At 60.7% G+C, this 115,343-nt stretch carries 105 protein-coding genes and 2 tRNA genes (2 of these 107 cut by a window edge); 53 read left to right on the top strand and 54 right to left on the bottom strand.

Going from position 1 to position 115,343, the window contains the following annotated elements; all coding sequences use genetic code 11:
* On the bottom strand, positions 1-900 hold the 5' portion of the coding sequence (gene cobG, locus ACEN8E_RS02495; RefSeq protein ID WP_495591304.1) for a precorrin-3B synthase. 423 nt of this gene lie to the left of the window's left edge; the window shows 900 of its 1,323 coding nt (coding positions 1-900); its start codon is at positions 898-900; its stop codon lies beyond the left edge, outside the window.
* A 143-nt stretch (positions 901-1,043) separates the two neighbouring features.
* On the bottom strand, positions 1,044-1,718 hold the full coding sequence (locus ACEN8E_RS02490; RefSeq protein ID WP_495591303.1) for a hypothetical protein: 675 nt from the start codon (positions 1,716-1,718) through the stop codon (positions 1,044-1,046).
* A gap of 214 nt (positions 1,719-1,932) precedes the next feature.
* Here ACEN8E_RS02490 and cbiE point away from each other — a divergent pair, with 214 nt between their 5' ends.
* From cbiE to ACEN8E_RS02425, 13 genes are all read left to right on the top strand, one after another.
* Positions 1,933-3,144: a precorrin-6y C5,15-methyltransferase (decarboxylating) subunit CbiE gene (gene cbiE / locus ACEN8E_RS02485; protein ID WP_495591302.1), complete on the top strand. Its 1,212-nt coding sequence runs from the start codon at positions 1,933-1,935 to the stop codon at positions 3,142-3,144.
* A complete protein-coding gene (locus tag ACEN8E_RS02480; protein ID WP_495591301.1) occupies positions 3,137-4,234 on the top strand; it encodes a cobalt-precorrin-5B (C(1))-methyltransferase in 1,098 nt (365 codons plus the stop codon). Before cbiE ends, ACEN8E_RS02480 begins: the two co-directional genes overlap by 8 nt.
* Complete coding sequence (locus ACEN8E_RS02475) at positions 4,231-4,947, top strand: cobalt-precorrin-6A reductase (RefSeq protein ID WP_495591300.1); 717 nt, start codon at positions 4,231-4,233, stop codon at positions 4,945-4,947. Before ACEN8E_RS02480 ends, ACEN8E_RS02475 begins: the two co-directional genes overlap by 4 nt.
* A 201-nt stretch (positions 4,948-5,148) precedes the next feature.
* Entirely contained in the window at positions 5,149-5,451 is a 303-nt protein-coding gene (locus ACEN8E_RS02470; protein WP_015093287.1) for a type II toxin-antitoxin system RelE/ParE family toxin, read from the top strand.
* A gap of 2 nt (positions 5,452-5,453) precedes the next feature.
* A complete protein-coding gene (locus ACEN8E_RS02465) occupies positions 5,454-5,744 on the top strand; it encodes an addiction module antidote protein (RefSeq protein ID WP_057397803.1) in 291 nt (96 codons plus the stop codon).
* Between the two features lie 96 nt (positions 5,745-5,840).
* Positions 5,841-6,239 (top strand): DUF2946 domain-containing protein, encoded by a 399-nt coding sequence (locus ACEN8E_RS02460; RefSeq protein WP_495591299.1) that lies wholly within the window; start codon positions 5,841-5,843, stop codon positions 6,237-6,239.
* A 46-nt stretch (positions 6,240-6,285) separates the two neighbouring features.
* Positions 6,286-6,765, top strand: a complete 480-nt coding sequence (locus ACEN8E_RS02455) for a copper chaperone PCu(A)C (RefSeq protein ID WP_495591298.1) — start codon at positions 6,286-6,288, stop codon at positions 6,763-6,765.
* A 21-nt stretch (positions 6,766-6,786) separates the two neighbouring features.
* Entirely contained in the window at positions 6,787-7,230 is a 444-nt protein-coding gene (locus tag ACEN8E_RS02450; RefSeq protein ID WP_495591297.1) for a DUF2946 domain-containing protein, read from the top strand.
* Positions 7,231-7,339: 109 nt separating this feature from the next.
* Positions 7,340-9,457, top strand: coding sequence for a TonB-dependent copper receptor (locus tag ACEN8E_RS02445; protein WP_495591296.1), 2,118 nt, complete (start codon positions 7,340-7,342; stop codon positions 9,455-9,457).
* Between the two features lie 109 nt (positions 9,458-9,566).
* The gene (locus ACEN8E_RS02440) at positions 9,567-10,946 is read left to right on the top strand and encodes a PepSY-associated TM helix domain-containing protein (RefSeq protein ID WP_495591295.1); all 1,380 of its coding nucleotides are present in this window, start codon (positions 9,567-9,569) and stop codon (positions 10,944-10,946) included.
* 180 nt (positions 10,947-11,126) lie between these two features.
* Complete coding sequence (locus tag ACEN8E_RS02435; RefSeq protein ID WP_495591294.1) at positions 11,127-11,915, top strand: ABC transporter ATP-binding protein; 789 nt, start codon at positions 11,127-11,129, stop codon at positions 11,913-11,915.
* Complete coding sequence (locus ACEN8E_RS02430; protein ID WP_495591293.1) at positions 11,912-12,871, top strand: ABC transporter substrate-binding protein; 960 nt, start codon at positions 11,912-11,914, stop codon at positions 12,869-12,871. The genes ACEN8E_RS02435 and ACEN8E_RS02430 overlap by 4 nt, the downstream gene beginning before the upstream one ends.
* Complete coding sequence (locus ACEN8E_RS02425; protein WP_495591292.1) at positions 12,868-13,878, top strand: FecCD family ABC transporter permease; 1,011 nt, start codon at positions 12,868-12,870, stop codon at positions 13,876-13,878. The genes ACEN8E_RS02430 and ACEN8E_RS02425 overlap by 4 nt, the downstream gene beginning before the upstream one ends.
* Positions 13,879-13,901: 23 nt before the next feature.
* Here ACEN8E_RS02425 and ACEN8E_RS02420 read toward each other — a convergent pair whose 3' ends face one another.
* Positions 13,902-17,264 (bottom strand): hypothetical protein, encoded by a 3,363-nt coding sequence (locus tag ACEN8E_RS02420; protein WP_495591291.1) that lies wholly within the window; start codon positions 17,262-17,264, stop codon positions 13,902-13,904.
* A 279-nt stretch (positions 17,265-17,543) separates the two neighbouring features.
* On the opposite strand from ACEN8E_RS02420, the gene urtA reads away from it, so the two are divergent.
* The 12 genes from urtA to ACEN8E_RS02360 all read left to right on the top strand — a co-directional run bounded on the left by urtA (position 17,544) and on the right by ACEN8E_RS02360 (position 29,178).
* A complete protein-coding gene (gene urtA / locus ACEN8E_RS02415; RefSeq protein WP_090328640.1) occupies positions 17,544-18,809 on the top strand; it encodes an urea ABC transporter substrate-binding protein in 1,266 nt (421 codons plus the stop codon).
* A gap of 163 nt (positions 18,810-18,972) precedes the next feature.
* Entirely contained in the window at positions 18,973-20,475 is a 1,503-nt protein-coding gene (gene urtB, locus ACEN8E_RS02410) for an urea ABC transporter permease subunit UrtB (protein WP_495591290.1), read from the top strand.
* Positions 20,475-21,554 (top strand): urea ABC transporter permease subunit UrtC, encoded by a 1,080-nt coding sequence (gene urtC / locus ACEN8E_RS02405; protein ID WP_495591289.1) that lies wholly within the window; start codon positions 20,475-20,477, stop codon positions 21,552-21,554. The genes urtB and urtC overlap by 1 nt, the downstream gene beginning before the upstream one ends.
* Entirely contained in the window at positions 21,551-22,423 is an 873-nt protein-coding gene (urtD, locus tag ACEN8E_RS02400) for an urea ABC transporter ATP-binding protein UrtD (protein ID WP_495591288.1), read from the top strand. Before urtC ends, urtD begins: the two co-directional genes overlap by 4 nt.
* A gap of 129 nt (positions 22,424-22,552) precedes the next feature.
* Positions 22,553-23,251: an urea ABC transporter ATP-binding subunit UrtE gene (gene urtE, locus ACEN8E_RS02395; protein ID WP_495591287.1), complete on the top strand. Its 699-nt coding sequence runs from the start codon at positions 22,553-22,555 to the stop codon at positions 23,249-23,251.
* 198 nt (positions 23,252-23,449) lie between these two features.
* Entirely contained in the window at positions 23,450-24,289 is an 840-nt protein-coding gene (locus ACEN8E_RS02390) for an urease accessory protein UreD (RefSeq protein WP_495591286.1), read from the top strand.
* Between the two features lie 59 nt (positions 24,290-24,348).
* Positions 24,349-24,651, top strand: a complete 303-nt coding sequence (locus tag ACEN8E_RS02385) for an urease subunit gamma (RefSeq protein WP_495591285.1) — start codon at positions 24,349-24,351, stop codon at positions 24,649-24,651.
* A 9-nt stretch (positions 24,652-24,660) separates the two neighbouring features.
* A complete protein-coding gene (locus ACEN8E_RS02380; protein ID WP_495591284.1) occupies positions 24,661-25,194 on the top strand; it encodes a GNAT family N-acetyltransferase in 534 nt (177 codons plus the stop codon).
* A 6-nt stretch (positions 25,195-25,200) separates the two neighbouring features.
* Positions 25,201-25,734 (top strand): GNAT family N-acetyltransferase, encoded by a 534-nt coding sequence (locus ACEN8E_RS02375; protein WP_495591283.1) that lies wholly within the window; start codon positions 25,201-25,203, stop codon positions 25,732-25,734.
* On the top strand, positions 25,734-26,039 hold the full coding sequence (locus tag ACEN8E_RS02370; RefSeq protein WP_429366287.1) for an urease subunit beta: 306 nt from the start codon (positions 25,734-25,736) through the stop codon (positions 26,037-26,039). The genes ACEN8E_RS02375 and ACEN8E_RS02370 overlap by 1 nt, the downstream gene beginning before the upstream one ends.
* Positions 26,040-26,178: 139 nt before the next feature.
* Complete coding sequence (gene ureC, locus ACEN8E_RS02365) at positions 26,179-27,879, top strand: urease subunit alpha (protein WP_495591282.1); 1,701 nt, start codon at positions 26,179-26,181, stop codon at positions 27,877-27,879.
* A gap of 171 nt (positions 27,880-28,050) precedes the next feature.
* Entirely contained in the window at positions 28,051-29,178 is a 1,128-nt protein-coding gene (locus ACEN8E_RS02360) for a sensor histidine kinase (protein WP_495591281.1), read from the top strand.
* 84 nt (positions 29,179-29,262) lie between these two features.
* Here ACEN8E_RS02360 and ACEN8E_RS02355 read toward each other — a convergent pair whose 3' ends face one another.
* Together ACEN8E_RS02355 and ACEN8E_RS02350 are read right to left on the bottom strand one after the other, a co-directional pair.
* Positions 29,263-29,568 carry a chaperone modulator CbpM gene (locus tag ACEN8E_RS02355; RefSeq protein ID WP_322615640.1) on the bottom strand — a complete coding sequence of 102 codons (306 nt, stop codon included), beginning with the start codon at positions 29,566-29,568 and terminating at the stop codon, positions 29,263-29,265.
* Between the two features lie 27 nt (positions 29,569-29,595).
* Positions 29,596-30,540 (bottom strand): DnaJ C-terminal domain-containing protein, encoded by a 945-nt coding sequence (locus ACEN8E_RS02350; protein WP_495591280.1) that lies wholly within the window; start codon positions 30,538-30,540, stop codon positions 29,596-29,598.
* Between the two features lie 298 nt (positions 30,541-30,838).
* On the opposite strand from ACEN8E_RS02350, the gene ACEN8E_RS02345 reads away from it, so the two are divergent.
* Complete coding sequence (locus ACEN8E_RS02345) at positions 30,839-32,113, top strand: Hsp70 family protein (protein ID WP_495591279.1); 1,275 nt, start codon at positions 30,839-30,841, stop codon at positions 32,111-32,113.
* Positions 32,114-32,229: 116 nt separating this feature from the next.
* Here ACEN8E_RS02345 and ACEN8E_RS02340 read toward each other — a convergent pair whose 3' ends face one another.
* From ACEN8E_RS02340 to ACEN8E_RS02330, 3 genes are all read right to left on the bottom strand, one after another.
* A complete protein-coding gene (locus tag ACEN8E_RS02340; RefSeq protein ID WP_495591278.1) occupies positions 32,230-33,243 on the bottom strand; it encodes an AI-2E family transporter in 1,014 nt (337 codons plus the stop codon).
* Between the two features lie 237 nt (positions 33,244-33,480).
* Complete coding sequence (locus ACEN8E_RS02335) at positions 33,481-33,789, bottom strand: PsiF family protein (protein ID WP_495591277.1); 309 nt, start codon at positions 33,787-33,789, stop codon at positions 33,481-33,483.
* 64 nt (positions 33,790-33,853) lie between these two features.
* The gene (locus ACEN8E_RS02330; protein WP_495591276.1) at positions 33,854-34,648 is read right to left on the bottom strand and encodes an AraC family transcriptional regulator; all 795 of its coding nucleotides are present in this window, start codon (positions 34,646-34,648) and stop codon (positions 33,854-33,856) included.
* Positions 34,649-34,745: 97 nt separating this feature from the next.
* Between ACEN8E_RS02330 and ACEN8E_RS02325 the strand changes: the two genes are divergently transcribed.
* Positions 34,746-35,633 carry a DMT family transporter gene (locus ACEN8E_RS02325; RefSeq protein WP_495591275.1) on the top strand — a complete coding sequence of 296 codons (888 nt, stop codon included), beginning with the start codon at positions 34,746-34,748 and terminating at the stop codon, positions 35,631-35,633.
* Positions 35,634-35,737: 104 nt separating this feature from the next.
* Here ACEN8E_RS02325 and ACEN8E_RS02320 read toward each other — a convergent pair whose 3' ends face one another.
* The 3 genes from ACEN8E_RS02320 to ACEN8E_RS02310 all read right to left on the bottom strand — a co-directional run bounded on the left by ACEN8E_RS02320 (position 35,738) and on the right by ACEN8E_RS02310 (position 37,679).
* Positions 35,738-36,628 carry an esterase/lipase family protein gene (locus tag ACEN8E_RS02320; protein WP_495591274.1) on the bottom strand — a complete coding sequence of 297 codons (891 nt, stop codon included), beginning with the start codon at positions 36,626-36,628 and terminating at the stop codon, positions 35,738-35,740.
* 106 nt (positions 36,629-36,734) lie between these two features.
* On the bottom strand, positions 36,735-37,040 hold the full coding sequence (locus tag ACEN8E_RS02315) for a DMT family transporter (RefSeq protein WP_008001039.1): 306 nt from the start codon (positions 37,038-37,040) through the stop codon (positions 36,735-36,737).
* Entirely contained in the window at positions 37,041-37,679 is a 639-nt protein-coding gene (locus ACEN8E_RS02310) for an FMN-dependent NADH-azoreductase (RefSeq protein ID WP_495591273.1), read from the bottom strand. It abuts the gene before it with no gap.
* Positions 37,680-37,780: 101 nt separating this feature from the next.
* Between ACEN8E_RS02310 and ACEN8E_RS02305 the strand changes: the two genes are divergently transcribed.
* Positions 37,781-38,737 carry a LysR substrate-binding domain-containing protein gene (locus ACEN8E_RS02305; protein WP_495593264.1) on the top strand — a complete coding sequence of 319 codons (957 nt, stop codon included), beginning with the start codon at positions 37,781-37,783 and terminating at the stop codon, positions 38,735-38,737.
* A 140-nt stretch (positions 38,738-38,877) separates the two neighbouring features.
* Here the strand turns inward: ACEN8E_RS02305 and ACEN8E_RS02300 are convergent, their stop codons facing one another.
* From ACEN8E_RS02300 to ACEN8E_RS02290, 3 genes are all read right to left on the bottom strand, one after another.
* Positions 38,878-39,585: a hypothetical protein gene (locus ACEN8E_RS02300; protein ID WP_495591272.1), complete on the bottom strand. Its 708-nt coding sequence runs from the start codon at positions 39,583-39,585 to the stop codon at positions 38,878-38,880.
* A gap of 67 nt (positions 39,586-39,652) precedes the next feature.
* A complete protein-coding gene (locus ACEN8E_RS02295) occupies positions 39,653-40,429 on the bottom strand; it encodes a hypothetical protein (RefSeq protein ID WP_495591271.1) in 777 nt (258 codons plus the stop codon).
* A gap of 239 nt (positions 40,430-40,668) precedes the next feature.
* Positions 40,669-42,741: an AsmA family protein gene (locus tag ACEN8E_RS02290; RefSeq protein ID WP_495591270.1), complete on the bottom strand. Its 2,073-nt coding sequence runs from the start codon at positions 42,739-42,741 to the stop codon at positions 40,669-40,671.
* Positions 42,742-43,119: 378 nt separating this feature from the next.
* Here ACEN8E_RS02290 and ACEN8E_RS02285 point away from each other — a divergent pair, with 378 nt between their 5' ends.
* The 7 genes from ACEN8E_RS02285 (at position 43,120) to ACEN8E_RS02255 (ending at position 48,389) form a co-directional block, all read left to right on the top strand.
* Complete coding sequence (locus ACEN8E_RS02285) at positions 43,120-43,590, top strand: hypothetical protein (protein ID WP_495591269.1); 471 nt, start codon at positions 43,120-43,122, stop codon at positions 43,588-43,590.
* Between the two features lie 172 nt (positions 43,591-43,762).
* Positions 43,763-44,395 (top strand): TetR family transcriptional regulator, encoded by a 633-nt coding sequence (locus ACEN8E_RS02280; RefSeq protein WP_495591268.1) that lies wholly within the window; start codon positions 43,763-43,765, stop codon positions 44,393-44,395.
* A gap of 269 nt (positions 44,396-44,664) precedes the next feature.
* Positions 44,665-45,165, top strand: a complete 501-nt coding sequence (gene ureE / locus ACEN8E_RS02275) for an urease accessory protein UreE (RefSeq protein WP_495591267.1) — start codon at positions 44,665-44,667, stop codon at positions 45,163-45,165.
* Positions 45,162-45,836, top strand: a complete 675-nt coding sequence (locus ACEN8E_RS02270; protein ID WP_495591266.1) for an urease accessory protein UreF — start codon at positions 45,162-45,164, stop codon at positions 45,834-45,836. The genes ureE and ACEN8E_RS02270 overlap by 4 nt, the downstream gene beginning before the upstream one ends.
* Before the next feature lie 23 nt (positions 45,837-45,859).
* Positions 45,860-46,474, top strand: a complete 615-nt coding sequence (ureG, locus tag ACEN8E_RS02265) for an urease accessory protein UreG (RefSeq protein ID WP_008016851.1) — start codon at positions 45,860-45,862, stop codon at positions 46,472-46,474.
* Positions 46,475-46,503: 29 nt separating this feature from the next.
* Entirely contained in the window at positions 46,504-47,076 is a 573-nt protein-coding gene (locus ACEN8E_RS02260) for a HupE/UreJ family protein (RefSeq protein ID WP_495591265.1), read from the top strand.
* A gap of 173 nt (positions 47,077-47,249) precedes the next feature.
* Complete coding sequence (locus ACEN8E_RS02255) at positions 47,250-48,389, top strand: AGE family epimerase/isomerase (RefSeq protein ID WP_495591264.1); 1,140 nt, start codon at positions 47,250-47,252, stop codon at positions 48,387-48,389.
* Positions 48,390-48,396: 7 nt separating this feature from the next.
* Here the strand turns inward: ACEN8E_RS02255 and ACEN8E_RS02250 are convergent, their stop codons facing one another.
* The 10 genes from ACEN8E_RS02250 to amaB all read right to left on the bottom strand — a co-directional run bounded on the left by ACEN8E_RS02250 (position 48,397) and on the right by amaB (position 59,571).
* Positions 48,397-49,302 carry a cation diffusion facilitator family transporter gene (locus ACEN8E_RS02250; RefSeq protein ID WP_495591263.1) on the bottom strand — a complete coding sequence of 302 codons (906 nt, stop codon included), beginning with the start codon at positions 49,300-49,302 and terminating at the stop codon, positions 48,397-48,399.
* A gap of 199 nt (positions 49,303-49,501) precedes the next feature.
* Positions 49,502-50,263 carry an SDR family oxidoreductase gene (locus ACEN8E_RS02245; protein ID WP_495591262.1) on the bottom strand — a complete coding sequence of 254 codons (762 nt, stop codon included), beginning with the start codon at positions 50,261-50,263 and terminating at the stop codon, positions 49,502-49,504.
* Between the two features lie 297 nt (positions 50,264-50,560).
* Complete coding sequence (locus ACEN8E_RS02240) at positions 50,561-50,809, bottom strand: hypothetical protein (protein ID WP_495591261.1); 249 nt, start codon at positions 50,807-50,809, stop codon at positions 50,561-50,563.
* Between the two features lie 307 nt (positions 50,810-51,116).
* Positions 51,117-51,833: an ABC transporter ATP-binding protein gene (locus ACEN8E_RS02235; protein WP_495591260.1), complete on the bottom strand. Its 717-nt coding sequence runs from the start codon at positions 51,831-51,833 to the stop codon at positions 51,117-51,119.
* Complete coding sequence (locus tag ACEN8E_RS02230; RefSeq protein ID WP_495591259.1) at positions 51,830-52,702, bottom strand: ABC transporter ATP-binding protein; 873 nt, start codon at positions 52,700-52,702, stop codon at positions 51,830-51,832. The genes ACEN8E_RS02235 and ACEN8E_RS02230 overlap by 4 nt, the downstream gene beginning before the upstream one ends.
* Positions 52,699-53,985 (bottom strand): high-affinity branched-chain amino acid ABC transporter permease LivM, encoded by a 1,287-nt coding sequence (livM, locus tag ACEN8E_RS02225; RefSeq protein WP_495591258.1) that lies wholly within the window; start codon positions 53,983-53,985, stop codon positions 52,699-52,701. The genes ACEN8E_RS02230 and livM overlap by 4 nt, the downstream gene beginning before the upstream one ends.
* A 3-nt stretch (positions 53,986-53,988) precedes the next feature.
* Positions 53,989-54,903, bottom strand: coding sequence for an ABC transporter permease subunit (locus ACEN8E_RS02220; protein ID WP_085717440.1), 915 nt, complete (start codon positions 54,901-54,903; stop codon positions 53,989-53,991).
* A 227-nt stretch (positions 54,904-55,130) separates the two neighbouring features.
* Positions 55,131-56,264 (bottom strand): branched-chain amino acid ABC transporter substrate-binding protein, encoded by a 1,134-nt coding sequence (locus ACEN8E_RS02215; RefSeq protein ID WP_495591257.1) that lies wholly within the window; start codon positions 56,262-56,264, stop codon positions 55,131-55,133.
* Between the two features lie 366 nt (positions 56,265-56,630).
* Positions 56,631-57,914 carry an L-pipecolate oxidase gene (gene amaA, locus ACEN8E_RS02210; RefSeq protein WP_495591256.1) on the bottom strand — a complete coding sequence of 428 codons (1,284 nt, stop codon included), beginning with the start codon at positions 57,912-57,914 and terminating at the stop codon, positions 56,631-56,633.
* A 166-nt stretch (positions 57,915-58,080) separates the two neighbouring features.
* The gene (gene amaB / locus ACEN8E_RS02205) at positions 58,081-59,571 is read right to left on the bottom strand and encodes an L-piperidine-6-carboxylate dehydrogenase (protein WP_495591255.1); all 1,491 of its coding nucleotides are present in this window, start codon (positions 59,569-59,571) and stop codon (positions 58,081-58,083) included.
* 174 nt (positions 59,572-59,745) lie between these two features.
* On the opposite strand from amaB, the gene ACEN8E_RS02200 reads away from it, so the two are divergent.
* The 3 genes from ACEN8E_RS02200 to nadE all read left to right on the top strand — a co-directional run bounded on the left by ACEN8E_RS02200 (position 59,746) and on the right by nadE (position 62,921).
* Complete coding sequence (locus ACEN8E_RS02200; RefSeq protein ID WP_015093243.1) at positions 59,746-60,657, top strand: LysR family transcriptional regulator; 912 nt, start codon at positions 59,746-59,748, stop codon at positions 60,655-60,657.
* Positions 60,658-60,862: 205 nt separating this feature from the next.
* Positions 60,863-62,089, top strand: a complete 1,227-nt coding sequence (gene pncB, locus ACEN8E_RS02195; protein WP_495591254.1) for a nicotinate phosphoribosyltransferase — start codon at positions 60,863-60,865, stop codon at positions 62,087-62,089.
* A 4-nt stretch (positions 62,090-62,093) separates the two neighbouring features.
* Positions 62,094-62,921: an NAD(+) synthase gene (nadE, locus tag ACEN8E_RS02190; protein ID WP_495591253.1), complete on the top strand. Its 828-nt coding sequence runs from the start codon at positions 62,094-62,096 to the stop codon at positions 62,919-62,921.
* A gap of 199 nt (positions 62,922-63,120) precedes the next feature.
* On the opposite strand, the gene azu is transcribed toward nadE, so the two are convergent.
* Positions 63,121-63,567 (bottom strand): azurin, encoded by a 447-nt coding sequence (gene azu / locus ACEN8E_RS02185; RefSeq protein WP_495591252.1) that lies wholly within the window; start codon positions 63,565-63,567, stop codon positions 63,121-63,123.
* Between the two features lie 358 nt (positions 63,568-63,925).
* Here azu and ACEN8E_RS02180 point away from each other — a divergent pair, with 358 nt between their 5' ends.
* A complete protein-coding gene (locus ACEN8E_RS02180) occupies positions 63,926-64,513 on the top strand; it encodes a cytokinin riboside 5'-monophosphate phosphoribohydrolase (RefSeq protein WP_495591251.1) in 588 nt (195 codons plus the stop codon).
* Between the two features lie 68 nt (positions 64,514-64,581).
* Positions 64,582-64,761: a hypothetical protein gene (locus ACEN8E_RS02175; RefSeq protein ID WP_008003055.1), complete on the top strand. Its 180-nt coding sequence runs from the start codon at positions 64,582-64,584 to the stop codon at positions 64,759-64,761.
* A gap of 152 nt (positions 64,762-64,913) precedes the next feature.
* Here the strand turns inward: ACEN8E_RS02175 and ACEN8E_RS02170 are convergent, their stop codons facing one another.
* The 11 genes from ACEN8E_RS02170 to rnr form a co-directional block, all read right to left on the bottom strand.
* Positions 64,914-65,804 (bottom strand): transglutaminase family protein, encoded by an 891-nt coding sequence (locus ACEN8E_RS02170; protein WP_495591250.1) that lies wholly within the window; start codon positions 65,802-65,804, stop codon positions 64,914-64,916.
* Positions 65,804-68,290: a circularly permuted type 2 ATP-grasp protein gene (locus tag ACEN8E_RS02165; RefSeq protein WP_495591249.1), complete on the bottom strand. Its 2,487-nt coding sequence runs from the start codon at positions 68,288-68,290 to the stop codon at positions 65,804-65,806. Before ACEN8E_RS02165 ends, ACEN8E_RS02170 begins: the two co-directional genes overlap by 1 nt.
* An 88-nt stretch (positions 68,291-68,378) precedes the next feature.
* Positions 68,379-71,654, bottom strand: a complete 3,276-nt coding sequence (locus ACEN8E_RS02160) for a transglutaminase family protein (protein ID WP_495591248.1) — start codon at positions 71,652-71,654, stop codon at positions 68,379-68,381.
* A gap of 340 nt (positions 71,655-71,994) precedes the next feature.
* The gene (locus tag ACEN8E_RS02155; protein WP_495591247.1) at positions 71,995-74,298 is read right to left on the bottom strand and encodes a YgiQ family radical SAM protein; all 2,304 of its coding nucleotides are present in this window, start codon (positions 74,296-74,298) and stop codon (positions 71,995-71,997) included.
* A gap of 214 nt (positions 74,299-74,512) precedes the next feature.
* Positions 74,513-75,910: a replicative DNA helicase gene (gene dnaB / locus ACEN8E_RS02150; RefSeq protein ID WP_057397743.1), complete on the bottom strand. Its 1,398-nt coding sequence runs from the start codon at positions 75,908-75,910 to the stop codon at positions 74,513-74,515.
* 123 nt (positions 75,911-76,033) lie between these two features.
* Positions 76,034-76,480, bottom strand: coding sequence for a 50S ribosomal protein L9 (gene rplI / locus ACEN8E_RS02145; RefSeq protein ID WP_007973276.1), 447 nt, complete (start codon positions 76,478-76,480; stop codon positions 76,034-76,036).
* 19 nt (positions 76,481-76,499) lie between these two features.
* Positions 76,500-77,393, bottom strand: a complete 894-nt coding sequence (locus ACEN8E_RS02140; RefSeq protein WP_495591246.1) for a hypothetical protein — start codon at positions 77,391-77,393, stop codon at positions 76,500-76,502.
* 36 nt (positions 77,394-77,429) lie between these two features.
* Positions 77,430-77,660 carry a 30S ribosomal protein S18 gene (rpsR, locus tag ACEN8E_RS02135; protein WP_002551829.1) on the bottom strand — a complete coding sequence of 77 codons (231 nt, stop codon included), beginning with the start codon at positions 77,658-77,660 and terminating at the stop codon, positions 77,430-77,432.
* Between the two features lie 28 nt (positions 77,661-77,688).
* Complete coding sequence (gene rpsF / locus ACEN8E_RS02130) at positions 77,689-78,111, bottom strand: 30S ribosomal protein S6 (protein WP_007982042.1); 423 nt, start codon at positions 78,109-78,111, stop codon at positions 77,689-77,691.
* Between the two features lie 305 nt (positions 78,112-78,416).
* Positions 78,417-79,184, bottom strand: coding sequence for a 23S rRNA (guanosine(2251)-2'-O)-methyltransferase RlmB (gene rlmB / locus ACEN8E_RS02125; protein WP_495591245.1), 768 nt, complete (start codon positions 79,182-79,184; stop codon positions 78,417-78,419).
* Positions 79,181-81,805 (bottom strand): ribonuclease R, encoded by a 2,625-nt coding sequence (gene rnr, locus ACEN8E_RS02120; protein ID WP_495591244.1) that lies wholly within the window; start codon positions 81,803-81,805, stop codon positions 79,181-79,183. The genes rlmB and rnr overlap by 4 nt, the downstream gene beginning before the upstream one ends.
* Positions 81,806-82,029: 224 nt before the next feature.
* Between rnr and ACEN8E_RS02115 the strand changes: the two genes are divergently transcribed.
* The 4 genes from ACEN8E_RS02115 (at position 82,030) to ACEN8E_RS02100 (ending at position 85,233) form a co-directional block, all read left to right on the top strand.
* A tRNA-Leu gene (locus ACEN8E_RS02115) sits at positions 82,030-82,116 on the top strand.
* Between the two features lie 168 nt (positions 82,117-82,284).
* Positions 82,285-82,371 (top strand) — tRNA-Leu (locus ACEN8E_RS02110).
* Positions 82,372-82,675: 304 nt separating this feature from the next.
* Positions 82,676-83,686 (top strand): extracellular solute-binding protein, encoded by a 1,011-nt coding sequence (locus ACEN8E_RS02105; RefSeq protein WP_495591243.1) that lies wholly within the window; start codon positions 82,676-82,678, stop codon positions 83,684-83,686.
* Positions 83,686-85,233, top strand: coding sequence for an ABC transporter permease (locus ACEN8E_RS02100; RefSeq protein WP_495591242.1), 1,548 nt, complete (start codon positions 83,686-83,688; stop codon positions 85,231-85,233). The genes ACEN8E_RS02105 and ACEN8E_RS02100 overlap by 1 nt, the downstream gene beginning before the upstream one ends.
* A gap of 92 nt (positions 85,234-85,325) precedes the next feature.
* On the opposite strand, the gene ACEN8E_RS02095 is transcribed toward ACEN8E_RS02100, so the two are convergent.
* The 12 genes from ACEN8E_RS02095 to ACEN8E_RS02040 form a co-directional block, all read right to left on the bottom strand.
* Positions 85,326-87,260 carry a methyl-accepting chemotaxis protein gene (locus ACEN8E_RS02095; RefSeq protein ID WP_495591241.1) on the bottom strand — a complete coding sequence of 645 codons (1,935 nt, stop codon included), beginning with the start codon at positions 87,258-87,260 and terminating at the stop codon, positions 85,326-85,328.
* A gap of 150 nt (positions 87,261-87,410) precedes the next feature.
* Positions 87,411-88,700, bottom strand: coding sequence for an adenylosuccinate synthase (locus ACEN8E_RS02090; protein WP_429366329.1), 1,290 nt, complete (start codon positions 88,698-88,700; stop codon positions 87,411-87,413).
* 54 nt (positions 88,701-88,754) lie between these two features.
* A complete protein-coding gene (locus tag ACEN8E_RS02085) occupies positions 88,755-89,942 on the bottom strand; it encodes an ATP phosphoribosyltransferase regulatory subunit (RefSeq protein WP_007973265.1) in 1,188 nt (395 codons plus the stop codon).
* 310 nt (positions 89,943-90,252) lie between these two features.
* Positions 90,253-91,122: a protease modulator HflC gene (hflC, locus tag ACEN8E_RS02080; protein WP_046039827.1), complete on the bottom strand. Its 870-nt coding sequence runs from the start codon at positions 91,120-91,122 to the stop codon at positions 90,253-90,255.
* On the bottom strand, positions 91,122-92,297 hold the full coding sequence (hflK, locus tag ACEN8E_RS02075; RefSeq protein ID WP_429366330.1) for an FtsH protease activity modulator HflK: 1,176 nt from the start codon (positions 92,295-92,297) through the stop codon (positions 91,122-91,124). The genes hflC and hflK overlap by 1 nt, the downstream gene beginning before the upstream one ends.
* A 96-nt stretch (positions 92,298-92,393) precedes the next feature.
* Positions 92,394-93,695: a ribosome rescue GTPase HflX gene (gene hflX, locus ACEN8E_RS02070; RefSeq protein ID WP_495591240.1), complete on the bottom strand. Its 1,302-nt coding sequence runs from the start codon at positions 93,693-93,695 to the stop codon at positions 92,394-92,396.
* Between the two features lie 12 nt (positions 93,696-93,707).
* The gene (gene hfq / locus ACEN8E_RS02065) at positions 93,708-93,968 is read right to left on the bottom strand and encodes an RNA chaperone Hfq (RefSeq protein WP_008016896.1); all 261 of its coding nucleotides are present in this window, start codon (positions 93,966-93,968) and stop codon (positions 93,708-93,710) included.
* Positions 93,969-94,062: 94 nt separating this feature from the next.
* Complete coding sequence (gene miaA / locus ACEN8E_RS02060; protein ID WP_495593263.1) at positions 94,063-95,034, bottom strand: tRNA (adenosine(37)-N6)-dimethylallyltransferase MiaA; 972 nt, start codon at positions 95,032-95,034, stop codon at positions 94,063-94,065.
* Positions 95,034-96,944, bottom strand: a complete 1,911-nt coding sequence (mutL, locus tag ACEN8E_RS02055) for a DNA mismatch repair endonuclease MutL (protein ID WP_495591239.1) — start codon at positions 96,942-96,944, stop codon at positions 95,034-95,036. The genes miaA and mutL overlap by 1 nt, the downstream gene beginning before the upstream one ends.
* Positions 96,941-98,371 (bottom strand): N-acetylmuramoyl-L-alanine amidase, encoded by a 1,431-nt coding sequence (locus ACEN8E_RS02050; RefSeq protein WP_495591238.1) that lies wholly within the window; start codon positions 98,369-98,371, stop codon positions 96,941-96,943. The genes mutL and ACEN8E_RS02050 overlap by 4 nt, the downstream gene beginning before the upstream one ends.
* Positions 98,372-98,842 (bottom strand): tRNA (adenosine(37)-N6)-threonylcarbamoyltransferase complex ATPase subunit type 1 TsaE, encoded by a 471-nt coding sequence (gene tsaE / locus ACEN8E_RS02045; protein ID WP_495591237.1) that lies wholly within the window; start codon positions 98,840-98,842, stop codon positions 98,372-98,374.
* Positions 98,830-100,329: an NAD(P)H-hydrate dehydratase gene (locus tag ACEN8E_RS02040; RefSeq protein ID WP_495591236.1), complete on the bottom strand. Its 1,500-nt coding sequence runs from the start codon at positions 100,327-100,329 to the stop codon at positions 98,830-98,832. Before ACEN8E_RS02040 ends, tsaE begins: the two co-directional genes overlap by 13 nt.
* A 63-nt stretch (positions 100,330-100,392) precedes the next feature.
* On the opposite strand from ACEN8E_RS02040, the gene queG reads away from it, so the two are divergent.
* Complete coding sequence (gene queG, locus ACEN8E_RS02035; protein WP_495591235.1) at positions 100,393-101,457, top strand: tRNA epoxyqueuosine(34) reductase QueG; 1,065 nt, start codon at positions 100,393-100,395, stop codon at positions 101,455-101,457.
* Positions 101,458-101,561: 104 nt separating this feature from the next.
* Here queG and ACEN8E_RS02030 read toward each other — a convergent pair whose 3' ends face one another.
* A complete protein-coding gene (locus tag ACEN8E_RS02030) occupies positions 101,562-102,173 on the bottom strand; it encodes a trimeric intracellular cation channel family protein (RefSeq protein WP_413425430.1) in 612 nt (203 codons plus the stop codon).
* A 123-nt stretch (positions 102,174-102,296) separates the two neighbouring features.
* Positions 102,297-102,839 (bottom strand): oligoribonuclease, encoded by a 543-nt coding sequence (orn, locus tag ACEN8E_RS02025; protein WP_007983969.1) that lies wholly within the window; start codon positions 102,837-102,839, stop codon positions 102,297-102,299.
* Between the two features lie 107 nt (positions 102,840-102,946).
* Between orn and rsgA the strand changes: the two genes are divergently transcribed.
* The 4 genes from rsgA (at position 102,947) to ACEN8E_RS02005 (ending at position 106,039) form a co-directional block, all read left to right on the top strand.
* Positions 102,947-103,978 (top strand): small ribosomal subunit biogenesis GTPase RsgA, encoded by a 1,032-nt coding sequence (gene rsgA, locus ACEN8E_RS02020; RefSeq protein WP_015093224.1) that lies wholly within the window; start codon positions 102,947-102,949, stop codon positions 103,976-103,978.
* A 200-nt stretch (positions 103,979-104,178) separates the two neighbouring features.
* Positions 104,179-104,586: a TIR domain-containing protein gene (locus ACEN8E_RS02015; RefSeq protein ID WP_495591234.1), complete on the top strand. Its 408-nt coding sequence runs from the start codon at positions 104,179-104,181 to the stop codon at positions 104,584-104,586.
* A gap of 2 nt (positions 104,587-104,588) precedes the next feature.
* Positions 104,589-105,548 (top strand): caspase family protein, encoded by a 960-nt coding sequence (locus tag ACEN8E_RS02010; protein ID WP_495591233.1) that lies wholly within the window; start codon positions 104,589-104,591, stop codon positions 105,546-105,548.
* A complete protein-coding gene (locus tag ACEN8E_RS02005; RefSeq protein WP_495591232.1) occupies positions 105,548-106,039 on the top strand; it encodes a toll/interleukin-1 receptor domain-containing protein in 492 nt (163 codons plus the stop codon). Before ACEN8E_RS02010 ends, ACEN8E_RS02005 begins: the two co-directional genes overlap by 1 nt.
* 48 nt (positions 106,040-106,087) lie before the next feature.
* Here ACEN8E_RS02005 and motB read toward each other — a convergent pair whose 3' ends face one another.
* Complete coding sequence (gene motB, locus ACEN8E_RS02000) at positions 106,088-107,116, bottom strand: flagellar motor protein MotB (protein ID WP_495591231.1); 1,029 nt, start codon at positions 107,114-107,116, stop codon at positions 106,088-106,090.
* Between the two features lie 3 nt (positions 107,117-107,119).
* The gene (gene motA / locus ACEN8E_RS01995; protein ID WP_008016909.1) at positions 107,120-107,971 is read right to left on the bottom strand and encodes a flagellar motor stator protein MotA; all 852 of its coding nucleotides are present in this window, start codon (positions 107,969-107,971) and stop codon (positions 107,120-107,122) included.
* A 166-nt stretch (positions 107,972-108,137) separates the two neighbouring features.
* Here motA and ACEN8E_RS01990 point away from each other — a divergent pair, with 166 nt between their 5' ends.
* The 3 genes from ACEN8E_RS01990 to asd are packed head-to-tail and all read left to right on the top strand — an operon-like array spanning position 108,138 to position 111,412.
* On the top strand, positions 108,138-109,676 hold the full coding sequence (locus ACEN8E_RS01990) for an HDOD domain-containing protein (RefSeq protein WP_495591230.1): 1,539 nt from the start codon (positions 108,138-108,140) through the stop codon (positions 109,674-109,676).
* Positions 109,677-109,717: 41 nt separating this feature from the next.
* On the top strand, positions 109,718-110,533 hold the full coding sequence (gene rhdA, locus ACEN8E_RS01985) for a thiosulfate sulfurtransferase (RefSeq protein WP_495591229.1): 816 nt from the start codon (positions 109,718-109,720) through the stop codon (positions 110,531-110,533).
* Between the two features lie 18 nt (positions 110,534-110,551).
* Complete coding sequence (gene asd / locus ACEN8E_RS01980) at positions 110,552-111,412, top strand: archaetidylserine decarboxylase (RefSeq protein WP_429366347.1); 861 nt, start codon at positions 110,552-110,554, stop codon at positions 111,410-111,412.
* 126 nt (positions 111,413-111,538) lie between these two features.
* On the opposite strand, the gene serB is transcribed toward asd, so the two are convergent.
* A complete protein-coding gene (serB, locus tag ACEN8E_RS01975) occupies positions 111,539-112,753 on the bottom strand; it encodes a phosphoserine phosphatase SerB (protein ID WP_495591228.1) in 1,215 nt (404 codons plus the stop codon).
* 135 nt (positions 112,754-112,888) lie between these two features.
* Here serB and ACEN8E_RS01970 point away from each other — a divergent pair, with 135 nt between their 5' ends.
* Entirely contained in the window at positions 112,889-114,418 is a 1,530-nt protein-coding gene (locus ACEN8E_RS01970; RefSeq protein WP_495591227.1) for an AhpA/YtjB family protein, read from the top strand.
* A 255-nt stretch (positions 114,419-114,673) separates the two neighbouring features.
* Here the strand turns inward: ACEN8E_RS01970 and ACEN8E_RS01965 are convergent, their stop codons facing one another.
* Positions 114,674-115,343 carry the 3' portion of a PqiC family protein gene (locus ACEN8E_RS01965; RefSeq protein ID WP_495591226.1) on the bottom strand. It continues 47 nt past the right edge of the window, so the window shows 670 of its 717 coding nt (coding positions 48-717); its start codon lies beyond the right edge, outside the window — the gene reads right to left on this strand; its stop codon occupies positions 114,674-114,676.

Here is a 115,343-nt window from a genome sequence, read left to right as displayed (position 1 = left end):
TGTGAAGCGCAGACTGGAATCACCGAGTTCCCGTGCCAGTTGTGCCACGCCCCGCAGCATCGCCGGATCGAGCCGCCCCAGTGGCGGGACAGCCCCCACATAGACAACACCCGACTCGGCCTGGGAATGGGCGCCGATGTGCAGTTCACTGGAGCCCGAAACCCGCTGCCACCCGATAACCGCTTGCAGTGGCAATTGTTCAGCCAGCCGAAGCAGCAAGGTCTCGACCGAATACTCGGCCAGCAAATGACGCATTCGCGTCTGCTCTGGGCGCGCCAGTTCAAGGAACAACTCAAGGACCGCGACCACCAGCGCGTGACCGTCAGCCAGTACAACCGAACCGGCGGGCCTGTCCGTCGGGCATCCCGCCAGACCGAACGCCAGCCGGTGCTCGCCGTCTTGTTCAAACGCCGAGAGCCACAGGTCATGGGGATGTTCGAGCATTGCCAGGTCTTCGCCACCATCGAGTTGCACGGCGAACTTGGCGCTGAGGTCGTGGAAAGCTTCGTGGCTTTGTAATGTGGCGAGGATCTGCCCGGCCAATGGGCGAGTGTCGAACAGCATGCGCCGGTCGATCCCTGCGCCGGGGCTGAGCATCAGGTTGCGCACATCGTCGCCAGCTGCCGTGCGCGGCCCCAGATCGGCGGCCAGCAAGCTGTCGATCAACACCGCTTGCTGGTTGCCAATCCCGCGGATCTGCAGGTTGGCCCGGTTGGTGGCCTCGATCGCGCCGCTGGCGTAACGCTCGGCCGCAGCCGCCACGGCCTCGGCTTGAGCGCTGCTGATCGAACCACCGTTCAACTTGATCCGGCAGATGCCGCCATCCAGCGCCGGGACAATACGCAGCAACCCCGGGCAGGCCGAGGGGCGTAAGGCGGTGGACAGCGGACGTTCGTTCAAGGCGGACCCGTTCAGGTGGCGAGGCGATTCACGGCAAAAGTGCGCGGTATTATGCCTGCATTGCTTCGCCTCATGAGAAGACTCCGGTCGGAATGCCTGTTCAAATTCACCGGAGCCAGGGGCAAGCACGGCCCCGATTGTCGTTATGTCGTCAGTGCGATCTCGCGCAAGCGCATTTCTTTCACCGCATTGTTCAGGCTTTCACGGTACTTGCTCATCTCCCGCGGCTTGATTGCGAAGCGCCGCACCCGGATATCCAGCTGCGTTTGCGGCTGCTCCACCTCCCAGAACAACAGCCGGGTGCTCCAGCTGGTACTGAGCAAACGCACGTTGGTCACCAGAATCTCAAGCTCGCCGGCACGATTGTACTCGGCCGGTAGAAACCGAAAATCCCTCCACTGGCGAGCACTGGAGGTCAACAGTTCCAGCGCCGGTCGATCATGTTCGAGCTGGTTGAACGCTTGCCTGATCAGACTCAATTTCGCCCGGCTCACTTGCCTCGACAAGGCCTTGGACCAGGTCTCCACCAGGCTGCCTGTGTAATGGTTGTCGACGACGACCACCGGCTGATGCTCCAGGCTCCAGCCGGTCGACCAGAGCACCCCCGAATAAAACTCGAACCATTGAGCCGGACTCTGCTCGCGGTCATGTCGAAGATCAGCGCGACTTTCCGCCCAGCGCATGCTGTTCTTGATGTACTGCTTGTCCTCTCTGGACAGTCCGGGAAAATAAGCCAGCAGAGTGTTGTCGAGCACAGCGGCATCCAGCCCCTGAGGAGAACCGGCGCTACGCTGTATGTCATCAAAGAATGTATCCATGTTTGATTTCCTGCCTTCCTGGCATGGGTTGATTAAACCTGAGGATTTTCGCGCCCCAGGCGAACCCCACCCTATCAACAAAAAATACCGGCCAAAAAAACATCATCAACATTTGATGTCCGACCATCTTCATCAGGGAAGAGAAGGCAGTCAGCTCAAGGAACCCGCGCTATCATGCCGCCCAACAACGTTGAACACGGGATTGAGGAACAGCATGACACCCTGGCTGACGGTAGTAGGCATCGGTGAAGACGGTTTCAAGGGCCTGGGCAGGAACGCCCGGCATGCGCTGTTGCGCGCCTCGAAAATCTTCGGCGGCCAGCGGCACCTGGATTTGCTCCCGCCGTGCATACGCGGCGAGCGCCAGCCGTGGCCAAGCCCCTTCTCCATTGAGTCACTGCTATCGCACCGTGGCGAGCCCGTTTGTGTCCTGGCCAGTGGCGATCCGATGTTCTTCGGTGTCGGCGCCAGCCTTGCCCGGCAACTCCCCGCAGCCGAGATGCTGACGCTGCCCGCGCCCTCCTCCTGCTCACTGGCCGCTGCGCGAATGGGCTGGCCGCTGCAGGAGGTGGTGACACTTTCAGTGGTGGCCCGGCCTGTCGCCGCCCTCAATGTCCACCTGTCCAGCGGCGTGCGCTTGTTGGTATTGAGCAACGACGGCAGCAGCCCCGCCGCCATCGCTGCTCTGTTACGCGAACGTGGCTTCGGCCCTAGCCGTCTCAGCGTGCTGGAACATCTGGGAGGCGACGCCGAACGACGCGTCGACGGCATCGCCAGCGACTGGAACGATTCGCCTATCGCCGACCTGAACCTGATCGCCATCGAGTGCGTCGCCGAGCCGAACACGTTGCGGTTGTCACGACTGGCCGGCCTGCCGGACTCGGCCTTCCGGCACGACGGCCAACTGACCAAACGCGATGTGCGCGCCATCACCCTCGCGCGTCTGGCTCCGACTCCCGGCGAGCTGTTGTGGGACGTCGGTGCCGGCAGCGGCTCGATCGGCATCGAATGGATGCGCGCTCACCCCAGTTGCCGCGCACTGGCCATCGAGGCCGATGCGGGTCGCCAAACGTTGATCGAACACAACCGCGATGCCCTCGGCGTTCCCGGCCTGCAACTGATTAGCGGCAGCGCGCCACAGGCCTTGGTCGGGCTGGAGCGACCGGATGCGATTTTCATCGGCGGCGGCGTCACCCGCGAAGGCGTACTTGAAGCCTGCTGGGCCGAACTCAAACCTGGGGGCCGGCTGGTCGCCAATGCGGTCACCCTGCAAAGTGAAATGACCCTGATGGCCTGGCGCGAGCAACACGGCGGGGACTTGACCCGCATTCATATTGCCCAGGCACAACCGCTGGGCGACTTCGACACCTGGCGCCAGGCCTTGCCGATTACCCTGCTGGACGTGACGAAGCCCTTCGATGCGTGATGAAACCGCCGAACAACTCGCCCCCTTGCGCAGCGGCCTGACCACCGGCAGTTGCGCCACGGCTACCAGCCTCGCCGCCGCGCGCCTGCTGCTGGATGGCACATCGACCGATGCGGTGGAAATCGTGTTGCCCAAGGGCAAGCAGGTGCAGATGCGCCTGGAGTTCTGCCGGCTGATCGAGGACGGCGCCGAAGCAGGAACTATCAAGGATGCCGGGGACGATCCGGACGTGACCCACGGTGCCCTGCTCTACTCCCAGGTGCGCCTGAGCGCCGAACCGGGGACTCGTTTCAAGGCAGGACACGGCGTCGGCACCGTGACCCGGCCCGGACTGGTGCTGGGAGTCGGCGAGCCCGCGATCAATCCGGTGCCACGCAAAATGATCAGCGAGCACTTGGCCCGACTGGCCGACGAACTCGGCTACAGCGGTGGTTTCGACGTCACGGTCAATGTCGAGAACGGCGAGGCCCTGGCACTGAAAACCATGAACCCGCGCCTGGGCATTCTTGGTGGCCTGTCGATACTCGGTACCAGCGGCATCGTCCGGCCGTTTTCCTGCGCGGCCTACATCGCCTCGATCCACCAGGGCATCGACGTAGCGAAAACCAACGGTTACCTGCACATCGCCGCCTGCACCGGCAACGCCAGCGAAGACACCATGCGTAGGGTCTACAACCTGCCGGAAATCGCCTTGATCGAAATGGGCGACTTCGTCGGCGCCGTGCTCAAGCACCTGCGCAAAGTGCCTGTGGATAAACTCAGCCTGTGCGGTGGTTTCGGCAAGATCAGCAAACTGGCGGCCGGGCATATGGATCTGCACAGTCGCCATTCGAGCATTGACCTGCCGCAACTGGCGTCATGGGCGGCGCAGGTCGGCGCCGATGCGGCCTTGCAGCAGAGCATCCGCGAGGCCAACACCAGCCAGCAGGCACTGGCCATGGCCGCCGCCGCCGGGGTCGCCCTGGGTGATGCAGTCTGTCAGCACGCCCTGGATTTTGCCCGCACTGTGGTACCGGCGCAGGTTCAGGTGGAAGTCTTTGCCATCGATCGCCAGGGCGGGATAGTTGGCCATGCGGGAGCCTTTGAATGAAGCGCATCCTGTTGCTCGGTGGCGTGACCGAAGCCCTGACCATTGCCCGCACGCTGGGACCGCAACATATCTACAGCCTGGCCGGTATCGGTCGGATACCGACGGATCTGCAATGCCAGGTTCGCGTCGGCGGCTACGGCGGCGCCGAGGGGTTGGCGCAATTCATCCGCGATGAAGGTATCGATCTGCTGCTCGACGCGACTCACCCCTACGCCGCCCAAATCAGCCAGAACGCCGCGACCGCCACGCGCTCGAGCGGCATTCCCTGCTGGGCTCTGCGGCGTCCGGCCTGGCAAGCCCAGGCGGGTGATGACTGGCGGGAAGTCAGCGATTGGGCCGGACTGATCGAAGCCCTCAAGCCCTTTCGTCGACCGCTGTTCACCCTCGGTCGCGAGCCCCTGCAACACCTCGATGAAATTCCTGCGCAGCAATTCTGGACCCTGCGCGCCCTGGACCCGTATCCGGGCAACGAGCGCTGCGAAGTGATCGGCGCCCGCGGGCCATTCCTGATCGACGATGAACGTGAGTTGTTCGAACGTAGGCAGATCGACGTGCTGATCAGCAAGAACAGTGGCAGCACGGCGACCGAGCCGAAACTGGAAGTCGCCCGTGAGCGGGGAGTACCGGTGATCGTCTTGAAGCGGCCGGAGTTGCCAGGCGTGGATCGGGAATTCCTCTCGGTGGCAGATATGCTGGATGTCCTATCGATGTAGGACTGTTCCTGAGAGTTGCTAAATCCAGCGATTGCGCTGGCAATAAACTCAGACGCAGCCGGCTATCTACTCTACGACCGCGTTCCTATAGTTCGCCTCCTCATGAACCAATCAAGCGCACCCGACATCCACGGGGATGAATGGCCTCGCCCAAAAGAAAGTGACGCTTGCCACCCTGTATCCCAAGGAATACGATTCAACATGATCGAATTTGAGCGATCCCGAGTATTTGCTGACTGGCTCAACTCGCTGAGGGACACCATTGGCAAAGCTCGAATAATCGCCAGACTCCGGGCAGCCGAGTATGGGAATTTTGGTGATTGTGAATCTGTAGGTGCCGCGGTTTATGAGATGCGCGTTCACTACGGCCCAGGCTACAGGTTGTACTTCACTCGCAGAGATGAGGTGATTTACTTGCTGTTGATTGGGGGTGACAAGTCGACTCAAAAACGAGATATCAAACGTGCTATTCAAATGGCACACAATATCGGTAATGAGGAGTAATCATGGCCGAACAATTTACCCGTTTTGATGCCGCCGAGTTTCTCAAGACACCGGAAGAAATGGCGGCTTATCTGGATGCCTGCTTTGAAGAGGATGCAGGAGACGGCGTGCTGATACGTGCAGCGCTCAACGATATCGCCCGGGCAAAGGGCATGACACAAATAGCCCGTGACGCCGGCTTGGGGCGCGAGAGTCTGTACAAGGCGCTGAGCAGTAGTGGCAATCCGGAATTCGCGACTATCATGAAGGTTATGAAAGCCTTGGGTCTGCGTTTGCACGCCATCGCTGTCTGATGCTGCGACACCACACCGCACGCAGCCTTTTTACTTATCGGCCCTGATCAGGCTAAATAGCCCGCGCCTGATCGCTCACCCAAACGGATTTGTCCCATGTCCCGACAACGGCTCGCAATTGCCTGGATAGCCTGCTTCGCAGTGCTGTTCAACATGCTCGCCATGCCGATGTCCGCAGCGATGGCGCAATCGGTGAAATCACCGGCCGAGCAGTTGTTGTGGGGCAGTTTCTGCAGCTCCGGCGGCACCAGGATGGTGGCGATTTCCATCGGGGACCTGGAACAGAAAGCCCCGCAAGGCGACGATCACTCCAACATGCAGCATTGCTGGTGCTGCTCGGGTTCCGCGCCAGTGGTGGCGCTGCCGGGGCATACCCCACAGCTGTATTTCGCGCACTTCGAGTCCAACCGAAGCCTGCCTGCGACCTCTCTCGAAAGCCCGTCACCGCGCCAGCAATGGCCGAGTCTCAACCCCCGCGCATCCCCTCTGGTGTGATTTTTTTCGCAATTGACCTGCGTTTAAATCGTTCCGGAGAACTGCCATGTTGAACAAACTCATCGTTCTGGCCGCGTTGCTGCTGCCTGCCTGCTTTGCCAATGCCCACGAATACAAGGTCGGCGAACTGGAAATCGCTCATCCGTGGTCCCAGGAGTTGCCGCCCAATGCGCCCACCGTTGCGGCGTATTTCGTGATCAACAATGAAGGCAAGACCGCCGACCGCCTGCTCAGCGTCGACACTCCCATTGCGGGCGAAGCGCAATTGCATGAACACCTGATGCAAGGCGACGTGATGAAAATGCAGCACGTACCGAACGTGGAAGTGCCCGCCGGTGGCGAGGTCACTTTCGCCCCGATGGCCTATCACGTGATGTTGCTGGGCCTCAAGGACCGCAGCCTGCTGGTAGACGGCAAGCGCTTCCCGATGACGCTGCACTTCGAGAAGTCCGGTGACGTGACGGTCGAAGTCGCGGTGCAGAAGCAGGCGCCGGACAGCCTGCAAGCGCACGTGCACACGCCGTAATCGCCTGAGCTGAAAACGCCCATGCGCTCGCTCAGCGCCAGGTCATCCAGGTCGCACAATCAGGCTATGAACCTGACACGCGGCAGCTGGATCAGCCTGTTCGCCATGCTGATGATCTTTATCGGTCCGCTGATTTCTCAGTCGATGCCGATGGATTCGCGCGCCATGTCGATGAGCATGCCTGCGGGCATGAGCATGGACATGTCGGCGATGGAGCATGCCGACCATGGCACGCAGGCCACTGCCGAGCACTGCCCGCCTGCTCCGGGGCACCATGTGCTGTGGGAAAAGTGCGGTTATTGCAGCCTGCTGTTCAATTGTCCGGCGCTGACCGGTGGCGTGTCCTTCGCCAACTTCGTCATCGCCCCCGTCAACACCTTCGACACACCCTCCGCGCGCCAGGGCCATGCCCGGCAAACCACCTTTCCCGGCGCCCGCACCCGCGCTCCTCCCGTCGTCGCGTAAACACTCACTTCTGATTTCACACGGTCCGCAAGACAGCCAAAGCTCGCTCCCACAGGGACAGCTTCAGGCTGCCGGCTGTGTCGTTTACGACTGTTCGACGGAAATTGTCATGTCCAGGTTTTCTGCTGTCCCGTGCTTGAGCCCTGCCCAAGCCTCTTTTGCCCTGAACGAATCTGCTGTTCGTTTCAGGCACGCCACTGCCATTCTGTGTGGTGCCTTGCTGGCGCCTTCTGCGCTGGCCGATGACCATACCGGTCACAGCGAAGAACTGAGCCCGACGGTGATTACCGCCGTTGCACCCAGCTCGCCATTGACCATCGTCACCAACCCCAAGGATCCGCGCCAACCGGTGCCGGCCAGCGATGGCGCCGATTACCTGAAAACCATCCCGGGCTTTGCCCTGGTGCGCAATGGCGGCACCAATGGCGACCCGGTGCTGCGTGGCATGTTCGGTTCGCGGCTGAACATTCTCACCAACGGCAGCATGATGCTCGGTGCCTGCCCGGGCCGGATGGACGCCCCGACCTCCTACATCTCGCCGGAAACCTACGACAAGCTCACCGTGATCAAAGGCCCGCAAACCGTGCTGTGGGGGCCGGGTTCTTCGGCCGGGACCATCCTGTTCGACCGCGAGCCGGAGCACTTCGGCGAGCTCGGCACTCGGGTCAATGCCAGCGTGTTGGCCGGCTCCTACGGCCGCTTCGACAAACTGGTGGACGCTGCCGCCGGTGGCCAGTCGGGTTACGTGCGGGTCATCGGCAACACCGCGCACTCCGACGACTACCAGGACGGCAACAACGACACCGTGCCGTCGCGCTATGAAAAATGGAACGGTGATGTGGCGCTGGGCTGGACGCCGAACGCCGACACCCTGCTGGAACTGACCGCCGGCCGTGGCGATGGTGAAGCCCGGTACGCCGGGCGCGGCATGGACGGTTCGCAGTTCCTGCGCGAAAGCCTCGGCCTGCGTTTCGAGCGGTCCAGCATCGGCGACGTACTGGATAAGGTCGAAGCACAGGTCTACTACAACTACGCCGACCACGTGATGGACAACTACACCCTGCGCACGCCGTCCGGTACCGGGATGATGGCCGGCCCCATGGCCTCCAACGTCGACCGTCGCACCCTCGGCGCACGGCTCAAGGCCACCTGGCGCTGGGCCGATGTGCAGCTGATCAGCGGCATCGACGCGCAGACCAATGAGCATCGCCAGCGCAGCGCCATGGGCATCGACACCTACAAGGACCTGCCGTACACAAAGGATGCCGACTTCCACAACTACGGCGTGTTTGGCGAGTTGACCTGGTACGCCGCCGACCGTGATCGCCTGATCAGCGGCGCACGCCTGGACCGAGCCTCGGCCAAGGACTTTCGGCAGACCACCGGCTCGGGAATGATGACCCGCCCGAACCCGACCGCCGACGACACCCGCGCCGATACCCTGCCGAGCGGTTTCATCCGCTACGAGCATGACCTGGCCGACAGCCCCACCACCCTGTATGCCGGCGTCGGCCACACCCAGCGGTTCCCGGATTACTGGGAGCTGTTTTCACCCAAGTTCGGCCCCGCCGGATCGGTGAACGCCTTCGATTCGATCAAGCCGGAAAAAACCACCCAGCTCGATTTCGGCCTGCAATACAAGACCGAAGTACTTGAGGCCTGGGCCTCGGCTTACGTCGGGCAGGTGCGCGATTACATCCTGTTCAACTACACCCCGACAATGATGGGTACAACCTCGCAAGCCGAGAACATCGACGCGCGAATCATGGGCGGTGAACTCGGCGCCGCTTACAACCTCACCGACAACTGGAAAGCCGATGCGACCCTGGCCTACGCCTGGGGCAAGAACAGCAGCGATGGCACGGCGTTGCCGCAGATGCCGCCGCTGGATGCCCGTTTCGGCCTGACCTACAGCGAAGACAACTGGAGCGCCGGCGCACTGTGGAGAGTGGTTGCCGCGCAAAACCGCATCGACCTGAACAAAGGCAACGTGGTCGGCAAGGACTTCGACAAGACGCCGGGTTTCGGCGTGTTTTCCCTTAACGGTGCCTATCGGATCAACAGCCACTGGAAGGTCAGCAGCGGCGTCGACAACCTGTTCGGCAAGGCTTACGCCGAGCACTTGAACCTGGCCGGCAACGCCGGTTTCGGCTTCCCCGCCAATGACCCGCAAGCCATCAAGGAACCGGGGCGCACGCTCTGGACCAAGGTGGACATGAGTTTCTGACAACAACGCAGGCAGGCCGCTCTTTTGTGGGAGCGAACCTGCTCGCGATCGGTTGCGCAGCAACCGCCAAGCAAACAACTAAAAGATCCAGCCAAGCGGAGCACACGTGATGAAACAGCCCAAAGTGAACTTCTACAACCTGGCGTGGCGCTGGCATTTCTATGCCGGATTGTTCGTTGCGCCTTTCATGGTGATGCTGGCCCTGACCGGCACCATCTACCTGTTCAAACCGCAACTCGACTCGCTGATGTACAGCAGCCTGCTCAACGTCCCGGCCGGTCATCACACTGTCCCCGCCGACGACCTGCTGACGCGGGTGAAAACGGCTTATCCACAAGGCCAGGTCACCCAGTACTTGCCACCGGTCAGTGGCGAACGCAGCGCACAGTTTGTCGTACTCAACGATGGCAAGGAGCTGAATGTTTTCGTCGACCCGTACCACGGCGATATCCTCGGTGAGCAAGACGCAAAGAAGAACCTGCAAGCCATCGCGCGGGCGATTCATGGCGAATTGATGATCGGCACCGTTGGCGATCGGCTGATCGAACTGGCCGCCGGTTGGGGCGTGGTGCTGGTGGTGTCCGGCATTTTCCTGTGGTGGCCACGCGGCCAGGCGGCGGGTATTTTGTGGCCGCGCCTGAACAGCCGTGGTCGCGTGTTGTGGCGTGACCTGCACGCGGTCACCGGGTTCTGGGGCGCGTCCCTGTTGCTGGTGATGTTGCTCAGCGGCATGACCTGGACCGGCTTCTGGGGCAAGCAATACGCCGAAGTGTGGAATGTGTTCCCGGCAGCCATGTGGGATGACATACCGAAGTCCGATGTCGAGGCACGCAGCCTCAACAGTGCCACGCGCCAGACCGTACCATGGGCCATGGAAAATACACCGATACCGATGTCCGGTGACCATGCCGAGCACATGGCCCACGACGGTGCGCATGCTGGTCCGGCGGCGCCGACCATCAGCCTGCAAGACGTACAAGACATCGCCACGCAGAGCAAGGTCGAGCCGGGCTACAGCATTACCTTGCCGAAATCCGCAACCGGCGTGTTCACCATCTCGGTGTTCGCCGATGACCCGCGCAACGACGCCACCCTGCATGTCGATCAGTACAGCGGCAAGGTCCTGGCCGACGTTCGTTTCGAGCACTACGGCACCGTCGCCCGCGCCACGGAAATCGGCGTGATGCTGCATGAAGGCAAAATGTTTGGTGTGGTCAACCAGATCATCGTGCTGTTGATCTGCCTGATGATTCTGCTCAGCGCCGTCAGTGGCGTGGTGATCTGGTGGAAGCGTCGCCCGCAAGGCAAGTTGGGCGTGCCGCCGCTGCGTCATGACCTGCCGAAATGGAAAACCGCGATGGTAATCATGTTCGTGCTGGCGGTGGCATTTCCGTTGGTGGGCGCTTCGCTGGTGGCCGTGTGGTTGCTGGATCGCCTGCTGCTGTCGCGTTTTACCCGGCAGACTGAAAGCGCTTCATCCTCATCATGAAACAGGCGAGATGCGCGGGGCTTAATGGGCTGTAAACTCCCCCGCGCGTCTCCCCCTAACATTCAGGGTGTCCTTTCGGGCCCCTTCGCGGGCAAGCCCGCTCCCACAGGATAAGCGCAATTCCTGTGGGAGCGGGCTTGCCCGCGAAGGGGCCATTAGCAACTCCTCAAGAGTCACTGCATGTCCTCGCTGAACCTCGCAAACATTTCCTGGACACCCCTTGGCCACGGCCATTGCCATCACCAATTCCAACTGCGTGATGCCTCTGTGCATGTGGCCACCGGTGAGTTCGTCGGGTTGATCGGCCCTAACGGCAGCGGCAAGACCAGCCTGTTGCGTTGTGCCTGGCGCTTCAACAAACCGGAGCACGGCGAGGTCAGGCTCGATCACCGGAATGTCTGGAAGCAATCCTCGCGCTGGTGCGCGCAACGCATCGCCGTGGTGTTGCAGGAGTTCCCTGATGCCTTCGGCCTGACCGTCTTCGAGGTGGCCGCCATGGGCCGCACGCCGCACAAAGGCTTGTTCGATGGCGACACGCTTGAAGACTCGAACCTCATCAACCAGGCCCTGACGTCGGTCGGTCTCGGGGGCTTCGAAGATCACGGCTTCGCCACCCTCTCCGGTGGCGAAAAACAGCGGGTCATCCTCGCCCGCGCCCTGGCCCAGCAACCACAGTTGCTGATCCTCGACGAGCCGACCAACCACCTCGACCCGCGATATCAGCTTGAGCTTTTGCAGTTGGTCAAGCGCTTGAACATCGGCACCCTGGCGAGCATCCATGACCTCAATTTGGCGACGGCTTTTTGTGATCGGCTGTACGTGATCAACCATGGCCGTATCGTCGCCAGCGGCACGCCGAAAGAAGTCCTGACAGTTGCGCTGCTGCGCAACGTGTTTGGTGTCGAAGCGCTGATCGATGAACACCCGTTGCACGGCTACCCACGAATCACCTGGATAACCCGACCATGACTTTGCGTTCCCTGCTGCGCTCCTGCCTCTCTCTCGCGATGCTGCTGGGCAGCGTCCAGGCATTGGCCGAAGCCACCCACTACCCGCTGACGATCAAAAGCTGCAACCGCGAAGTGACCTTCAAACAGGCACCGCAACGCGCCCTCAGCCACGACATCAACATGACCCAAATGATGCTCGCCCTCGACCTCAAGCCACGGATGGCCGGTTACAGCGGCATCAGTGGCTGGAAGGCCGTGACGCCCCGGATGCAGACCATTCTCGACGGCCTGCCGGAGCTGGCGGCCAAGTACCCTTCGGTGGAAACCCTGCTCGATGCCAACGTCGATTTCCTCTTCGCCGGCTGGGACTACGGTATGCGCATCGGCGGCGATCTCACGCCGCAAACCCTGCAACCGCTGGGCATCAATGTGTATGAGCTGACCGAGTCCTGCGCCTTCGTGATGAAGCGTCCTGCCGCGACCCTGGAAGACACTTATAACGACCTGCGCAACCTCGGCAAAATCTTCGACGTGCAGGATCGCGCCAACGCGCTCATCGCCGACATGCAGAATCAGGTCGCCGAAATCGGCAAGGGCCTGCCGGCGGAAAAGCCTCGGGTGTTCCTCTATGACAGTGGCGAAGACCGTGCCATGACGTCCGGTCGCCTCGGCATGCCGCAAGCGCTGATCGACGCCGCTGGCGGGCGCAACATTCTCGATGACGTCGACGCGAGTTGGACCCGGATCAATTGGGAGACCGTGGTCGAACGCAATCCACAGGTGATCGTGATCGTCGACTACAGCGAAATCACCGCTGAGCAGAAGATTCGGTTCCTGCTCAATACCAAGGCGCTGCAATCGGTGGATGCGATCAGGAACCAGCGCTTCATTGTCATCCCTTACGTGCAGGCCACGCCGGGTATCGACAATGTGCTGGCAGTGGCAACCCTGGCCAAAGGTTTCCACGGCGAATGATCAATCGTCGTTTTGCACTGCTGCTGATCGCCCTGGGCGCCGTGCTGCTGGTGTCGTGCGTGGTGTCGCTGGGTTTCGGCCCGGCCCGTGTGCCGGTGGATGTTGTATGGCGGATCCTGCTGCACAAGCTGTTCGGCATTGGCGTGCAGGACTGGAGCGCTGGTCAGGAGCACATCGTCTGGCTGATCCGCGTGCCGCGCATGTTGCTCGGCGCGCTGGTGGGCGCCGGGTTGGCACTGATCGGTGCGGTGCTGCAAGCGGTGACACGCAACCCGTTGGCGGATCCGCACCTGCTCGGAGTCACCTCTGGCGCCACCCTCGGTGCGGTGATTGTAGTGCTGCATGTCGGCGAAATCGTCGGCCTGCTGACGTTGCCGTTTGCCGCGTTCATCGGTGCATTGCTGAGCATGCTGGTGGTGCTGATGATCGCCAGTCGCCACGGGCGCCTGGACAGTGACCGGTTGCTGCTGTGCGGCGTGGCGGTCTCGTTCGTGATGATGGCGATCGCCAATCTGCTGCTGTTCATGGGCGACCATCGCGCCAGCTCCGCCGTGATGTTCTGGATGCTCGGCGGGCTCGGACTGGCGCGTTGGGAGCTGCTCGCGGCGCCGGCGCTGAGTGTGTTGCTCGGGCTGGTTCTGTTGCTCGGCATGGCGCGACCGCTGAACGCATTGATGGCCGGTGAACAGACTGCCGTCACCCTGGGCCTGAATGCCCGTGCGGTGCGCCTGCGCGTTTTCGTGATTGCTTCGCTGATGACCGGAGTGCTGGTATCGATCAGCGGCTCCATCGGCTTTGTCGGGCTGATGGTGCCGCACATTGCGCGTCGATTGGTGGGTGCCGAACATCGTCGGTTGCTGCCGGTTTGTCTGTTGCTCGGCAGCGTATTTCTGATGTGGGTCGATGTCGCAGCACGCACACTGATCGCCCCGGAAGACTTGCCTATCGGCATCGCTACCGCGGCGATTGGCGGGCTGTTCTTTATCGGCCTGATGCGTCGCCGCTGACGTAGCGCATGAACTATGCGCGGTTACAACTCGTCACGCTGAAACCTGACCGGTGCCAGTGGCAACTGGCGTCGAACAACCTTCCAGTTTTGACCCAAGCGCCCCGTGCGATTCCAGAAATGGGCCGCCTGCAATACCCGCAACTCGCCGGTTTCAGCCAGTTTCGAAATGAAATCGGCCATCGACAATCTCGTTTCCCACCGACCGTCGACGAAATCGACCTGACGGGTCAGCAGCAACTCCTTTTCTGCCTGTGTATATTCGGGTACGTACTTGATCAGCGCACCATGGGGTGTCGAGTAGTAGTACGCACTGATGTTGAAGCCTTTAGCCTTCAAGGCATGAGTATGAAGGTGCATCAGCATCGGTGAAGTGAAGCTGCTATAGACAAGTTCTTCATCTGCTGCCTGCGGAGAGACGCCGGACAGGTAGAGCTGATGGCTCGCCATCAATTTGTAGTCCGGCGCAAAGAAGGGAGGTTGGTTTCTGCGGGTGGTATCAGGATCCGTTTGCGTGCGGAAGATCCGACCGAGGCCGGCAAGCCTTTCATCCGTTTGCGGTAATGGCTCTAGTCCGCAATAGGAATAGGTATCGGGTTTGGCCACGATTGCGCTCTCGTAGGTGGCCGTCTGCGTGTAGGCGCTTCCCGCGCGCTGCTGAATGTAGCTGGCAGCATCGTCGGGATGATGGAATATCGGTCCCATGGGCAGTTCGGACTTCCAGCTCCAGAGTTCCTGCTCGGACATGCCCGAATGACGCGGTTGCCAGTACCGCGCCACATAGCCCTTCGCCCAGCAATCACTGGATACCAGAACCTCCAGCCTCCCGAACTTCACCATGCGCTGGATGTAGTCGCCCAGTGTGAAGGTGCGCAAGTGGATATTACGCAGGTCGGTGCGCGCCTGTTCAAGCGAACCAAATGTGCCTCGGAGCCTCTCAAACCCAGTGGCCAAGTCGGGTGGTACCTTAGGCGTGTAGTAAGACGTATCAAATTGCAGCAGCGCACCATCGGCACAAGAAAAATAAATCGGTTTGTACCCATTGCTGAACTTAACCCTTGCCAATACCTGATGCACCGCCATGGGCGAGAAGAAATAGCTTCCGAACTCGTCATCATCTGTGTCGTTCTCCTGGCGCGCGGCGCATAGATAAACACTTGACACGATGTAACCCGATGGCAATTGCCCTTCGGGAAAGACATTGTCATATGCCAGTGCCGAGTCCCGCACCGCCACCGGTAAAGTGCTGTGATAGGCGCCAAGGCGCTCGTTGTGCAAAATGAACCCGAAACCGGGGACTGCACGTTCACCAGCTTGCTCATGGGCAAACCGGGCTGCGGCAGACTCTTGAGCAAACATCGGGCTGTAACGCGGCTCACTGCTCGCCTTGGTAGACGAATGTATGCCGGGCTCCACAAGAGCGACACCGAGCCGATCGACCGTACGTGGCACACCCCAGGTCGGGCTGCCGACCACTACCTGCAAATAGCCATTCTTTGCCAGCGAGTCGATCCATTCGACCGGACTCAAATCCCCTTCATGGATACGCTTCCTGATCCACTCCGCGTCCAGGTCGTGGGGCAGGTTGCCATAACCATTCAGCGCGCGGGCCAGATCGGCATGCAACTGCCTCCAGATCCCGCAACGGTAACGGATCACCGAACCATCCGGCCCGAACAGGTATTCGTCCAGAAACCGCCCGCTTCGGTTGAACGCGGTGTATACAACCTTGACCGAGAGCATGTTGAGGTACAGTTGCCTCTGCTTTTCTTCGAGGGTCACCGGCACAGTCCGGCTCTGGCGCGAACGGTAACGGCCGACGATGGAACAACCGGCAGGATAAAGCCCCGCGCCGATGCTTTCGTCCGGGAAGATCCACTCCACAGCGAAATCCTCATGGAGCGCGATCACTGGTTGAGTGGCGACAAACAAGCCGTCCGGACGCTTCAATACCAGACCGCCATAGACCCTGTCGGTGTCAGCCGGAATTTGGGAGCGCGCGGACAACACCGCATCATCGGCAGTCGCGAAGGTCGCGCTCAACTGGCATCGTTCCAGATTCAGGGCGGGACGCCAGTTGGTGTCGACCGGGCCTTCCCTGTCCCACACAGCATTGGTGTGCAAGACGCTCAGTGCGCCACTGTTGGCCACCACCTTCACAAAATCGCTGGAGCTCAGTTTCCCGTTGGCCAGGTTCGACTGAATATCTTCCAGCCCCATGTTCGGTGTGTCGTTATCGAATAGCTTGCTGCTCGTGCGCAGGGTGTACTTGAGCAGTGCACCGTCCTGCGTGCCGATATAGGTCGGGATCGCGCCGGCCCCTTCAACGACGAGTGGTCGTCGGGAGTCATACACCGCAATGAACAGATCTCTGGGCACGATGAAGTGCCTGGCCAGCCACTCACGATTGGGGCGGGTATGGGTGACCCGCTGGCGCGAATAAAAATAGGAGTGGCGCTTGAAGGATTCCGGCGCGACCTGATCCGTGACATTGCGGGTGTACGGAAACAGGCTATGGCGGGAAAACAACTTGTCGCGAACACCATTGACCGCGACAAGCTCCGTCGCAACGTACTCCTGCTTGCCCTGCTGCTTGAGGATAAAGCCGAACCAGGTTTGTTCCTGGTTGGTCTGGCCCCTCATTCGGGAGAAACGGTCCTGTGCCGCTTCGTCCGCCGATGAAAAAACCGCGCCATAAGCCACCTGTTGCGGCACCGGCCGTTCGCCAAGCGTCGGTAACGGACTCCACAGACCGGTCACCTTGCCCCGATATCCCCAAGGCGCGTTGTCGACGACGATCCGCAATGTGCCTGCCTGCGCCACCTCCCGGACGAACTCGACCGGCAGGATGCTGCCCTGCTCAAGGCCCAGCGCCAGAGGCCCAGGGTTAGCCGGAGTGCCAAGGCGCTGCAACAGATTCTGCCAGCCTGCATTGTCTTCCTCGAACCACAACAGACTGTCTTCAGCCCCAGACAAATAGGCCGGGGCATCCGACGCGACTATATGGAACAACTCGTGAATGCTGAACATCTGCAAGCTCACGGTAGCGTCCATGCGCGACCACTTCAGGCGCTGTATCTGCGCCGCATCGAGGGTCGACAGTGCCTGGTGCGAGTAGAACCAACTGTGTAATTGGTGATTGGCCGGATAGACCGGCCGCCCTCGTCCGTCCACCGCAAACAGCTGAGTTTCCAGCAAGTGGTCCCCGGCCTCGACCGGTTCGGTGACGACAAATCTCTGTGCGCCGCGCTTGAAAATCATCGCGACAAACTTGCGGTCACGTCGCTGGCCGACCTGTTCGTGTGCATACCGCGCCGCGTCATCGGCCGAGAGAAATTCGCGGCTCATCTGAGGCGCGGCATTGTTCGGGGTTTTGTTCTCATCCATGAAAGTGCTCCAACCTGAATACAGACTTAAGTGAGCACTCAGGTTATCCAGTGCAAAAATCCCGGAGCGGTACATATGTATATCGCCAGGCACCACTTGGGCGCACAGCCGTGCCCTGCCCGGTATTGCGCGCCCGAGCATGGTGCGGTGCGCAGGGCTCGTCCGCCGGCGACCGCTCTGAATAGACTGTTTTCGCCCTTAGGCACAGCCCTTGCAAAACACCCTTCAGTCGTCCGCATCTGCCAACCATAAAAACTCAATGTTCATGGAGATCGCACAATGAAGCGTCGCAGTTTGATCAAGGCTTTCACACTCTCGGCATCCATTGCCGCGATGGGCATGACCTGGACTGTCCAGGCCGCCGAGACCATCAAGGTCGGTATTCTGCACTCGTTGTCCGGGACCATGGCGATTTCCGAAACGTCGCTGAAAGACATGGCGTTGATGACGATCGACGAGATCAACGCCAAGGGCGGCGTGAACGGCAAGATGCTCGAGCCGGTGGTGGTCGACCCGGCGTCGAACTGGCCACTGTTCGCCGAAAAGGGGCGTCAGCTGCTGACCCAGGACAAGGTCGCCGTGGTGTTCGGTTGCTGGACCTCGGTGTCGCGCAAATCGGTGTTGCCGGTGTTCGAAGAGCTCAACGGTCTGTTGTTCTATCCGGTGCAATACGAAGGCGAAGAAATGTCGCCAAACGTGTTCTACACCGGCGCCGCGCCGAACCAGCAAGCGATCCCCGCCGTTGAATACCTGATGAGCGAAGAAGGCGGCAGCGCCAAGCGCTACTTCCTGCTCGGCACCGACTACGTCTACCCGCGCACCACCAACAAGATCCTGCGTTCGTTCCTGCACTCCAAAGGCGTGGCCGACAAGGACATCGAAGAGGTCTACACCCCGTTCGGTCACAGCGATTACCAGACCATCGTCGCCAACATCAAAAAGTTCTCCGCGGGCGGCAAGACGGCCGTTATCTCCACCGTCAACGGTGACTCCAACGTGCCGTTCTACAAAGAGCTGGCCAACCAGGGCCTGAAAGCCACCGACGTACCGGTCGTGGCGTTCTCGGTCGGCGAAGAAGAACTGCGCGGTATCGACACCAAGCCGCTGGTGGGCAACCTCGCGGCATGGAACTACTTCGAATCCGTCGAGAACCCGGTGAACAAGAAGTTCGTCGATGACTGGAAGGCCTACGCGAAGAAACACAACCTGCCGGGCGCCGACAAGGCCGTGACCAACGACCCGATGGAAGCCACTTACGTCGGTATCCACATGTGGGCGCAAGCGGCGGAAAAAGCCAAATCCACCGACGTCGACAAAGTCCGCGAAGCCCTGGCCGGCCAGACCTTTGCCGCGCCGTCCGGATACACGCTGACCATGGACAAGACCAATCACCACCTGCACAAGCCGGTGATGATTGGCGAGATCCAGGCCGATGGTCAGTTCAACGTGGTGTGGCAGACCGAAGGACCAATCCGCGCCCAACCGTGGAGCCCGTTCATCCCGGGCAACGACAAGAAACCGGAGTATGCGGTGAAGAGCAACTGAGCCACTGGATGTCGAGCCTGAGCATGGAGCTTGGGCCGACACAAATCCCTGTAGGAGCGAGCCTGCTCGCGAAGAGGCCCTGACAGTCGACATTGAAGGTGAATGTCAGACCGCTTTCGCGAGCAGGCTCGCTCCTACAATGTCCGCGTCAAGGCGACTCTCTATGCCCACTGCCCTTTATCGCTTCATCCTCGCCATCGCACTGTTGTTGCCGATGGCCACTTTCGCCGGCGACGCCGAAGACTTCTTCGCCGCCAATCCCGTTCAGCAAGCCAGGCTGCTGGAGTCTTGGGCCGCGCAGCCCGATCCGGTCCGTATCGAGTTGATCAACGCCCTGCAACAAGGCGAACTGACCATCGGCGGCCAACCGAAACCCCTGCGCCTGAACAACCGTCTGCGGGGACTGATTGATACGGCCCTGGCCAGTCATCAATTACTCGCCGCCGACGGCAGAATCCGTCTGGCCGCCGCGCAGCAATTGCAGAAAAGCGCCAAACCGGCGCAATTGAAATTCCTCGATCAGCAACTCGCGGGCGAGCACGACGAAGGCGTCCACGCGGCATTGAGTCTCGCCTTGGCCAATCTGCAATTGGTGGACGCAGATCCGGTCGTGCGCCTCGCCGCTGTGCGCCTGCTCGGCGAAACCGGCGATCCGCTGGCCCGCACCCGCCTGGAAAGCCTGCTGGAGCCGGGTGTCGAAACCGACGCGAATGTACGCACCGCCGCCGAGACCAGCCTAGCCCAGGTCAAACGCAAACTGCTGGTCGGCGAGATGCTCGGTCAGGCATTCAGCGGTATGTCGCTGGGCTCGATACTGCTGCTCGCCGCCCTCGGTCTGGCGATCACCTTCGGCTTGCTCGGTGTGATCAACATGGCCCACGGCGAGATGCTGATGCTCGGCGCCTACTCGACCTATGTGGTGCAACTGATGCTCCAGCGCTTCGCCCCGCAGGCCATCGAGTTGTATCCGCTGATCGCACTGCCCGTGGCGTTTTTCGTCACCGCGGCCATCGGCATGGCGCTGGAGCGCACGGTGATTCGCCACCTCTACGGCCGGCCGCTGGAAACCCTGCTCGCCACCTGGGGCATCAGCCTGATGCTGATCCAGCTGGTGCGATTACTGTTCGGTGCGCAGAACGTCGAAGTCGCCAACCCCGCGTGGCTGTCGGGCGGGATTCAGGTGTTGCCCAATCTCGTGCTGCCGTACAACCGCATCGTCATCATTGCTTTTGCGCTGTTCGTGGTGGTGCTCACATGGCTGCTGCTGAACAAGACACGCCTGGGTCTCAACGTGCGTGCCGTCACCCAGAACCGCAACATGGCCGCCTGTTGCGGCGTGCCCACCGGGCGTGTGGACATGCTCGCCTTCGGCCTCGGTTCTGGCATCGCCGGCCTCGGCGGCGTAGCCCTGAGCCAGATCGGCAACGTCGGCCCGGACCTCGGCCAGAGCTACATCATCGACTCGTTCCTGGTGGTGGTGCTCGGGGGTGTCGGCCAGTTGGCCGGCAGCGTGCTGGCCGCATTCGGCCTCGGGGTAGCCAACAAGATTCTCGAACCGCAGATCGGTGCCGTGCTCGGCAAGATACTCATCCTCGCGCTGATCATTCTGTTCATCCAGAAACGTCCGCAAGGCCTCTTCGCACTCAAAGGACGGGTGATCGACTGATGAACCAGCCCCTGATGCTCAAGGCCACACAAAAGGCCGGCCCGAAAATCACGATCGCCGCCGGCGCGGTGATCCTCATTCTGCTGCTGGCGTTACCGCTGCTGTCGCTGTTATCGCCGGACAACAGGCTGCACGTTTCGGCCTACACGCTGACGCTGGTGGGCAAGATTCTTTGCTACGCCATCGTCGCACTGGCACTCGATCTGGTGTGGGGTTATGCCGGCCTGCTGTCCCTCGGCCACGGCCTGTTCTTTGCCCTTGGCGGCTATGCCATGGGCATGTACCTGATGCGCCAGGCCTCGGGCGATGGTTTGCCGGCGTTCATGACCTTCCTGTCGTGGACCGAAATGCCGTGGTTCTGGACCGGCACCAGCAGCTTCCTCTGGACCTTGTGCCTGGTGGTGCTGGCGCCGGGGCTACTGGCGTTGGTGTTCGGTTTCTTCGCCTTCCGTTCGCGGATCAAGGGCGTGTACTTCTCGATCATGACCCAGGCCCTGACCTTCGCCGGCATGTTGCTGTTCTTTCGCAACGAAACCGGCTTCGGCGGCAACAACGGCTTCACCAACTTCCGCACGATTCTTGGCTTTGGCATCACTGAGCCGGGCACTCGCGCGGTACTGTTTTTCGCCACGGTGCTGTTGCTGGTGGCGAGCCTGTACATCGGCTGGCGCCTGGCGCAGAGCAAGTTCGGCCGGGTGCTGACCGCGCTGCGCGATGCGGAGAACCGCCTCATGTTCTGCGGCTACGACCCACGCGGGTTCAAGTTGTTCGTCTGGGTGTTGAGCGCGATGTTGTGTGGCCTGGCCGGTGCGCTGTACGTGCCGCAAGTGGGGATCATCAACCCCAGTGAAATGTCGCCGACCAACTCCATCGAAGCTGCGGTGTGGGTGGCGCTGGGTGGGCGCGGCACGTTGATCGGGCCGTTGCTCGGCGCCGGTGTGGTCAACGGCATGAAGAGCTGGTTCACCGTGGCGTTCCCCGAGTACTGGCTGTTCTTCCTCGGCGCACTGTTCATCGTCGTGACCCTGTACCTGCCCAAGGGTGTGATCGGTCTGCTGAAAAAAAGAGGTGAATCATGAGAGTCACTGCGACGGCTGAGTTCATGCTCGAACCGGCGTTCTTTCCGCCACTGGAACCCAACCGTGACGCCGGCAGCAGCCGCGATGCCATCGGTCTCGGCCAACGCGCCGGTAAGGGCCTGAATACGCGCCACGGCACCATCCTGACCCTGGAAGACATCAGCGTCAGCTTCGACGGCTTCAAGGCGCTGAACAATCTGAACCTGTACATCGGCGTTGGTGAACTGCGCTGCATCATCGGCCCCAACGGCGCGGGCAAGACCACGCTGATGGACGTGATCACCGGCAAGACCCGTCCCAGTCACGGCAAGGCCTGGTTCGGCGAAACCCTGGACCTTGCTTCGATGAGCGAAGTACAGATCGCCCAGGCCGGTATCGGTCGCAAGTTCCAGAAGCCGACAGTGTTCGAAGCCTTGAGCGTGTTTGAAAACCTTGAGCTGGCGCAGAACACCGACAAATCGGTGTGGGCCAGCCTGCGGGCACGTTTGAGCGGCGAGCAGAAAGACCGCATCGCCGACGTGCTGGAGACCATTCGCCTGACCAGCTCGGTCAATCGCCCGGCCGGCTTGCTGTCCCACGGCCAGAAGCAGTTCCTGGAGATCGGCATGTTGCTGATACAGGACCCGCAATTGCTGCTGCTCGACGAACCGGTCGCGGGCATGACCGACGCCGAAACCGAATTCACTGCCGAGCTGTTCAAGCGCCTGGCCGGCAAGCACTCGCTGATGGTGGTGGAACACGACATGGGCTTCGTCGGCTCGATTGCCGACCACGTCACCGTGTTGCACCAGGGCAGCGTGCTGGCCGAAGGGTCGCTGGAGCAGGTGCAGGACAACGAGCGGGTGATCGAAGTCTATCTTGGACGCTGATTGCTCTTTGTAGGAGCGAGCTCGCTCGCGATGGAGGTTAACGATGACGCGGGCTGACTGGATGAACGCGTCATCCTCTGGTTCTTCGCGAGCAGGCTCGCTCCTACAGGGAATGAGGAGAGTTTGAACATGCTTCAAGTCGACAAACTGCACCAATACTACGGCGGGAGCCACATCCTGCGCGGCCTGACGTTTGACGTGAAGGTTGGTGAAGTCACCTGCCTGCTCGGGCGCAATGGCGTGGGCAAGACCACGCTGCTCAAATGCCTGATGGGTTTGCTGCCGGCCAAAGAAGGCGCAGTGAACTGGGAAGGCAAGCCGATTACCACGTTCAAGCCGCACCAGCGGGTGCATGCCGGTATCGCCTACGTGCCGCAGGGCCGGGAGATTTTCAGCCGCCTCACCGTGGAAGAAAACCTGCTGATGGGGCTGTCGCGGTTTCCCGGTTCCGAAGCCAGGGAAGTCCCGGCGTTTATCTACGAACTATTCCCGGTGTTGCTGCAGATGAAGCAACGGCGCGGCGGAGATTTGTCCGGTGGCCAGCAACAACAATTGGCCATTGGCCGTGCGCTGGCCAGCCGTCCCCGCCTGCTGATCCTCGACGAGCCCACCGAAGGCATCCAGCCATCGGTGATCAAGGAGATCGGTGCCGTGATCAAAAAACTCGCCGCCCGGGGTGACATGGCGATTTTGCTGGTGGAGCAGTTCTACGATTTCGCCGCTGAACTGGCCGATCAATACCTGGTGATGTCCCGGGGCGAAATAGTGCAACAGGGGCGCGGAGAAAACATGGAAGCAGAAGGCGTACGCGGGCTCGTTACCATCTGAGTCATCACGCTCCGCATTCACCGGGCCGGAACCTCCCGAAGCTGACCGCTTCGGGAGGCAAGGCACCAATTTGTCGCGCCGAACCTCCGACCGCGCACACTATTGGTGCGCATCGACATTCAACAGCCGCCTCCGGCCTGCAATACCTTGCGGCACAACCTTTGCAACATCCTGATGACCTCTCGATAAGCACTGATCATGACTCTTCCCGCTTCCGGTGCCTTGTTTACCCCCAGTTGGCACGCCGAACTGGAACTGGGCTACGCCCGGTTCGGCAACACCACTCGCCCGATCCAGCGCCGACACAAAGGTCCGTTGCGGGTGCAAAAACACCTGTATGCCGAAGGGCCGCAAGTCTGCCAGCACATCATCGTCCATCCCCCCGGCGGAATTGCCGGCGGTGATCGGCTGGACATCTCGGCCAGCGTCGAGGGCGATGCCTGGGCACAAATCACCAGCCCCGGCGCGGCCAAGTGGTATCGCGCCGCCGGTCCCGCTTATCAGCAGCTGAAATTGCAGGTGGCGGCCGGTGCGACACTGGAATGGTTGCCCCAGGAGACGATCATTTTCAGTGCTGCCCAGGCAGAACTCCGCACCTCCATCGACCTTCAAGGCGATGCGCGGCTGTTCTACTGGGACGTCGTGGCCCTGGGCCGCCCGGCCAGTGGCGAGCGCTTCGAACTTGGGCATTTCCAGGCACATCTGGATATCCGCCGCGACGGCCAGTTGCTGTGGCATGAACGCCAGCGCATTGTCGGCGCGGACGGTCTGCTGGATTCACCCATCGGGCTGGATGGGCAACCGGTGTTTGCGACGTTGCTGGTGACGGGGGAGATTGGTAGCGAGTTGCTGGAGAAGTGCCGCTCGCTGGCCAACGACGTGCGCGGGGATTTGACCCAGTTGCCGGGGTTGCTGATTGCCCGGTGCCTGGCCAGTGAGGCGCTGTTGGCCCGAGGTTGGCTGATTGAACTTTGGAAGTTGCTACGCCCCGCCCTGCTGGATCGCGAGGCCGTACCACCCAGAATATGGAACACCTGAATTGCTTTTCTGTGGGAGCAGATCCCACTCTTTTTAATCTGCCCGGATGGATGTCTACGATGGACCTGACCCCACGCGAAAAAGACAAGCTGCTGATCTTCACCGCCGGCCTGGTGGCCGAGCGGCGTTTGGCTCGCGGTGTGAAGCTCAATTACCCGGAGGCCATGGCCTACATTTGCGCGGCGCTGCTTGAAGGTGCCCGCGACGGCCAGACCGTGGCCGACCTGATGCACTTCGGCACCACCCTGTTGACCCGCGAACAAGTGATGGAAGGCATTCCGGAAATGATCCCGGAAATCCAGGTCGAGGCCACCTTCCCCGACGGCACCAAACTGGTCACCGTCCACCAACCTATCGCCTGAGGCCGCGCCATGACTTACCACATCCGCGATGCCGTGCATGCCGATCTGCCGGCGATCCGCGACATCTACAACGACGCGGTGCTCAACACCACGGCAATCTGGAACGAGCAGGCAGTCGACCTCGGCAACCGCCAGGCCTGGTTCAGCACCCGGCAATCCCAGGCTTATCCGGTTCTGGTGATCGTCGATGCCGACAACACCGTGCTCGGGTACGCCTCGTTCGGCGACTGGCGGCCATTCGACGGTTTCCGCCACACCGTCGAGCACTCGGTCTACGTGCGCAGCGACCAGCGCGGTAACGGCCTCGGCCCGCAACTGGTGCAAGCGCTGATCGAACGTGCCAAAGGCTGCGGCAAGCACGTGATGGTCGCGGCCATCGAAAGCGGCAACGCGGCCTCCATTCGCTTGCATGAGCGCATCGGCTTTATCACCACCGGGCAAATGCCTCAGGTCGGCACCAAGTTCGGTCGCTGGCTGGACCTGACGTTCATGCAGTTGACCCTCACCCCCGGCGCGCAGCCGCCAGGCATCGACCAGGAGTAATGCCCGATGAACGCCGCCCAACTGCGACGCGTCAACGTTGAAAGTTTTGCGCATTATCGCCAGGGGCTGATCGACCTGCTGCTCGATGCCGTCGGCTATGGCGCCAGTGTCGGCTTCATGGCTGACCTCGACGCGACCCAGGCCCACGACTATTTCGATGAGGTCCAGGACAATCTGAACAAGGGCAGTGTGTTGCTGTGGGTGGTGGTCAAGGACGAGCAGGTGCAGGCCAGTGTACAACTGAGCCTGTGCCAGAAAGCCAACGGGCTGAACCGTGCCGAAGTGCAGAAGTTACTGGTGCGCGAACATGCGCGGCGCCGCGGACTGGGCCAGCAATTGATGAACGCTCTGGAGGCGGCCGCCCTGCAGCACAAGCGCGGCATGCTTTATCTCGACACCGAGGCCGGTTCGCCCGCCGAAGCCTTCTACCAGTCGCTGGGCTATACCCGCGCCGGTGAGATTCCCGATTACGCCTGCGACCCGAGCGGCCGCTACAAGCCGACCGCCCTCTACTACAAGATTCTCCAGGGAGCCCACTGATGATTCCCGGTGAATACCAGATCCAGCCCGGCGAGATCGAGCTCAATGTTGGCCGGCGCACCCTCAGCTTGACGGTGGCCAACAGCGGCGACCGGCCGATCCAGGTCGGCTCGCATTACCATTTTTTCGAAGCCAACGACGCCCTGGCTTTCGACCGTGCCGCCAGCCGCGGCATGCGCCTGAACATCCCGGCCGGCACGGCGGTACGTTTCGAACCGGGGCAGAGCCGCGAGGTCGAGCTGGTGGATCTGGCCGGGCATCGCCGGGTGTTCGGGTTTGCCGGGCGGGTCATGGGTGACCTGTAAATAGCTCGGTGTCCGCTCAGGCCCCTTCGCGAGCAGGCTCGCTCCTACATGAGACCGCGATCAACTGTAGGAGCGAGCCTGCTCGCGATAGTGAGCGCAGCGAACGATTTCAAATTCAATTGAATCTCAAGGCGAACACATGAAGATTTCCCGTCAAGCCTATGCCGACATGTTCGGTCCCACCGTTGGCGACAAGGTGCGCCTGGCCGATACCGGGTTGTGGGTCGAAGTGGAAAAGGACTTCACCACCTACGGCGAAGAAGTGAAATTCGGTGGCGGTAAAGTCATCCGTGACGGCCAGGGTCAAAGCCAGTTGCTGGCCGCCGAGGTGGTCGACACCCTGATCACCAATGCGCTGATCATCGATCACTGGGGCATCGTCAAGGCAGACGTCGGTCTCAAGGACGGGCGCATCGCGGCGATCGGCAAGGCCGGGAACCCGGACATCCAGCCCAACGTCAACATCGCCATAGGCGCCAGCACCGAAGTCATCGCTGGCGAAGGCATGATCCTCACCGCTGGCGGCATCGACACCCACATCCACTTCATCTGCCCGCAGCAGATCGAAGAGGCTTTGATGAGCGGCGTCACCACCATGATCGGTGGCGGTACCGGACCGGCCACCGGCACCAATGCGACCACCTGCACTTCCGGGCCGTGGCACCTGGCGCGCATGCTCCAGGCCGCCGATGCGTTCCCGATGAACATCGGCCTCACCGGCAAGGGCAACGCCAGCCTGCCAGAGCCGTTGATCGAACAGGTCAAGGCCGGTGCCATTGGCCTCAAATTGCATGAGGACTGGGGCACCACGCCTGCGAGTATCGACAACTGCCTGAGCGTGGCCGACCGGTTCGACGTGCAGGTGGCGATCCACACCGACACCCTCAACGAATCCGGTTTCGTCGAGACCACCATTGCCGCCTTCAAGGGCCGTACCATTCACACCTATCACACCGAAGGTGCCGGTGGCGGTCACGCGCCAGACATCATCAAGGCCTGCGGGCTCGCCAACGTGCTGCCGAGTTCCACCAACCCGACCCGGCCGTTCACCCGCAACACCATCGACGAACACCTCGACATGCTGATGGTCTGCCATCACCTCGACCCGAGCATTGCCGAGGACGTGGCCTTCGCCGAAAGCCGCATCCGCCGCGAGACGATTGCCGCCGAAGACATCCTCCACGACCTCGGTGCGTTCTCGATGATCAGCTCGGACAGCCAGGCCATGGGACGGGTCGGCGAAGTCATCACCCGCACCTGGCAGACCGCCGACAAGATGAAAAAACAACGCGGGCCGCTGCCCGGCGATGGTGAAGGCAATGACAACTTCCGCGCCAAACGCTACATCGCCAAGTACACCATCAACCCGGCGATCACCCACGGCATCAGCCACGAAGTAGGTTCGGTGGAAGTGGGCAAATGGGCGGATCTGGTGCTCTGGCGCCCTGCATTTTTTGGTGTGAAACCGACACTGATTCTCAAGGGCGGTGCCATCGCGGCCAGCCTGATGGGCGACGCCAATGCCTCGATCCCGACGCCGCAACCGGTGCACTACCGCCCGATGTTCGCCAGCTTCGGCGGTTCGCTGCATGCCACCAGCCTGACCTTCATCAGCCAGGCGGCACAGGATGCAGGCTTGCCTGAGGCGCTGGGTTTGAAGAAAAAAATCGCCGTGGTCAGAGGTTGCCGCGACGTGCAGAAAACCAACCTGATCCACAACGACTACCTGCCGAACATCGATGTCGATCCGCAGACCTATCAGGTCAAGGCCGATGGTGTGTTGCTGTGGTGCGAACCGGCGCAAACCCTGCCGATGGCCCAGCGGTATTTCCTGTTCTGAGCCTTCGCCACACCATGGAACAGGCCTCGATGCCTTGCAGGACACGAGGGATCAGGGCCTGTTTCCTTACCGCTTACGGATAATGAAACCAGCTCATGAGCGACCGTGTATTTTCCACCAAAGGGGCTACTATTCGATTCGCTGCCTTCGACTCATGCTCAGGTAATTGCCATGCGCCTTTCCGATTTCATCGTGCAGAACGTCAATCGCATCGTCGATGAGTGGGAACAGTTCGCAAAAACCATCACTCCGGCCGCCGAATCCATGGACTGCATTGCGCTGCGCGATCATGCGAAATCGATTCTGCTGGCCGCTGCCCGGGACATGACCAAACCCCAGAGCCCGCTTGAGCAGGCTGCCAAGGCCCGAGGCGAAGGCCCGGAAAAGTCCCCGAGCCTGGATCAGGCAGGCGCCAGCCATGGCGAACTGCGCCATACCGTGGGTTTCGACCTGGTGCAGATGACCAGCGAGTTCCGCCACTTGCGCGCCTGTGTCATTCGCCTGTGGGTTGACAGTCTCGAATCCCCCGACATGTCCTACTTCCAGGACATGATCCGTTTCAATGAAGCCATCGACGAAGCCCTGGCCGAATCCACCGCCGCCTATGCCGAGCAGGTCAACCGCTCGCGGGACATCTTTCTGGCGATCCTCGGTCATGACTTGCGCGCACCTCTGCAAGCAGTGAGCATGTCCGTCGAAATGCTACTGCGCAAAACCACGCTCGAGGGCGATGCCCTGGCCTGCGCGACCCACATCCAGCGCGGCACCCGACATATGGCGGTGATGGTCAGCGACTTGCTGGAGCTGGTGCGCAGTCGCCTGGGTAAGCGCCTGCCGATCGAACCGGCACCCATGGACCTGGCCGATGCGGCACACGCAGCCATTGCCGAGGCTTGCGCCGGCAATCCTGCATGCGATCCGTCCCTGGAGACCGTGGGCGATACCCATGGCGTCTGGGATGCCGGGCGACTCCAGCAATTACTGCAAAACCTGATCGGCAACGCGCTGCAACATGGGTCGAACAAACACGACGTGACCGTGACCCTGACAGGCGAGCCGGAAACAGTTCGCCTGACCGTTCACAACTACGGCCCCCCCATTCCCGAAGATACCATTGGCACGATCTTCGATCCGCTGGTGCGCAGCGCCGACGAAGAACTGGGCCAGCCTTCTACCAGCCTTGGGCTGGGCCTGTTTATCGTCAAGGAAGTGGTCAATGCCCATCAGGGTACCATCGAGGTGAGTTCCAGCGAGGCGGCCGGAACACTGTTTACCGTGGTATTGCCCAGGAAGGTTTGATACCGGACGACCGGGTTATCGTTCTTCGTCGGAACGCCGCCCGGAGCAAGCGGCCTGACAGGCCAGGGAAAAACAACAGAACACCTACTCGACCAACAACCGCCCCAATCGCTGCTTGAGCATGCGGTTCTCGGCCCGCAGTTGCCGGACTTCTTCGAGCAGGTCCAGCGCCAGGGCGACGCCTTCCCATTCCAGGTCAAGGTCGCGCCGCAACTTGGCGGCGCGCTTGGCCAGGGTCAACTCGTAGTCGTTGAACCGCCAGTCCTTGGGCTGAGCGCCCTGAGGTTCGAGGATGCCGTGTTCGACGATTTCGATCACGTAGACGTCCGACAGCTCGGTCGCCTCACAGAATTCCGCCATGTCCAGTTGAACGTTCAGGGGACTGCTCATTGTCAGTGTCTCCTTGGTTCCAAGGGGTCAAAAATGCTCTCGCGGGTCGAACGCGGCTTTTTTCGCCAGCTCCTGCCACAGGGCCTTGATGTCATCGTCGGACTTCTTCGGCATCACGGCTTTCAGTTGCACGAACAGGAAACCGCGTTCACCGGCCTTGTTCATCAGGCCATGGCCCTTCGCACGCATACGCTGACCGTTCTGGCTGCCGGCCGGCACCTTGAGGTTGATCTTGCCGGTCAGGGTCGGCACGGCGACTTCGGTGCCCAGCGCCAGCTCCCACGGCGCCAGCGGCAAGGTGATGATCAGGTTCTCGCCTTCGACATCGAATTTCGGATGCGGCGCAAAACGGATCGTCAGGTACAGGTCGCCATTGGCCCCGCCACCCACACCCGGCGCGCCCTGCCCCTTGAGGCGAATGCGCTCGCCATCGCTCACACCGGCGGGGATCTTCACGTTCAGGCTTTTGCTGGTGTTGCTCACATGCTGGCCGGCCGCGTTGTACTGCGGCACCTGGAAGGTGACCTTCTTCGACTCGGTCGACAGCGTTTCTTCGAGAAAAACCCCAAGCTCCATTTCCACGTCCTGCCCTCGACGTCCGGTGCTGCGACGTGACTGTCCACCACCAAAACCTGGCCCACGGTTGCCGAAAATCGAACTGAAAAAGTCCGAGAAATCGCCCGTGTCCTGGCCGCCACCACCGAAACCGCCACGGCTCTGCCAGCCCGGCGGCCCCTGGAAGGGCTGGCCATGCTGCCCGTAGCGGCGCAAATCATCGTATTCGGCGCGTTTGTCGGCGCTTTTCAGTGCTTCATAGGCTTCCGAAGCGTCCTTGAACTTGGCCTCGGCATCCTTTTCCTTGCTGACGTCGGGGTGGTATTTGCGCGCCAGCTTGCGATAGGCGGCCTTGATCGCCTTATCGTCTGCGGTCGGTTCCACACCGAGAATCTTGTAATAGTCTTTGAAGTCCATCGCGGGAATCACCATCCGTTATCAAAATCGCGCCACGGGCCACAGCATGCGCTTGTTTGCAGCCATTGGTCTGACCGATCTCAAGATTGTGACCGGGTGGCGCAGCAGAAGTTTATCGGCAGCAGACGGGGCTTCTTGCGAGCACTCCCGTGGCTGTCCGGTTGATGCAGGGTAGTTTGGGGGGGATGCCCCATCTTTCAAGGCATTGTTTGCGAAGAATTAGCAGATAACCGGCCTTCGAATCTGGCGCGCTCTGACATACACTGCGCGGCCGTTTTTTAACCGGAACCTGAAAGACATGAACAACGCATCTCCAGCCCGTGCCGTGGGTATCGACTTTGGCACGTCCAACTCCACCGTCGGCTGGCTGCGCCCCGGCATGGAAACGCTGATCGCGCTGGAGGACGACAAGATCACCCTGCCGTCAGTGGTCTTCTTCAATATCGAAGAACGCCGCCCGGTGTACGGCCGGCTGGCGCTGCACGAGTACCTGGAAGGCTACGAAGGCCGTCTGATGCGCTCGCTCAAGAGCCTGCTGGGTTCCAAGCTGATCAAGCACGACACCAGCGTCCTGGGCACGGCGATGCCGTTCAAGGACCTGCTCGGGCTGTTCATCGGCCAGCTCAAGAGCCGTGCCGAAGCGGCCGCCGGTCGCGAGTTCGAAGAAGTGGTGCTGGGTCGGCCGGTGTTTTTTGTCGATGATGACCCGATGGCCGACAAGGAAGCCGAAGACACCCTGGTCGAAGTGGCGCGCAAGATCGGCTTCAAGGAAGTCTCGTTCCAGTTCGAGCCGATTGCCGCGGCATTCGACTACGAGTCGACCATCGAGAAAGAAGAGCTGGTGCTGATCGTCGACATCGGCGGTGGTACGTCCGACTTCTCCCTGGTACGTCTGTCGCCGGAGCGTCGCGCTGTGGATAACCGCCAGGACGACATCCTCGCCACCGGTGGCGTGCACATCGGCGGAACCGACTTCGACAAGCAGCTTTCTCTGGCCGGCCTGATGCCCCTGTTCGGCTACGGCAGCCGGATGAAGAGCGGCGCCTACATGCCCACCAGCCACCACATGAACCTGGCGACCTGGCACACGATCAACTCGGTGTATTCGCAGAAATCCCAGCTGGCCCTGGGCAGCATGCGCTACGACATCGAGGACACCGGTGGCATCGATCGCCTGTTCAAGCTGATCGAGCAGCGCGCCGGGCACTGGCTTGCAATGGAAGTGGAAGAAACCAAGATCCAGCTGACCCACGCCGACAACCGCCATGTGCCGCTGGACCGCATCGAAGCGGGCCTGAGCGTGGACTTGAGCCGCGCACTGTTCGAGTCGGCCATCGACAGCCTGCTGGAGCGCGTGCGCAACAGCGTCACCCAACTGCTGGCAAACGCCGACGTGCGGGTCGACCAGGTCGATACGGTGTTCTTCACCGGCGGTTCGAGTGGTATCCCGGCGCTGCGCAACAGCGTTTCGGCGATGCTGCCGAAAGCGCGGCATGTGGAAGGAAACATCTTTGGCAGTATCGGTAGCGGTCTGGCGATCGAAGCGGCCAAGCGTTACGGCTCGATGGACTGATCCGAAACCGAGGTGTCTCCTTCGCGAGCAGGCTCGCTCCCACATTGGAATGCATTTCCCTGTAGGAGCGAGCCTGCTCGCGATGAGGCCGGGCCAGGCAATAAAGATCTAAAAGATCAAACCATCCCCACCTGCTTCAACTCACTCTTCAGGTACGCGTAGTAGATCGGCCCCGCCACCACCCCCGGCAGGCCGAACGCGGCCTCGAACACCAGCATCGCCAGCAGCAACTCCCACGACTTGGCACTGATCTGCCCGCCGACGATGCGCGCGTTGAGGAAGTATTCGAGCTTGTGGATAAAAATCAGATAGCCCAGCGCCGCCACGGCGACCCAGATCGACAGCGATAGACCGACGATAGTGATCAGCGTGTTCGACATCAGGTTGCCGATCACCGGCAACAGGCCGAGCAGGAACGTCAGCACGATCAGGGTTTTGGTCAGCGGCAGCTTGATGCCGAACAGCGGCAGGATCACCGCCAGGAAAATCCCGGTGAAGAAGGTGTTGAGCAGGGAAATCTTGATCTGGGCGAACACGATGTTGCGAAACGCCTGGACCAGCAAGTGCAGGCGATCGAACAGCGCCGCAGCCAGCGGCTTGCGTTTGGTCAGGTCCGGCACACGCTGCAAGGCAATGATCGCCCCCAGCACCATGCCGATCAGCAAGGTCACGAACATGTGCGCCGCGTCCTTGCCCACCAGTTGCAAATCGCTGAGGTGCTTGCTGACCCATTCGCCGATCGCCACACGAAACTCGGCGGCACTGGCCGGCAGATAGGCGTCGATGAACGGCGGCAGTTGCCCGCGTGCACGGTCGACCACACCCATGAACTTGTCGAGGGAAGCACCGGGGTTTTCCGCTTCGTGCAGCAGAAAACTGATGGCCCCGGCAAAGATCAGCGACAGTACGCTGACAATCAGAGTCCCCAGCAACGCCACCGCCAGCCAACGCGCACGTCGGCCTTCAATCAGTCGTTGCAGTTGCGGGGTGAGCATGTTGACCAGCTCGAACACCAGCAACCCGGCGAGCAGGCTGGGCAGCAACCGCAGCGGCAGGACCAGCAGCAACCCGCCAAAGATGATGATCCAGCTGATGACCAGCAAAACTTGACGCTGAGAAAACGTTGGCATACAGCCTCAAAAACGAACGGCATGAAAAGGATTGGCAGTCTGCCAGCGATCCGGTGTCAGCACTAGGGATTGTGTGGGGCGACCTTGGTCGGGGGGCAACTCAGTTTTTCTGCGAACTTGCTGCCCTCTTCGCGAGCAGGCTCGCTCTCACAGTGGACCGAACTACACCGATCGAATGTGGGAGCGAGCCTGCTCGCGAAAGCGTCCTCGTTACCGCCAGCTATCCCGGGCCAATGATCATTTCTTTTTCAGGCAATCACTCATGAACGCCTTGCGCTCATCACCCTTGAGGGCCTTGGTGGCGGCGTCGGCATTGCAGGTCTTCATTTTCTCTTGCTGTGGCGTCAGGGCTTTGCCGGCATCGTTTGCCGCCGGCGCGGCCTTCAGGCAGGTGCTCATGTAGGCTTTGCGCTCGTCGCCCTTGAGGCTTTTGGCCGTGGCGTCGGCGTTGCAGGTAGTCATCTTTTCCTGTTGGGCTGTAGCGGCGAAGCCTTGGGAACAGAGCAGCAAACCGATCATCAACAAAGGGACACGCAACATCTTCATGGAGTTTTCTCCTGGTTGCCGCACCGAGGGGGGCGGCCTCGTACTGGAGTGTAGACAACCCCAGTTACACCTTCCTGTTCTCCAGATGGCTGCGTCGATACTGCTCCGGCGTGCACCCGGCCTGGCGCTGGAACATCGCGATAAACGCCGAGCCGGTGCTGTAACCCATGTCGAAGGCGATTTCTTGAATGCTTTGCGGGCTATCCAGCGCTTCGATCGCCGCCAGAAAGCGCAGGCGCTGGCGCCACTCACCAAAACTCATGCCCAGTTCCCGCATGAACTGGCGTGCCAGCGTGCGCTCGCTGACATGGATGCGAGCGGCCCATTGCGACAACGGCCGGTTATCCCCAGGCTCGGCCTGCAACGCTTCCAGGATCCCCAGCAGTCCGGGGCTGCTGGCGTAGGGCAGATAGCACTCGTGCACCGGAGCCTGTTGCAACTGGTCCACCAATACCTGGGCCAGACGCTGATCGGCGGCCTGTTCGGGAATTTTCACGTCCCGGGCAGCGAAGTCCTTGAGGATCGCCTTGAGGATGTCGCTGATGGCCAGGGTGCAGGCCCGTGACGGCAGATCGGCGCACACCTTGGGCGCCAGGCACACGGCGCGGTAGTTGACTGGTTGGCGGCTATGGAAACTGTGCTCGATCTGCGGCGGTACCCACACTGCGTATTGTGGTGGCGACATGAAACGGCTGCCCTCGACGTCCATGTGCAGCACGCCATGGGCCGCATACTCCAGCGTCCCCCAGGGATGTCGATGGGGTGCGGCGTACTCGTGGGCGTCGAAATCGGCGTAGCGGAAATACACTGCCGACGGCAGTTCGCTGAAATCCAGCAGGTCGATGTGTTTACTGCTCATGCTGTCCGTCATCAGGGGCGGGTTGTCTGTTTCGAAGTATAGGCTTGCATCCAGACAAGCGGATAATTGCCCCTCATTAACGTTCTGGTTTTTCCCCATGCAATACGCTTATCCCCTGCTGGCCATTTTTATCTGGGCCGGCAACACCGTAATCACCAAAATGTCGGCCGGGGCGATCTTCCCCGCCGAGATCGGTTTCTACCGCTGGCTGCTGGCCGGGTTGCTGTTCACACCCTTCATGCTTAAACCCGTGCTCGCCCATTGGCCGCGGATCCGCCCGAACCTGGGCAAGATCCTTGTCCTCGGCGTTCTCGGCATGGCGGTCTATCAAAGCCTGGCGTACTTCGCCGCGAGCCTGACCTCGGCGACCAACATGGGCATCATCCTGTCGCTGATGCCACTGATGTCGCTGGCCATGGCAATCATCAGCCTCGGCCAGCGCCTGACCATGGGGGCCCTGGCCGGTGCGGCGCTGTCGTTCACCGGTGTGCTGGTGGTGGTGTCGTCCGGCAGCCTTGGCGCATTGCTGGAGCACGGGGTCAACCTGGGCGACGCGATGATGCTGATCGCCACCCTGGCCTACGCGGTCTACAGCACCCTGTTGAAAAAATGGCAGCTGAAATTGCCGCCGCTGGTGCTCCTGTATTTGCAGGTGCTGGTGGCCGTTGCAGTGCTGTTTCCGCTGTTCCTCGCCTCACCGAAAGCCGGCCCGACCCTGCAGAACATTCCGCTGGTGCTGTACGCCTGCCTGCTCGCTTCGATGGTCGCGCCGCTGGCGTGGATGCAGGCCGTGGTACGTTTGGGGCCGAGCCGGACCACGCAGTTTTTCAACTTGCTGCCGTTGATTACTGCATTGATTGCGGCGGTGGTGCTGCATGAACAACTGGCGATGTATCACCTGGTGGGTGGGGTGTTGACCTTGGGCGGGGTGATTGTTTCCGAGCGTTGGACGACGGTGTTGGGTCGTAAGGCTTGCGTTGCCTGATCCGGCGCCTTCGCGAGCAGGCTCGCTCCCACAGTGATCCGTGTAGCCGGGCGAACGCAGTCTAATGTGGGAGCGAGCCTGCTCGCGAAGAACGATAAGGCGGTCTAGACGCCTGCCGCCGTCAGCCGCGCCGCATGCTCGACAAACAAGCGGATCGGCTCGGCCCCCTTGCCCACCAGCCCCAGCGACTGGTTGACGATATCGAAGTGATCCAGCGGATACTCATCGCCAATCACCGTCCCCAGGTGCGAGCTATAGCGTCCGACCATGCCGTCGCAATGCCCGGCTTCGCGGAGGAAGGTTTTGGCGAATAGCCGGCAACTGCGGTTGGTGCCGTCCAGCAGGTTGCGCCCGCGATCGGTAATGCCCGGTTGCAAGGTGCCGGACCAGGAGTAATAACGCACGCCATTGACCTCTTCCGGCCCGTGACCACCCCAGATGTCGGGCAGCCCTTGTGGATAACGCTGGTTGAACAGCGCGACGCCAGCGCAGGTGAGGGAGTGGTGGGACGCATGGATATCCACCGGCAGCTTCGGCCCGCGGTAACCGGTATCCAGCCACCCCATCAGCACACCGATCATCCGCAGCAAAAAGCACAGCAGTCGGCCACGCATGCTGTCATGGGGATAATGCTCGTGCAGGTAATCGGCGAGTTCCGAACCGTGATTCGGCCCCGCCACCGAGGTCACCGAAGCGATCTGGTCCGGACGCTTGGCCGCTGCATAACGGGCGGTCAGCGCGCCCTGGCTATGGCCTATCAGGTTGACCTTGTCGGCGCCGGTTTCCCGCAGGATTTCGTCGATACGCGCCAGCAATTGCTCACCGCGCACCTCGTTCGAGTTGAGCGGCGAGACCTGCACCGCGAACACCACTGCACCGCCACGGCGCAATGCCTCGACGATCCCGTACCAGTACGGATAAAACACCAGGCGGATGAACCCGAGCATTCCGGGTACCAACACCAGCGGGTAGCGCGGGGCAGAACCTTGCGACATGGGCGGACATCCTTGTGGTCGGGGAGTGACGCAAGGCGGGGTCGGGACATCCACCAAGCATCACCAGCGAAGATGACAACTCGACGACAAGTCTATGTCATCCGCCCTACTTCAACCCCGCCACGCCCGCCACGATCAGCCCGACCGAGACCAGTTTGATCACGCTCAGGCTTTCACCCAGCAGCGCGAAACCGAGAAACACCGTGCCCAGCGAACCAATGGCGGTCCAGATCGGGTAGGCGATGCTCACCGGCAATTCGCGCATGGCCAGGGTCAGAAAGTAGATCCCGCCCACAGCGGCCACCACGGTGATCAGCGAAGGCCAGAGCCGGGTGAAGCCCTCGGCGTATTTCATGCCCATGGCGAAGGTGACTTCGAACCCGGCGGCGATCAGCAGAAACAGCCAGGCCATTTAGAACTCCCCGGCCAGCGCCAATAAGCGCCGCTCAGCCTCGGCAGCAGAGATTTCAAAGGTGCGCTCGGCGGACTCTTCGCCCTCGGCAGCCACCACGGTGACGTCCGTGATGCCGATGAATCCGAGCGCCGTGCGCAGTAGCGTGTCGGCATGGTTCATGGCCTCCAGCTCGCCGCCCGGGCCAAAACCGAAGCCGCCACGGCTGGTGACGATCAGGGCTTTTTTACCCTGCACCAGCGGTTGGTACTGGGCCACGCCATTGTCCAGGATGTGATCGAAGGTCACGCCGACGCGCACGATCTGATCGATCCAGGCCTTGAGGCCACTGGGCACGCTGAAGTTGTGCATGGGCGTGGAAATCAGCAACACATCGTGGCTTAGCAGTTCGCCGACCAGTACGTCACTGAGTGCCAGGTCGGCCTGCATCGACAGAGGCCGGGCGTCGGGTTCGGGGTAAAACGCAGCGGCCACGAATGCCTCGTTGACCGGCGGTATCAGCGCCCGACCGACCTCGCGCCGGGTCAACTGCGAGTGTGGATGACGGGCCTGCCAGGCCGTCAGAAACACTTCGGCCAAACGGCGGGAGTGAGAGCGATCACCACGGGGGCTGGCATGAACGGCAAGAATTTTACTCATCTGAATCTCCTCAAGGACTAAACTCAAACGGCTTGAGGCTTGCAGCTTGCGGCTCTCAGCTGCGCCACTTCAAATGAGCAAAAATCAGTCAGGATGAATCCATTTCATCTGAGGAGTTTTCAGTGTTCGCCTCGCTGCCCTTGACCGCCCTGCGCGCCTTCGAATCCGCCTCACGCCTGTTGAGCTTCAAGGCGGCCGCCGAAGAACTGTCGGTCACCCCGACGGCCGTGTCCCATCAGATCCGCTCCCTGGAGACCTGGCTCGGCGTGCCGTTGTTCGAGCGCCTGCCACGCCAGGTGCGCCTGACCGAATGCGGCGAACGGCTGTTCCAGAGCTTGCACGGGGCTTTCCTCGAAGTGGCGCAAAGTGTCGACACCCTGCGCCCGCAACGCAGCAGTGCCAACCTGACGGTCTCCACCACCGCGGCCTTTGCCGCGCTGTGGCTGGTGCCACGGCTGGGACGCTTCTACGTCCGGCACCCGAACATCAATGTGCGCCTCGATACCCATTGCGAAGTCATCGATCTGCATCAGGACGCCAGTGTCGATCTGGTGCTGCGCTACAGCCTCGACGACTACCCCAACCTGTACGGCCAGTGCCTGTTCGATGAGTCCTTCGGCGTCTACGGTTCCCCTGAACAGGTGGCCCTGGCAGTGAGTCGTACCCCGACGCTGATCAGCGTGCGTTGGCACAACTCCAGGCTCTATGCCCATGGTTGGCAGGCCTGGTGTGCACGGACCGGTGAGACCTGGCTGGAAAATCAGCCTGCAATACGCGAGTACGACGAAGAGCATTACGCCTTGCAAGCGGCCATTGCCGGCCAGGGTCTTGTACTGGCGAGCAATATTCTGGTGTCACAGAGTGTGGCCAGTGGTGTGCTCGTACCTTATCGAGGTGACGCCCAGGTCAATGGAGCCGGATACAGTGCCCTTTGTGTACCTGGGCGCGAACGGCACCCGCCGGTTCGGGCGTTTTTTGCGTGGCTGGCCGAGGAATCGGCATTGTCAGGGTTACTGCCAACCCCGAAGCCTTCGCCAACTGCCGCGAATGCCCAGTGACGGACGTCTTGAAAGACTTTTCATTTTATTGAAGGCCTTGTCGCTGGAAACAACTCGACAAGGCTGTTCCAACATTCGAATGCTCTCCATGCCTCTGGCACGTCCTGTCGACGCCTGGCACTGGATTGGGTCTTCCACTCTCAACGCAAGGCACATACCCCTTCAGCAGTAAAATCAACAATCAACGAATCTTTATTGGCGGGGAGTTGACTCAGTATCCTTTGCCGTATGCGATCTTTTTCGAATTGAACGGTATTCAGAGCTTTCTGTGACACTTCAACTGCCACCTCGCCCACGATTTTTCCACCTTTGAATAATTGAGTGAAAAAATCAAGAGCAACGCTTTCAGTAGTACTGAAATGTACCGAAACGGACGAAAGCACTGCCCCGTTCTGGACAGTATTCACTTGCAAATCAATCGTGGAAATCTCGCAATCATCCTCATTTTTCCGCGTGATGACGGCCTGTTCCCGGAGTACCACTCCCAATGCCGACTCATGCAAATCCTGGCCAGAACAACCCACCAGTTGCTTGAGCCACTCAGTTGCGCCACCACCGAGAAGAACCTCTAACTGCTCGTCGACGAGACCCTGCACACTAATCAATTCCGTGCTGTCTGCTTCGAAGCGTTTATTCCTGAAAAAAAGTCCGTCCCACTTAACCTGGTTCATGGCCTTGTCGCGATGTGAAGACCAGTCACCACGACTGGAAAACCTATCAGCTTTGGAGTTTGCATACAGCCTGCAATACAACATCGAATTCAGCACATCCAACCTCCCCTGCTCAAGATAAGCAATGGGGAAGGACAATAGACTACCTTGTACCAGAAAGATCTGATCCCTGATCATTATCGCCTCCAAATGGAAAGTCCATGATGGGCTGCGGATGCGCAACCCACCAAGGAAGCATTACTAATTACAGCTTTACACCACTAAAGAACTCATCAGAACTGATATCAAGCGCTTCATAGATATTGTCCCTGTTACGTTCGTGGATGCGCATATTAAGCTCCACCATGGAAGCAATTTTTTTCATTTTCAGCTGAGATAACTTCCATTTCCAGAACCAGGCGCCACCCTCCTGGGTTTTGAATTTACAATCAACGGCCAGCATGGCTGTTATTGCGGTACCTTTGGGCGATTGTAAACAAGGGATTATCCTGAAGTCTGCCTCATCATTGCTCTTGCTGTTTTTATCGAACAAGCTAACAAGGCCTTCGTTGTTTTTTATTTTTTCAAATACATTCCCCATCAAGCTCAACATTGCCGGCGCATTCTTACCAGCAACCGCCGCAATAATCTCCAGAACAATGGAGTCCATCGTCACGTTGACTTGTGAAGTTACATGATCCTGATACTTGGCATTTGTCATGGTCCAACCACAATGCTTCATGGCAGTTCTGTAATGCTCATACCATACGATCTGCGAGGTTGTTTTATCAATTTGCGAATCTGCATATCGCTCAGCAAAATGAATACTGTCCGCTGCCGCTTGTTTTATATCTCCCTCAAGATTATCTCCAAAGCCGATCACCGTAGGCTCGTCGTTAGCCAACAGTACATCGAGCTCTGAAACCCCTTGCTTTTCCTGCGTGGAAAATGGCGAAAGTCTTTGAGTACGAACTCTAGGTGCAAATTGAACACTCCGGAAAAACTCCCTGCTTTCTTCGAGATCTGGCATCAACATGCTCATGTAAACTTCCTTATTTAGTGTGAGTATAATTCCCCGCATCAGCCTGTCGACCGACACTTGAAACCTACTTAAGTCAACCTGACTTTTCCACACCTCATGCATATCACTTTATTACCGATCAACTTAGCCCCCAGCACCAAACCACCCATCCCATTCACGGCATAACAATCAAGCAGCATGTAAAACAATGGCCTGCATTGAAGTAAGCGCCACGATAAATTAACGTTCTCACTTCACCGTTAGTTACCTTTAACGGTTTTCGGCGCCTTGCCCGCCTTCATCTGCTCCAGCAACGGCGCACATTGATTCGGCTCCCCCCCACTCGGTGCCACCAGCGCCAGCAACCCGGCCGCCGGTGCGGCGATCACGCCCAGCGCCACCATCCCGGCTCCGCGCAGCATCAACGGCACGGCCTTGACCCCGGCATCGGGCTTGACGAACTTGCCGCGCACATACAGCGGCGAGCGCAATGAAAGCAGACGCCAGCCCTTGGATTGCGGAGAGATGGTCAGGTCCAGTTGCTCGGTCGCCATGTCAGCGGTGCCGTCGATGTAGACGATGGCGTTCTCGGTGTCGAACACAAACAGGCGGGTACTCGCCAGGCCGGACTGGATACCGAAGTCGGCGGCTGCGCAGTTGATCTTCACTTCCTTGTCGCCAAAGATCTTGCCCACCACGTAGTTGCCGACGTTCAGGCCCGCCAATTCCATGAGTTCGCGACTGATGGCGCCATCATTGATCAGCATTTTCAGGTTGCCATTGGCGCTGCCCAGCAGCTTGGCCACGGAGTTGCCACGCCCGCTGATATCGGCATCGCCGTTGAGTTCGCCAAAACTGGTTTTCATCGGCTCAAAGCCGGGGAACAGCTGCTTGAGCTTGAAGCCCCGTGCGGTGAGTTTTGCCTGGCCTTCCAACGGCTCGGCATGGCCGTTCAGGCGAATCTGCGCATCCAGCTTGCCCCCGGCCACGCCGAAGCGCAGCGGCTCGAGACTGAGCACGCCATCGGTGAGCACCAGATGGGTATAGAGGTCGTTGAACGGCAGTTTTTCGCTGTGCACGATGCGCTTGCCGGTGAACTCGACATCGGCGTCCATATCGCGCCAGCGATCGGTCTTGAACTCTTCGACCGGCATAACCTTGTCCGCCGGCTGTTTGCTGTCACCGCCACGGGCCTTCTGTTCGGCGTTGGAGTCGGCACCAATCAGCGGCGCCAGGTCGGCGAACAGCAATTGACTGGACAGCAGCGAGCCGCTGAGTTTTGGCCGTGGCTGGCTCGCCACGTAAGTCAGATTGCCGTGGATGTCGCTCTCGCCGATCTTTCCGTTGAATTCTTCATAGCGGAACACCGCGCCACCGGCCTCGTGCAACCTGGCAATCAGGTGGCCGTCGGTGGCATAGGGTGGCGTGTCCGGCAGGGTTACGCCGGTCAGCGGGTAGAGGTTGCCCAGGCTGGTGCCGGCCAGTTTCAGGCGTAGGTCCAGGGCGCCGAGATTCATCGGATCGGTCAGGGTGCCGGCCAGTTCTACGCTGGAATCGGCGATCTTTACCTGCGCCTGTAGCGGAAACGGCCGTGCCGCGTCCTGCAGCGCCAACAGCCCGCCAATCTTGCCCTGGCCCTCGAGTTTCTGGCCGTGGTACTGGCCGTTGACCTTGAGGGCGAAGGCATAGTCCTGAGGGGACGAGCCCTTTTCCTGCGCGGCTTTCGCCGCTTTCTCGCCGACGATATCGCTGAATGGAACCGGTTTGCCCAATGGATCGATCAGCACGTCGAGTTGGGTCTTCAGGCTCTGGTCGTCGAGTATGACGTGGCCCTTGTCGAAGCCGATCGCGCCAATATCCACCCTCCAGCTGGAAGGCTCGGCGTTCGGGTCTTTCGGATCGAATTTGAAGGTCCAGTTGGCGCGCCCGTCAGCCAGGCGTTGCAGGTGGGCATACGGCTCGGTGAGATCGATACGCGGGATCACCACCCGCTGCGCCAGCAATGCCAAAGGTGAAATACGCAGTTCTACCCGTTTGAGGGTGACCATCTGCGGTTGCTTTGACCAGTCCGGGTTGCCCAGGCTGAGGTCCTCGGCCACCACGTGGGGCCATGGCACCCAGGCGCGCCAGCCGCTTTCATCGGGTTCGACCTGCCAGACCACCGACAGATTGCCGTAGATTGCAAAAACGCGGTGCAGTTCTTCGGAAACCTTGGCGTTGAGCGGCGCTTTGATCCGGTTCCAGTCGAAGAACACGATGATCAGCACCAGCACCGCCAACAAGGTAAGGAAAGTGGAAAGGGTCCAGACAAATGTCTTTTGAGTGCGCGTCATTGCACAGGGCTCCTGATACGACCGGGCGCCCCGACTGCGACGCGCATGTGAAACGGTGAGCCGAAAGCGGCTCGCCATGGAGTCTACGACTGATAAAAATCCGCCAGGTTTAATCGACAATCAGATTTCGCCAAGTCAAACCGTGACCAGTCGGTCATCCAGCGTTACCGACCCCGCATCTCTGCATGTCACAGGTGAGTCGAAAATACCCACATCAGTGCAAATCAACTCGCCGGAAACGCCCGGCCTAGAGCCCACGCAGCAAACAATCAATTCCGTTGATTATTACCATTGCGTTTATGAACTTTCATATCGACTTATCGAGAGTAGCATTGCTCTCGTGCCCACTTATTCGCCCCCACAAGGAGCAAAACGATCATGAAACGCCAACTACTGCTTAGCCTTTCCCTCTCGATGCTGGCCAGCACCGCTTTTGCCCTGCCAGCCGCTGACCAGGCCACGCCACAAGTGAAACAGAACCACTCGGTGTTCAGCCAGACCGTCGCTGCCGATGGCTCCGAACGCACTCCACAAGGCCAGACCCTTGCCGAAGGCGGTAATGATCGCCTGAAAGAAAAAGGCCTGATCACTCAGGATGGCTCGGACCGTACTCCACAAGGCCAAACCCTGGCTGCCGATGGTTCCGATCGCACTCCACAAGGCCAGACCCTCGCTGAAGGCGGTTCGGATCGCACCCCACAAGGTCAAACCCTCGCTGAAGGTGGTTCGGATCGCACCCCACAAGGTCAAACCCTCGCTGAAGGCGGTTCGGATCGTACTCCACAAGGCCAAACCCTCGCCGAAGGCGGTGGTGACCGCGTGATCGAACGCAACAGCACCCAGGCCTAAGTCAAATGGCCGCCTTGAAAAGAAGCCCAATTCCCGGATTGGGCTTTTGACTTTTCAGCGCTCAGATTGATCAATGCCGTACGTCCCCGCTCGATCCCCCCACAGTCGTTCGACGCCGGCAAAGCCGATTTGCTAGAGTGCGCCGCGTCCCTGTCCAGAAAACGCCCTTGCGATGCTGCCCCGCGCCGAACAGAAGCAACAAACCCGTAACGCCCTGATGGACGCTGCCCGGCACCTGATGGACGGCGGCCGAGGATTCGGCAGCCTGAGCCTGCGCGAAGTCGCGAAAACCGCCGGCATCGTACCGACCGGTTTCTACCGCCATTTTGCCGATATGGATGAACTGGGCCTGGTGCTGGTCAGCGAAGTCGGCCAGACATTTCGCGAAACCATTCGCCTGGTGCGACACAACGAATTCGTGATGGGCGGCATCATCGATGCCTCGGTGCGGATCTTTCTCGACGTGGTCAGCGCCAACCGTTCGCAGTTCCTGTTTCTCGCCCGCGAGCAATACGGCGGTTCGTTGCCAGTGCGAAAGGCCATCGGCCGTCTGCGTGAAGACATTAGTTCGGACCTGGCGGCGGATTTGTCACTGATGCCGAAACTGCAGCATCTGGACATCGCCGACCTGAGCGTCATGGCGGATCTGATCGTCAAAAGCGTGTTCGCCACCCTGCCAGACATCATCGATCCGCCAACCGAAGCCTTGCCCGAGCATCTGACACCCCAGGCGAAAATCACCCAGCAACTGCGTTTTATCTTTATCGGCCTCAAGCATTGGCAAGGGCTGGGCAGCACCGAATAAGCTAACTGTAGGAGCGAGCTTGCTCGCGATGGCGTCGGCACAGTCAGTATTCATATGCCAGACACACCACCATCGCGAGCAAGCTCGCTCCTACAGTGACGCGCATCGCTTCATCTTGGTGCGCACCGCAAAAGCAGCGCACTAAATTCATCCAAAAACCTCACGCAAAAAAACCGCCTTACGCCTCCGTCAGGCATTTCCTACGCATCACCTCGATTGGCAAGCCCCTTGCTCTAGCCTGAGCATTGTCCATTGCTGGAAGCCTTCCGATGCTGGTGATTCACCACAGAATCGACCCTCAACCCGTTTGGGCCGCCGAACTGCACCTGACGTTCGAAGCCCGCAGCAAAAGCCGTTTGCGCTGCTTCAGTGCCGAAGGCGAAGACGTCGGGTTGTTTCTGGAGCGCGGCCAGCCGCCGTTGCATGACGGCGAATGCCTGCAAGCCGAAGACGGGCGAATCGTGCGTGTCTGCGCCCGCCCCGAACAATTGCTGCACGTTACCTGCGCCAATGCCTTCGAACTGACCCGCGCGGCCTATCACCTGGGCAACCGCCATGTTGCCCTGCAGGTCGGCGACGGCTGGTTGCGCCTGCTCGACGATTACGTGCTCAAGGCCATGCTCGAACAACTCGGTGCCGTTGCCTCGAACATCGAAGCGCCGTTCCAGCCGGAACACGGTGCCTATGGCGGAGGCCACCATCATTCGCGCCACGGTGATGAAGACTTCAACTACGCGCCGAAACTGCACCAGTTCGGCGTACGCCCATGAGCCCGGCCTGGGCACTGCTGCGCCTGGCCAGTCCGCAATTGCCGATTGGCGGCTACAGCTACTCCCAGGGGCTGGAAATGGCGGTGGATAACGGCCACGTTCACGATTGCGACAGCGCCCGACGCTGGATCAGCGATCAGCTGTTGCTGAACCTGGCCCGCTTCGAAGCACCGTTGCTGCTCGCCCATTGCATGGCCGCCAGCGAAGACAACTGGGGCCAATTGCTGCAACGCTGCGAGGAACACCGTGCCAGTCGCGAAACCCGCGAGCTGCATCAGGAGAGCCGGCAGATGGGCTACTCGTTGCAGCAATTGCTCAACGGCTTGCCGGAACTCGACACAGCCGCCCGCGCCTTCCTTGAACAACGTACCGAGCCACATCTGGCCCTGGGTTGGGCATTGGCCGCCCGCGCCTGGCAGATCAACCCGCAGGACGCCTTGGCCGCGTGGCTGTGGAGCTGGCTGGAAAACCAGTTGGCGGTGCTGATGAAAACCTTGCCATTGGGTCAGCAAGCCGCCCAGCGCCTGACCAGCGAACTGCTGCCGCTGCTTCAACAAACCCAACAGAACGCCACTCGAATCGATCCCGATCATTACGGCAGTGCCGCTTTCGGCCTGTCCCTGGCGTGTATGGCCCATGAGCGCCAATACAGCCGTCTGTTCCGTTCCTAGGGCCCCTTACTTTGGAGAACCACATGAACACACAACCCCTGCGCGTCGGCATCGGCGGCCCGGTCGGTTCCGGCAAGACCGCCCTGACCCTGGCCCTGTGCCTGGCCCTGCGCGAGCGCTACAACCTGGCCGTCGTGACCAACGACATCTACACCCGCGAAGACGCCGACTTTCTGGTGCGCAACGAAGCCCTGGCGCCGGAACGCATCATTGGCGTGGAAACCGGCGGCTGCCCGCACACGGCCATCCGCGAAGACGCCTCGATCAACCTCGAAGCCGTGGATCAACTCAATCGCCGTTTTCCGGGGCTGGACCTGATTCTCGTGGAGTCCGGTGGCGACAACCTCTCCGCGACCTTCAGCCCGGAATTGTCCGACCTGACGATCTACGTGATCGACGTTTCCGCCGGCGACAAGCTGCCGCGCAAGGGTGGGCCGGGGATCTGCAAATCCGATCTGCTGGTGATTAACAAAATCGACCTGGCACCGCTGGTCGGCGCCTCGCTGGAGATGATGAACAGCGACACCCGGCGTATGCGCAACGGCAAGCCGTTCGTGTTCAGCAATCAGAAAACCGGCCTGGGCCTGGAAGAGATCATCGCCTTCATCGAACGCCAGGGTTTGCTGACCGCGGCCTGATCACGACTTATCAACAAGGAAGCTTATCCATGACCCTGAAACGCATTCTGCCTGCCCTGGCCCTGCTGCTGACCCCGGCCCTCGCCTTCGCCCACCCGGGGCACGGTGGCAACGGCTTGATCGCCGGTATCAGCCATCCGCTTGGCGGTCTGGATCACCTGCTGGCGATGCTGGCGGTTGGTCTGTGGGCGGCGCAGCAACAGGGTGCCGCACGCTGGGCGCTGCCGTGCACATTCGTGGGCACCCTGCTGATCGGCGGCTTGCTGGGTTTTGAAGGGCTGAACCTGCCGGCGCTGGAAAGCGGGATTGCGGCATCGGTATTGGCGCTGGGCCTGGCGGTGGCGCTGGCGGTGCGTCCACCGCTGGGCATGGCGGTGGCTGCAACGGCGTTGTTTGCGCTGTTCCACGGCGTGGCACATGGTCTGGAGTTGCCGGAGATGTCGAGTCCCTGGACCTACGCCGCAGGCTTCGTCGCGGCGACCGCGGTGTTGCACGCAGCAGGTTATGCGCTGGTGCGTGTGTTGCCGCAAGCGGCGGCACCATTGGTGCGACTGGCGGGCGCGGCTTCGGCGGCGACCGGGGTGTGGTTACTGGCGGGCTGATTTTTTGTTGCCTGTGATGGCCCCATCGCGAGCAGGCTCGCTCCCACAATGGAACTGTGTGCACAGGACTAATGTGGGAGCGAGCCTGCTCGCGATGACGGCCTGACAGACACCACCCCTCTCAGGCCTGCTAACATGTCGCGCAATCGCCCCTGCCGTGACGACGCCAGCCAATGCCGCCTGTTTCCCGCTCCGCCTCCCAGCCTGAATTGACCGCCCTGTTCGCCTCGGTGCAACAGCACTTCCTGAACGTCATCGTGCCGCTCTGGCAAGGTCCGGGCTGGAATGCCGACATGGCGTTGCCCTACGAGGCGCTGGATGCCGCACACCGGCCGCTGCCCCCGCAACGCTACCGGGCCATGGCCTGTGCGCGGCAGTTGTATCTGTTTGCCAGCCTGATCGGTCAGGTGCCGGGTGCCGAAGAGCGCGCCGCCGCGCTGTTCCGCTCATTGCAGCGCCACTTCCACGATGCCGAGCACGGTGGCTGGTTCTACAGCGTCGACGCACAAGGGGCGCCGCTGGACCCACGCAAAGACCTGTACACCCACGCCTTCATCCTGTTCGCCTGCGCCCATTACTGGGACAAGGTCCGCGAGCCATTGGTCGAGTCGGTACTCAACGCCTCGCTGGAAGTGCTTGCGCAACGTTTCGCCACGGACGACGGTCTGTACGAAGCCACGCTCGACCGCGACTGGGCACCGCTGGACAGCGGCCCGTTGCAAAACCCGCTGATGCACCTGGCCGAAGCCTTCCTCGCCACCCTCTCGGTGCGTGAAGATCACGACGTGCAACACGCACTCGTCGAGTTATGCACAGCCATGCACGCGCGCTTCATCGATCCGCAACGGGGCGTGTTGATGGAAAAGCCGCTGGGGTCTGTGGATAACTGGTTTGAACCGGGGCATCAGTTCGAGTGGTATTTCCTGCTGCAATCCTCGGCGCTGTTACGCCATTCGACGCTGCATGCCGATCTGGAGCGGGCCTTCGCCTTTACCGAGCAAGTGGGCATCGATCAACAGACTGGCGCTGTGCGGGCGATGCTCGACTTCGCAGCGGATGGCGGCATTCGAGACGCCACGCAGCGTATCTGGGCGCAGGCCGAATACCTGCGTGCGCTGACGCTGCGACCGGACAGCGAAGCCGATGTACTGCGCCAGTTGCAGGCGTTGCAGCAGCGCTCGCTGCATGCCGGCGGCTGGTACGAATGCCGTGATGAACAGGGTGAAGTCAGCCGCCGCGACATGCCGTCGACCACGCCTTATCACCTGGCGACCTGCTATCGCGGGTTGGCGGAATATCTCGCCACAAGGTGAAATCCCCTCACTCAATCCATTTGCGATCCCCGGTAAAGCTGATGGTCAGCCATCGCGCGGCGTCCGGCTCGCCAAGCTTTGTGGAGATTTCCTCGCGCAGACTGTCCAGTTGCCCAACACCGTCCAGCCAGTAATCTTTCGGCAACACGATGTGTATTTCGATGAAACAGGCCCTGCCGTGTTTCTGCACGTAGGAAATGTAATCGTCGAAACCATGCTCGACCTTCGCCACCTCCATCACCTGACGCACCTTGTCGTCCAGTTGATCCGGGACGATCCCCAGCACATCGCGCAAGGCCGGGCCGAGGATTTTGAAGGCCGGGGGGAGCATGCCCAAGGCCAGCAGAATCAGGATCATCGGGTCGACATACACCGCCCACTCGTCATAACCCTGGGTCTTGAGCAACAGCGCGATCAGGAAACTCACCAGCAGGCCCGCCGACAGCATCGCGTCCACCAGCCAGCTGATATTGTCGAACTGGATCAGCGATGAGTTGAGTGTGCGATTGCGATGGCGGACGTAGAAAAAATAAATCAGTTCAACAACGGTAAACACCGCCGCATAGACGATCACCAGCCCGAGTTCGACCTCGCGGCCACCGCTGATAATGCCGAACACACCGTTGAGAAAGGCATAAATGGCGACCAGGAAAATGAAGCTACCTTCGATCACCAGCACCATGGGCTCCAGGTGCCAGGAGCCGAACTGGAAGCGTTGATTGCTTTCCTTGGCGATCAGCCGGGCAGTGATCAGCATCAGGACCTTGATGAAGGCCGCGATTAACGAAAAGAAGCCATCGAACAGGATGGATTGGGCACCCGAAACAAAACCGGTGATGATCCCGGCAAAGGTCACCGCCAACATCAGGAAGGTCGATTGTTTGAGCAGCGACTGCTCGCCTCGATTACTCACTTGGTCTCCTCTGATACCTCTGGACCGCCGGGTGTGGCGGGTTGCTTGAGGGAGGAGTCTAGCTGAAGCTTTGTGTCGCCTGAGCCGGCCCCTTCGCGAGCAGGCTCGCTCCCACAGTGGATAGTGGTGAACACAAATTGTGTGGACAACACAAAAACCTGTGGGAGCGAGCCTGCTCGCGAAGGGCCATGACTCGGTCTTAAGATTTACGGTCGATGGCAAACCCAGCCCAGGTCTGGCTCACCGGCATCAACTCCAGGCTGTTGATGTTGATGTGCGCCGGAGCATTGAGCACCCAGAAGATGGTTTCGGCGATGTCTTGCGGCTGAATCGCCTCGGCACCGGCGTAAGTGGCGTTGTAGCGCTCCTGGTCACCGGCAAAACGCACCAGCGAGAACTCGCTCTCGCACAGGCCGGGCTCGATGTTGCTGACTCGTACGCCGGTGCCTTGCAGGTCGCAGCGCAGGTTCAGGGAGAACTGTTTGACGAACGCCTTGGTCGCGCCATACACGTGGCTGCCCGGGTACGGATAGTTGCCGGCGATGGAACCCAGGTTGACGATGCCGGCACCACGACCGTGAGCAATCAGGCGTGGCAACAGCAGACGGGTGCTGTACATCAGGCCTTTGACGTTGGTATCGACCATGGTGTCCCAATCGTCCAGGTCGCACTTGGGCGCAGGGTCGACACCCAGGGCCAGCCCGGCGTTGTTGATCAACCCGCGCAGTTTGGCAAAGGATGGCGGCAGATTGGCAATCGCCTCCTCCATGGCCTTGCGATCACGCACATCGAGTACCAGGCCATGGACTTCCGTTTGCCTGGACAGCTCGACGCACAGCGCATTGAGGCGCTCTTCACGACGACCCGTCAGCACCAGTTTCCAGCCGGCCTCGGCAAAACGACGGGCACAGGCTTCACCAAAACCGGAGGTCGCGCCGGTAATAAACAGGGTGTTGGACATCGTGTTCTCCTTGCTTCGGCTGATCGCCAGCCATTGGAATAGAAAATCAGCAGGCAGCATGCCCGGCCTTGTTCGCAGCGGCAACCACCGCTCAAACTGTGCAAAAAACGCTCAACCCCGGCAAACCCTTGACCAGCGTGGCCTGCAGCCATGTGCGCGCACGTTATCCACAGGCCGGTCCACAGTCTCTGGGGGCAAGTGGAAAAGCTGCAGGCCGCTATCCACAAGGCTTTGCGCAGAGTTTTAAAACTTTTTCGCTTGACCCTCAAGCGCTGGCTGTGTAGCCCTTGGCCATTTTCATGACTGACGGGTCAAACCGGCGATGGCGCCAAGCCAGTAACCACGGCCTTCAGCCGAGTCTTTCCAGAGTTTAATCACAGACTTATCCACAGGCTTGCCCACACCGATTCCGCATACTTTCATCACCAACAAAAGGGTTGACAAAGCGGCCTCGAAGTTGCGCAAAACCGACTGATCAAAAAACAACCACACCTCTGCAAGCCACGGATTTAAAGGCCTACAGCCAGCTACTCCCACGTTATTCACAGCCGGTTCCACAGCAAACGGGGACAAGTCAAAACCGTGACAAAACAACAATTTGCAGCGGCTTTATGTCGCGCTTCGGGAGCTTTGGAATATTGTTTTCCACAATTTCCCGCAGGCACGCCAAAAACCCCGTAGGAGCGAGCTTGCTCGCGATGGACGTCAAGGAAAACCCGAACATTCTGGAAAAACGCGTTGCCCTTGAGACCTTCGCGAGCAAGCTCGCTCCTACAGGGGGTTTAGTGGTGTTTGGGAAATGTAAAAAAGCCCCGGCGATTGCGCGCCGGGGCTTGTGCATAACCACTGAAACTCAGTGCCCGCCGAGGTAGGCGTTGCGCACATCCTCGTTGACCAGCAGCTCCTTGCCGGTACCGGTCATGCGGATTTCACCGTTGACCATCACGTACGCCCGGTCCGACAGGCGCAGGGCGTGGTTGGCGTTCTGTTCCACCAGGAAGATGGTCATGCCGGTCTTGGCCAGTTCACGCAGGGTCGCGAAGATCTGCTTCACCACGATCGGCGCCAGGCCCAGGCTCGGCTCATCCAGCAACAGCAGCTTGGGCCGGCTCATCAGGGCCCTGGCGATGGCGAGCATCTGCTGCTCGCCGCCGGACATGGTCATCGCCCGCTGGGTACGCCGCTCTTCGAGCCGCGGGAACAGCTCGAACATGCGTTGCATGTCTTCCTTGGCGTACTTGTCACCGATAGGGATAGTGCCCATCAGCAGGTTTTCCTCGACGGTCATGTCGGGGAACACCCGCCGCCCTTCCGGCGACTGCGCGATACCGTTGGAGGCGATGTAGTGGGACGACTTGTGGGTAATGTCCACGCCCTGATAAAGGATCTGCCCGTCGGCTGCCCGTGGCTGGCCGAAGATCGACATCAGCAGGGTCGACTTGCCGGCACCGTTGGAGCCGATCAGGCTGACGGTTTCGCCTTCGTTGATGTGCAGCGAAACACCCTTGAGGGCCTGGATCGGGCCGTAGAACACGTCCAGGTCCTTGAGTTGGAGGATGGGTTTGCTCATACCACCTCCTCTTCATCGGCGCCCAGATAAGCGGCAATCACTTTCGGGTCGTTGCGGATCGCCTCGGGGCCACCCTCGGCGATGACGATGCCGTGGTCCAGCACCACGATGTGGTCGGAAATGCTCATTACCATGCCCATGTCGTGTTCGATCAGCACCACGGTCAGATCGTGCTCGTCGCGCAGCAGCCGGATCATCGCGCTCAGCGCTTCGGTTTCCTGAGGGTTGAGGCCGGCGGCCGGTTCGTCGAGGCAGATGATCTGCGGACGGGTGCACATGGCACGGGCGATTTCCAGGCGGCGTTGCTGGCCGTAGGACAGCTCGCCGGCCAGGCGGTTGGCGCAGTCCACCAGATCCACCACTTCCAGCCAGTAGAACGCGTGGTCCAGCGCATCGCTTTCGGCCTTGCGATAGCCCTTGGTATTGAGGATGCCGGCGAGCATGCTGCGGTTGACCCACATGTGTTGGGCCACCAGCAGGTTTTCCAGTACCGACATTTCCTTGAACAGGCGAATGTTCTGGAACGTACGCGCCAGCCCGGCACGGTTCACCAGATGAGTGCCGCCGAACGCCTTGTAGAACATCCGGCTGGCAAAAGCTTTCGGTGAGACGAAGTCGGTCGGCTTGAACGACTCGCCCAGCAGTTTGATGACGTTGGTCTGCTGGCCACGCACGTTGAGTTCGATCTTGCCGCCGGAGGCCTTGTAGAACCCCGTCAGGCAGTTGAACACCGTGGTCTTGCCGGCGCCGTTGGGGCCGATCAGGGCGAAGATCGAATTGCGCTTGACCTTCAGGCTGACGTCGTTCAACGCCTTGATGCCGCCGAAGTGCATCATCAGTTTTTCGACACTGAGTACGACTTCGCTCATGGCGCTACTCCTTTACGCGGGGACACACCGGTACGGCTGATCCGAATCAGGCCGCGCGGTCGCCAGATCATCATCAACACCATCAGGATGCCGAACAGCAGCACGCGGTATTCGGCAAAGCCACGCAGCAGCTCCGGGGCGACGGTCAGCACGAAGGCCGCGATGACGACGCCTATGGTCGAACCCATGCCGCCCAGTACCACGATGGCGAGGATCAGCGCCGACTCGAAGAAGGTGAACGAGGTCGGGTTGACGAAGCCCTGGTAGGTGGCGAAGAACACCCCGGCCAGACCGGCGGTCGAGGCGCCGATGGTGAACGCCGAGAGCTTGACCAGCACGTGGTTCAGGCCCATGGAGCGGCAGGCGATTTCGTCTTCACGCAGGGCTTCCCAGGCGCGGCCGACCGGCATGCGGGTCAGGCGGTGCTTGATGTACAGCACGGCCAGTACCACCAGGAACAACACCGCATAGATGAAGTAGTACTTCACATCCGGGTTGTAGGCGATGCCGAAGAACTCATGGAAAGGCACCCCACCATCCTTCGCCCGCTTGCCGAACTCGAGGCCGAAGAAGGTCGGCAACGGTGCCGGCATGCCGTTCGGGCCGCCGGTCAGGGACAACCAGTTGTTGAGGATCAGGCGGATGATTTCACCGAAGCCCAGGGTCACGATCGCCAGGTAGTCACCGTGCAGACGCAATACCGGGAAACCGAGGATGCAACCGGCCAGGCCGGCAGTAATCGCCGCCAGCGGCAATACGGTCCAGAAGCCCAGCCCCAGGTATTGGTAACCGAGCGCCAGGCCGTAGGCGCCGATGGCGTAGAACGCCACGTAACCCAGGTCGAGCAGGCCGGCCAGGCCGACCACGATGTTCAACCCAAGCCCCAGCAACACGTAGATCAGCCCGAGGATGACCACGCCCAGCAGGTAGGAGTTGGAGAAAAACGGGAACACCACGGCAATCGCGATGACCAGCGGGATGACCCAGCGCAGCCGCGACTTGTAGTCCGGTGCCAGCACGTGTACGCCGGAACCGGTGACTTCAAAGCCTTCGAGGATTTTCAGGCCCTTGGGCGTTTGCAGGAACAGGCTCAAGGCGAACCGGCCGCCCATGACGATGGCAATGATCCAGGCGACCCGGGTCGGCTCCAGGTTGAAACCGTAGCCGTCGAGCACGACGCCGACGATCGGTCCGAACACGATCAGGGCAATGAGGCCGGAGAGAATCGCGTCAACCAGGCTTTTTTTGATATCGATTGTTTTATGAGTGGTTGTTGAAGACATCGCTTACACCTTCGACACAAGAGGACGGCCGAGCAGGCCTTGGGGCCGAAAGACCAGAACGAGGACCAGCAGCGAGAAGCTGAAGACGTCCTTGTAGTCCGAGTTGACCAGGCCTGAGAACAGCGACTCGGAAATGCCGAGGATGATCCCGCCGAGCATGGCGCCAGGCAGCGAGCCGATCCCGCCGAGTACCGCTGCGGTGAAGGCCTTGATGCCGATGACGAAGCCTGCGTAGAAGTCGAAAGTGCCATAGTTCATGGTGATCAGCACGCCGGCCAGGGCCGCCATGGCTGCACCGATGATGAACACGTAGGAGATCACCCGGTCGGTGTTGATCCCCAGGATCGAGGCCATCTTGCGGTCTTGCTGGGTGGCGCGGCACATGCGGCCGAGCTTGGTGTACTTGATGACGTAGGTCAGCAGGCCCATCCCGACAAAGGCGGCCACCAGAATGAAGATTTTGGTGTAGGTGAGCTGCACGAAGCCGCTTCCGACATCGATTCGCCACGCCCCGGTCAGCAGCGTCGGAACGCCCTGTTGGCGAGCGCCCTGGGAGATCTGTGCATAGTTTTGCAGGATCAGCGAGATCCCGATGGCGCTGATCAGCGGTGCCAGTCGGGTGGAGTTGCGTAGCGGCTTGTAGGCGATGCGCTCGATGACCCAGCCATACACCCCCGTCACGACGATGGTGAAGACCAGAGTGCCGAGCATCAGCAGCGGGAAGGATTCAATACCGAAGTAAGCCAGCAGAGCCAGACTGATTGCCGCGAGGTAAGCGGAAATCATGTAAACCTCGCCGTGGGCGAAGTTGATCATGCCGATGATGCCATAGACCATTGTGTAGCCGATGGCGATCAGGCCATAGACCGACCCGAGGGTCAGGCCGTTGACCATTTGCTGCAGGAAAATACCATCCATAACGCAATCTCACGCAATGAGAACCTGCACAGGCGGCTGTGCGGTTCTTCTAAGAAAAATACAGATATACGTCGGAGCAGTCAGACAGGCCACCATGCCCCCTTGTGGGAGCTGGCTTGCCAGCGATAGCGGTAGAGCAATCGACAAAATTGTCGACTGTCAGGCCGTCATCGCGGGCAAGCCCGCTCCCACAGGGATGCGTGGCGTCCAGTTGATCAAGTCAGCCGTTATTTCTGTTTTTCCAGTTGGTGGTATTTGCCGGTCGCGTCCCACTGGTAAACCACGTAGTCGGAGATTTTCAGGTCGCCCTTGCCGTCCCAGGTCTTCTCGCCCATCACGGTCTTGACCGGGTTGGCCTTGAGCCACTTGGCAGCGTCTTCGCCCTTGTTGGACTTGGCGCCATTGAAGGCGGCAGCCAGGGTCTGGACCGAAGCGTAGGCGTACAGGGTGTAGCCTTCAGGCTCGGTACCGGCCTTGCGGAAGGCGTCTACCACAGTCTTGCTGTCTGGCAGCAGGCGTGGGTCGGCGCCGAAGGTCATCAACACGCCGTCGACGTATTGCGGGCCGCCAGCGGTGGTCACCAGTTCGTCGGTCACGATGCCGTCGTCGGACATGAATTTCACGTCTTTCAGGCCTTCGGTACGCAGTTGTTTAACCAGTGGGCCAGCCTCAGGGTGCAGGCCACCGAAGTAGACCACGTCGGCACCGGCCGCACGGATCTTGGTCACAACGGCGCTGAAGTCTTTCTCGCCGCGGGTCAGGCCTTCATACAGCACCGGCGTGACGCCGCGCTTGATCAGTTGTGCCTTGGTGGCATCCGCCAGGCCCTGACCGTAGGTGTCCTTGTCGTGCAGGACAGCCACTTTCTTGCCCTTGAGCACGTCGACAATGTAGTCGCCGGCCACGATGCCCTGCTGGTCGTCACGCCCGCACATACGGAACATGGCGCCCAGGCCACGCTCGGTAACGGCCGGGTTGGTGGAGCCCGGGGTGATGGCGATGATGCCCGCTTCGTCGTAGATCTCGGAGGCCGGGATGGTCGACGAGGAGCAGAAGTGACCGACAACGCCGGCAACTTTCTGGTTGGTCAGGTCCTTGGCCACCGTCACAGCCTGTTTCGGTTCGCAGGCGTCATCGCCCTTGACCAGTACGATTTTTTCCCCGTTCACACCGCCCGCTGCGTTCACCGCATCGGCTGCCGCCTGTGCACCCTTCATGTACTGCTCGCCAAATGCCGCGTTGGCGCCTGTCATCGGGCCCGCCACACCGATTTTCACGTCAGCTTGTGCAAATGCAGAAACACCCAGCGCAGTTGCCACTGCGAGAGCCAGAAAGCCTTTCTTGTAAAACGTATGGGACATGAGGTGGTGCTCCATGGTTTTTTTTTAATTGGCACTGCGACTTCACTGAATGCTCAGAGCAAGGGCCGTGCCATCGGTTTTTTATTCTGAAAAAAGTCGCTGCTTTCTTGTTATTTCGACTGTTTCGGGCCCATTTTCATTGGGCGTGCAACCGTCTAAACCGCGGAAGGTAAAACCATTATTTTTTTGAGGCGCAACCAGCCTGCGCCATCATTGCAACCGCGGCATTAAACGACGTGCAACCAGCCTGTAACAACGTGCGTCACCGAAGTGCACACTGCTGGTGCGGGGACTGCTACAACCCGCACCATTGACAGGCTAGCTGCAGATCGAAAAAGCGCCGCTTCGCGCTGCAAAAATCAACCTTCAGATCACGATCCGCAGGCACTGGCCTGCGTGATACAGCGAGAATCCCGCCTCGTACAGACAGCTGCGCAGCCCCACCCCGGCCAATGGCTGCATGGGGGCAAAGGGGATCGGCAGCGCTTGAGGATTTCCGTTACACAGGTAGTCGGCAAAGGCCTTGCCGACCACCGTCCCCGTGGTCACACCCCGCCCGTTGTAACCGGTGACTGCCACCAGACCGGGCGCCGGTTCGAACAGGCGCATCAAATGATCGGGGGTGAAGGCGATGCGACCGGTCCAGGTGCACTCCCACTCCACCGGCTTGAGGTACGGGAAATAGTGTTGCTGCACCCGATCGGCCCAGGCCTTGAGAAACCAGGCAGGCTTCTGATTGCCATTACCGAGGCTACCCAGCAGCAGCCTTCCGTCTTTATCCCGACGGATGCTGCTCAGGACCTGGCGGGTATCCCAGGAACCCTGGCCGCCGGGAAGAATCTGCCGGGCGGCCTCTTCGGTCAGCGGGACCGAGGCCACCTGGTAGTAGTAGCCGGGGAAGAAATTGCGCCGCAGTTCCGTCCAGTCGCCCTCGGTGTAGGCATTGGAGGCAATCACCACTTTCTCGGCCATGACCGAACCCTGGGCGGTTTGCACCGACCAGCGCTGGCCCTGGCGTTCGAGGCGGGTAACCGGGGAATGATCGAACAGTTGACCGCCCAGACCGATGGCCGCCTTGGCCAGCCCCGTGGTGTAAGCCATCGGGTTGAGCGTACCGGCACGGCGATCGAGCAGCGCGGCGGCAATCTTTTTGGTGCCCGTGGCTTGCTCGCAAGCCTGACCGGTCAACAATTCCACCGGCGCCCCACGGCGTTTCCATTGTTCTTCACGACTGCGCAAATCGGCCTCGCCACGGGCGTTGTGCGCCATGTGCAGCGTGCCTTCGCGGCGCAGCTGGCAATCGATGTTGTACTTGTCCACCAGGCTGAACACCAGGGATGGCGCGGCGCCCAGCATGCGGTTGAGCTGGCTGCCGACTTGCGTGCCGAACCCGGCTTCGATCTCGTCCGGGGGAATCCACATCCCGGCATTCACCAGCCCGACGTTGCGCCCCGAACCGCCGTGGCCGGCGCGATGGGCCTCCAGCACACAAACGGTCTTGCCTTGCTCCAGCAGATGCACCGCCGCCGACAAACCGGTGAAACCGGCGCCGATGACGCAGACATCCGCCGTGACCTCACCCTTGAGGGCCGAATTGTCCGGCCTTTGCGGCGTCAGTTTTTCCCACAGACACTCTTCGCGTAACGGCATTGCCAGACTCCAACAGAAACCTAACCAACACACCATTCAACTGTAGGAGCAGCCGGTCGACGCTCGACTGCTCGCGATGGGCGTCAACGATAACGCGTGTTTGCTGCATAAACGCGTTGTTCTGACTTTTTTCGCGAGCGAGCTCGCTCCTACAGGGGATCACCTATCAATCGAACGTGATGCCCTGCGCCAACGGCAACTCCAGCGAATAGTTCACGGTGTTGGTCTGACGGCGCATGTAGCCGCGCCATGCATCGGAGCCGGACTCACGACCACCGCCGGTTTCTTTCTCGCCACCGAATGCGCCACCGATTTCCGCGCCGCTTGGGCCGATGTTGACGTTGGCAATGCCGCAGTCGCTGCCCACCGCCGACATGAACTGCTCGGCTTCACGCACGTCGGTGGTGAAGATGCACGAGGACAGGCCTTGTGGCACGGCGTTGTTCAGGCGCAGGGCTTCCTGGAAGTCGCTGTAACCGACCACGTACAGGATCGGGGCGAAGGTTTCGTGGCAGACCACGTCGCTCTGCTCCGGCATTTCGACAATGGCTGGCGACACGTAGTAGGCATTCGGGAATTTGTCCTCCAGCTGACGCTGGCCGCCGAACACCCGGCCGCCTTCGCTCAGAGCCTGTTCCAGCGCATCCTGCATGTTGTCGAAGCTTTGCTTGTCGATCAGCGGACCGACCAGATTGCCTTCCAGCGGATGGCCGATGCGTACTTTCGAGTACGCGGTTTTGAGGCGGGTGACGATTTCTTCTTTCACCGATTCATGCGCGATCAGACGACGCAAGGTGGTGCAGCGCTGGCCGGCGGTACCGACGGCGCTGAACAGAATCGCACGAACAGCCATGTCCAGGTCGGCGCTTGGGCCAAGGATCATCGCGTTGTTGCCACCCAGCTCCAGGATGCTGCGGGCGAAGCGTGCGGCGATTTTCGGTGCCACTTCGCGACCCATGCGGGTGCTGCCGGTGGCACTGACCAGTGCGACGCGCGGGTCATCGACCAGGGCTTCGCCGGCATCGCGGCCGCCGATGATGACCTGGCTCAAGTGCGCCGGTGCATCGCTGAAGTTCTTCAGCACGCGATCGAACAGCGCCTGACAGGCCAGTGCGGTCAGCGGGGTTTTTTCCGACGGTTTCCAGATCACCGGGTTGCCGCAGACCAGCGCCAGCGTGGCGTTCCAGGCCCAGACCGCGACCGGGAAGTTGAAGGCGCTGATGACGCCGACGACGCCCAGCGGATGCCAGGTTTCACGCATGTGGTGGCCAGGACGTTCGGAGGCGATGGTCAAACCGTACAACTGCCGGGACAGGCCGACGGCGAAGTCGCAGATGTCGATCATTTCCTGAACTTCACCCAGGCCTTCCTGAGTGATCTTGCCGGCTTCCCAGGACACCAACTCGCCCAGATCGGCCTTGTATTCACGCAGAATATCGCCCAGTTGACGCACCAGCTCGCCACGGCGTGGTGCCGGAACCTTGCGCCACAGTTCGAACGCATGATCTGCGCGACTGATGTGTTGCTCGACTTCAGCGGCACCTTCCCAGTTCACGGCGGCGATGCGACTGCCGTCGATGGGCGAATGCACCGGCACTTTGCCGTTCTGGTACAGGGCCGGGTTCACACCAAGACGATCAAGCAATGCGGCAACCATGGGTCACTCCTCAAGCAAAAGACAGAACACGTACAGCCGGAAAATCACGGCTGATCAGACCTGTAGTTTTAGCTGCCCGGAGGTTACTCAACAAACGACCTTTAAGAGAGATATCATTCCGTTTATTCATGCTGTGCATTGCTGGCAATAAGAAACAAGAACCAAGGACCGCCCATGCTGAATAAACGCTACTTGCCATCGATCGCTGCATTGCAGTGCTTCGAGGCCGTCACCCGGCACTTGAGCTTCACCCGGGCCGCCGAAGAGCTGAACCTGACCCAAAGCGCCGTGAGCAAACAGGTCGCGCAACTCGAAGAGCTGTTGCAACACCTGCTGTTTCGCCGGGTGCGCCGCCGCCTGCAGATGACGCCCGCCGGCGATCTGTACCTGGTCGAGGTACGAAAAATCCTCACTCAGGTGGAGATGTCGACCCATTACCTGCGCTCCTACGGTGGCGAAACAGAAGTCCTGCGGGTTTCGACGCCTCCCACCTTCGGCGCGCGCTGGCTGGTGCCGCGTCTGAAAGGCTGGCGCCTGCGACATCCGTCGATTCATCTGGACCTGTGCAGCGAGCAGGAAGCCGACGATCTGCTGCAAGGTCGCAGCGACCTGGCGTTCTACTTCGGCCAAGGCTCGCGGCCCGGCACCGAATGCCTGAAGCTGTTCGGCGAAGAGTTGGTGCCGGTGTGCGCCCCCGGCAGCCTGCCAGACACGCCATTTACCGATCCGACACAACTGACCGATCTGGTGCTGCTGCAAAACGCTTCCCGTCCCCAGGCCTGGCATGACTGGTTCGACCACCAGGGCTACCACACCGAACACAGCTACCACGGCCCGCGTTTTGAAACCTTTTACATGTGCATCCGCGCCGCCCAGGTTGGCTGTGGTGTGGCACTGCTGCCACGGTTTCTGGTGGAAGAGGAACTGGCCGACGGCAAGCTTGTCATTCCCTGGCAGCATGCAATGCCCAGCAGCGATGCCTATTACCTGGCGTACCCGGAGCATTCGGCGGAAGTGCCGAAGGTGCGGGATTTTGTGAAGTGGATGCTGGAGCAGATAGACAGCCCGGATGCTCCACAACACTGAGCCTTGGCACATTCCTTGTGGGAGCGAGCCTGCTCGCGAAAGCATCGGCACATCCAGCATCAATGTGACTGACAGACCGCTTTCGCGAGCAGGCTCGCTCCCACAGAGGAATTGCTGCGGTCAAAAAATTGCTGGCAATCCCTGCCATTGATATGCGCCACTAGCGCCATTGATCAATACCGCTGCAGCGCTGGAGATTCCCGTTATGAGCGAGAGTGTGTTTGCCGATCGCATCGTGCAGAACCTGCTCGACACCGACTTCTACAAACTGACGATGATGCAGGCGGTGCTGCACAACTACCCGAACGTCGAAGTCGAATGGGAGTTTCGTTGCCGCAACAGCGAGGACTTGCGCCCTTACCTCGCGGAAATCCGTTTCCAGATCGAGCGCCTGGCCGAACTGAGCCTGAGCGCCGATCAATTGAGTTTTCTGGAGCGCATCAGCTTCCTGAAGCCGGATTTCCTGCGGTTTCTCGGGTTGTTTCGCTTCAACCTGCGCTACATCCACACCGGCATCGAAAACGGTGAGCTGTTTATCCGCCTGCGGGGCCCCTGGCTGCATGTGATCCTGTTCGAAGTGCCGCTGCTGGCGCTGGTCAGCGAGGTGCGCAACCGCTATCGCTACCGCGAAGTGGTGCTGGAGCAGGCCCGCGAACAGCTCTACCGCAAGTTCGACTGGCTGAGCGCCAACGCCAGCAGTGATGAGTTGTCCGAATTGCAGGTGGCCGACTTCGGCACGCGCCGTCGCTTCTCGTATCGCGTGCAGGAAGAAGTGGTGAATGTGCTCAAGCACGATTTCCCCGGGCGCTTCGTCGGCACCAGCAACGTGCACCTGTCCCGGGAGCTGGACATGAAACCGCTGGGCACCATGGCCCACGAATGGATCATGGCGCACCAGCAACTCGGCCCACGGCTGATTGACAGCCAGATCGCCGCACTCGATTGCTGGGTCCGCGAATACCGTGGCCTGCTGGGGATTGCCCTGACCGATTGCATCACCATGGATGCCTTCCTCGGTGACTTCGATCTGTTTTTCGCCAAGCTTTTCGACGGATTGCGCCACGACTCGGGCGATCCGGTGGCCTGGGCGGAAAAAGCCATTGCCCACTATCACAAGCTCGGCATCGACCCGATGAGCAAGACGCTGACCTTCTCCGACAGCCTGACCCTGCCTCGGGCCCTGGAGATATTCCGGGCGCTGCGTGGTCGGATCAATGTCAGCTTCGGCATCGGCACCAACCTGACCTGTGATATTCCGGGTGTCGAACCGACGAGCATCGTGCTTAAAATGACCGCCTGCAACGATCAGCCGGTGGCGAAGGTCTCCGACGAGCCTGGCAAGACGCACTGCAAAGACCCGAATTTCGTCGCTTACTTGCGACACGTTTTCCAGGTTCCTGCCGCCCTTTCAAGTACATCAAGCAAGGAGTGAATTCATGCAAGCCGTACAGCGTGAGATTGCTGAACAGCTCAAGGTCCAGCCGCCATTCGCCGACGAAGCCGCCCTTGAGGCCGAAGTCGCCCGACGAGTGACCTTCATTAAGGACTGCCTGGTCAACTCCGGGCTCAAGACCCTGGTATTGGGTATCAGTGGCGGTGTCGACTCCCTGACCGCTGGTCTGCTGGCCCAACGTGCCGTCCGTGAACTGCGCCAGCGCAGTGGTGATGCCGCCTACAAATTCATCGCCGTGCGCCTGCCCTACGAAACCCAATTCGATGAGCACGACGCCCAGGCTTCAGTGGATTTCATCAAGCCGGATGAACGCCACACCGTGAACATTGGCCCGGCGGTCAAGGCACTGGCCAATGAAGTGGCGGCCTTTGAAGGCAAACATGCGGTGTCGGTGGATTTCGTGCTCGGCAACACCAAGGCGCGCATGCGCATGGTCGCCCAGTACACCATCGCCGGCGCGACCCATGGCCTGGTGATCGGCACCGATCACGCGGCGGAAGCGGTGATGGGTTTCTTCACCAAGTTCGGTGACGGTGCCTGCGACCTGGCACCACTCAGTGGCCTGGTGAAAAACCAGGTCCGCGCCATCGCCCGCAGCTTCGGCGCGCCGGAGTCGCTGGTGGAGAAAGTCCCGACCGCCGACCTTGAAGACCTGTCGCCCGGCAAACCGGACGAAGCCTCCCACGGCGTGACCTACGCCGAGATCGATGCGTTCCTGCACGGCAACCCGGTGCGCGAGGAAGCATTCAGGATCATTTGCGACACCTACAACAAGACTCATCACAAGCGTGTGATGCCGTTTGCGCCTTGAGGTGTGAGTGAATGAAAAAGCCCGCTGAGGAGTGATCCTCAGCGGGCTTTTCTTTGGCCATTGCATTCATTGATGCTTCCGGCCCCTTCGCGAGCAGGCTCGCTCCCACAGGGTTTCAGGTGTTCACAAAAATTGCGTCCGAAATAGAACCTTGTGGGAGCGAGCCTGCTCGCGAAGAACGATGACGCGGTGAACCTGCTTACTTCAGGGTCACGGTACCTTTCATCATCGAGATGTGGCCCGGGAACGAGCAGAAGAAACCGTATTTTTCAGCGGCATCGAGCTTGGATACATCGAAAGTCACCGAGTCGGTTTCATTGGCGCCGATGATCTTGGTGTGGGCGATCACGCGGGCATCGCCTTCTTTCAGGTAGTTCTTGTCGATACCGGCGCCCAGGCCGTCGGTGGCGATCGGCTGCATGTCGGCTTCTTTACTCAGCACCCAATTATGGCCCATGACGTTCTTCGGCAAGCTGCCGGAGTGCTTGAGTTCCACGGTAAACGTCTTGCAGCTCTTGTCGATTTCAATGGCCTTCGTGTCGAAAGACATCTGGTCGGTGGAGTCGATGGTGGCTTTGCACTCTGCAGCCATCAATTGGCTGCTGGCCAGTGTCAACAGGGATACCGCAACAAGTTTGGCAAACATGGTGAATCTCCAAGGCAGGGTTAGCAGAAATGCGAATGGACAGAAGACTGCCTGAAAACTTCGCAAGTTCATATGACTTGAATCAAAAATTGTATACAACTTTCGGGCTATGGGCACGATGCAAACAATCTACCGGCCAGGCGTCTGGTCCGGCCCTATCATCAGGCCGTCCCCTCCTCTCTCCTCCAAAAAAGCCGGAGCACCGATCATGTCCTTCAACAGTCTGTTGTGCAGTTTGCTCGCCGCCTACGCCTGCGGTGCCAGCGGTACGTACGAAACGCCGAAACACGAAGTCTAGCCCTTGGAGTGCCATGCGCCTGCCTTTACTCTGTGACCCTGACCGACCAAGGAGCAAGGCATGTCTTTAACATCCGTTTGTGTTTTTTGTGGTGCCAGCACCGGCACCAACCCGGCTTACCGCGAAGCAGCCGTGGCCCTTGGCCGGGCTTTGGCCGAACGCAAGCTGACCCTGGTGTATGGCGGTGGCGCCGTGGGCCTGATGGGCATTGTCGCTGATGCGGCCCTGGCGGCCGGCGGTGAAGTGATCGGCATCATCCCGCAAAGCCTCAAGGACAAGGAAATCGGCCATAGCGGCCTGACTCGCCTGGAAGTCGTCGATGGCATGCACGCGCGCAAGGCCCGGATGGCCGAGCTCAGCGATGCCTTTATCGCCCTGCCCGGCGGCCTTGGCACCCTGGAAGAGCTGTTCGAAGTCTGGACCTGGGGCCAGCTCGGCTACCACGGCAAACCGCTGGGTTTGCTGGAAGTGAACGGTTTCTACAGCAAATTGACGGCTTTTCTCGATCACATCGTCGGCGAAGGCTTCGTTCGCGGGCAGCACCGTGACATGCTGCAAGTGAGCGAATCGCCGCAAACCCTGCTCGATGCCCTGGATGCCTGGCAACCGTCCATAGCGCCAAAATGGGCCGAGCAAAAACCCAGCTAACGGCTCGGCACCGATACAGGGCAGAATATGCGCCGCTCAACCTCACCTTCGACCCCAGAGGATCGCCCATGGCCAAACCTAATTATTCCTTCGCCAAACGTCAGAGAGACTTGGCCAAGGAGCAGAAGAAAGAGGAAAAGCTTCAGCGCAAGAAAGCTTCAGCTGAAGAAGCTGCCCTGAACCCAGAGGGTGAAGTGGCGGCAGAAGATGATGTTGATGCACCGAAAGACTCGGCGCCCGACGCCTGAGAACCTCCGGGCCGGCTGATCTGATCCGGCCCACCGGATCCTGTAGGAGCGAGCCTGCTCGCGATGGTCGTTAACGATAACGCTGGATGCCTGATTCCCCCCGGCGCTCTCGGGTTCTTCGCGAGCAAGCTCGCTCCTACAGGTGGATCTGTTTAATCCAGCGGCATCACCGTTACCCGAACTTCCGGGTCGTGGTTTCCTCCTCCCAGTATGACCCCCCGCAACGGTGACACATCGGAAAAATCCCGGCCCCAGGCCAGGGTGATGTGCTCCAGCGCCGGTTGCACATTGTTGGTCGGGTCAAAATCCACCCACCCCAGCACCGGGCAGAACACCGATACCCAGGCGTGGGACGCATCAGCACCGATCAGCCGTGGCTGGCCCGGCGGTGGCTGGGTCAACAAGTAGCCGCTGATGTACCGCGCTGCCAATCCACGGGAGCGCACGCAAGCGAGCATCAGGTGAGCAAAGTCCTGACAGACCCCGCGTCGGCGCTCCAGCACCTCGACCAGCGGTGTCGCCACCTGGGTCGCTTCGGCATCGAAGGTGAACTCGCTGAAGATTTTCTCCATCAGCGCCTGCACGCCGAGCAGCAACGGTCGGCCCGCCGGGAAGCAACTCTCGGAAAACTCGACGAAGTTGCTCTTCAGATGCACATACGGCGATTCAAACCGGTATCGGCAGGCCTCCAGCAATTGAGGCGACAGCGGCTGGCCGCTGTAGGTCAGCGCGCTTCGTGTGCTTTCCCACGCCGCAGACCTGCTGAAGTCCGGCACAGGTCGGGGCAACACTTCGATCGTAAGGCTGGCGTTGACCAGCAGTTCATCGTGGGGACGCTCGAATGCCAGCCGGGTCAGCGGGTTGCCGAATACATCCAGTTCATCACGTCGGGAGGTCGGCAGCGGACTGATCTGCAACTGCCGGTCGCTGCAGCGCTGCCAGGCACAAGGCCGCGGCCACAAATGCGCCAGTTGCTGGGCCAGGGACACCGGGCTGTCGTAGTGATAATGGGTGTCGTGGAAAATCTGGTAATGAGCGCTCATCAGACGGACACCGTGCGCTGGCTGACATCGTCGACATGGGCGAAGTGCCGCAGCGCCAGGCGATCGGAAACCTGCCCGCTGGCGACGGCGATCTCTTGCAGCAGCGCGGCCAGCCCCTCGATGGCGGCGCGCACACTCGCGTCGCCGAACAGCGAGTTCTCCAGACAGCCCAGATCGAATCGCGCAAGACGCTCGACCAACTGCGGCAGTGCTGCTTCGCGCGGCACCCCAAAGTCATCATTGAGGCGCTTGAGGGTGCGCGTCACCAGTTTCAACTGGAACAACACGGCGTGAGGGTTCTGCTCGTCGAGCAACAACAGGTCGAGCACCGGGATCAACTGCGCTACCGCCAGGTAGCGAGAACGGTAGGTGATACTGCTATTGCCCAGTTCCAGCAACCACTCCAGCCCGGCCTGATCGAAAGCCCCGGCACCCCGCAGGAACGCCGCCAGGCTGCCGCTGAGAAATTGCAGGCGCTCGAGCCGCCGGCCAATCATCAGGAAGCGCCAGCCTTCGTCCCGGGTCATGTCGTCCAGGGCAAAGCCGGACAGCGCCGCCAGGGACATCACCAGGCGATTGAGGAAATCCAGCAACTCGCCGAAATCCGGCTCCTCGGTTTCCAGCGCCATGGCTTCACGCTGCAATTCCACCAGCGCCTGCCAGTTTTCCCGCGAGAGCTTGCCGCGCACCTGCGACGCCGCCCACTGCAAGCGTTGCAGGTTGGAACGCAGACTGAACGGCCAGTCATCGCCGAGCAGCGCCGCCAACAGACGTTCCGGTAACTCGCCCTCATCGGGCAGCAGCATCAGCCGCTCGCCGAGATCCACCGCCGCCTGCAGGGCTTGCGGATCGTCGCCATCGACATAGCGCGCCAGCACGATGCGCAGCAAACGGGCGCTGTCGTCGCAACGTTCGCAGTAACGACCGAACCAGAACAGGTTTTCCACCACCCGCGAAGGCAGGTACGGATCGCGTCGCACCAGGTCATGCACACTGATGTTGCGTTGGGCCTTCCATTGTTCGCCGCTGGGCGCACGATCGCCCAGCACCCAAGTGTCCTTGCTGGCGCCGCCGCGCTGCATCGACACCACTTCGGCATCGGCTTGGGCGGCGACCCGGGTCAAGCCACCGGGCAGTACCCGATATCCCTCGCGACTGGCGACTGCATACACGCGCATGCCAATGGCACGGGGCTGCAACTGACCGTCTTCGGCTTGCCAGATCGGCGCCTGGGATAATTGCGCAAGTTCTTGCGCGACATAAGCGTATGGCCGTGCCTGCATGCGCCCGGCGAGCTCCTGGCGCTGTTTTTCACTCAAGTCACGGCCAAATACCGGTGCAAAGCTCTGGGACGGAAACGCCGGTTTGATCAGCAGCTCCGGCAGTTTTTCCAGGGCCTGGGCCAAAACCGGCGCTTCGCCGCACCACCAGGTGGCGATGGACGGCAGGATCAGTTCTTCGCCGAACAGGAATTGATTGATCTTCGGCAGGAAACCCAAAAGACCAGGCGACTCCAGCACTCCGCTGCCCAGAGCGTTGGCCACCAATACCCGCCCCTGCCGCACAGCCTCGAGCAGCCCCGGCACACCCAGGGCCGAGTCAGTTCGCAGCTCCAGCGGGTCGCAGAAATCATCGTCGAGCCGGCGCATGATCGCGTGGACCCGACGCAGGCCACTGAGGGTCTTCAGGTAGACCGTGGCGTCGCGCACCGTCAGGTCGCCGCCCTCCACCAATGGGTAGCCGAGCTGACGAGCCAGGTACAGATGTTCGAAATAGCTTTCGTTGAAACGCCCCGGCGTCAGCAGTACCACCAAAGGCGCGTCCCCGTCACTCGGGGCCTGACGAGCCAGCGTTTCCTGCAAGGTGCGGAAAAACCCGGCCAGGTGCTGCACTTTCAGATCGCGGTACAACTCGGGAAAGGCCCGGGACACAATCGTGCGGTTTTCCAGCGCATACCCGGCACCCGAAGGCGCCTGGGTACGATCCGCCGTGACCCACCAGTGGCCATCGGGTGTGCGCGCCAGATCCACGGCATACAGATGCAGAAAGGCCCCGTCAGGCGGGCTGATGCCCTGACAGGGCCAAAGGAAATTGTTGTGGCCGAACACCAGTTCCGCCGGCAGCAACCCCTCGGCAATCAGACGCTGCGGGCCGTACAGGTCGGCCAGCACGGCATTGAGCAACCTGGCTCGTTGTGCGATGCCGGCCGCGAGGCGCGCCCACTCGTCATTAGCGATGATATGCGGCAGCAGGTCCAGCTCCCATGGCCGGTCAGCGCCCTTGGGATCGGCATAAACGTTATAGGTAACGCCGTTTTCCTGAATCTGCCGGGTCAGCAGGGCCTGACGCTGCACCAATTGCGCCGGCGTGCTGCGTTGCAGCTGCTCGAACAGCCGGCGCCAGTGCGGGCGCACCGCGCCACTGTCGTCGAGCAGTTCATGATAGGTGCCCGCCGTCAGCGGGTAGCGGTCTAGCAGGTCAGGCATGGAAAGCTCGGCAGACAGCATTGAACGGTCAGACTAACGCAGGCTCGCGACGCCCGGACATACGAAAAATCCAAGCGTCGCGCACGGTTCAGAAACGTCGCAAATCGAGCGTCATCGGTAGCTCATCGTTAATTTCCATGTTGGGCACAGGAAGCTTCCCTGGCGTGTGTCCGATGCGGAAGAAACGCGCCATGCGCCGGCTCTCGGCCTCGTTGGCATTGACCGGCAAGCTGTCGTAATTGCGCCCGCCCGGATGAGCGACGTGGTACTGGCAGCCGCCCAGCGATCGCTGCATCCAGGTATCGAGCAGGTCAAATACCAGAGGCGCATGGACCGGGATGGTCGGTTGCAGGCAGTTGGCCGGTTGCCAGGCTCGAAAGCGCACGCCGGCCACGAACTCGCCGACCCGCCCCGTAGGCTGCAATGGCACCGGGATGCCATTGCAGGTCAGCAGATATCGCTGGGGCGGCAAGCCGCTGAGCTTGACCTGCAAACGCTCCAGCGACGAATCCACGTAACGCACCGTACCGCCCATGGCGCCCTCTTCGCCCAGCACGTGCCAGGGCTCGAGCGCCTGGCGTAGTTCCAGCGCGATACCACCGACGGCGTAATCGCCAACCTTGGGAAAACGGAACTGCAGATGCGCGGCGAACCATTCGGCCCGCAGCGGATAACCGGCGGCGTTGAGGTCGACGATGACATCGGCAAAGTCTTGCTCGATAAAGTGCGGCAACAGGAAGCGATCGTGCAGCTCCGTGCCCCAGCGCGCCAGTTTCTGCGGTGCATAGGGCTCGCGCCAGAACCGCGCCACCAACGCCCGCAGCAACAATTGTTGGGCCAGGCTCATGCGCGCATGGGGTGGCATCTCGAACGCTCGCAGCTCGAGCAATCCGAGGCGTCCGGTGGCACCGTCCGGCGAATAGAGCTTGTCGATGCAGAACTCGGCGCGGTGGGTGTTGCCGGTCACATCGATCAGCAGGTTGCGCAGCAGCCGATCCACCCGCCATGGCGGACACTCCTCACCCGCCTCAGGCATTTGTGCAAAGGCTATTTCCAGTTCGTACAGGGCATCGTTGCGCGCTTCATCGACCCGCGGCGCCTGGGACGTCGGGCCGATGAACAATCCGGAAAACAGGTAGGACAGCGAGGGATGGTTGTGCCAGTAGCTGATCAGGCTACGCAGCAGATCCGGACGGCGCAAAAACGGTGAGTCCCCCGGGGTCGCGCCACCGAGCACGAAATGGTTACCGCCACCGGTGCCGGTGTGCCGGCCGTCGATCATGAATTTCTCGGTGGTCAGGCGGGTCTGGCGCGCCTCTTCGTAGAGGAATTCGGTGCGCTCGACCAATTCATCCCAGGTTGCGGACGGCTGTACGTTGACTTCGATCACCCCCGGATCCGCAGTGATACGCAAGTTGCTCAGGCGTGGATCGCTCGGTGGCTCATAGCCCTCCAGCAATACCGGGCACATCAGCTCTTCAGCGGTGGCTTCGATGGCCGCGACCAGTTCGAGGTAATCCTCGACCCGCTCCAGCGGTGGCATGAACAGGTACAAACGGCCTTCCCGCGCCTCGGCACAGAACGCCGTACGAGTCAGCCAATCGGCGGATTCGTCGATCTTCGGTACGCGTTCCCGCAGCTCGACCGTCTCGCCCTGGCTTTGCAGTTGCGCGGTGTCGGGCAGCGGCGGGAAATCCTGATTCGGGTCCTGCGGATGAATAAACGGGTACTCCGCCGCTTTCACCCAGGGCTGCGAGCCTAGCGGCAAGCGATACCCCAGCGGCGAATCCCCCGGCACCAGTCGGCAGTGCTCGTCGCGCAGATACCAGCGGCCGCTCTGCCACTGATCGCCCTTGGCGGTGCGCGCCAGCGGAAGAACCTGGCCGATGACCTTGTCCAGGCCTTGATTGAAGACCTTGCGCAGTCGCGCACGCTCCAACGGCTCTTCCAGGCGCGAATCTTCGGCGCTGACGTTTTGCGGCAACATCCCTTCGCGCCAGAGGTAATAGAAATTGTCTTCGTAGGCTGGAAACACAAAGCGTGTCGGAATGTTCAAGCGCTCGGCCACGCTGGCCAGAAAACGCCCGGCCAATGCACCATCGGCAGCGTAGTCTTCCTGTTCATCGGCGATCAGCGCGCTGTTGTGCCAGATCGGCACGCCGTCACGGCGCCAATAGCAATTGAGTGACCAGCGCGGCAGTTGCTCGCCGGGGTACCACTTGCCCTGCCCGAAATGCACCAGCCCCTTGGGCGCGTAGTGTTTACGCAGGCGCTGGAACAGTTCCGCGGACAGCCGTCGTTTATCCGGCCCCAATGCCGCGGTGTTCCACTCGGCGCCGTCCGGGTCATCAATGGACACGAAGGTCGGCTCGCCGCCCATGGTCAGGCGTACATCGCCTTCCAGCAGATCGGCATCGATCTGTCGGCCCAGGGCTTGAATCGCCTGCCACTGTTCGTCGGTGTAGGGCTTGGTGACCCGTGGCGCTTCCCAAACCCGCTCCACGGACATTTCGTGGCTGAATTCGCACTCGCACGGTTCCACCAGGCCACTGATCGGCGCCGCAGAGGACGGATCGGGACTACAGGCCAACGGAATATGTCCTTCACCGGCAAACAACCCGGAGGTCGCATCCAGGCCGATCCAGCCGGCACCGGGCAAATACACCTCGCACCAGGCGTGCAGATCGGTGAAATCCACTTCGGTGCCGGACGGTCCGTCGAGACTTTTGACGTCGGCGGTCAACTGGATCAGGTAGCCCGACACGAAACGCGCCGCCAGTCCGAGGTTGCGCAGCAATTGCACCAGCAACCAGGCGGAATCGCGGCAGGATCCGGAGGCCTGTTCGAGGGTGTGTTCCGGTGTTTGTACGCCGGGCTCCATGCGGATCAGGTAGTCGATGTCTTCGCTCAGGCGCTGGTTGAGCGCGACGAGAAAATCCACGGCGGGCAATGGCGTGCGGTCGATGCCGTCCAGATAAGCCTTGAACTTCGGCGTCAGGGGCAGGGTTTCCAGGTACGGCGCCAGCTCCTTGCGCTCGTCAGCGGCGTAGGTAAAAGGGATTTTTTCCGCGTAGGGCTCAAGGAAGAAATCGAACGGATTGAAGATCGCCATCTCCGCCAGCAGGTCGACTTCGATTCGCAATTCATCGGTTTTCTCCGGGAACACCAGCCGCGCCAGGTAGTTGCCTTGAGGGTCCTGCTGCCAGTTGATGAAGTGCTGCTCGGGCGAGACTTTCAGCGCATAGGACAGAATCCGCGTGCGGCTGTGAGCGGCGGGACGCAGGCGAACAATCTGCGGGCCAAGCTCGACAGCGCGGTCATAGCGGTAATGCGTGACATGGTGCAATGCGACATGAATCGACACGGCGTGCCTCCTGCGAGCCTTGAGCGTATGGGAAAGCGCGCAAGACTTATGCCATCCAGCAAGGCTGGCGCTTTCTTCGATTGCCGGAGGCAGTACAGCACCAAAAACGGGCGATGCGCAGAATTGGCTTGCAAGAGTTGCACGTATTTGTGGCGTTCAGCTGCATAGTCGCCGCCAGATCCGGCCTCATCGCGAGCAGGCTCGCTCTTACAATGAAATGCATTCCCCCTGTAGGAGCGAGCCTGCTCGCGATGAGGCCAGTAGCTCCAGTACATTTTTTCAAGCCTGAAACGCAAAACGCCAACCCGAAGGTTGGCGTTCTGTTCAGCGCAGGCGCGGCTTAGCGCGGCACGACCGGCTTGCGAGCCGGCTTCGGCCCCTTGCCCTTGGCCGCATCCTTGCGCTCCTTGGCCGCCTGCTGGTTGCGGGCGAACGCCGCCGCCTTGGCCTGCTCGCGCTTGTCCCACGGGTTGCCGCCATCGCTGGCACGCGGTGGCAGGCCCGTGTGCTGGGTGAGGATCTTGGTGGTCTTTTCCTTGGCCACCTTATGGCTGCCGGCCGGCGTCGAATTCTTGCGACGGGCGCTCTGATAGCTGTCGGTCGACGGCTGGTGCAAAGGAATCAACTGGTTCTTGCCCGGCCCGATCAGGTCGGCGCGGCCCATGCGGGTCAGTGCCTCACGCAGCATCGGCCAGCCTTTCGGATCGTGATAACGCAGGAACGCCTTGTGCAGACGACGCTGCTCTTCGCTCTTGACGATGGTCACCGCGTCACTCTTGTAGGTGACCTTGCGCAGCGGGTTCTTGCCCGAGTGGTACATCGCGGTGGCGGTGGCCATCGGCGACGGGTAGAACGCCTGCACCTGGTCGGCACGGAAGCCGTTGCCCTTGAGCCACAGGGCCAGGTTCATCATGTCTTCGTCGGTGGTGCCCGGGTGGGCGGCGATGAAGTACGGAATCAGGTACTGCTCTTTGCCGGCTTCCTTGGAATACTTCTCGAACATGCGCTTGAACTTGTCATAGCTGCCGATGCCCGGTTTCATCATCTGGTTGAGCGGACCTTCCTCGGTGTGTTCCGGGGCGATCTTCAGGTAGCCACCGACGTGATGGGTCACCAGTTCCTTGACGTACTCCGGCGACTCGACCGCGAGGTCATAGCGCAGGCCGGACGCGATCAGGATCTTCTTCACACCCGGCAACTCACGGGCACTGCGGTACAGCTGGATCAGCGCCGAGTGGTCGGTGTTCAGGTTCGGGCAGATGCCGGGGAACACACACGATGGCTTGCGGCACGCGGATTCGATTTCCGGGCTCTTGCAGGCGATGCGGTACATGTTCGCGGTCGGGCCGCCGAGGTCGGAGATCACGCCAGTAAAACCCGGGACCTTGTCGCGAATTTCTTCGATTTCGCGAATGATCGACTCGTGGGAGCGGTTCTGGATGATCCGGCCTTCGTGCTCGGTGATCGAGCAGAAGGTGCAGCCGCCGAAGCAGCCACGCATGATGTTCACCGAGAAGCGGATCATGTCGTAGGCCGGGATCTTCTCCTTGCCGTACGCCGGATGCGGAATGCGCGCATAAGGCATGCCGAACACGTAGTCCATTTCTTCGGTGGTCATCGGAATCGGTGGCGGGTTGAACCAGACGTCCACTTCGCCATGCTTCTGCACCAGCGCGCGGGCGTTGCCCGGGTTGGTTTCCAGGTGCAACACGCGGTTGGCGTGGGCATAGAGCACCGCGTCGTTGCGGACCTTTTCCACCGACGGCAAACGGATAACGGTCTTGTCGCGGGTCATGCGCGGGCTGGCCAGGATCTGCACGACCTTGGCTTCCTGCGGATCTTCGACCGGACCTTTTTCCTGCTCGATGGCGCAGGCAGCGGTGTCCTGGGTGTTGACGTACGGGTTGATGATCTTGTCGATCTTGCCCGGACGGTCGATACGCGTGGAGTCGACTTCGTACCAGCCTTGCGGCGTGTCACGACGGATGAACGCGGTGCCGCGCACGTCGGTGATGTCTTCGATCTTGTGACCGTAGGACAGGCGCTGGGCGACCTCGACGATGGCCCGCTCGGCGTTGCCGTACAGCAGGATGTCGGCGCTGGCGTCGATCAGGATCGAGTTGCGTACACGGTCCTGCCAGTAATCGTAATGCGCGATGCGGCGCAGGGACGCTTCGATGCCGCCGAGTACGATCGGCACGTGCTTGTAGGCTTCCTTGCAGCGCTGGCTGTAAACCAGGCTGGCGCGGTCCGGACGCTTGCCGGCCAGGCCACCCGGGGTGTAAGCATCGTCGGAACGGATTTTCTTGTCGGCGGTGTAGCGGTTGATCATCGAGTCCATGTTGCCGGCCGCGACACCGAAGAACAGGTTCGGCTCGCCGAGCTTCATGAAGTCGTCTTTGGACTGCCAGTTCGGCTGGGCAATGATCCCGACGCGGAAGCCCTGGGACTCCAGCAGCCGGCCGATGATCGCCATGCCGAACGACGGATGGTCGACGTAGGCATCACCGGTGACGATGATGATGTCGCAGGAATCCCAGCCGAGCTGATCCATCTCCTCCCTGCTCATGGGCAGGAATGGCGCTGGCCCGAAACATTCGGCCCAGTACTTGGGATAGTCAAATAACGGCTTGGCTGCTTGCATGTCGATAACCGGTGTTGGCTTTCATTGAATTTCGCGGGGGCGGAATATAGCACAAATTTTGACCAATTCCGACGGCCATGGTCGGAAATTGTGGTGACCCTATCGCGGGCAAGCCCGCTCCCACAGGATTTGTGTCGCACGCAGCATCTGCATACGACCCCTATCCCTGTGGGAGCGGGCTTGCCCGCGATGGCGTCCTTTCAGACACTACAAATCATTCATCGTCGTCAAAGTTGTAGCTGCCCGGCGCCAGGTTCTCGAATCGGGTGTATTTACCGATGAAGGCCAGGCGGATAAAGCCGATCGGCCCGTTCCGCTGCTTGCCGATGATGATCTCGGCAATGCCCTTGTGCTCGGTTTCCGGGTGATACACCTCGTCGCGATAAACGAACATGATCACGTCGGCGTCCTGCTCGATCGCTCCTGATTCCCGCAAGTCGGAGTTCACCGGGCGCTTGTTCGGCCGCTGTTCCAGGGAACGGTTGAGCTGCGAGAGCGCCACCACCGGGCAGTTGAATTCCTTGGCCAGGGCTTTCAGGGATCGGGAGATCTCGGAAATCTCGTTGGTCCGGTTGTCACCGCTGGAACCCGGGATCTGCATCAATTGCAGGTAGTCGATCATGATCAGGCCGACATCGCCATGTTCACGCACCAGGCGGCGGGTCCGGGCGCGCATTTCCGACGGGCTGATGCCGGCGGTATCGTCGATGAACAACTTGCGGTCGTTGAGCAGGTTGACCGCCGAGGTCAGGCGCGGCCAGTCGTCGTCTTCCAGCTGACCGGAACGGACCTTGGTCTGGTCGATGCGCCCCAGGGACGACAACATACGCATGATCAGCGATTCGCCTGGCATCTCGAGCGAGTAAACCAGGACAGCCTTCTCGCTGCGCAACACGGCGTTTTCCACCAGGTTCATCGCAAAGGTGGTTTTACCCATCGACGGACGGCCGGCGACGATGATCAGGTCGGCCGGTTGCAGGCCGCTGGTCTTCTCGTCGAGGTCGGTGTAGCCGGTGGACAGGCCGGTAATGGCGTTGTCGGTGTTGAACAGGGTGTCGATGCGGTCGATGGCCTTGGTCAGCAGGTCGTTGACGCCCACCGGGCCACCGGTTTTTGGCCGGGCCTCGGCGATCTGGAAGATCTGGCGTTCGGCTTCGTCGAGAATCTCGGCGGCGGTGCGGCCTTCCGGGTTGAAAGCGCTGTCGGCAATTTCAGTGCTGATGCCGATCAACTGGCGCAATGTCGCCCGCTCACGAACGATCTGCGCATAAGCCTTGATGTTGGCGACGGATGGCGTGTTTTTCGCCAATTCACCGAGGTAACCGAGACCGCCGACCTGCGAAGTCTGACCTTCCTTGTCCAGTTGCTCGGACAGGGTCACGACGTCGATCGGCATGTTCTGATCGGCCAGCTTGGCGATCGCACGGAAAATCAGGCGGTGGTCATGTCGATAGAAATCGCCGTCGGAGACTTGATCGAGCACGCGTTCCCAGGCGTTGTTGTCCAGCATCAGACCACCGAGCACGGCCTGTTCGGCCTCGATGGAGTGCGGCGGCACCTTCAGGGCGGCGGTTTGCAGATCGTATTGCTCGGGAGCGGAGATATCGTTCATGGCCACTTGTGTTTTGGGTGATGAAAAGCAGGGGGTTCAGAAAGACAAAGGGCACGACCTGTAAACAGGATCGTGCCCGATGTTACCGGCAAGCACCCGAGGGTGCCAGCCGACAAGTGCTGCTTAAGCTGCTACCACGACAACGCGTACGGTGGCTTCAACTTCGGCGTGCAGGTGCACGGCTACGTCGAATTCGCCTACGTTGCGGATGGTGCCGTTCGGCAGACGAACTTCGCTCTTCTGCACTTCAACGCCGGAGGCGGTCAGTGCGTCAGCGATGTCGTGAGTACCGATCGAACCGAACAGCTTGCCTTCGTCGCCAGCGGTGGCAGTGATGGTCACTTCCAGCTCGGCCAGTTGGGCAGCGCGGCTTTCAGCCGATGCTTTGCGATCTGCTGCAGCTTTTTCCAGCTCGGCACGACGCTCTTCGAACGCAGCCAGGTTGGCTGGGGTCGCAGCGGTAGCTTTGCCGTAAGGCAGCAGGTAGTTACGACCGTAACCAGCCTTAACGTTCACTTTGTCACCCAGGTTGCCCAGGTTGGTGACTTTTTCCAGAAGGATCAGTTGCATGTGAAAATCCTCTTAACTTTTAACCTTCACCGTTCGCGTTATCGGCATCTTTCGGTGCCGAACGACCGCGAAAATCAATCAGGCTGTCGACGATGGCCAGGACCACCAGCAACGGATAGATCAGTTGCATGAACAGCAACAGCGTCACGTACAACCCCACCAGCCAGAACCTGGCCAGTCGCTTCTGCGCCACCAGCCCGTGAATCAGGGCCAGCCCGGCGAACACCAGCGGTACGCTGCACAACGGCGTCAACATGGCCATCTGCGGACCGATGTTCGGCCCCAGAAGCATGCACGCCAGCAGCAACATCGCCGGCAACAGCGGGAAGCGGATGGCGCGAAACTCGCGACCAAAACCGCCCGGGTTATACAACAACGCCTGCCAGTAGCGCCCGACAAGCAGGCTCAGCAAGCTGACGATTTGCAACAACGCCGCAATCAGGCCGGTCAGGACCGGTGCAATCAGGGACGCGAAACGCGCTTGTTCGTCTACCGACATCTTCTGGTAGACATCACCGAGTAGCGACGGCATGACTTTGATCAAAGCCTGCGCCAGCATCTCGATCTGGGGAGCAAAAGCTGTCCCCAACACCACTGAAAACACCACTCCCATCGCTATGCTGACCAGCAGCACGCGGTTCCAGGACTCGCTTGCGCGCAAAACCAACGCAAGGCTCGCAGACCCCAGCAGCACCAGAAGTGCCCGTGGGTCGTCGGAGTACAGCCACCAGACCAATGCCGGCAGCAGTCCCAGAGCAAGAACGCCCAGGGCGTCCCTCAATCCGCGCCGCAGGAGCACAAGGCATCCGGCGGCAGCACCCAACCAATACAACAACGGCATCGCCGCGCATCCAGCCACTACGAGAGTGGCCTGCATACGGCCGCGCATGATGAACTCAGCTATGGCCCGCATGCATTCAATCCTTTGCTACGTGTCGACTGCCCGGTCTCAGCGGCCGTGGCTGTCGGTGTAGGCCAGCAGGGCCAGGAAGCGGGCGCGCTTGATAGCGGTGGCCAGCTGACGCTGATAACGAGCTTTGGTACCGGTGATGCGGCTTGGAACAATTTTGCCGGTCTCGGATACGTAGGCTTTCAGAGTGTTGAGATCTTTGTAATCGATCTCTTTCACGTCTTCAGCGGTGAAGCGGCAGAATTTACGACGACGGAAGAAACGTGCCATTTGATAGGCTCCTTAAAAGGTCCGTGGATTACTCGTCAGCGTTATCGCTGTTGTCGCTGTCATCACTGTCAACGCTTTCAGCGCCTTCGTGCTCAGGACGGTCGCGACGCTCACGGCGCTCACTGCGGTTTTCTTCAGCCTTGAGCATCTCGGACTGGCCGGTAACGGCTTCGTCGCGACGGATGACCAGGTTACGGATCACTGCATCGTTGTAGCGGAAGTTGTCTTCCAGCTCGGCCAGGGCCTTGCCAGTGCACTCAACGTTCAGCATCACGTAGTGAGCCTTGTGAACATTGTTGATTGCGTAGGCCAGTTGACGACGGCCCCAATCTTCCAGACGGTGGATTTTGCCGCCGTCTTCTTCGATCAGCTTGGTGTAACGCTCAACCATGCCGCCGACTTGCTCGCTTTGATCCGGGTGGACCAAAAAGATGATTTCGTAATGACGCATGAATGCTCCTTACGGGTTGTAGCCTGCCGCTCAAAAGCGGTCAGACAAGGAGTGAATGACACTTATGGACTTGCGTGGGTAAGGCACATGAATGCCTGCCGTCACAGCAAGGGGCGCAATTGTAGAGAAGGGGCGAGGGAGGCGCAAGGTAATTGGTGATTATTTGAACAGCCACCGATCTTTGCCCAGACACAAAACACTGTGGGAGCGAGCCTGCTCGCGAAGGGGGCACAACATTCAACATTGATGCTGAATGTTACTCCACTTTCGCGAGCAGGCTCGCTCCCACAGGGACTACAACCGGATCAGGCTTTCTTGGCGGCCGCCGCAGCTTTCGCACCACGCTGACGCTGCGCCTCGAACAGGCACACGCCAGTCGCTACCGACACGTTGAGACTGCTGACGCTACCGGCCATCGGCAGATGCACCAGGTAGTCGCAATGCTCGCGGGTCAGGCGACGCATGCCCTTGCCTTCGGCACCCATGATCAGGATGGTCGGGCCGGTGAGATCCTGGTCATACAGGCTGACCTCGGCCTCCCCCGCCGTACCGACAACCCACAAGCCGCGCTGCTGGAGTTTTTCCAGGGTGCGCGCCAGGTTGGTCACGGCGACCAGCGGAATCACTTCCGCCGCACCACAGGCAACCTTTCGCACGACCGGCGTCAGGGTTGCGGATTTGTCCTTCGGCACGATCACCGCCAGCGCGCCCGCCGCATCGGCAGAACGCAGGCAGGCGCCGAGGTTATGCGGATCGGTCACGCCGTCGAGCACCAGCAGCAACGGTGCGCCTTCGGTGCGATCAAGCAGTTCGTCGAGCATCGCCTCGCCCCAGACCTGGCTAGGACTTACGTCCGCCACCACGCCCTGGTGCACGCCTTCAACCCAGGCGTCCATTTCACGACGCTCGGCCTGACCGACCTGGACGCGGTTTTCGTTGGCCAGTTCGATCAAGGTTTGCACCCGCGGATCACCGCGGCCTTCGGCCAGCCAGATCTGCTTCACGCGTTTCGGGTGATGACGCAACAACGCTTCTACAGCGTGTACGCCGTAGATCTTTTCCAACTGACTCATGGCTTGGCCTTAGGTTTACGCGCCCCGCCAGTCTTGGCTGGAGCCGAGCCCGCTTTTGGCGGACCTTTACGATGTTTGCTCGGTTTGGCTGGCTTGCCGCCGACAGCCTTGTCAGGCGCCGACCGGCTGGTCTTTCCCCCAGACGCCGCTTTACCGCCGCTTTTCGCACCGGCCAGCAACGCCTGTTTCATTTCACGGCTCTTGCGCACTTCGGCGTTTTTTGCCGCCGCATCGCTTGGGCGATAGGCCTCGACAGCCTTTTCCTTGGCAGGACGACGACCGGTTTTCGCCGGGGCCGGTTCTGCTTCGGTTTTAGCTGCAGGCGCTGCTTCGGTGCCACGTTTTTTGCGGCCGATCGGCGCACTGATGGTTTTTTCAGCCATCTCGAAGTCGATCTTGCGTTCGTCGAGGTCGACGCGCATGACCCGCACTTCCACGGTGTCACCCAGGCGGAAACTGCGACCGGTACGCTCACCGGCCAGGCGGTGGTGCACAGGATCGAAGTGGTAGTAGTCGCCCGGCAGCGCGGTGACGTGCACCAGGCCTTCGACGTAGATATCGGTCAGCTCGACGAACAGACCAAAACCGGTCACCGCGGTGATCACGCCCGGGAACGATTCGCCCACGCGATCCTTCATGAACTCGCACTTGAGCCAGTTCACCACGTCGCGGGTCGCCTCGTCGGCACGGCGCTCGCTCATCGAGCACTGCTCGCCGAGCTGCTCCAGGGCCGCTTCGTCGTACGGATAGATACGCGCCTTCGGAATGGTCATCGCACCGGCACGACGAACGTGCGGGGTGTCCTGCTTCGAATGGATCACGCTGCGAATCGCCCGGTGCGTGAGCAAGTCCGGGTAGCGGCGGATCGGCGAAGTGAAGTGCGTGTACGCCTCGTAATTCAGGCCGAAGTGGCCCTGGTTATCGGCGCTGTACACCGCCTGGCTCAACGAGCGCAGCATGACAGTCTGGATCAGGTGGAAATCCGGACGATCCTTGATGCCGGCCAGCAGTGCCTGGTAATCCTTAGGCGACGGACCATCCTTGCCTTTGTGCAGGGACAGGCCAAGCTCGCCGAGGAAGGCGCGCAGCTTTTCCAGACGCTCCGGTGGCGGGCCATCGTGAACGCGATACAGCGCCGGGATTTCGTGCTTTTTCAGGAACTCGGCGGTGGCCACGTTGGCCGCCAGCATGCATTCTTCGATCAACTTGTGCGCATCGTTGCGCACAGTCGGCCGGATTTCGGCGATTTTGCGCTCGGAACCGAAGATGATCCGGGTTTCCTGGGTTTCGAAATCAATCGCGCCACGCACATGACGAGCGGCCAGCAATACCTTGTACAGCGAGTAGAGCTGCTTGAGGTGCGGCACCACGTCGGTGTACTCACCGCGAAGCTTGCGCCCCTCGGTGGCTTTCGGCGTTTCCAGCATCGCGCTGACCTTGTTGTAGGTCAGGCGGGCATGGGAGTGGATCACCGCTTCGTAGAAGCAGTAGTCGGTCATCTCGCCGGATTTGGAGATGGTCATCTCGCAAACCATGGCCAGGCGATCGACTTGCGGGTTCAGCGAGCACAAACCGTTGGACAGCTGCTCAGGCAGCATCGGAATCACGCGCTCGGGGAAGTACACCGAGTTGCCGCGAACCTGCGCTTCGGCATCCAGCGCCGAACCGAGCTTCACGTAGCTGGATACGTCGGCAATCGCCACGTACAGCTTCCAGCCGCCGGAGAACAGGCGCAGCTTGCCCGGACGGGCTTCGCAGTAGACCGCGTCATCGAAGTCGCGGGCATCTTCGCCGTCGATGGTGACGAACGGCAGATGACGCAGGTCGATGCGCTTCTCTTTGTCTTTCTCTTCGACTTCCGGCTTGAGCTTGCCGGCTTCCTTGAGCACGGCCTCAGGCCAGACGTGAGGAATGTCGTAGGTACGCAGGGCAACGTCGATCTCCATGCCCGGCGCCATGTAGTTGCCCACGACTTCAACCACGTCGCCTTGCGGCTGGAAGCGTGGCGTCGGCCAGTGAGTGATCTTCACTTCGACGAACTGACCGATCTGCGCGTTGGCGTTACGGCCCGGCGTGACCAGCACTTCCTGCTGGATCTTCGGGTTGTCGGCAACGACGAAGCCGATACCGCCCTCTTCGAAGTAGCGACCGACGATGGTTTCGTGAGCACGGGACACCACTTCGACGATCATGCCTTCGCGGCGACCACGACGGTCCAGGCCGGATACACGGGCCAGGGCACGGTCACCGTCGAACACCAGACGCATCTGCGCCGGGCTCATGAACAGGTCGTCACTGCCGTCGTCCGGCACCAGGAAGCCGAAGCCGTCGCGGTGACCGCTGATGCGACCCAGGATCAGGTCGAGCTTGTCTACCGGCGCATAAGTGCCACGACGGGTATAAATGAGTTGAGCATCGCGCTCCATGGCGCGCAGGCGGCGGCGCAGGGCTTCGATCTGGTCTTCCGTGGTCAGACCAAACTCTTCGACCAGCTGCTCGCGGTTAGCAGGCGAACCTCGATCAGCAAGGTGCTGAAGGATCAGTTCACGGCTAGGAATGGGGTTTTCATATTTTTCCGCTTCACGAGCGGCCTCGGGATCGAGGGACTGCCAATCGGCCATTAGAGAGTTTTCACCTTGTCTATATGCGGGTTAGTTTGGCATAGGCGTAATGAAACGGGAAATTTCAAGCTAAGACGACCCATCTAAAGCTCTTTATCGACACCTCAAAGCTGAATTGCAGACCGCTGGTGAATTTTTTCAGGTTTTTTTGAGGCCGGGGGTTTACAGTTAAAAAGACGCTCCGTATAGTGCGCGCCATCGACGACGGAGACGTTGCCGATACTGCCCAGATGGTGAAATTGGTAGACACGCCAGCTTCAGGTGCTGGTGACCTTACGGTCGTGGAAGTTCGAGTCTTCTTCTGGGCACCAATTTCGAGCTTGAGATTAGATCAATTTCAAGGCTCACACAAAAACCCGCGAAAGCGGGTTTTTTGCATTCTGGGCCCCTGATTTATTAATTTTAAAATCAGGGGTTTACAGATCAAAACGCTCTCCGTATAGTGCGCCACATCAACAGCGGCAACGCTGAAGATGAATGCCCAGATGGTGAAATTGGTAGACACGCCAGCTTCAGGTGCTGGTGGCCTTACGGCCGTGGAAGTTCGAGTCTTCTTCTGGGCACCAATTCAAATTCAAGGTTACGGCCTTGAATTTCACAAGAACCCGCGAAAGCGGGTTTTTGCGTTTCTGGCATCTGAAAACCAATCCTCCCCCTGTAGGAGCGAGCCCTGCTCGCGATGGTCTTGAACGATGACGCGCTCCAACTGGAAAACACGTCGCCTGAAAATTCATCGCGAGCAAGCTCGCTCCTACAAGGGACGCGAACCCGTTAGCAAAGATATGTCAGCCAACACAAGGCGCATTTGAGAAACAATATCGTTTATCATTGTTGCAAGTTTTTGCAATGCGACAGTGAGGAACCCTGCGAATGATGTTTCGAAACACCCTGCGCCGCGGCTTGACCATTACCCTGCTCGGCCTGGCACTCGCCACGCCCCTCACCCAAGCCGCCGACCCGGTTTCCCTGACCCTGTACAACGGCCAACACAAGGAAGTCGGCGACGCGGTCGCCAAAGCCTTCGAAGCCAAGACCGGCATCCACGTCAATGTGCGCAAAGGCAGCAGCAATCAGCTCGCCAGTCAGATCGTCGAAGAGGGCGATCGCTCCCCTGCCGACGTCATCTACACCGAAGAATCGCCACCACTGAACAAACTCGGCGAACAAGGCCTGCTGGCCAAGGCGGATGACGCCACGCTGGCCGTTCTGCCCAAGGAATACGTGGCCGGCAACGGCACCTGGATTGGCGTGACTGCCCGGGTGCGCGTCGTCGCCTTCAACCCCAGGCTGATCGATGAAAAAGACTTGCCCGCCTCGGTGATGGAATTCTCCAAACCCAAATGGCAAGGCAAAGTCGGCTTCGTGCCCACCAGCGGCGCCTTCCAGGAACAGGCCGTTGCGATCATCAAGGTGCACGGCATGGACGCCGCCGAAGAATGGCTGACCGGACTGCGCGCATTCGGCAAGACCTACAGCAACAACATGGTTGCACTCAAAGCCGTGGAAAATGGCGAAGTGGCCACCGTGCTGGTCAACAACTACTACTGGTTCGCCCTGCAGCGTGAAAAAGGCCAGCTCGACTCGAAACTGCATTACTTCAGCGGCGGCGATATCGGCGGGCTCATCACCGTTTCCAGTGCTGCAGTGCTCAAATCCAGCAAACACCCCCAGGAAGCACAGCAATTGCTCGCCTACATGGCCAGCGAGGAAGGTCAGCGCGTGATCACCCAGACCACCGCCGAATACCCTCTGCACAAAGGCATGGAATCTGATCGCGGGCTCAAGCCATTCAGCGAATTGCAGGCGCCGAACGTGACACCCGCCGACCTCGGCAATGCCGAAGAAGCCCTGGACCTGGAACGTGACGTTGGCTTGAACTGATGAGCGCATCGCTATCTGTCACCTGCCTGCGCCGCAAGCGTCCTCCCATAGGGTTGGTGTTGCCGGTATTGCTACTGGTCGTACTCAGCTTCCTGCCGTTGGCCTATGTCGGACTCAAAGCCTGGCAAGCAGGCTGGGCCCAAGCCTTGCACCTGCTATGGCGGCCCTACGTATTCGGCCTGCTGCGCAACACCCTTGCGTTGATGCTGGGCGTCACCCTCGCCTGCGGCGTGATCGGCCTGTCACTGGCGTGGCTGCTCGAACGCAGCAATCTGGCGGGACGCAGGATTTGGGGTGTGATCCTGTGCCTGCCGTTTGCCGTACCGGCCTTTGTCAGCAGCTTCACCTGGGTTTCGCTGAGCGCTCACTTTGAAGGGCTCGGCGGGGCGATCCTGGTGATGAGCCTGTCCAAGTACCCGCTGATTTTTCTGCCGGTGGCGGCCACCCTGCGCAACCTTGATCCATCACTTGAAGAGTCGGCCCGCACCTTGGGCCAGAATCGTTGGGGTGTGTTCTTGCGCGTCACCCTGCCCCTGCTCTGGCCATCGCTGCTGGCGGGCTCGTTGCTGATTGCGCTGCACATGCTGGTGGAGTTCGGCGCCTTGTCGATCATCGGCCTGCAAACCTTCACCACGGCGATCTATCAGCAGTTCGAGCTGGAGTTCAGCAATGCCAACGCGGCGATGCTCTCTGCCGTATTGCTGATGCTATGCCTGGCACTGCTGTGGCTGGAGCTGCGCGTGCGCGGCAAGGGTCGACACGTGCGCACAGGCCAAGGTGCGGCGCGACAGGCGGAACAGGTTCAGCTGGGGCCGTGGGCAGTGGCGGGACAGCTTTATTGCTTGCTGCTGGCAATCATCGGCAGCGGGATCCCGCTGGGCATGCTGGTCTACTGGCTGGCCGTGGGGTCATCAGCAGCCTTTCCCGTGGCAGCGATCGGCGAAGCCTTGCTGTCATCCCTCGCCCTGTCGCTGGGTGGCGCCGGGTTTTGCCTGGTGCTGGCGGTGCCGGTCGGCCTGCTGGTCGTACGCTACAAAGGTCAGCTGGCGATCTGGGCCGAGCGCTTGCCGTATCTGCTGCACGCCCTGCCGGGGCTGGTCATTGCCCTGACCCTGGTGTATTTCGCCCTGCACTACGTGCCGATGCTTTACCAGACTTCGGCATTGCTGCTGATCGCCTACGCCCTGCTGTTTCTGCCTCTGGCCCAGGCGCCGATCCGCACCGCCCTGAACAAGGCGGCACCGCAACTCGAGGAGGCCGCCCGCACACTCGGAGCTTCCTCATTCAGTGCGTTCTGCCGAGTGACACTGCCGATTATCTTTCCGGCGCTGGGCGCGGCTTTTGCGCTGGTGTTTCTGGATGCGATGAAGGAACTGACGGCGACACTGCTGTTGAGTCCGACCGGACTCAACACCCTGGCGACGGAGGTGTGGGCGCATACCGCGAATGTGGAGTTTGCGGCGGCGGCACCTTATGCGGCGTTGTTGATATTGGTGTCGGGGCTGCCGGTCTACCTGCTTACGACTCGGATGTATCTGAGCCGCTGATACCGCCTTCGCGAGCAGGCTCGCTCCCACAGGAAGACGCATTCCAATGTGGGAGCGAGCCTGCTCGCGAATGGGCCGGCACAGACAATAGACTAAGCCCTGAACTGCCCCAGGCTCGCCTTCAACTGCGCCGCCAGGCCATCGAGCACCTTGCCGCTCGCCGTGGTCTCCACAACCGCCTGCGCCGCTTTCTCGGCCTGGGCATGAATGGTCTGGACCCGCCCGCGCACTGCCTGCGCACCCTGCGCCTGATGCGCCGCAGCCTGGGTAGCCAAGCCGATCGCCGCATGGACTTGCTCGACGGATGCCTGCACCGACTGCTGCAACCGGGCGCTGTCACGCAGCACCAGCAAACCCTCACTGGCCTGGCGCCCGGCCTGACCAATCGCCGCCACCGCCTCACGCGCACCTTGCTGCAACGCAACGATGTGCGCCTGAATATCGCCGGTGGAGCTCTGCGTCTTGCTCGCCAGCGCCCGCACCTCATCCGCCACCACCGCAAACCCGCGCCCTGTCTCGCCGGCACGCGCCGCTTCAATAGCCGCGTTCAGCGCCAGCAGGTTGGTCTGCTCGGCGATGCCATGAATGACCGTCAACACCACTTCGATCTGCTCGCTTTGCTGTGCCAGGCGCTCGATCACTTGCGCACCGGTATTGACCTGACCCGCCAGCTCCTCGATCAGGCTGCCGACTTTCGCCGAGGTCCGGGTGTTTTCATCGGTAGCCTGGCGAATGTCCACGACCTGCTTCAGCGCCGCCTGCATGGCGTGGCTTTCCGACTGCGCCTCATCAGCCATTTGCGACAAGGCACGCAAACTCTCCGCCACCTCGTCGCGCTGCATGCCAGCCGCCGCATCCGCACCGGCATTGCGCAGGGTCATGGCGCCAATTTCCACACCGGTACGCTGGGCGACATCGCCCGCCTCGCGCACGATCGGCTGCAATTTATCCACAAAGCGATTGACCGCCGAGGCCATGTCGCCGATCTCATCCTTGCTGTTGATCTGCACACGCTTGGTCAGATCGCCCTCGCCCGCCGCGAGGTCATCCATGGCAACGATCAGCATCTTCAGGCGATTGACCACGCGGCGACCGAGCACCACCGCCAACAACAGCAGGACACCGAAGCCCACCGCCGCCAGACACACACCGATGCGCCAGCGCAAGGTCGCGGCGGCTTCCTGTACGGTGCTGGTAGTGTTGGCTTTCATTTCCGCCGCCGTTGACTGCGCCGACTGCAGACGCGAGCGCATGGCCGCTGCGCTGTCGGCGGCCGCGCCCTTGAGGCTGTCGGCCACCAGTTGATCGCTGCTGGCGATCAGGGCCGAGAAGCGCTTGTCGAGGGCCGCGAGATCGGTTTCCACCGAGGCAGTCGAGACCCCCATCAGGACCTTGCCGATTTCCACGCCATTGGGGTTGATCGAAGCCTCGATGTAGAAGACTGACGGGTCGTTTTTCGCCGCATCCAGCACCTTGTCGAGCGCCCGCTCGCCCTGGCCTTTTTCCAGCAGCGCCTTGTTGATCGGGTTTTCCCGGTTGAGGTAGCGCGTCAGGTGCTGGCCGGTGGCGTCGTCATACACCACGAACAGCACATTGGGATTGCGTTGCGCCCGGCGGGCGAACTCGGACAGTGTCGGAACGTCGTTGTCCCACATGGCACGGGGCGCGACTGAAGCCAGGAGCTGCGCCATATCGTTGGCGGAGTCCTTCAGATCCTTTTCCAGGGTCGAGCGCAATTGCGCCTGCTCTTCCTCGAGACGCGAGGACAAACCGGCCGTGAGGCGTTGACGTGTACTGGCAGAGAGACCGTCCAGACTGGACGTGACTTCGCGCCCTGCCTGCTCGAGCTCGGCGGATAGCTTTTGACTGTCCGCACCCAGGCGCATGCCCAGATCGGCTTCCAGCGCGGTCACCGTGCTCCGGGTCAGGGCAACAGCCACCAGCACCTGCACCAAAAGGGCGATACCAAGGGTAACGAACACAGGCCGCAACAAGCGGCTCTGTAACAATGAGAGAACGGCCGACATCTGAAATCCCTCTGCTTTGGCGCCATTAAATTGATAGCACGCCTGAAGCAATGCTTTTTTTAATGTTCACAGCAAAGGTCATGCCGTTCGGCAGGCATAAACGACAAAGGGCCCGATCATGGGCCCTTTGTGTTTTACATCAACGACTTATCAAGCGAACGGATGACGCAGAACGATGGTTTCGTTGCGGTCCGGACCCGTCGAAATAATGTCGATCGGCGCGCCGATCAGCTCTTCAACGCGCTTGATGTACGCGCGGGCGTTAGCTGGTAGCTCTTCCAGGGTTTTGGCACCCACGGTCGATTCCGTCCAACCCGGCACTTCTTCGTACACAGGCTGCAGGCCTACGTAGCTGTCAGCGTCAGTCGGGGCAACGGTGTTGCCTTGCGCATCCTTGTAGCCGACACAGATGTTGATGGTTTCCAGGCCGTCGAGCACGTCCAGCTTGGTCAGGCAGATGCCCGAGATGCTGTTCACATCGATAGCGCGACGCAGGATAACAGCGTCGAACCAGCCACAACGACGAGCACGGCCGGTAGTCGCGCCGAACTCGTGACCTTGCTTGGCCAGGTGCGCACCGACTTCATCGAACAGCTCAGTCGGGAATGGACCCGAACCTACACGCGTGGTGTAAGCCTTGGTGATGCCCAGGATGTAGTCCAGGAACATAGGGCCAACACCCGAACCGGTAGCAACGCCGCCAGCGGTGGTGTTAGAGCTGGTCACGTACGGGTAGGTACCGTGGTCGATGTCCAGCAGGGAGCCCTGGGCGCCTTCGAACATGATGTCCTTGCCAGCGCGACGCAGGTCGTGCAGCTCGGCAGTCACATCCAGCATCAGCGGCTTGAGCAGCTCAGCGTATTCCTTGCATTCGGCCAGGGTCTTTTCGAATTCGATGGCTGGCTCTTTGTAGTAACCCACCAGCATGAAGTTGTGGTAATCCACCAGTTCACGCAGCTTGTCTTCAAAGCGCGGCATGTTGAGCAGGTCGCCCACACGCAGGCCACGACGTGCAACCTTGTCTTCGTAGGCCGGACCGATGCCGCGACCGGTGGTACCGATCTTCAGCTCGCCACGAGCCTTTTCACGGGCCTGATCCAGCGCAACGTGGAAGGACAGGATCAGCGGGCAGGAAGGGCTGATACGCAGGCGCTCGCGCACCGGTACGCCTTTCTCTTCCAGCTTGACGATTTCACGCATCAGGGCGTCAGGTGCAACCACCACGCCGTTGCCGATCAGGCACTGTACGCCTTCGCGCAGCACGCCCGACGGAATCAGGTGCAAGACGGTCTTTTCACCGTCGATCACCAAGGTGTGTCCAGCGTTGTGGCCACCCTGGTAGCGCACTACGGCGGCAGCATGTTCGGTCAGCAGATCAACGATCTTGCCTTTGCCCTCATCACCCCATTGGGTGCCCAGGACTACGACATTCTTACCCATAACACTTGTCCTCATTCGCGCAAACTTGGTGCCGGCGGCAGCCGGCGGGAAAACTCAAGAAGCCAGTGGCGATACTTGCCAAAGCCCGTTCTGCTGAATCAATTGCCGGTCGCAGTCCGCTTCACGGGCGGCGGCCAAAGGTTGTCCAGGCAAGGCCTGAACGACACGCTGACCCTCACTGCGCAACTGGCAAACCTGCTGCCAGAGTGCCGCATCCGTACTGTCAGGCATCCAGATACCGCCAGACGGTAGCTCGATCTCAGCACGCCCCAGGGTCACCAGGGTTTTCAAATCGGTGGAGAAGCCGGTTGCCGGACGGGCGCGACCGAAGTCGGCGCCGATGTCGTCGTAACGACCGCCCTGGGCAATGGACTGGCCAACACCCGGTACGAACACGGCGAACACTACGCCGGTGTGGTAGTGGTAACCACGCAATTCGCCCAGGTCGAAATACAGCGGCAGCTCAGGGAAACGCACAGACAAACGCTCGGCAATCGCCAGCAGGTCGTCCAGTGCCGCCAGAACCGGGGCCGGAGCCTTGGCCAGGCGCTCGCGGGCCGCCGCCAGCACTTCACGGCCGCCACACAGGTCGACCAACGCGCGCAACATGCCCGACAGATCGGCAGGCAAGCCTTCGGTCAGGGTAATGACCTCGTCGATGGCCTTGCGTTGCAATGCGTCGAACAACTGCTGTTCAACTTCACCGGACAAACCGGCGGCGCGGGCCAACCCGCGGTAGATACCCACATGCCCAAGGTCCATGTGCACGTCTGGCACATCGGCCAGTTGCAGCATGGCCAGCATCAGGCTGATGACTTCGACGTCGCTGCTCGGGCTACCGTCGCCGTACAGCTCGGCACCCAGTTGAATCGGGCTGCGCGAGGACGACAAGGCACGAGGCTGCGCATGCAGCACGCTACCGGCATAGCACAGGCGGCTCGGACCTTCGCGGCGCAGGGTGTGCGCATCGATGCGCGCCACTTGCGGCGTGATGTCGGCACGGAAACCCATTTGCCGGCCCGATTGCGGGTCGATGACCTTGAAGGTCCGCAGGTCCAGGTCCTGGCCCGCGCCAGTCAGCAGGGATTCCAGGTACTCGATATGGGGAGTCACGACAAACTCGTAACCCCAGCTCTGGAACAGATCCAACACCTGACGACGCGCGACTTCAATACGCGCCGCTTCCGGTGGCAGTACTTCTTCGATGCCATCTGGCAGAAGCCAGCGGTCTACCGTTGCCATTACGCCTTCCCCTATATCCGGGCGACCAGCCTGTCGGCAAGCCTTGAGTGAAGCAGAAAATGATCAGCTCATGTGCAATCCACGCGCATGGGCGACGGAGCGAAAAGCCCTTCTACCGGCTTCGCCAACCACTTTCCTCGAAAAACTGTCGAGCCAATCGGCCCGGCGTCCGCTTGAAAACAGCAATCAAACATGCAGACGCAAAAAAGCCGGGAATTTCCCGGCTGCCGCATCATACACACGTTTTCCCAAAGGATCACCCCGCCAGAGGTTTTAGCCGCCCGGCGGGAGGATTCAGGTCAACGCCGTATCAAGGCTTGGCTTTTTCCAGGTAATGGAAGAAGTCGCTGCTTGGGTCGAGAACCATGACGTCGGATTTGTTCGCGAAGCTTTCACGGTAGGCGCGCAGGCTACGGTAGAACGCGTAGAACTCCTGATCCTGACCGTATGCCTTGGAGTAGATCGCAGCAGCCTGGGCATCGCCGTCACCGCGAACCTCTTCGGACTCACGATAGGCTTCAGCCAGCAGCACGCGGCGTTGGCGATCGGCGTCGGCACGGATGCCTTCGGCCAGTTCGTTACCCTTGGCGCGGTGCTCGCGAGCTTCACGCTCACGCTCGGTGCTCATACGCTCGAACACGCTGCGGTTGACTTCTTTGGGCAGGTCGATGGTCTTGACTCGAACATCGACAACTTCGATGCCCAGTTCCTTTTCAGCCATCTTGTTCAACGAAGCAGTAATGTCCGCCATCAGCGCATCGCGCTCACCGGAGACCACCTCGTGCAACGTGCGCTTACCGAACTGGTCACGCAGGCCCGATTCCAGACGACGGGACAGACGCTCGTCGGCGATCTGCTTGAGACCGGAAGTCGCGGTGTAGAAACGCTCTGCGTCCTTCACGCGCCACTTGGCGTAGGCATCGACCATCACGGCTTTCTTTTCCAGCGTCAGGAAGCGCTGCGTCGGTGCATCCAGCGTCATCAGGCGTGCGTCGAATTTACGCACCTGGTTAACGTAAGGCACTTTCACGTGCAGCCCTGGCTGAACATCGGTCTGGACCACGCGACCGAACTGCAGCAACACCGCGCGCTCGGTCTGAGCGACGATGTAGAAGCAGTTCCAGGCAGCGATCGCCACGACGACGCCGACAATAAGGGCGATCAGCGATTTATTGCTCATCAGCGACTCTCCCTGGTACGTGCCTGCTGCTGCAGATCTGCTGCCGCACGCGTATTCGCTTCATTGCTGGTGGCTGCCGCACCGCTGCTCATCGGAGTGCTGGTGCTGCGACCACTTTCGACCATCTTGTCCAGCGGCAGGTACAGCAGGTTGCTCTGGCCGTTCTTGTTGCCGGTCACGAGAACCTTGCTGGTGTTGCTGAAGACTTCCTGCATGGTGTCCAGGTACAGACGCTGGCGGGTGACTTCAGGAGCCTTGCGGTACTCGGCGACCAGCTTGGTGAAGCGATCGGCCTCACCCTTGGCGCGCGAGACGGTTTCGTCACGGTAGCCATTGGCATCCTCGAGAATGCGCTGGGCCTGACCACGAGCTTCCGGCACGACACCATTTGCATAGGTTTCAGCCTGGTTGCGCGAGCGCTGTTCGTCTTCCCGGGCACGGATCACGTCATCGAAGGCTTCCTGGACTTCGCGCGGTGCCGCTGCGCTCTGAACGTTGACCTGGGTAACGGTGATACCGGTGCGGTAGGTGTCCATGAAGCGTTGCAGACGCTCCTTGATTTCGCTGGCCATCAATTCACGACCTTCAGTCAGTACCTGGTCCATCGCGGTGGAGCCCACCACATGGCGCAAGGCGCTGTCGGTCGCGTGCTGCAGGCTGATTTCCGGCTGATCGACGCTCAGCACGAAGTCCTGCAGGTTACTGATCCTGTACTGCACGGTCAGTGGCACTTCGACGATATTCTCGTCTTCGGTGAGCATCTGGCCCTGCTTGGTGTAGGCACGCTCACGCGTGACGTTTTCCATGTACTTCCTGTCGATCGGCGGGAAGTAGATATTCAGGCCAGGACCGACGGTTTCGTAGTACTTGCCGAAGCGCAGCACCACGGCTTGCTCCTGCTCGTCGACGACATAAACCGCGCTGTACAGCCAAACGGCGGCCAACACGACCAGGCCGATGCCGAGCAGGCCGCCAAAGCCGCCACTCTTGCCCGGACCACCGCCGTCGTCGCCACCACGTTTCTTACCACCACCGAACAAACCGTTCAGGCTTTCCTGCAGCTTTCGGAAGGCCTCGTCGAGATCCGGTGGTCCCTTGCGGTCGCCGTTGTTACGACGCTTGCCACCCCAAGGATCCTGATTATTCGAGTTGCCACCCGGCTCATTCCAAGCCATAGCGCTCTCCATCTGATAAAGCAAAGACGCACCCACGGCGCGCCGGCCAATGCTACAGAATGCCTGTCACCACGACACAACCGCTTTCTCAGGCTTTTATTGCAAAGTGTGTTGCTCGATGAATTCCATCGGTTGCAAACCTTCGCGGCTCACCAGCCGATTCAATTCGGCCCGTGGCAAACGAACGGCCAGTAAACTGATACCTTCGTCATCGTGTTCTTCTTTCTGTACCGCACCGAGTTCGAAAAACTGCGCACGCAGTCGAGCGAATCGTTGCGGCAAGCGCAAGGTACCCACAAACAAATCACTGCCCAACAGCTCGGCAATGGCTTGTTCAAGCAACTCCAAACCAGTGCCATCACGCGCCGACAGCCAGACCCGCTGGGGTTTGCCGTTTTCGTCGCGCTGGATTTGTGGCTCAACGCCTTCAAGCAAATCGAGTTTGTTATAGACCTCGAGGATCGGCAAGTCCTGGGCACCAATCTCACCCAGCACCACCATCACCTGTTCGATCTGCAACATGCGATCCGGTTCGGCCGCATCGATCACGTGCAATAACAGGTCGGAGTTGCTCGACTCTTCGAGGGTAGACCGAAATGCCTCGACCAGCTTGTGCGGCAAGTGGCGAATAAAACCCACAGTGTCCGCCAGAACGATCGGCCCCAGATCGTCTATGTCCAGACGACGCAGGGTCGGGTCCAACGTGGCGAACAATTGGTCAGCGGCGTAGACGTCGGATTTCGTCACGTTGTTGAAGAGCGTGGATTTACCGGCGTTGGTGTAACCCACCAAAGACACGGTAGGAATATCCGCACGGGATCGGCCGCGTCGCGACTGTTCACGCTGGCTGCGCACTTTTTCCAGCCGGCCCTTGATCTGTCGCAGGCGAACCCGCAGCAAACGACGGTCGGTTTCCAGTTGGGTTTCACCCGGGCCACGCATGCCGATACCGCCACCTTGACGTTCAAGGTGAGTCCAGCCACGAACCAGACGGGTGCTCATGTGGTCAAGCTGGGCCAGTTCTACCTGGAGCTTGCCCTCATGGGTACGGGCGCGTTGGGCGAAAATATCGAGAATCAGGCCGGTGCGATCGATCACGCGACACTCGAAAACACGTTCGAGGTTACGTTCCTGACTGGGCGTGAGGATGTGATTGAAAATCACCAGATCGGCCTCTTCGGCCTTGACCAGGTCGCGTAGCTCCTCGACCTTACCGCTGCCAATCAGGAATTTGGCGGTTGGCCGATGACGCGGCACGTTAAAAAACGCAACGGTCTCGGCGCCGGCCGAATTAGCCAACTCCTGAAACTCCTGCGGATCTTCGCGCGCCTCAGGGTCCTGTCCATCCAAGTGAACGAGGATGACTCGTTCACCACCACCGTGGCGCTCAAAGAACAAAGGAGACTCCTATCAGGCGTTACCTGGCTCAGTGTCACCTGCGTCGGATTCGGTTGCGCTAGGCAGACGAATTGGACGAACCGGCACCACTGTAGAGATCGCGTGTTTGTAAACCATCTGGCTGACGGTGTTTTTCAGCAGGATAACGAACTGGTCGAAGGACTCGATCGTGCCTTGCAGTTTGATACCGTTGACCAGGTAGATGGACACCCCAACTTTCTCTTTACGTAAAGTATTCAAGTAAGGGTCTTGTAGCGAATGCCCTTTTGACATGTGCCGCACTCCTTTAAGGATTCAATATAAAAAAATAGGTAAACAGATGGCTTTAGCCGCCACACCCCCAAGGATAGACGGCAATTGCAAGGACTCAGCTCAATATGGAGATGGCCCCAAGGTATTTCAAGGCGCGCGGCAGATTGTCGCAATCCAGACTGTCCAGCCAATGCAGATCAGTCCAGCTGCGCAGCCAGGTGAACTGGCGTTTCGCCAATTGGCGCGTGGCAATGATTCCACGCTCCTGCATCTCGGCTGACGTCAGCTTGCCATCCAGGTAGTCCCAGACTTGGCGGTAGCCTACTGCACGTATAGACGGCAACCCGGCATGCAGGTCACTTCTCTTACGCAGGGCTACGACCTCGTCAATGAATCCCTGTTCCAACATTAAAGTGAATCTTTGTTTAATTCGCTCATGCAGTACCTGGCGATTTGCCGGAGCAATGGCCAAGTTCGCAACAGTATAGGGCAATTGTTGCTGTCCCGAAGCGGCTGCTTCGGTACTTTGCACAGATTGTCGCAAACGCAGGGCAGTCATGCTTTGACCGCTGACACGATAAACTTCCAGTGCTCGACTCAACCGCTGGGGATCGTTCGGATGTATGCGCGCCGCAGACTCCGGGTCAATCACCGCCAATTGTTCGTGCAAGGCTTGCCAGCCAAGGCGTGCAGCCTCTTCTTCGATTTGCGCACGGACCTCGGGGTCGGCGGCCGGCATATCCGCCAGACCCTCAACCAGAGCCTTGTAATAGAGCATGGTGCCGCCCACCAGCAACGGAATTTTTCCACGCGAGGTGATATCGGCCATGGCTTGGAGGGCATCACGGCGGAAATCCGCAGCCGAATAGCTCTCGGCCGGATCGAGAATATCGATCAGACGATGCGGATATTGCGCCAACAACTCTTTTGAAGGCTTGGCAGTGCCGATGTCCATGCCACGGTAGACCAGTGCCGAATCGACGCTGATCAACTCGCAAGGCAGGACCTTGGTGAGTTCGATGGCCAGGTCGGTCTTGCCGGCGGCGGTCGGCCCCATCAGGAAAATCGCAGGCGGGAACTGGTTCATCAACGACCGCGCAAGAACAGTTTGTCCAGATCGTCCAGGCCCAGTTGGGTCCAGGTCGGTCGGCCATGGTTGCATTGACCGCTGCGCTCGGTGTTTTCCATGTCGCGCAGCAGACCGTTCATTTCCGGCAGGGCCAAACGCCGATTCGCCCGGACCGCGCCATGGCAGGCCATGGTTCCGAGCAATTCGTTCAGGTGCGCCTGAATGCGATCGCTGGTGCCAAACTCCATCAGGTCAGCCAGGACATCGGCGACCAGCCGGTTGGCTTCGGCCTGCTTGAGCAGTGCCGGAATCTGCCGGATCGCCAGGGTTTCCGGGCCCAGGCGCTGCAATTCAAAGCCCAGGCGCTGGAACCAGGCGACGTGTTCTTCGGCGCAATCGGCTTCACGCTGGCTGACGGCCAGGGACTCCGGCACCAGCAATGGCTGGCCGCTCAGGCCCTCGCTGGCCATCGCCACCTTCAGACGCTCATACATGATTCGCTCGTGGGCGGCGTGCATGTCCACCAGCACCAGGCCTTGAGCGTTTTCCGCAAGAATGTAGATGCCCTTGAGTTGTGCCAGCGCATAACCCAGCGGCGGGATGTCGTCTTGCCCGGCCGGCAGCGCGACGGCATTGGCCTCGGGCAGCGGCGCAAAAAACTCGCGATAGGCGGCCTGCGTTTCGGCGACAGGCACAGCGGACTGCGGACGCGGCGTGTATTGGTACTGATAACCCGCGCCAGCCCCCGAACCCGCCGGCGTATTGAACGACGGCTGAGCCTGAGGTTGTTCCAGCAGCGCATTGGCGGCCAGGCGCATTTCGCCCTGGGGTCCGAATTCACCGGCTTCAAGGCCGGTAGGCCGGACGACGGCCGTGGCAACCGGCGCCGCCAGATGATCGTCGGGCCGCACATCGCCCAAGGCGCGGTGCAAGGTGCCATAGAGGAAATCGTGGACCATGCGCCCTTCACGGAAGCGCACTTCGTGCTTGGTCGGGTGCACGTTGACGTCGACTCCCGTCGGATCGACTTCAAAAAACAGTACAAAGGTCGGGTGCCGACCGTTGAACAGCACGTCGCGATAGGCCTGGCGTACGGCATGAGCCACCAGTTTGTCGCGTACGGCACGGCCATTGACGAAGAAATACTGCAAATCGGCCTGGCTGCGGTTGAAGGTCGGCAAGCCGACCCAGCCCCATAGGTGCAGGCCGTTGCGCTCGATTTCGATCGGCAATGCCTGTTCCAGGAAGCCCGGCCCGCAGATCGCCGCCACACGCCGGGCACGGGCCGCATCATCATAGGCCTCGTGCAGGCTGAGGATGGTCTTGCCGTTATGGCGCAGATGGAACGCCACATCGAAGCGCGCCAGGGCCAGACGCCTGATCACTTCCTGCAAATGGTCGAATTCGGTTTTTTCGGTCTTGAGAAACTTGCGCCGCGCCGGCGTGTTGAAGAACAGGTCACGCACTTCCACCGACGTGCCCACCGGGTGGGCCGCTGGCTGCACGCGGGGCGCCATGTCACGCCCCTCGGTCTCGACCTGCCACGCCTGGTCGGCGTCGCGGGTGCGGGAAGTCAGGGTCAGGCGCGCCACGGAGCTGATCGATGCCAGGGCCTCGCCACGGAACCCCAGGCTCATGACCTGCTCGAGGTCTTCCAGGTTGCGGATCTTGCTGGTGGCATGTCGAGCCAGCGCCAGCGGCAGGTCATCGGCGGAAATGCCGCTGCCATCGTCGCGCACCCGCAGCAATTTGACGCCGCCCTGCTCCACATCGACATCGATACGCCGGGCGCCGGAGTCGAGGCTGTTTTCCAACAACTCCTTGATCACCGAGGCCGGGCGTTCAACCACCTCACCCGCCGCAATCTGGTTCGCCAGTCGCGGGCTGAGCAGCTCGATTCGAGCGCCACCGTTCACGACCTGATTCATTCTTTGGCCGCCAGTTCAGTGCCCGGAATAGTCAGGTGCTGACCGATCTTGAGCTCATCGCTCGACAGGTTGTTGGCGCTGCGCAGGGTCGCGGGCGACACCTGATAGCGCACGGCGATCATCGCCAGGGTCTCGCCCGGGTTGACGCGGTGGTCACGTGGACCTTGCGCAATCTTGCCGGAGTCGCGCAGCCAGGCAATGTAGGTGCCCGGTGGAGGGTTCTGCTGGAAGAACTGGCGCACGCCACTGCTGATCGAACGCGCCAGCGCCTGCTGGTGGTTCGATGCGGCAAGCTTCGAGGCTTCGTTGGCGTTGGAGATAAACCCGGTTTCCACCAGGATCGACGGAATATCCGGCGACTTCAGCACCATGAACCCGGCCTGTTCGACCCGCTGCTTGTGCAAAGGCGTCACCCGGCCAATGTTGCTCAGGACCTTCTGGCCCACGTTCAGGCTGGACGTCAGGGATGCCGTCATCGACAGGTCAAGCAGCACGCCGGCGAGCATGCGGTCCTTGTCATCGAGGCTGACGTTGCCGGCACCACCGATCAGGTCGGAACGGTTTTCGCTGTCGGCCAGCCAGCGCGCAGTTTCCGAAGTGGCACCGCGGTCAGACAGGGCAAATACCGAGGCACCGAAAGCGGCGGCAGAAGGTGCGGCGTCGGCGTGGATCGAGACGAACAGGTCCGCGCCTTTCTTGCGGGCAATTTCGGTACGGCCGCGCAACGGAATGAAGTAGTCGCCGGTACGGGTCAGTTCGGCGCGGAAACCTTTCATGCCGTTGATCTGGCGCTGCAATTCGCGGGCGATCTGCAGCACCACATCTTTTTCGCGTTGACCGCGAGAACCCGATGCACCCGGGTCTTCACCACCGTGCCCGGCGTCGATCACCACAATGATGTCGCGCTTGCCGGCCGGGGCCGGCGGTAGCTTGATTGCCGGCTCGTCAGGCGTTACCGGCACGGCGGGCACCGTGGCGACCGAAGGCGTTGGTACTGGAGGAGGCGCGGCATCTGCGGCGTTATCGAACAGATCGACCACCAACCGGTTGCCGTACTGGGCGTTCGGCGCCAGGGAGAAGCTTTTCGGTGTCACGGCCTTTTTCAGATCGATGACCACCCGCAGGTCGGTCGGCGTGCGCTGAGCCGAGCGCATGGCGGTAATCGGGGTGTTCGAGGTGTTGACATTGAGTGGCGCACCGAGGGTCGCGCCATTGATGTCGATGACCAGGCGATCCGGAGCCGTCAGGGTGAAGACGCTGTGTTGCACCGGGCCGGTCAGGTCAAACACCAGTCGTGTGTTGTCCGGTGCCCGCCACAGACGAACACTGTTGACCTTCGTATCGGCCACAGCGTCGACGGTTACCGCCAAAAACAACACCCCTACGGCAGCCACCAACGCGCGAAAGCGCATACCTAACCCCATCATCTATTTGGATTCCAATGCCAAAGCGGCACACCAGGCCTCGCCACGCGAGCCCTGGGATAAAATTTTCAGCGAACGCCCGCTGTCTTGCGGGCTAATGGTAATGGTCAGGTCGGCCTTTGGCAAAAAGCCTGCACCTTTGTCGGGCCACTCGATCAGACACAGGGCATCATCTTCGAAATAGTCGCGAATACCGAGGAACTCCAGCTCTTCCGGGTCGACCAGACGGTACAAATCGAAATGGAAGGCACGAATGTCGCCGATTTCGTAGGGTTCGACCAGGGTGAAGGTCGGGCTTTTCACAGCCCCGACATGCCCCAGGCCGCGGATGATGCCTCGGGACAACGTGGTTTTACCCATCCCCAGGTTGCCCTCGAGGAAAATCAGGCCATGGCCTTGGGTGATTCGGGCAATGCGTGCGCCAAAGTCGCTCATGGCCTGCTCATCGGCCAGGTACAGGGTTACTTCAGACACGGGGCTTGCTCCTCCAACAACTGACGAATGGCTGGAATAAGATCACTGGCCGCCAGCCCACGGCCCGATTTTCCTTGTTGCTCACCGGCATTGGCGTGCAGCCAGACCGCCAGGCAGGCCGCGTCGAATGGCGCCGTGCCTTGGGCCAGCAACGCGCCGAGCAATCCGGCCAGTACATCGCCCAAACCGGCAGTGGCCATCGCCGGATGCCCCTGATGACACAGCGCCAGACGTCCGTCGGGATGGGCGATCAGGGTGCCGGCACCTTTCAGAACCACCACTGCCGAGTATTTCTTGCTCAACGCCAGCGCTGCGGCCAGGCGATCAGCCTGCACTTGGGCAGTGCTGACACCCAGCAAGCGCGCCGCTTCGCCCGGATGCGGAGTGATCACGCAATCCTTGGGCAAACGGACGAAACCGCCTGCCAGCAGGTTCAACGCGTCGGCATCCCACACTTGCGGCAATGGTGCATTGGCGGCGGCCGACAACAATGAACGCCCCCAACCGGCCTGTCCGAGGCCCGGGCCGACCACCAGCACCGAGACTTTCTCCAGCAGCCCCATCAACTGATTGGCCGACGAAGTGCCCAGCGCCATGGCTTCCGGCACCCGGCTCAACGCCGCTGGCACATGCTCGGGGCGGGTTGCCAGCGAAACCATTCCAGCGCCGCTGCGCAATGCGCTTTCGGTGCTGAGCAGGATCGCTCCGCCAAGGCCATGATCGCCACCGATCAACAGCACATGCCCGAAACGCCCCTTGTGAGACGTCCGTGGGCGAGCCGCCGGTCGAGGAAGATTATGCGCATTGAGGCGCCGGGCGAGAACGGGAATATCACTGTAGATTTCGACCGTGGCTTGCAGATCGTTGAACACCAACTCGCCGACGTGATCTGCTGCATCGCCCGTGAACAGACCCGCTTTCAGCCCGATGAAAGTCACCGTGAGATCGGCGCGCACCGCGACACCCAACTCTCGCCCGGTATCGGCGCACAGCCCGGAAGGAACATCGACCGCCGTCACCGACAGGCCGCTGGCATTGATCGCTTTGATGGCGGCAGAGTAAGGCTCGCGCACTTCGCCGCTCAGGCCGGTGCCGAGCAAGGCATCGAGGACAACACCACACAACTCGCTCTGGCCGCTCCAGCCCTGCATCGCGACGCCTTCAGCCAGCGCCTCGGCATGGGCCAGTGCGGCATCGCCCTGCAAGCGCTGCGGATCTCCGACCGCCAACACGCGCACCTGCCACCCGGCACGCCGTGCCAGCACGGCCACCAGATAACCGTCGCCAGCGTTGTTGCCATGCCCGGTGAGCACCGTCAGTTCATTCGCCGACGGCCATTGCCGTACCAGCGCCCGCCACGTTGCGCGGGCTGCGCGTTGCATCAATTCGAAGCCCGGCGTGCCCGCAGCAATCAGCCGTGCGTCGAGCGCACGCACCTGTGCGGCACCATACAGCGCGTCGGGTAATTCATCTTTAGTGTGCGGCATGCGTCTTCGGGCTCCGATGTCTGGCAGAATTATACGCACCTCAGCTCCGGTTTCTCTCGCCTCATGCCTGCAATTACCACAGACCTGCCTGCCCTCGCCCAATCCATCAAGGACTGGGGTCGCGAGCTGGGCTTTCAGCAAGTCGGCATCAGCGGCCTCGACCTGGGCGAGCATGAGCAGCATCTGGAGCGCTGGCTCGCCGCCGGCTACCACGGCGAAATGGACTACATGGGCGCCCATGGCAGCAAACGCTCGCACCCGGAAGAACTGGTGCCAGGCACTTTGCGCGTGGTTTCGCTGCGCATGGACTACCTGGCGGGCGACACCCACATGGCGAAAATGCTCGCCCAGCCGGAAAAAGCCTACGTCTCGCGTTATGCCCTGGGTCGCGATTACCACAAGCTGATCCGTAAACGCGTGCAACAACTGGCGGAAAAAATTCAGGCGGTCATCGGGCCTTTCGGCTATCGCGCCTTCGTCGACAGTGCCCCGGTACTGGAAAAGGCCATCGCCGAACAGGCCGGGCTGGGCTGGATCGGCAAAAACACGCTGGTCTTGAATCGCAAGGCAGGCAGTTATTTCTTCCTCGCCGAACTGTTCGTTGACTTGCCGCTGCCGGTAGACCCACCCCACGCCACCGAACACTGCGGGCGGTGCAGCGCCTGCCTCGACATCTGCCCCACCAATGCCTTCGTCGGCCCCTATGTGCTGGATGCCCGGCGTTGCATTTCCTACCTGACGATCGAACTCAAAGGCGCGATCCCTGAAGACCTGCGACCGCTGATCGGCAATCGGGTGTTCGGTTGCGACGATTGCCAGATCGTCTGCCCGTGGAACCGCTTCGCCCGCCCGTCCGGTGAAAGCGACTTCAAACCGCGGCACAACCTGGACAACGCACAGCTGGCCGACCTGTTCATGTGGGATGAGGAAAAATTCCTGAGCAGCACCGAAGGCTCGCCGCTGCGCCGGACCGGTTACGAAAACTGGTTGCGCAACCTGGCGGTAGGCCTGGGCAACGCGCCGTCAACGATTCCGGTACTGGAAGCGCTGAAGGCGCGACGGGAACATCCATCCGAGATAGTGCGCGAACATGTCGAGTGGGCTCTGAAACGACACGGCGTTTTGTAGGAGCGAGCCTGCTCGCGATGAACCGGAGAACCCGCGGGCCACCAGGCTTGCCGCGTTATCGTTGACGTCCATCGCGAGCGAGCTCGCTCCTACAGGGGACCGCGTCAGGCTTCGTCGTTATAGACGAACTTGGGCATTTCCCAGTGAAAACGGATCGCCAGCAGGCGCAGCAGAAACCCGCCGAACAGGGTAATCAGTATCGACTGCTCATTGGGTAATTGCAGATAGATGCAGAGCATGTAGCACCACGCCGCCGCGAACGAGACGCTGGCATAGAGCTCACGTCGGAAGATCAGCGGAATATCGTTGCAGAAGATGTCCCGCAGGATGCCGCCGAAGACGCCGGTGATCACGCCGCTGACCGAAGCCACCAGCATGCCGTGGCCCATTTCCAGCGCGGTCATGCAGCCGATCAGGGTGAACGCCACCAGACCCACGGCGTCGAGCACCAGAAACAGCGAACGCAGGTGGCGCATCCAGCGCGCCGTGAACACGGTGATCATCGCGGCAGCCGTGGTCAGTACCAGATATTCCGGGTGTTTGACCCACGTCAACGGGTAATGCCCAAGCAGCACATCGCGCACCGACCCGCCACCCAGCGCTGTGACGCAAGCGATCAGCACCACACCGAACCAGTCCATGCCACGACGCCCGGCAGACAGGGCGCCGGTCATGGCTTCGGCGGTGATGGCGATCAGGTAGAGCATCAGCAGCATAGCGGCGGTCCTTGCAGAAAGGCGCGCAGTCTACTGACTTCGCTAGAGCACCAAAAGAGGGCAGACATAACCTGTGGCGAGAGGGCTTGTCGGATCACCACAGAAGCCCGCACTGCCGCTCGATCAGGCTTTGATGAAATGCTTGCGGTAGTGCTGCAACTCGGCGATGGATTCGCGGATGTCGTCCAGCGCCAGATGGGTGCTGCCCTTCTTGAAGCTGTCACGCACGTCCGGCGCCCAGCGCGCAGCCAGCTCTTTGAGCGTGGACACGTCGAGGTTGCGGTAGTGGAAATAGCTTTCCAGGGATTTCATGTGCGTATAAAGGAAGCGACGATCCTGGCAGATGCTGTTGCCACAGATCGGCGATTTGCCCTTCGGCACCCACTTTTCCAGGAAAGCGATGGTTTCGGCCTCGGCTTCGGCCATGCTGATGCGGCTGTCACGAACCCGCTGGGTCAGGCCGGAACCGCCGTGCTGACGGGTGTTCCACTCATCCATGCCAGCGAGGATTTCGTCGCTGTGGTGAATGGCGATCACCGGGCCTTCGGCCAGGGTGTTCAGGTCGCTGTCGGTGACGATGGTGGCCATTTCGATAATGACGTCGGTATCAGGGTTCAGACCGGTCATTTCCAGGTCGATCCAGATCAGGTTCTGCGGATTTTGCATGTGTCGGCTCCTAGGCAATGCTGCGCAGTTTAGCCTAGGCCGGTAGCCGGGCGTGCTAAACTCGCGGCCGTTTTACCTAATCGCTGCATTCTTTATACGGAACACCCATGGCCAAACGCCAACTCAATCGCCGCCAAAACTGGCGCATCGAAAAGATTCAGGGCGAACGCGCTGCCCGCGCCGCCAAACGCGAGTCCTCGGCTGTCGAGGCACTTGAGGGCGGCGATCTGGGCCCGGAACAGCACGGTCTGGTGATCGCGCACTTCGGTGTGCAGGTCGAGGTCGAAGCCCGCGACGGCGAACTGGCCGGCCAGGTGTTTCGTTGCCACCTGCGCGCCAACCTGCCGGCGCTGGTGACCGGCGACCAGGTGGTGTGGCGCGCCGGCAACCAGGGCATCGGCGTGATCGTGGCGCAACTGCCGCGCAACACCGAGCTGTGCCGCCCGGACAGCCGCGGTCAGCTCAAGCCGGTGGCGGCCAACGTCGACATGATCGTCATCGTGTTTGCACCGCTGCCCGAACCCCACGCCAACCTGATCGACCGCTATCTGGTGGCGGCCGAGCATGCGGGCATCAAGCCGCTATTGCTGCTGAACAAATTCGACCTGATCGACGAAAACAACGCCCCGGCACTCAACGCCTTGCTCGCGGTGTACCGCACCCTCGGCTATCCGGTGCTGGAAGTGTCGGCGCACCACGGCAATGGCATGGAGCAATTGCAGGCGCAACTGGACGGGCGCATCAGCGTGTTCGTCGGCCAGTCCGGTGTCGGCAAGTCGTCGTTGGTCAACAGCCTGCTGCCGGATGTCGAAACCCGCGTCGGCCCGCTGTCCGAGCTGTCCGGCCAGGGCACTCACACCACCACCACCGCGCGGTTGTTCCACTTCCCCGGCGGCGGTGAGTTGATCGACTCCCCGGGTATCCGCGAATTCGGTCTGGGCCACGTCAGCCGCGCCGACGTCGAAGCCGGGTTCATCGAATTCAACGACCTGCTCGGCACCTGCCGTTTCCGTGACTGCAAGCATGACCGCGAACCGGGTTGCGCCCTGCTCAAGGCCCTTGAAGACGGCCGCGTGCAGCAGCAACGGATGAACAGCTACCGCTCGATCATCGCCAGCCTGCCGGAAAACGGCTACTAAACAGACGCTCCGACCGCCCTGCCTTCAGCGGGGCGGCCGGTGGCCGGATCTTCCCCCACACTTAAACATCAGACCTTTCTGTAAGGCGCCCGCACGCACGCCTGTAGGACATTTCTCTTTCCGCGCCCACCCCTTGTGGCCGCCCTGCAATCGCCTAAGTTCAAACCCTCTTCGCACTCCAGCGACACCGAGGGATACCCATGCAGACCTACCATTTGTTCATCAGCCACTCGTGGAACTACCCCCACGCCCACGACAACCTCGTGCGTTTGCTCAACGCGCAGCCCGATTTCACGTACAAAAATTTTTCGGTGCCAACGGACAACCCGATTGTCGGCGCGAAAACCGACAAGCAACTTGAGGAAGCCATCGAAAACAAGATCCGTCCGTGTTCGGCAGTGCTGATCATGGCCGGGATGTATTCCACCTACAGCAAGTGGATCAACAAGGAAATCGAGATCGCCAAGCGCATGGGCAAGGTGATCATTGCAATCAAACCGTTCGGTGCCGAACGCATTTCCACGGTAGTACGTGATGCGGCACACGCCGAATGCGCGTGGAACACCAACAGCATCATCAATGCGATTCGCGAGCATACGGCGGTGTAACCATGCGCAAGGGACTGTTTATCGGCATCAACGACTACACCCACGTTTCACGATTGAGCGGATGCAGCAATGACGCCATGGCCATGGCTTCAGTGCTGAAGACCGACGCCAACGGCGATCCGAACTTCAAGAACATCGTACTGACCTCCGCCGAGGACTACCTGAGCCGGGAAAAACTCGAAGACCAGATCCGCGAGCTGTTTTCCGGGGACTGCAATGTTGCGCTGCTGTATTTCGCCGGCCACGGCAGCTTCGACCTCGACACCGACGAAGGCATGTTGATCCCACAGGATTACAGGAGCGCCAAGGACGGAATCCGCCTCAGCGACATTCTCAACTGGGCGAGCAAGGCCACGAAGATCAAAAACAAAGTCATCATTCTCGATTGTTGCCAGAGCGGCTCGGCCGGCGAGCTGCGCGCCTTGCGCAGTGAGGGCAGCGTCGTCGGCGAAGGCATGACCATTCTGACCGCCTGCAAAAAGCAAGAGCCGGCAATGGAGGGCGCACAGCACGGTGTGTTCACCGGATTGTTGCTCCAGGCTCTGCACGGGGGAGCTGCGAACATCCTGGGCAAGATCACCCCCGGCAGCCTTTATTCGTTTGTCGACAACGCTCTCGACGCCTGGGAACAGCGCCCGGTATTCAAGACCAACGTATCGCAGTTCATTTCCCTGCGCGAAGTGTCGCCGCTGATCCCCAAGGACATCCTGCGCAAACTCCCCGAATGGTTTGCCGAAGCAGAGTCGGTGTACCCCCTCGCCCCCAGCTTTGAGCCCACCGAGCCTGAGTTCAACCCGGAACAGGGCGAGGTCTTCGCCCAACTGCAAAAGTGCAACCGCCACAGCCTCATCGAACCGGTGGACGCCGAGCACATGTACTACGCCGCCATCCACTCCACCGGCTGCCGCCTCACCGCCCTCGGCGCCTATTACCGCGAACTCGCGATCAAGGGACACTTCTGATGCCAGTGTTTATCAGCTACCGCCACATGGATCGCGCCCTAGCGGTCAAAATCAACACGCGCCTGATGCAGGCCAACATCAAGACCTACCTCGACGTACTCGATGCCGAATCCCAGACCACCGACGACATCACCGGGGTGATAACCCGCAACATCAGCGAATGCACGCACCTGCTGGCCGTGGTGTCGGAGAAAACCGCACTGTCCTGGTGGGTGCCGTTCGAAATCGGCGAGGCGACCATCACCAACCGGCGTATCTGCTCGTTCAAGACCGGCCCGGCTGAGCTGCCGCTGTACCTGGACAAATGGCCGAAGCTGACCAGCGACCGGGACATCGAATTCTTCATTGATGCCTATCGAAACGAAGCGACACTCAAGCGTTCGATGTCGCTGGATTCCGTGACCGGCAGCGAGTCGGTGCGCAGCGTCAACAAATCCAATGCGGATCGCTTTCACGCCGACCTCAAGTCCCGAGTCACCCGCGGCTTATAATGCAGAAAACACCGACAAAAAAGCCGACATCATTGTCGGCTTTTTCGGTCACTGCTTCGCTGGCTCACCCGGTTTCGGTGCCGGGTTATCAAACAGATTCAGACGCTCACGCAGTTCGTGAGCCGGCAGCGGCTCCTTGTCCGCCGGCAACGCGTTCGGGTCGACCGGTGCGGCCGGTGCGGCGCCCGGAGCTGCCGAACCTTGCGGCGCATCAGGAGCAGCCTCCGCCCCTTGCGAACCTTCGATCGCACGCTGGGCCTTCTTGGTCAGCACCACGATGTCGATACGACGGTTCACCGGGTTGAACGGATGCTCGCGATCGAACAGCGCCGACGAGGCATAACCGACCACGCGTGCCACCTGCGTATCCGGATAACTGCCCGCCACCAGCGCGCGGCGCGCGGCGTTGGCACGGTTGGCCGAGAGCTCCCAGTTACCGAAATCACCGGTCCCGGTGTATGGTTTGGCATCGGTGTGACCGCTGATGCTGATCTTGTTCGGCACCGCCTTGATGGTGTCGGCCATGGCCAGCAGGATATCTTCGAAGTACGGTTTCAGACGGGCCGAGCCTGAGTCGAACATCGGGCGGTTCTCGGCATCCACGATCTGGATACGCAGGCCGTCCGGGGTGATCTCGAACATGATCTGGTCTTTGAATTTCTGCAGCTGCGGATTCTCCTCGACCTTGTTCTGCAGTTCTTGCAGCAACAGTTCGAGACGTTCCTTTTCAACCTGCTCGGCCATGCCTTCGACCTGGTCGGTATCGACGGTGACCTTGTCCGGCTGCGGCTGGGACTTCACCTCGGGGTTGAGGGTGTTTTCCGGCGCCAGGGTCGGCGTGCCGCCCAGATCAATGATGTACGGCGTGCCGCTTTCGGTGAAGCCGATCGGGTCCTTGAAGTAACCGGCGATGGCAATCTTCTGTTCCGGCGTGGCGGTGGACAGCAGCCACAACACCAGGAAGAACGCCATCATCGCCGTGGCAAAGTCGGCGAAGGCGATTTTCCAGGAGCCCCCGTGATGCCCGCCGGCGTAGCGCTTGACGCGCTTGATGATTATCGGCTGATTGTTCTCCATGGTTTAGCGACCACGAACCGCTTGTTCCAGCTCGGCGAAGCTAGGGCGGTGCGCCGGGTACAGGACCTTGCGCCCGAACTCTACCGCCAGCGATGGCGGCATGCCGGAAGCCGAAGCGACCAGCGAGGCCTTGATGGCTTCGTAGACGTTCAGCTCTTCCTTGGCATCGTGACCCAGGGCATGCGCCAGGGGACCGAAGAAACCGTAGGCCGCGAGAATACCGAAGAAGGTACCGACCAGTGCCGCACCGACGTGCAGGCCAATCATTTTCTGGTCGCTTTCACCCAGCGAAGCCATGGTCACCACGATACCCAATACCGCCGCGACGATACCGAAACCCGGCATGGCGTCGGCAATACCGTTTACTGCGTGGGACGGGTGGTCCAGGTCTTCCTTGAGGCTGGCAAGCTCCATGTCGAACAGGTTTTCAAGTTCGTGGGGAGCCATGTTGCCGGAGGACATGATACGCAGGTAATCGCAGACGAATGCTGTCATGCGCTCATCCTTGAGGACCGTAGGGTACTTGGCGAAGATCGGGCTCGCGGCGGCATCTTCGATATCGCCTTCAATTGCCATCATGCCTTCGCGGCGACTTTTGTTGAGGATCTCGTAGATCAGGCCCAGCACTTCCAGGTAGAACCCGTGGTTGAAGCGTGAACTGAACATTCCCAAGGCTTTCTTGAGAACGTGCATCGCCATATGGCCAGGGTTGGCCTGCAGGAATGCGCCGAGGGCCGCACCACCGATAATCATGACCTCGAAAGGCTGGATCAGGGCGGCAATCTTGCCGTGGGAAAGCACGTATCCGCCGAGCACGCTCGCGAATACGACGATGATGCCGATAATTTTAGCCATAGGTAGGAGAGCACTTACTGAGTCGGGTTCAAGGTCATATTCGGAAGTTAAAAAATCTCTTCTTCTACTTATCGGCAAAACTGCGCCAGACTATAGCCCGTTCAGGCGAAAAGCCAATTTGACCCATTCCGGGCCTGGGTAATGCTGACGATGATCGCCTCCAACCATGGTTAACGAAACGAACGTTCCAACGCCGAAACCGACGACACTCGAAGGCTGGATCAAGCTGCTCGATGGCGTACGCCTTCCCGTCCCGCAGGCCAGCCACGACCTTGTCTGCAAGGCCATCCGCGACAACCGCAGCTCGCTGCGCGACATCGCCGACCTCATGCAAGGCAGCCCCGCCCTGGCCTTGAGCGTGATTCGCGAAGCCAACCGGCACTCCCACGGCAGCATGACCGAGCCTGCGGAAAACCTCGAGATCGCGATCAATCGCCTTGGCCTGAAGCGCACCGAAGAACTGCTCGCACGCTTGCCCGCCGAACCCCAGTCCGACATTCCCAAAGCCTTGCGTCAGCTGCAGATGATCAGCCAGCACGCCACGCAACAGGCCAACGGTTTTTTTGCCAGTCGCCTGGCGCGCCTGTGGCAGGACATCCACTGGGGCAGCCTGCTGTTCCTTTCGCCCCTGTGGCCGTTGGCGCTGACCCATCCAGAGCTGCTCGAAGACTGGGAGCTGCGGGTCATCCTTAAAGGCGAGTCGGCACGCAAAGTCGAACGGCAATTGTTTGGTGTACGCCTGCTGGACATCGGTCAGGCACTGGTTGAGATCTGGCGTTTGCCGATCTGGGTGCAGCAAGGCTATCGGCTGTTGCTCACTGAACAGCGGGAACTGGTGAAAGTCCTGCGCATTGCCCGTGACAGCGAGCATCCATTGCGTCAACAGAACCGCCTCGATGATAACCCGACCCTGCGCCGCTGGCTCAATCAACCAGCCAATACGGTGTTGCTGGCCAACGGGCTGGCACTGTCGGCGCAACACGCCTGGAACAGCCCGCACAGTGAGCGCTGGCAGTACCTGACCAGCCTTTACCTGCAAATGCCGATGGACGAGGTGCAGCAGCAATTGCACCAGCAAGCCGCCAACAGTGCGCGCCAGCATGCCATGCCCGATCTCTGGCACCCCGCCGAATCGCTGATCTGGCCGTGGGGCATGAACCGTATCCACGCCGGACTGCTGGCGGCGGCGGCGCCCACCGCCGAAGATCTGGCGAAATGGCGCAAGCAATGCGCCGAATTGCTGGTTGAGCCGAGCCGTTTCACCAACGCCATGCACCTGACCATCTCTGCCCGGGACGCCCTCGTGGCCTGCGGCATGCGTCGGGTGATGATCCTGATGGCTGACCGCACCCACGCCAACCTGCGCGTGCACCAGACGGCCGGCCTGCCGAAAGAGGCGGCCGGGCTGAACTTCGTGGTCAGCCAGAGCAACGTGTTGCAGCGCCTGCTTGCGCAACAGGCCCAGGTCCGCCTGACGCCAGCCAACAACGCGCAATTTTCGGCCCTGCTGCCCAATGGCCTGTGTTCGCAGTTCAGCGGCGAACACCTGCTGCTACGTTCGCTGGTCAACAATGGCCGGGTGATCATGATCGTCGTGGCGGATCAGGGCGGCGGGCCGTTTTCGGAAATTTCCGTACAGGCCTTCGGCAAAACCGCACAATGCATCGAAAAAGCCCTGCACAGCTTTAGCAACCGAGGCCAATAAGCTGCGCTACAATCCTCCCTTTTGTGCTCTGGAGACCTCACATGTCTGACTTCTCTGGCTTGCCGCTGGTGATCGAGCCGAGCGACTTGCTCCCTCGCCTCGACGCCCGCGAACTGATTCTGGTGGACTTGACCAGTGCCGCCCGCTACGCCGAAGGGCACCTTCCCGGCGCGCGTTTTGTCGATCCAAAACGCACGCAACTGGGGCAGGCACCCGCCCCCGGACTGATGCCCCCGCAGGCGGCACTCGAAGCGTTGTTCGGTGAGCTGGGGCACAACCCCGATGCGGTCTACGTGGTGTATGACGACGAAGGCGGCGGTTGGGCCGGACGCTTTATCTGGCTGCTGGATGTCATCGGTCACAGCAAGTACCACTATCTCAACGGCGGCCTGCCGGCCTGGCTGGCAGAAGGTTCGCCCATGTCGATCCAGATCCCGCCTGCTGCGGGAGGCCCGGTTGCACTGACCTTGCACGACGAACCCACCGCCACCCGCGAATACCTGCAAAGCCGTCTCGGCGCCGCCGACCTGGCCATCTGGGATGCACGCGGGCCGCTGGAATATTCCGGCGAGAAAGTCCTGGCAGCCAAGGGCGGGCACATTCCCGGCGCGGTCAATTTCGAATGGACCGCCGGCATGGATCAGGTACGCCACCTGCGCATCCGCACCGACATGCAGCAGATCCTCGAACAACTCGGGATCAGCAAAGACAAAGAAGTGATTACCCACTGCCAGACCCATCATCGGTCCGGCTTCACCTATCTGGTGGCCAAGGCTCTCGGTTATCCGCGGGTCAAAGGCTACGCCGGCTCCTGGGGCGAATGGGGCAACCATCCCGATACGCCCGTAGAGATTTAAGTTTTTCAAGGACAGTTAATGAACAAGCGTCTGTTTATCGTCAGCCAGTACCTGCTGCCCCACAACCTGCTCTCGCGACTGGCCGGCTGCATCGCCGAATGCCGCGTGCGCTGGTTCAAGAACGCCTTTACCGCCTGGTTCGCCAAGCGTTACCAGGTGGACATGTCCCAGGCGCTGGTCGAAGACCTGACCGCCTACGAGCACTTCAATGCGTTCTTCACCCGCGCACTGAAAGACGGTGCCCGTCCGCTGGACGAGACCCCGGGCGCGATCCTCAGCCCGGCCGACGGTGCAATCAGCCAGCTCGGCCCGATCGAGCACGGTCGTGTGTTCCAGGCCAAGGGCCACAGTTTCAGCGTGCTGGAACTGCTCGGCGGCGATGCGGCGAATGCTGCGCCGTTCATGGGTGGCGACTTCGCGACCATCTACCTGTCGCCGAAGGACTATCACCGCGTGCACATGCCACTGGCTGGCACCCTGCGCGAGATGATCTACATCCCGGGCCGTCTGTTTTCGGTCAACCAGACCACCGCTGAAAACGTTCCGGAACTGTTTGCCCGTAACGAGCGCGTGGCGTGCATTTTCGACACCGAACGCGGTCCGATGGCCGTGGTACTGGTGGGCGCGATGATCGTGGCCTCGATCGAAACCGTCTGGGCCGGCCTGGTGACGCCGCCGAAGCGCGAACTGAAAACCTTCCGTTACGACGAAGCCGCCCGCGCACCGATCCACTTGGAAAAAGGTGCGGAACTGGGTCGCTTCAAGCTGGGTTCGACCGCCGTCGTGCTGTTCGGGCCGGATCAAGTGAAGTGGGCTGAAGAAATGACCGCCGGTACAGCGGTGCAGATGGGTCAGGGCATGGGCTCACCAAAAGCCTGATCCATAAAAACACTTGTGGGAGCGAGCCTGCTCGCGATGCAGGCACTGCGGTCCATCTGATGAACCGCGGTGACGCTATCGCGAGCAGGCTCGCTCCCACAGGGATTTACAGTTGTTTTGCGGTGCTTAGAGCTGGCCGTCGCGATCGCGGAAGCCCAGCAGATACAACACACCATCCAGCCCCAGCGTCGAAATCGCCTGCTTGGCCGACTGCTTGACCAGCGGCTTGGCGCGAAACGCCACGCCCAACCCGGCAATCGCCAGCATCGGCAGATCGTTGGCACCGTCGCCGACCGCAATGGTCTGCTCCAGGCGCAAGCCTTCCTTGAGTGCCAATTCCTTCAACAGATCTGCCTTACGCTGCGCATCGACAATCGGCTCGACCGCCACGCCGGTGACTTTGCCGTCGACCACTTCCAGTTCGTTGGCGAACACGTAGTCGATGCCCAGTTTGGCCTGCAATTGCTTGGCAAAGTAAGTGAAGCCACCCGACAGAATCGCAGTCTTGTAGCCCAGGCGCTTGAGTTCGGCGAACAGGGTTTCAGCACCTTCGGTCAGGCGCAACGAGGCGCCAATGGAATCCAGCACATTGACATCCAGCCCTTTGAGCAAGGCCAGGCGTTCCTTGAAGCTGGCGCGGAAATCCAGCTCACCGGCCATTGCCCGCTCGGTGATTTCCGAAACCTTGTCACCCACTCCGGCCGCCTTGGCCAGCTCATCGATCACTTCGGCTTCGATCAGCGTCGAATCCATGTCGAACACCGCCAGGCGACGATTGCGACGGAACAGCGAATCTTCCTGGAAGGCGATGTCGACGTTCAGCTCCTGGGCAACGCTGAGGAATTCGGCCCGCAGCGCCTGCGGATCAGCCGCCTCGCCACGCACGGAAAATTCGATGCAGCCCTTGCCCTTGTCGGCTGGAGTGTCCAGCGGCATGCGCCCGGAAAGGCGGTCGATGTGGTCGATGTTCAAGCCATATTTGGCGGTGATCGAGCTCACGGCCTGCAACTGCCCGGCTGTCACCTTGCGGGTCAGCAGTGTCACGATGTGGCGCTTTTTGCCCTGGTTGCCGACCCACTGCTGGTAATCCTGTTCGGATACCGGTGTGAAACGCACCTGTTGGTCGAGCTCATAGCCCTTGAACAGGATGTCCTTGAGCACGGACTTGCCCTGCTCGGTGTCAGGAATTTCAACCAGGATGCCGAACGACAAGGTGTCGTGGATCACCGCCTGGCCGATGTCGAGAATGTTCACACCACCCTGGGCCAGAACGCCGGTAATGGCCGCAGTCAGGCCCGGACGGTCCTCACCAGTGATGTTTATCAGGACGATTTCGCGCAAGGCGCACCCCCGCAGGTGGAAAAAAACCGCATTCTACCCACTTTCAGTGACCATCGGGCACCGTGAGCGCTTTGACGGCCTAGGGCCTGTCGCTATACTGCGCGTCAACTTCACGGACAAAAGAGCCGAGCGCAAGTGAACCGGCCCACGCCAGTAAAAACCGACAACTTCTTCCTGCTGATCTTCCGGGCACTGCGCCACCGCCGTGTACCGATTGCATTGCGCATCGCCAGCCATAACGTGATCCTGGTCGCACTGGCCCTGGTCATCTATGCCGGTGTGATGGGCTTGCAGTTCAAGCAGGCCATGCACGAGCAGGCGGATGCGCTGGGCGAAAGCCTGACCACGCAGACGGCCACCTCGGCCACCGAGCTGCTGGTGTCCAACGACATCCTCAGCCTCAATGTGCTGCTCAACAACCTGACCAAGAACAAGCTGGTGGCCCACGCGGCCATCTATAGCCCGGACAACCGCATCCTCGCCGAATCCGGCCAGCGCCCCAAGCATGGCCTGCTGGGCGAAGCCGAGGGCATGTACCAGAGCAAGATCACCTTCCAGGACGTGACCGCCGGGCAATTGCGGATCAGCCTGGACATGGACCAGTTCCAGCAGCCGATGACCATCAGCCTGCAAAGCATGGGCATCCTCAGCGGCATCCTGCTGGCCCTGTCTTTGGCCTTGAGCCTGCGCATGGGGCGTTATCTCTCCACGCCGCTGCTGCAATTGCGGGTGTGGCTGCGCAATATCGATGAATACACCCCGGCCACCGACCGCCAGGACGAAATAGGTGACCTGGCGCGCCAGCTGCACGCCAACTTCGCCCCGGAGCCTGCCCCTGTTCCAGAACCGGAACCGGAACCGGAACCGCAGTTCGACGAGGCCGAAGACGAAGCCGACCCGGCCTTCGAAGTGCGTAACCTGCGCGATCCGAGCTTCGACGAGAGCCGCCCGGTTACGGCGCTCAAGCCAGCGCCACGGCAGATCGTCAGCACCGTCGAAGACGACGATGATGAAGACCCGTTCGCTGATCTGCGCGACGACTCACTGGGCAGCAACCCACAACCGGTCATTCGCCAGGCCACCCCAAGCGTGCCGCAACACAGCGCAGTGCTGGCAGTGCAGCTGGGCTCCCAGGAACAACTGCGCCGCCTGCCGCGGGCACGCCTGGAAGAACTGCTCGAACGCTATCGCGACTGCCTCGATCAGGCCGCTTCGCTGTATCAAGGCGAAGTGGAGACCTTGAACGATGGCAGCACCTTGATGCTGTTCCACACAGAAGACAGCGGTGACGATTACCTGACCAACGCTATTTGCTGTGGCGAGCTGCTGCGGGCCCTGGGCCACCAATTGCAGATCGAAGTCGCGGACAGCGGCATCACCCTGCAATTGCAGCTGGGTCTGACCCTCGGCGAGGAGCTGTTCGGCCTGAGCCAGATCGACCTGCTGCTGACCGACTCCGCCCAGGACGCCCTGGCCCTGTCGCAACACAGCCGCAACCTGCTGCTGGTGGAACGCAAGATCAGTGATGACGTGTTGATCCGCCAGCGCGCGCGGATCCGCCCGATCGCCAGCCCGGAAGGTGCGTGCTGCGTGGAACGGTTGATGGAGCCGTATCCGTCGATGCTTGAACGGCAATTGGCGCGGATGCACGAGCGCCGGGCTTAAGACACAGGCCCCGATGTGAAGAAGCCCGCAGATGAGTGATCGTCTGCGGGCTTTTTTGTTTCCAGTTCCAACCTCTTCGCGAGCAGGCTCGCTCCCACAGGGGGCATCTGTCGACGCCCCACCTTATGAGCCCCAGTGATCCTGTGTGGGAGCGAGCCTGCTCGCGAAGAGGCCGGAACTGACACTAAAGATCCCCAACCTGCAGAAACAACAAAGCCCGCACAGGGGCGGGCTTTGTATGGATTTAGTCCAGGCTTAGAAGCGGAACACTTCCATATCCGTACGAATAGGCGCGGCCATCGGGATCTTCGGCTGCTTTTCCTGTTCTACCGCCGGTGCTGCCGCCTTGGCAGTCGCCTGCTTGCGCGGGGCATCGGCGATCGGCGGCTGGTTGGCCAGTGGCTTGAGCGCCACCGACAGTTGCTCGGCCAGGCGTTGCAACAACACGCCCTGTGCCTGGACCTGCGCCGCCGTACTACCGGCATGCTGTTCCTGCAAATGGATGATGCGGTTGTCGCGGACCTGCCCGCGACGGTCGATCAGGCGCCATTGCGCGTCGAGGATCGCCGGTTGTTTTTCACCCGAATCCAGGCGCGTGATGGTCAGCAGCACCTGAACGTCCGGGGTGAAACCCGCTGTCGCCGGGGCCAGCACTACGCGCTGGCTGTCCAGGCGACCCGAGACCTGACGCAGCAGCAACTGATCGATATCCGACGAAAGGCTGCCAGCCCAACGACCATCGGTCGAGGCTTGCAGGCTTCCATCAGGCTGACGCTGCAGCAGGGTTTCGCGTTGCAGGTAGTCGGCCACGGTGACCGGGCCCAACAATACCGCCATGCCAGTGTTCTGTGCAGGCTGAGCCGGGCTTCCAGCATCCAGCTGGTACAACGACACCGGCTGGTGAACGCTGCAACCCGCCAGGCCA

It is taken from the genome of Pseudomonas sp. Pseusp9, from assembly GCF_059491265.1.
The sequence above is the reverse complement of the archived record's forward strand: the minus strand, read 5'-3'. Positions and strand labels throughout refer to the sequence as shown.

Bases quoted from the DNA above. Each gene is read 5' to 3' on its own strand.
- ACEN8E_RS02490 (WP_495591303.1), bottom strand. From the start codon at position 1,718: ATGGATACATTCTTTGATGACATACAGCGTAGCGCCGGTTCTCCTCAG.
- cbiE (WP_495591302.1), top strand. From the start codon at position 1,933: ATGACACCCTGGCTGACGGTAGTAGGCATCGGTGAAGACGGTTTCAAG.
- ACEN8E_RS02480 (WP_495591301.1), top strand. From the start codon at position 3,137: ATGCGTGATGAAACCGCCGAACAACTCGCCCCCTTGCGCAGCGGCCTG.
- ACEN8E_RS02475 (WP_495591300.1), top strand. From the start codon at position 4,231: ATGAAGCGCATCCTGTTGCTCGGTGGCGTGACCGAAGCCCTGACCATT.
- ACEN8E_RS02470 (WP_015093287.1), top strand. From the start codon at position 5,149: ATGATCGAATTTGAGCGATCCCGAGTATTTGCTGACTGGCTCAACTCG.
- ACEN8E_RS02465 (WP_057397803.1), top strand. From the start codon at position 5,454: ATGGCCGAACAATTTACCCGTTTTGATGCCGCCGAGTTTCTCAAGACA.
- ACEN8E_RS02460 (WP_495591299.1), top strand. From the start codon at position 5,841: ATGTCCCGACAACGGCTCGCAATTGCCTGGATAGCCTGCTTCGCAGTG.
- ACEN8E_RS02455 (WP_495591298.1), top strand. From the start codon at position 6,286: ATGTTGAACAAACTCATCGTTCTGGCCGCGTTGCTGCTGCCTGCCTGC.
- ACEN8E_RS02450 (WP_495591297.1), top strand. From the start codon at position 6,787: ATGCGCTCGCTCAGCGCCAGGTCATCCAGGTCGCACAATCAGGCTATG.
- ACEN8E_RS02445 (WP_495591296.1), top strand. From the start codon at position 7,340: ATGTCCAGGTTTTCTGCTGTCCCGTGCTTGAGCCCTGCCCAAGCCTCT.
- ACEN8E_RS02440 (WP_495591295.1), top strand. From the start codon at position 9,567: ATGAAACAGCCCAAAGTGAACTTCTACAACCTGGCGTGGCGCTGGCAT.
- ACEN8E_RS02435 (WP_495591294.1), top strand. From the start codon at position 11,127: ATGTCCTCGCTGAACCTCGCAAACATTTCCTGGACACCCCTTGGCCAC.
- ACEN8E_RS02430 (WP_495591293.1), top strand. From the start codon at position 11,912: ATGACTTTGCGTTCCCTGCTGCGCTCCTGCCTCTCTCTCGCGATGCTG.
- ACEN8E_RS02425 (WP_495591292.1), top strand. From the start codon at position 12,868: ATGATCAATCGTCGTTTTGCACTGCTGCTGATCGCCCTGGGCGCCGTG.
- ACEN8E_RS02420 (WP_495591291.1), bottom strand. From the start codon at position 17,264: ATGGATGAGAACAAAACCCCGAACAATGCCGCGCCTCAGATGAGCCGC.
- urtA (WP_090328640.1), top strand. From the start codon at position 17,544: ATGAAGCGTCGCAGTTTGATCAAGGCTTTCACACTCTCGGCATCCATT.
- urtB (WP_495591290.1), top strand. From the start codon at position 18,973: ATGCCCACTGCCCTTTATCGCTTCATCCTCGCCATCGCACTGTTGTTG.
- urtC (WP_495591289.1), top strand. From the start codon at position 20,475: ATGAACCAGCCCCTGATGCTCAAGGCCACACAAAAGGCCGGCCCGAAA.
- urtD (WP_495591288.1), top strand. From the start codon at position 21,551: ATGAGAGTCACTGCGACGGCTGAGTTCATGCTCGAACCGGCGTTCTTT.
- urtE (WP_495591287.1), top strand. From the start codon at position 22,553: ATGCTTCAAGTCGACAAACTGCACCAATACTACGGCGGGAGCCACATC.
- ACEN8E_RS02390 (WP_495591286.1), top strand. From the start codon at position 23,450: ATGACTCTTCCCGCTTCCGGTGCCTTGTTTACCCCCAGTTGGCACGCC.
- ACEN8E_RS02385 (WP_495591285.1), top strand. From the start codon at position 24,349: ATGGACCTGACCCCACGCGAAAAAGACAAGCTGCTGATCTTCACCGCC.
- ACEN8E_RS02380 (WP_495591284.1), top strand. From the start codon at position 24,661: ATGACTTACCACATCCGCGATGCCGTGCATGCCGATCTGCCGGCGATC.
- ACEN8E_RS02375 (WP_495591283.1), top strand. From the start codon at position 25,201: ATGAACGCCGCCCAACTGCGACGCGTCAACGTTGAAAGTTTTGCGCAT.
- ACEN8E_RS02370 (WP_429366287.1), top strand. From the start codon at position 25,734: ATGATTCCCGGTGAATACCAGATCCAGCCCGGCGAGATCGAGCTCAAT.
- ureC (WP_495591282.1), top strand. From the start codon at position 26,179: ATGAAGATTTCCCGTCAAGCCTATGCCGACATGTTCGGTCCCACCGTT.
- ACEN8E_RS02360 (WP_495591281.1), top strand. From the start codon at position 28,051: ATGCGCCTTTCCGATTTCATCGTGCAGAACGTCAATCGCATCGTCGAT.
- ACEN8E_RS02355 (WP_322615640.1), bottom strand. From the start codon at position 29,568: ATGAGCAGTCCCCTGAACGTTCAACTGGACATGGCGGAATTCTGTGAG.
- ACEN8E_RS02350 (WP_495591280.1), bottom strand. From the start codon at position 30,540: ATGGACTTCAAAGACTATTACAAGATTCTCGGTGTGGAACCGACCGCA.
- ACEN8E_RS02345 (WP_495591279.1), top strand. From the start codon at position 30,839: ATGAACAACGCATCTCCAGCCCGTGCCGTGGGTATCGACTTTGGCACG.
- ACEN8E_RS02340 (WP_495591278.1), bottom strand. From the start codon at position 33,243: ATGCCAACGTTTTCTCAGCGTCAAGTTTTGCTGGTCATCAGCTGGATC.
- ACEN8E_RS02335 (WP_495591277.1), bottom strand. From the start codon at position 33,789: ATGAAGATGTTGCGTGTCCCTTTGTTGATGATCGGTTTGCTGCTCTGT.
- ACEN8E_RS02330 (WP_495591276.1), bottom strand. From the start codon at position 34,648: ATGAGCAGTAAACACATCGACCTGCTGGATTTCAGCGAACTGCCGTCG.
- ACEN8E_RS02325 (WP_495591275.1), top strand. From the start codon at position 34,746: ATGCAATACGCTTATCCCCTGCTGGCCATTTTTATCTGGGCCGGCAAC.
- ACEN8E_RS02320 (WP_495591274.1), bottom strand. From the start codon at position 36,628: ATGTCGCAAGGTTCTGCCCCGCGCTACCCGCTGGTGTTGGTACCCGGA.
- ACEN8E_RS02315 (WP_008001039.1), bottom strand. From the start codon at position 37,040: ATGGCCTGGCTGTTTCTGCTGATCGCCGCCGGGTTCGAAGTCACCTTC.
- ACEN8E_RS02310 (WP_495591273.1), bottom strand. From the start codon at position 37,679: ATGAGTAAAATTCTTGCCGTTCATGCCAGCCCCCGTGGTGATCGCTCT.
- ACEN8E_RS02300 (WP_495591272.1), bottom strand. From the start codon at position 39,585: ATGATCAGGGATCAGATCTTTCTGGTACAAGGTAGTCTATTGTCCTTC.
- ACEN8E_RS02295 (WP_495591271.1), bottom strand. From the start codon at position 40,429: ATGAGCATGTTGATGCCAGATCTCGAAGAAAGCAGGGAGTTTTTCCGG.
- ACEN8E_RS02290 (WP_495591270.1), bottom strand. From the start codon at position 42,741: ATGACGCGCACTCAAAAGACATTTGTCTGGACCCTTTCCACTTTCCTT.
- ACEN8E_RS02285 (WP_495591269.1), top strand. From the start codon at position 43,120: ATGAAACGCCAACTACTGCTTAGCCTTTCCCTCTCGATGCTGGCCAGC.
- ACEN8E_RS02280 (WP_495591268.1), top strand. From the start codon at position 43,763: ATGCTGCCCCGCGCCGAACAGAAGCAACAAACCCGTAACGCCCTGATG.
- ureE (WP_495591267.1), top strand. From the start codon at position 44,665: ATGCTGGTGATTCACCACAGAATCGACCCTCAACCCGTTTGGGCCGCC.
- ACEN8E_RS02270 (WP_495591266.1), top strand. From the start codon at position 45,162: ATGAGCCCGGCCTGGGCACTGCTGCGCCTGGCCAGTCCGCAATTGCCG.
- ureG (WP_008016851.1), top strand. From the start codon at position 45,860: ATGAACACACAACCCCTGCGCGTCGGCATCGGCGGCCCGGTCGGTTCC.
- ACEN8E_RS02260 (WP_495591265.1), top strand. From the start codon at position 46,504: ATGACCCTGAAACGCATTCTGCCTGCCCTGGCCCTGCTGCTGACCCCG.
- ACEN8E_RS02255 (WP_495591264.1), top strand. From the start codon at position 47,250: ATGCCGCCTGTTTCCCGCTCCGCCTCCCAGCCTGAATTGACCGCCCTG.
- ACEN8E_RS02245 (WP_495591262.1), bottom strand. From the start codon at position 50,263: ATGTCCAACACCCTGTTTATTACCGGCGCGACCTCCGGTTTTGGTGAA.
- ACEN8E_RS02235 (WP_495591260.1), bottom strand. From the start codon at position 51,833: ATGAGCAAACCCATCCTCCAACTCAAGGACCTGGACGTGTTCTACGGC.
- ACEN8E_RS02230 (WP_495591259.1), bottom strand. From the start codon at position 52,702: ATGAGCGAAGTCGTACTCAGTGTCGAAAAACTGATGATGCACTTCGGC.
- livM (WP_495591258.1), bottom strand. From the start codon at position 53,985: ATGTCTTCAACAACCACTCATAAAACAATCGATATCAAAAAAAGCCTG.
- ACEN8E_RS02220 (WP_085717440.1), bottom strand. From the start codon at position 54,903: ATGGATGGTATTTTCCTGCAGCAAATGGTCAACGGCCTGACCCTCGGG.
- ACEN8E_RS02215 (WP_495591257.1), bottom strand. From the start codon at position 56,264: ATGTCCCATACGTTTTACAAGAAAGGCTTTCTGGCTCTCGCAGTGGCA.
- amaA (WP_495591256.1), bottom strand. From the start codon at position 57,914: ATGCCGTTACGCGAAGAGTGTCTGTGGGAAAAACTGACGCCGCAAAGG.
- amaB (WP_495591255.1), bottom strand. From the start codon at position 59,571: ATGGTTGCCGCATTGCTTGATCGTCTTGGTGTGAACCCGGCCCTGTAC.
- ACEN8E_RS02200 (WP_015093243.1), top strand. From the start codon at position 59,746: ATGCTGAATAAACGCTACTTGCCATCGATCGCTGCATTGCAGTGCTTC.
- pncB (WP_495591254.1), top strand. From the start codon at position 60,863: ATGAGCGAGAGTGTGTTTGCCGATCGCATCGTGCAGAACCTGCTCGAC.
- nadE (WP_495591253.1), top strand. From the start codon at position 62,094: ATGCAAGCCGTACAGCGTGAGATTGCTGAACAGCTCAAGGTCCAGCCG.
- azu (WP_495591252.1), bottom strand. From the start codon at position 63,567: ATGTTTGCCAAACTTGTTGCGGTATCCCTGTTGACACTGGCCAGCAGC.
- ACEN8E_RS02180 (WP_495591251.1), top strand. From the start codon at position 63,926: ATGTCTTTAACATCCGTTTGTGTTTTTTGTGGTGCCAGCACCGGCACC.
- ACEN8E_RS02175 (WP_008003055.1), top strand. From the start codon at position 64,582: ATGGCCAAACCTAATTATTCCTTCGCCAAACGTCAGAGAGACTTGGCC.
- ACEN8E_RS02170 (WP_495591250.1), bottom strand. From the start codon at position 65,804: ATGAGCGCTCATTACCAGATTTTCCACGACACCCATTATCACTACGAC.
- ACEN8E_RS02165 (WP_495591249.1), bottom strand. From the start codon at position 68,290: ATGCCTGACCTGCTAGACCGCTACCCGCTGACGGCGGGCACCTATCAT.
- ACEN8E_RS02155 (WP_495591247.1), bottom strand. From the start codon at position 74,298: ATGCAAGCAGCCAAGCCGTTATTTGACTATCCCAAGTACTGGGCCGAA.
- dnaB (WP_057397743.1), bottom strand. From the start codon at position 75,910: ATGAACGATATCTCCGCTCCCGAGCAATACGATCTGCAAACCGCCGCC.
- rplI (WP_007973276.1), bottom strand. From the start codon at position 76,480: ATGCAACTGATCCTTCTGGAAAAAGTCACCAACCTGGGCAACCTGGGT.
- ACEN8E_RS02140 (WP_495591246.1), bottom strand. From the start codon at position 77,393: ATGCGGGCCATAGCTGAGTTCATCATGCGCGGCCGTATGCAGGCCACT.
- rpsR (WP_002551829.1), bottom strand. From the start codon at position 77,660: ATGGCACGTTTCTTCCGTCGTCGTAAATTCTGCCGCTTCACCGCTGAA.
- rpsF (WP_007982042.1), bottom strand. From the start codon at position 78,111: ATGCGTCATTACGAAATCATCTTTTTGGTCCACCCGGATCAAAGCGAG.
- rlmB (WP_495591245.1), bottom strand. From the start codon at position 79,184: ATGAGTCAGTTGGAAAAGATCTACGGCGTACACGCTGTAGAAGCGTTG.
- rnr (WP_495591244.1), bottom strand. From the start codon at position 81,805: ATGGCCGATTGGCAGTCCCTCGATCCCGAGGCCGCTCGTGAAGCGGAA.
- ACEN8E_RS02105 (WP_495591243.1), top strand. From the start codon at position 82,676: ATGATGTTTCGAAACACCCTGCGCCGCGGCTTGACCATTACCCTGCTC.
- ACEN8E_RS02100 (WP_495591242.1), top strand. From the start codon at position 83,686: ATGAGCGCATCGCTATCTGTCACCTGCCTGCGCCGCAAGCGTCCTCCC.
- ACEN8E_RS02095 (WP_495591241.1), bottom strand. From the start codon at position 87,260: ATGTCGGCCGTTCTCTCATTGTTACAGAGCCGCTTGTTGCGGCCTGTG.
- ACEN8E_RS02090 (WP_429366329.1), bottom strand. From the start codon at position 88,700: ATGGGTAAGAATGTCGTAGTCCTGGGCACCCAATGGGGTGATGAGGGC.
- ACEN8E_RS02085 (WP_007973265.1), bottom strand. From the start codon at position 89,942: ATGGCAACGGTAGACCGCTGGCTTCTGCCAGATGGCATCGAAGAAGTA.
- hflC (WP_046039827.1), bottom strand. From the start codon at position 91,122: ATGAGCAATAAATCGCTGATCGCCCTTATTGTCGGCGTCGTCGTGGCG.
- hflK (WP_429366330.1), bottom strand. From the start codon at position 92,297: ATGGCTTGGAATGAGCCGGGTGGCAACTCGAATAATCAGGATCCTTGG.
- hfq (WP_008016896.1), bottom strand. From the start codon at position 93,968: ATGTCAAAAGGGCATTCGCTACAAGACCCTTACTTGAATACTTTACGT.
- miaA (WP_495593263.1), bottom strand. From the start codon at position 95,034: ATGAACCAGTTCCCGCCTGCGATTTTCCTGATGGGGCCGACCGCCGCC.
- mutL (WP_495591239.1), bottom strand. From the start codon at position 96,944: ATGAATCAGGTCGTGAACGGTGGCGCTCGAATCGAGCTGCTCAGCCCG.
- ACEN8E_RS02050 (WP_495591238.1), bottom strand. From the start codon at position 98,371: ATGATGGGGTTAGGTATGCGCTTTCGCGCGTTGGTGGCTGCCGTAGGG.
- ACEN8E_RS02040 (WP_495591236.1), bottom strand. From the start codon at position 100,329: ATGCCGCACACTAAAGATGAATTACCCGACGCGCTGTATGGTGCCGCA.
- queG (WP_495591235.1), top strand. From the start codon at position 100,393: ATGCCTGCAATTACCACAGACCTGCCTGCCCTCGCCCAATCCATCAAG.
- ACEN8E_RS02030 (WP_413425430.1), bottom strand. From the start codon at position 102,173: ATGCTGCTGATGCTCTACCTGATCGCCATCACCGCCGAAGCCATGACC.
- orn (WP_007983969.1), bottom strand. From the start codon at position 102,839: ATGCAAAATCCGCAGAACCTGATCTGGATCGACCTGGAAATGACCGGT.
- rsgA (WP_015093224.1), top strand. From the start codon at position 102,947: ATGGCCAAACGCCAACTCAATCGCCGCCAAAACTGGCGCATCGAAAAG.
- ACEN8E_RS02015 (WP_495591234.1), top strand. From the start codon at position 104,179: ATGCAGACCTACCATTTGTTCATCAGCCACTCGTGGAACTACCCCCAC.
- ACEN8E_RS02010 (WP_495591233.1), top strand. From the start codon at position 104,589: ATGCGCAAGGGACTGTTTATCGGCATCAACGACTACACCCACGTTTCA.
- ACEN8E_RS02005 (WP_495591232.1), top strand. From the start codon at position 105,548: ATGCCAGTGTTTATCAGCTACCGCCACATGGATCGCGCCCTAGCGGTC.
- motB (WP_495591231.1), bottom strand. From the start codon at position 107,116: ATGGAGAACAATCAGCCGATAATCATCAAGCGCGTCAAGCGCTACGCC.
- motA (WP_008016909.1), bottom strand. From the start codon at position 107,971: ATGGCTAAAATTATCGGCATCATCGTCGTATTCGCGAGCGTGCTCGGC.
- ACEN8E_RS01990 (WP_495591230.1), top strand. From the start codon at position 108,138: ATGGTTAACGAAACGAACGTTCCAACGCCGAAACCGACGACACTCGAA.
- rhdA (WP_495591229.1), top strand. From the start codon at position 109,718: ATGTCTGACTTCTCTGGCTTGCCGCTGGTGATCGAGCCGAGCGACTTG.
- asd (WP_429366347.1), top strand. From the start codon at position 110,552: ATGAACAAGCGTCTGTTTATCGTCAGCCAGTACCTGCTGCCCCACAAC.